Here is a 111303-nt window from a genome sequence, read left to right as displayed (position 1 = left end):
CTCACCGCCAGGCCTGTAGTTGTCGGTCCGGTCACCTACCTCCTGCTGGCCAAGCCCGCGCCGGGCGTCCCCGCCGACTTCGAGCCGCTCACCCTCCTCGACCGGCTGCTCCCGGTGTACGCCGAGGTGCTCGCCGACCTGCGCGCGGCCGGCGCCGAGTGGGTGCAGCTGGACGAGCCCGCCCTGGTCCAGGACCGCACCCGGGCCGAGCTCAATGCCGCCGCCCGCGCCTACCGGGACCTCGGCGCGCTCACCGATCGGCCCAAGCTGCTGGTCGCCTCCTACTTCGACCGGCTGGGCGAGGCCCTGCCCGTCCTGGCCCAGGCGCCGGTGGAGGGGCTGGCCCTGGACTTCACCGAGGCCGGCGCCGCCAACCTTGGCGACCTCGCGGCCGTCGGCGGACTGCCGGGAAAGCGGCTGGTCGCCGGGGTCGTCAACGGCCGCAACATCTGGGTGAACGACCTGGAGAAGTCCCTGTCCACCCTCGGCACGCTGCTGGGCCTGGCGGACCGGGTCGACGTCGCCGCCTCCTGCTCCCTGCTGCATGTCCCGCTCGACGCCGGCCTCGAACGGGACATCGAGCCGCAGATCCTGCGCTGGCTCGCCTTCGCGCAGCAGAAGACCGCCGAGATCGTCACCCTCGCCAAGGGCCTCGCCCAGGGCACCGACACCATCGCCGCCGAACTCGCCGCCAACCGCGCCGACCTGGCCTCCCGGGCGGGTTCGCCGATCACCCACGACCCCGCCGTCCGGACCCGGACCCGAGCGATCACCGAGACCGACGCCCGCCGCTCGCAGCCCTACAGTGAACGCGCCGGCGCCCAGCGGGCCCGCCTCGGGCTGCCGCTGCTGCCGACGACGACCATCGGCTCCTTCCCGCAGACCGGCGAACTACGCACCGCCCGCGCCGACCTGCGCGCCGGCCGGATCGACACGGCCGGCTACGAGGAGCGGATCAAGGCGGAGATCGGCGAGGTGATCGCCTTCCAGGAGAAGACCGGCCTCGACGTCCTCGTGCACGGCGAGGCCGAACGCAACGACATGGTCCAGTACTTCGCCGAACAGCTCACCGGCTACCTGGCAACGCAGCACGGCTGGGTCCAGTCGTACGGCACTCGGTACGTCCGCCCGCCGATCCTGGCCGGCGACATCTCCCGCCCCGCGCCGATGACGGTGCGCTGGACGTCGTACGCCCAGTCCCTCACCGGCCGACCGGTCAAGGGCATGCTCACCGGCCCCGTGACCATGCTCGCCTGGTCCTTCGTCCGCGACGACCAGCCCCTCGGCGACACCGCCCGCCAGGTCGCCCTCGCCCTGCGCGACGAGGTCAACGACCTTGAGGCGGCCGGGACCTCGGTGATCCAGGTCGACGAACCCGCGCTGCGCGAGACCCTGCCGCTGCGGGCCGCCGACCGGGCCGCCTACCTCGCGTGGGCGACCGAGGCGTTCCGGCTCACCACCGCCGGTGTCCGGCCGGACACCCAGATCCACACGCACATGTGCTACGCCGAGTTCGGCGACATCGTCCAGGCCATCGACGACCTCGACGCGGACGTCATCAGCCTGGAGGCGGCCCGGTCGCACATGCAGGTCGCCCGTGAACTCGCCTCGCACGGCTACCCGCGCGAGGCGGGCCCCGGTGTCTACGACATCCACTCGCCGCGTGTCCCGGGCACCGAGGAGGCGGCCGCGCTGCTGCGAACCGGGCTGAAGGCGATCCCCGCCGAGCGGCTGTGGGTCAACCCCGACTGCGGGCTGAAGACCCGCGGCTGGCCCGAGACCCGCGCCTCTCTGGAGAACCTCGTCACCGCCGCCCGTACGGTCCGTGCGGAGCTGTCCGCCTCCTGACCGCAAGCCCCGCCGGGCCGGGGGAGGACGCGTCCGCCGCGTTCCCCCGGCCCGGCCCCGGAGAAAGCATCAGCCCCATGGCTCTCGGTATGCCCAGTACAAGGGCGGACAGCGCGGCATCCATTCGCGACCTCCTCGAACGGGGAGGCCGCTCCTACTCCTTCGAATTCATGCCACCGCGTAGCGCGGCGGCCGAAGCCGGCCTGTGGACCGCGATCCGTCGGCTGGAGGCCCTGTCGCCCACCTTCGTCTCCGTGACCTATGGTGCCGGCGGCTCGACGCGCGGCCGGACCGTCAACGTCACCGGGCGGATCGCCCAGGAGACCACGCTCACCCCGGTCGCCCACCTCACCGCCGTCGGCCACAGCATCGCCGAACTGCGCAACATCCTCGGCCACTACGCCGACCAGGGCGTGCGCAACATCCTCGCCCTCCGCGGCGACCCTCCGGGGGATCCGCTCGGACCCTGGACCGAGCACCCGCACGGGGTGCGCTACGCGGCCGAACTGGTCAGCCTGATCAAGGGGTCCGGGAACTTCTGCGTCGGTGTCGCGGCCTTCCCCGAGATGCATCCGCGCTCCTCCGGCCGGGACGCCGACATCCGTCACTTCGTCGACAAGTGCCGGGCCGGGGCCGACTACGCCATCACCCAGATGTTCTTCGACGTCGACGACTATCTGCGCTTCCGCGACCGCGTGACGGCGGCCGGATGCGAGACACCGATCATCCCGGAGATCATGCCGGTCACCACCATCCGCTCACTGCACCGCATCCCCACCCTCTCCACCGCCGCCTTCCCCACCCAGCTGGCCGAGCACATGCTCGCCACACAGAACGACCCCCACACGGTCAGGGCGCTCGGAATCGACCACGCCACCCAGATGTGCCGCCGCCTGATCGCCGAAGAGGCTCCCGGGCTGCACTTCATGACCATGAACTTCTCGACGGTGACGACGGAGATCTACCAGAAACTCGGACTCCATGGCTGAGCACACCCCCTCCTCGCCCGTGGGCATCCGCCGGCCGTCCCTGGTCGGCATCGTCAACATCACCACGGACTCGTTCTCGGACGGGAACAGGTACCTGTCCTCGGACGCCGCGGTGGCGCACGCGCACCGGCTGCGATCGGAGGGGGCCGACGTCATCGAACTCGGGCCCGCCGCGAGCCACCCGGGCGCCGAGCAGGTGACGGAGGCAGAGGAGATCGGACGGCTGGGCGACGTACTCGACCAGTTGGTCGCTGAAGGCGTCCCCGTCTCGGTCGACTCGTACCAGCCTGCGACACAGCTGTTCGCCGCCGCCCATGGCGCCGCGTACCTCAACGACATCCAGGGCTTCGACGATCCGGACCGGTACGAGGCACTCGCCGCCACCGGCTGCCGGCTCGTCGTCATGCACTCCGTACAACGCCATGGGCCCGCCACCAAAGTGCGGACCGATGCCGCGCAGGTGTGCCGGGGAATCGAGGAGTTCTTCGCCGACCGCCTGGCCGCGCTGGAAGCGGCCGGGGTACGCCGCGACCGGCTGGTCATCGATCCAGGACTCGGCTACTTCCTCGGCAGCAGTCCCGAACCGTCGCTGCGGACCCTGGCCGGACTCGAACAGCTCAAGGCCCGCTTCGACCTGCCGGTGCTGATCTCACCGTCCCGCAAGTCGTTCCTGCGGACGCTCACCGGGAGCACCGTCTCCGGGATCGGCCCGGCCACACTGGCGGCGGAACTGTACGCCGCACGCGCCGGGGCGGACTACATCCGCACCCACGACGTCGCCGCCCTCCGCGATGCGCTCACCGTGTTCGAGGCACTGGAGGCGGCCAAGGAGAACGGCTGGTGACATGGTCCTGAGGGCTACGGCGCCGCCGGTACCGACCGCTGCTCCGGTCCCGCGTAGGAGGCGAGGGGCCGGATCAGCGCGTTGTGGGCGAGCTGTTCGGTGATGTGCGCGGTCCAGCCGGTGATCCGGCTCATGACGAAGATCGGCGTGAAGAGGGGGGTGTCGAAGCCCATCAGGTGGTAGGCGAGTCCGGCCGGGTAGTCCAGGTTCGGATGGATGCCCTTGCGGCTGATCATCGCGTGGCGCAGGGCCGCGTGCAGGGTGGCCTGCCGGGTGACCTCGGGGTCGGCGGCGCGCGCGACCAGACGGTCAAGGGCGTCCTGCATGATCGGGACGCGGGAGTCGCCGTGCTTGTAGACACGGTGGCCGAAGCCCATGATCTTCCGCTGGGCGGCGAGGGCTTCGTCCAGCCACTCCTCGGCGCGCCGCGGGTCACCGATCTCGTCCAGCATGCGCATCACGGCCTCGTTGGCACCGCCGTGTAGCGGGCCCTTCAGCGCGCCGATCGCGGCGGTGACCGCGCTGTAGAGGTCGGAGAGGGTGGAGGTGACCACGCGGGCGGTGAACGTCGAGGCGTTGAAGCTGTGTTCGGCGTACAGCACCAGGGAGATCTCGAAGCAGCGGACCACGTCGGGGTCGGGCACGCTGCCGAAGGACATGTGGAAGAAGTTCTCGGCGTAACCGAGGTCGGGGTCCGGTGGGATGGGCGCCAGTCCTCGCCTTCGGCGCTGGTCGGCGGCGACCACGGTGGGCAGCTTGGCCAGCAGAGTCAGGGACTTGGCGCGGTTGGCGGCGAGACTGCCGTCGTCCTCGGTGGGGTCCTCGGCGCCGAAGAAGCTGACGGCGGTACGCAGAACGTCCATCGGGTGGCAGGTCTCGGGCAGCCGGGCGAGCAGCTCCAGGGTGGTGCGGTCCAGGGGGCGCAGGGCGCGTTCGCGGGCCTGGAAGTCCTGGAGCTGGGTGGTATCGGGGAGTTCGCCGTGCCAAAGCAGGTAGGCGACCTCCTCGAAGGAGCGGCGGGCGGCCAGGTCCTGGACCGGATAGCCGCGGTAGGTGAGGGAGTTGGTGTCCTGGATGACGGTGGAGATCTCGGTGGTGTCGACGACGACACCGGCGAGGCCGCGGTGGATCGCGGGTGCGGTGGTGGTCAAGGGGTGCCTGCCTTCGGGGGTCAGGTGCCGGGTCAGTTCCCAGGCGGGAGGGTGAAGTCGAAGACGGCCGAGTCGAAGGCCGTGTAGTCGGCGTAGCCGAGGAGTTCGTAGAGGCGGGAGCGGGTCTGCATGCGGGGCAGCAGGGACTCCTGGGTGCCTTCGGCGGCGAGCGTGCGCAGCCCGTCCTCGACGGCGCCCATGGCGAGGCGGAGCAGGGTGACCGGGTACAGGGCGATGTCGTAGCCGAGGTTCTGCAGGGTGCGGGCGTTCAGTAGGCGGCTCTTGCCGAACTCGGTCATGTTGGCCAGCAACGGCACGCCGACCGCCTTGCGGAACGCCTCGAACTCGGCTTCGTCGGCGAGGGCTTCAGGGAAGATCGCGTCAGCGCCGGCGTCGACGTATGCCTTGGCGCGGTCGATCGCCGCGGTGAGTCCCTCGACGGCACGGGCGTCGGTGCGAGCCATCAGCAGGAAGTCCGGGTCGCGGCGGGCGTCCACGGCCGCACGCACCCTGCGGACCATCTCCTCGCGCGGTACGACCGCCTTGCCGTCGAGGTGGCCGCAGCGCTTGGGGTTGACCTGGTCCTCCAGGTGCAGTCCGGCCAGGCCCGCGTCCTCCATCAACTGGACGGTCCGGGCCGCGTTCATCGGCTCGCCGAAACCCGTGTCGGCATCGATGAGGACGGGCAGGTCGGTGACCCTGGTCGTCTGCTGGGCGCGGGCGGCGATCTCGGTGGCGGTGGTCAGGCCGATGTCGGGCAGGCCCAGGTCGCCGGCGAGGACGGCGCCGGAGAGGTAGGCGGCCTCGAAGCCGGTGTCCTGGATGAGCCGGGCGGAGAGCGGGTTGAGGGCGCCGGGCATCATCAACAGGCGGTCCTCCGCGAGCCGTTCGCGCAGGGCACGGCGGCGTTCGGCAGGGGTGGTGCGGGTGTGGAGCAGCATCAGAAGACGCCCTTCGGCAGGGTCGCGTCGTACGCGGCGACGGCCTCCGTGTCGACGGCCGGGAACAGACCGTCCAGGTCAGCGACGCCCAGCTCGGCGAGGTGCTCGGCGACGGCCAGGAAGCGGTCCCGGTCGGCCGGCGCGACGACGCCTTCGGCCAGAGTGCGGAACTTGTGGGCGTAGGCGGGGCGGTCGAAGGGGCGGGCGCCGGCCGGGTGGGCGTCGGCGACCGCCAGTTCGTCCTCGATCACCGTGCCGTCGTCCAGGGTGATCACGGCGCGACCGCCGAAGGCCCGACGGTACGGGTCGGGATCGTGGTAACGGCGGGTCCACTCCGAGTCCTCGACCGTAGTGATCTTCCGCCACAGCTCGACCGTCTCCGGTCGCCGGGCACGCTCGGGGGCGTAGGAGCGCTCGTGGTGCCAGCCACCGTCCTCCAGGGCCACGGCGAAGATGTACGGCACCGAGTGGTCAAGGGTCTCTCGGCTGGCCGTGGGGTCGTACTTCTGCGGGTCGTTCGCGCCGGAGCCGATCACGTGGTGGGTGTGGTGGCTGGTGTGCAAGACCACCGAGCGGACCTTCTCCAGCGGGCCGGTCTTCTCGCGCAGGCGCCGGGCCAGGTCGATGACCGCCTGCGCCTGGTACTCGGCAGAGTGCTCCTTGGTGTAGGTGTCGAGGATGGCGCAGCGCGGCTCGCCGGTCTCCGGGAGCAGGACGGTGTAGTCGGCTTGCGGGCCGTCCAGCATCCAGGCCAGGAAGCCGTCCTCGCCCTCGTAGACCGGCGACGGGGAGGTCTCGCCGCGCATCGCCCGGTCAACGGCCTCGACGGCGGCCTTGCCGGCGAAGGCGGGGGCGTACGCCTTCCAGCTGGAGATCTCTCCCTTGCGGGACTGCCGGGTCGCGGTCGTGGTGTGCACCGCCTGCTGTACCGCCTGGTAGACCGTCTCGGTCGGCAGCCGCAGCAACGCACCCAGGCCGCAGGCAGTGGCCGCGCTGAGGTGGGCCACGTGGTCGATGCGGTGCGCGTGCAGACAGATGCCCTTGACCAGGGCGACATGGATCTCGTACGCCGCGACGATGCCGCGCAGCAGGTCGGCGCCGGTGCGGCCGGTGTGCTGGGCGACCGCGAGCAGGGGCGGGATGTTGTCGCCGGGGTGGGAGTAGTCGGCGGCCAGGTAGGTGTCGTGAAAGTCGAGTTCGCGTACGGCGGTGCCGTTGGCCCAGGCCGCCCACTCCGGGGAGACGCGGGTACGGGTGCCGAAGACCGATGCCCCCGGTGATCCGGTGCGGTGGGAGGTGGCCTGGGCGCGGGCGACAGCGACCGGGCGGCGCAGCAGGGAGGCGACGGCGACCGAGGCGTTGTCGATCACCCGGTTGACGGCCATGGCCGCGCTGTCGGGATCCAGCTCCTGCGTCGCCGTCGCGACGGCTGCCAGCTTCCAGGCGAGCTGGTCCTCGCGGGGCAGCCGGTCGGCGCTGGGGTGGACACGGACGTGGTGCTCGATCACGGGACTCCTCGCGATGCGGTGCGGGACGGTGGGGCCGATGTGATCGAGCCTGCCCGGCCGTCGCCCCTCGGACCACCGGGCCAAGGTGCGGAATCCGTACAACGAGAAACTGCGAATCTGCGAACGTTGCGAATTTAGCGAATGCTATGTTCGCAAGTACGTGAGGGTGGCGACCGGGTTTCCCCAAGGAGGTGCGTCATGCCCCGACGGCCGACCGAGCGCAAGGTGTACGCGCATGCCAAGCTGCGGCGGCTGCGCCGTGAGGAGGGCATGAACCAGGTCGAGATGGCCCACGCGCTGGGCATCTCCACCAGCTACGCCAACCAGCTCGAACAGAGTCAGCGCCCGCTCACGGCAGCCGTGCTGCTGCGGATCGCGGAGGTCTTCGGCGTCGATGCCGAGTTCTTCTCGGACGCGGACGAGGACCGGCTCGCCGCGGATCTGCGAGACGCTCTGGCCGACGAGGCGTGCGGGGTCGAGCTGCCCGCCGCCGAGGAGATCAGCGAGGCGGCCCGCGACCATCCCGAGGTCGCCCGCGCCCTGGTCGCCCTGCACCGCCGCTACCGCGACGCCGCCGAACAGGCCGCCGCCCTCGCCGCACCCGGCACCGGCGACGGTCCGCCGCCGCTGTCGGCCGGCGAACCCCACGACGAGGTACGGGACTTCTTCTACACCCACCACAACCACTTCGAGCCGCTGGACACCGAGGCCGAACAACTCGCCGAGGCCATGCGGCTGCGGCCGGGCCGCGTCGCCGACGCCCTCACCGCACGCCTCGCCGAACGCAACGGGATCAAGGTGGTCCAGGCGGCTCCCGGCCGCTCCGGGGACGCCCGCAGGCTCGACCCCGACACCGGGCTGCTGTTCCTCTCCCCCTGGCTGAGCGAGGGCCAGCGCGCCTTCCAGCTCGCCACCCAGCTGGCCCTCCTGGAACACGGCCCGCTCCTGGACCAGCTCGCCCGGGGCTCCGCGGAACTCACCTCGCCCCAGGCACCGGCGCTGGCCCGCATCGGCCTGGCCAACTACTTCGCGGGCGCGCTCCTCATGCCGTACACCGCCTTCCACACCATGGCCGAAGAGGTGCGCTACGACATCGAGCTGCTCTCCGCCCGCTACGGCGTCGGCTTCGAGACGGTCTGCCACCGCCTGAGCACTCTCCAGCGCACCGGCCGCCGCGGCATCCCCTTCTCGTTCCTTCGGGTCGACCGGGCCGGGAACATCTCCAAACGCCAGTCCGCGACCGACTTCCACTTCTCGCGGCTCGGCGGCACCTGTCCCCTGTGGACGGTGTACGAGGCGTTCTCCGCGCCCGGCCGGATACTGACCCAGGTCGCCGAGATGCCGGACGGGAAGCGGTACTTCTGGATCGCGCGCACCATCACCCGTGGCGGCTTCGGCCATCATGCCCCGCGCGCCGAGTTCGCCGTCGCGCTCGGCTGCGAGCTGCGCCACGCCCACCGGCTCGTCTACGCCGAGGGCATCGCTGTGGACGACCCTCGTGCGGCGACGCCCATCGGTTTGGGCTGCCGGATCTGCGAACGCCGTGACTGCGCACAGCGGGCCCGCCCTCCGGCCGGCGGACGGCTCGCCGTCGATCCCGACCGGCGGACGTATGTTCCGTACCCGGTGGAGACCCGTACTCCCTGACACAGATGGCAGGAGCTGCCCGTGACCAGCCGCGTCACCCTCATTTCGCCCGCGCTGAACCCGTCTCTTCGCCAGGCTCGCTTCGATGACGGCGCGACGTCGCTCGACGAGCGGGGCGCGGCGCAGGCCCGCGCGGCGGCCGGAACGCTGCCTGCGGGGGCCTGCGTGTTCGTCTCTCCGGGCCTGCGCTGTTGGGAGACCGCGGCGGCGCTGGGACTGGTGGCGGGCGAGCCGAGTGCGGAGCTGGCCGGCCTGGACGCGGGGCGCTGGCGGGGCCTGGCTCTCGACGAGGTCGCCGGAAGTGAGCCGGAGGCGGTGGGCCGGTGGCTGGCCGACCCCGCGTCCGCGCCGCACGGTGGGGAGTCGGTGCAGGAGATGTGTTGCCGTATCGGTCGGTGGCTCGACGCCATGGCACAGGCGGACGGCCGCACACTCGCCGTAGTGGAGCCCGATGTCGTCCGGGCCGCGGTGGTGCATGTGCTCGGCGCACCCGCAGCGGCCTTCTGGCGCGCTGACGTTCCCCCGCTGACGGCGACAGAGATCACCGGGCGTGCCGGGCGCTGGAATCTCAGGCTGGGACAGCCTCTGAAGTCCCCGGACGACAACAGCGACTGCGGGGAGGAATGACGTCTGTCGTGAATCGCTGCTGTTCAGGCCGCCGCTTCACGGTGGCGGCGCAGCAGCGCCGCGATCGCGCACCGCAGACACCCCGATTCCGTCCCCACCGTGGCGTCCGGGTCAGCGCACTGAGCCGAGCAGGCTGCCGGTGGTGTCCGGGCCGGTTCACCACAGCCACGGTCCGCAGCGGTGATCAGATCCTCCAGGTCCCGCAGCAGTTGCTCACTGCGTTTGACCTGCTGGGCGAGGACCCGGACGCGGGCGCTCTGGCCGCCGATCTGGCGGCGGCTCGCGATCAGCTGCTCGTACTCCTTGGGAGTCAGGGCAACGGCCTCATGGCCGCCCAGGGTGATGTGGCGGGGCTGGGGTCGTCTGGTCACTCGGCTCCTCCGCTGCTCGCCTTCGTCGTCCTCGTCTAATCGCTCGGGCCGGTCTGTTCGTCGGGTCATGTCCGTGGTCCTGGTCGGGTGTCCGGAGAACGCGAGAGGGCCCCCGGATGGTTCCGCGGGCCCTCACTCATGGTCGGATCATGGTCAGCTGGGCGCGGCCACTGCCGAGGCCGGGACCTTCGTGGCGGGCTTGGGGTTCAGCAGGCGCTCGGCCAGTTCACCGAAGCCGAGTCCGAAGGCTCCCCACAACACGGTCTGTATGGCGAGCGCGGAGAGGCGGAACCGCCACAGCACGGTGGCCGGGAAGTCGGACGGAACCTCGTTGATGACGGGGAGGAAGGCGTACGCCAGCCCGATCACCGCCGCGAAGCCGGCGACCGCCGTAACGGTCGCCCACCAGGTGCCCAGGGCGGGCGCGAGGCGCTTGCCCAGGATGGTCGCGGCGACGGCGAGGAGGACGCTGAGCAGCATCATCAGGAAGTACAGGGTGGTCCGCTTGCCGATGGTGTCGGGGTTGCCGACGGCGGGAGGGTTGGCCGGGTACTTCAGGAACGGCACGACGTAGACCGCGAGCAGGGCGCAGCCGGACAGGAGCAGCGCGGTCACCCGGGGGCTGAAGCGGCCGACCCGGCCGAGGGCGAAGCAGTAGGCGAGCGCGGCGATGCCGCCGAAGGCGACCCCGTAGATCAGGACACCGGTGGCCAGGCCGGCGGTGGACTGCAGGGAGCGCGAGACGATCTCCATCTCGTGCTCGTGGGAGTGGGCGTCCTCGAAGGCGATCGCCTTGTCGACGTTCGGCTCACCGAGGAGATAGGCGACGACGAGGGCGAGGACGCCGGCCGCGAGGCCGGCGAGCATGCCGCGGACGAGGAGGTTTCTTACCGTTGCGGAGTTCATGGGTGTGCTGGTTTCCCCTCGGGTCAGTGGCAGGGGAAGCCGAGAAGGTGGCGGGCGTCGTGCACCCACTCGTGGACGTCCTCGCCGGAGACAACGGAGGTGGCCCCCTGCTCGGCGCCGACGAAGTAGAGCAGGACCAGCATCAGGATGCCGAAGAAGACCGCCCAGGGGACGATCGCGCCGATCGGCAGCTTGGCGGGGAGAGCGGGGGTGGTGGCTGTCGGCGGTGCGACATGCTGCGCCATGGCAGGGCCTCCTCTGGGAGTTCGCGTCCCATCTCGGTGGTGCACATGACGACGGCTACGGGTCTGACTCGCCGCCCCGCGCTCGGGGCAGGCACACAGTGGCGCGACCGTGCCGGTTTCTCACCGGCTTCCGTTCTGCCGTCGTCGATATCGCAGTGACGGTACCGCGTGTCGCGGACATGGCCAATACCGTCTCGCCTCGCGTGATCCTTCTCGCTGCCGGGTGGATCAGGCCGCGCCCACCGGCTCGGGCTGTCCGGGCACGGGCTTGGCCGCTGCCCGGACGGCCGGGTCGAGCAGTCGCTCGGCCATCGGGCCGAAGGCCAGAGCCACCGTCGTCCACAGCAGGGCCTGGGCGGCGACGGAGTAGAAGCGGAAGGAGAACAGGACGTCCGCCGGGAAGCCCGGGTAGACGATGGTGCCCTTGGAGTTGGTCAGCGGTAGCGGGGTCTCGGTGGCGTGGTGGCCGTAGTGTTGGACGTTGACGGAGAGTTCGCCGAGTTGCGGCAGCAGGGCCATGACGATGCCGATCGCCACGATGTAGGAGCCGGCGCCGAGGAGGGTGGCGTTCCAGTTGCCGAAGCGCGGCTGGAGGCGTTTGCCGAGCCAGACCGCGGCGACAAGGAAGGCGACCGAGCACAGGACCATGGCGAGGTAGAGGTTGCCGCGGTCCTTGATGGTGTCCGTGTGTCCGATCGAGGGCGGGTTGGCCGGGTACTTCAAAAACGGCACGAAGTACATGCCGAGGAAGCCGCCGAGCGCCACCAGCAGGGCCAGGTTGCGGGGACGCAGCTTGCCGACGCGTCCGAGGCAGATGGTGTAGGCGACGGCGAACAGGGCGCCCATCGCGATGCCGAAGAAGACCATGCCGACGCCGATGCCGACGTTGGCCTGGATGGTCCGGCTGAAGATGTCCGGGCCAGCGGCCTCAGGGGTCACTCCGGCGGCCTTGTCGAGAGCCGCCTGGGCGGCGTCGCGTCCGCTCTCGTAGTCGATGGCCTTGGCTATCTGGGGTTCGGCGAAGATCCGGGCGAAGACGAACGCGAGCAGACCGGCGACTGCGCCAGCGATGACGCCGAGCAGGATGAGCTTCTTTTCCATGTTCGGATGTCCCTGCCGGTTCTCGTCAGTGGCAGGGGAAGCCGAGGAAGTGGCGGGCGTCGTGCACGAACTCGTGGACGTGCATGTCCTTGCCGAACACCGAGTAGGCGCCCTGGTCGACGCCGATGAAGTAGTAGACGGCCAGCGCGATCAGCGCTGTTCCGACCAGCCAGAGCACGGCCTTGGTGGCCGGCAGGACGACCGGGGTGGGAAGCGCGGCGGGCGCGGGCGCGGACATGCTGCTCATGGGGTGAGCCTCCTTCGGGGATCGTGCGTCCCTCGGTTCCATGGGGCGTCATGACGGCCAAGTGTCTGACTCCAGCCCCGCGTTCGGCGGGGCTGACACAGTGGCGCGACCGCGCTGGATTCCCACCAGCTTCCTTATGCCGTCACTACACGATGAGCGTACGAACACCCCCGATATGGGATCAATCAAGCGTCGGCCAAGGGAAGGTATGCACGACGGGGATCACGCCGCCGGGCCGGGCCGCGCTTTCCCGGCCTGGCGGCGTGTCCGAGCGGCTTCAGCGGTGCCGAAACTCTGCAGGGCGCTTCTCTGCGAAGGCGCTCATGCCTTCCTTCTGGTCGGCGGTGGCGAACACCGCGTGGAACAGGCGTCGTTCGAAGCGGATGCCTTCGGTGAGGGTGGTCTCGAAGGCCCGGCCGACGGCCTCCTTCGCCATCATCGCGACCGGCAGCGACATGCCCGCCACAGTCTCGGCGACCGCAAGCGCCTCGGCGACCAGTTCGTCGGCGGGCACCACCCGGGAGACGAGCCCGGCCCGCTCCGCCTCCGCCGCGCCCATCGTGCGGCCGGTCAGGCACATCTCCATGGCCTTGGCCTTGCCGACCGCGCGGGTCAGCCGCTGGGAGCCGCCGATGCCGGGGATCACCCCGAGTTTGATCTCGGGCTGGCCGAACACGGCGGTGTCGGCGGCCAGTGCGATGTCACACAGCATCGCGAGCTCGCAGCCCCCGCCCAGCGCGTACCCGGCGACCGCGGCAACCGTCGGCGTGCGCAGTTGCCCGAGCCGGTCCCACGCCGAGAACCAGTCAGCGAGATACATGTCCAGGTAGCCCTGCGGCTGCATCTCCTTGATGTCGGCGCCGGCCGCGAACGCCTTCGCCGAACCGGTGATGACGATGCAGCCGCAGTCCGGGTCCCGGTCGAGGGCCTCGGTGGCGGCGACGACCTCGTTCATCACCTGGAGGTTCAGCGCGTTGAGGGCCTTGGGCCGGTTGAGGATGACGAGGGCGGTGCGGCCCTTGCGCTCGACGAGGATCGTCTCGTACTCGCCGGTGGTCATGCCTGCTCCCCGCTGTGGTCGCGGATGATTCGCACGATGCCGGAGAAGTCCTCCGCGGCACCGACCTGCTCGGCATAGGCGGCGTACAACTCGGCTACTTTCAGACCGAGTTCCGCGTGGACGCCACCAGCGCGGACCGCGTTCGCAGCCAGCCCCAGGTCCTTGGCCATGAGGGACGCGGCGAAGCCGGGCCGGTAGTCGCGGTTGGCGGGGCTGGCCGGGACCGGGCCGGGCACCGGGCAGTTGACGCTCAGCGCCCAGCACTGGCCGGAGGCGGTCGACGCGACGTCGTAGAGGGCCTGGTGGGACAGGCCGAGGCTCTCGCCGAGGACGAACGCCTCGCTCACAGCGATCATCGAGACGCCGAGGATCATGTTGTTGCAGATCTTCGCCGCCTGCCCGGCGCCCGCGCCGCCGCAGTGGACGGCCCGTTTGCCCATCGCGGCCAGGAGGGGTTCGGCCTCGGCGAACTCGGCGTGGCCGCCGCCGGCCATGAAGGTGAGGGTGGCGGCTTCGGCGCCGACGACTCCGCCGGAGACCGGGGCGTCCAGCCCCCGCATCCTCGCCGTCTCGGCGCGTTCGTGGGCGGTGCGGGCGTCGGCGACGTCGATGGTGGAGCAGTCGACGAAGAGGGTGCCGGGGCGGGCCGTGCTGAGGATCGTGTCGTAGAGGTCCAGGACATGGCGGCCCGCGGGCAGCATCGTGATCACGACGTCGGCGCCGGCCACCGCCTCGGCTGCGGATCCGGCGGGTGTGATGCCCGTGCCCGTGGCCTCGCGCAGGGCGGTGGCGTCAAGGTCGAAGCCGTGCACCCGGTGCCCGGCCTTGACGAGGTTGGCGGCCATGGGACCGCCCATGTGTCCCAGTCCGATGAACGCGACGGTCCGGCTCACCAGGCCACCTCCTCGGTGCTGTCGGGGGCGAGGCCGAGTTCGCGTTCGCCCAGCGGGGTGAAGAAGCGGTCGACGCCCGCGTCAGTGACCTCGGCGAGGGTGGGTGGTGACCAGCGCGGATTGCGGTCCTTGTCGATGACCTGGGCGCGGATGCCTTCCACCAGGTCGGGCGTGGTCAGGGCCGCGCAGGAGACGCGGTACTCCTGGTCGAGGACCCTTTCGAGAGATCCGAGGTGCCGGGCGCGCCGCAGGGCGGCCAGGGTGACCTTGAGGGCGGTTGGCGACTTGGCGAGCAGGGTCTCGGCGGCCTCCTTGGCCGCGGGCTCGCCGTGGGCGAGCAGGCGGTCGACGATCTCCTCGACGGTGTCCGCGGCGTAGCAGGAGTCGATCCAGGACCGCTGCCCATCGAGGGCCGCGGGCGGCGCCTGACGCACGTGCCAGGCCAGGACCTCCCGTACGGGGGCGTGCGCGAGGTCCTCGACCAGCTGCGGCAGGTACTCGGACGGGACGAAGTGGTCGGCGAGCCCGCACAGCTGGGCGTCGCCCGCTTGCACCGGGGTTCCGGTCAGGGCCAGGTGGGTGCCGAGCTGGCCGGGTGCGAGGCAGAGCAGGTAGGTGCCGCCCACGTCGGGCACGAAGCCGATACCGGTCTCCGGCATCGCGATGCGTGAGCGCTCGGTGACGATCCGGACGCCGGCATGCGCGGAGACACCGACGCCGCCGCCCATGACGATGCCGTCCATCACCGCGACGTACGGCTTGGGGTAGCGGGCGATCCGGGCGTTGAGGCGGTACTCGTCGCGCCAGAAGGCGGCCGACGCGACACCGTTCGCATCGCGGGCGTCGTCGTGAATGGCGCGGATGTCGCCGCCTGCGCACAGGCCGCGTTCCCCCGCGCCGGTCAGGACGACGGTCTCGACGGCCGGGTCGTGTTCCCAGGCGGTCAGGACCTCGTCGATACGGCGGACCATGGCGTGGGTGAGGGCGTTGAGGGCCCCCGGCCGGTTGAGGGTGAGGTAGCCGGCCCGGCCGGCGGTATGGGTCAGGACGGGTTCGTCGGTGGCGGTCATCCGAACGCCTCCGTCAGGCCGCGGGCCACGATGACGCGCATGATCTCGTTGGTTCCTTCCAGGATCTGGTGGACCCGCAGGTCCCGGACGATTTTCTCGATGCCGTACTCGGCGAGGTAGCCGTAGCCGCCGTGCAGCTGCAGCGCCCTGTCCGCGACCGAGTAGCCGGTGTCGGTGGCGAAGCGCTTGGCCATCGCGCAGAGGCAGGGGGCCTGCGGGTCGCTGCGGTCGAGGGCCTGGGCGGCCTGCTGTACGAGGGCACGGGCGGCAGCCAGTTCCGTGGCCATGTCCGCGAGGCGGAACCGCAGCGCCGGAGCGTCGAGGAGACGCGCTCCGAACGCCTCCCGGTCCGCGAGGTGGGCCAGGCTGCGGTCCAGGGCGCTGCGGGCGCCGCCGAGCGAGCAGGCAGCGATGCCGAGCCGGCCGCCGTTGAGGCCGTTCATCGCGATGCGGAAGCCCTCGCCCTCACCGCCGAGCAGCCGGTCGGCGGGCAGCCGGACGGAGTCCAGGACGACCTGACGGGTGGGCTGCGCGTTCCAGCCCATCTTGCGTTCGTTCGGCCCGAATTCGAGTCCAGCATCGTCCTTGTCGACGACGAACGCGGAGATCCCATCGGGCCCGTCGGCGCCGGTACGGGCCATGACGACGTACAGCTGGGAGGCTCCTGCTCCGGAGATGAACTGCTTGACGCCGTTGAGGATCCAGCCGTCGCCGTCACGGACGGCGCGGGTGGTGAGGGCCGCCGCGTCGGAACCGACGCCGGGTTCGGTGAGGCAGTAGCTGGCGAGGTCCTCCATGGCGCACAGGCGGGGCAGCCACCGCTCGCGCTGGGCGGGATCACCATATTGGTCGATCATCCAGGCGACCATGTTGTGGATGGAGAGGTATCCGGCAATGGACGGGCAGCCGGAGGCGAGGGTCTCGAAGACGAGGACGCCGTCGGACCGGGTCAGCCCCGAACCGCCGTGCTCCTCGCGGACATAGACGCCGCCGAGGCCGAGCCCGGCCGCCTTGCGCAGGACGTCGAGGGGGAAGTGCTTGTCGCGGTCCCAGTCCAGGGCGTGCGGGGCGAGGTGGTCCTGGGCGAAGTCGAGGGTGGTCTCGACGAGGGCCTGCTGGTCCTCGGTGAGCAGAGCGGCAGTCATCGCACCCCTCATCCCATCGTCGGGATCGTGAAGCTCGCGCCCTCCCGAAGCCCTGCGGGCCAGCGCGACGTGACCGTCTTCGTGCGGGTGTAGAAGCGGATGGCGTCGGGGCCGTGCTGGTTGAGGTCGCCGAAGCCGGAGCGCTTCCAGCCTCCGAAGGTGTGGTAGGCGACCGGGACCGGGATGGGCACGTTGACGCCGACCATGCCGGTGTTCACGCGGCGGGTGAAGTCGCGGGCGGTGTCGCCGTCGCGGGTGAAGATCGCGACGCCGTTGCCGTAGGTGTGCTCGCTGGGCAGGCGTAGGGCCTCCTCGTAGTCGGCGGCCCGTACGACGCACAGGACCGGGCCGAAGATCTCCTCCTGGTAGATGCGCATGGCCGGGGTGACCCGGTCGAAGAGGGAGGCTCCGGCGAAGAAGCCGTTCTCGTGCCCGGGGAGTGTGAAGTCCCTGCCGTCGACGACGAGTTCCGCGCCCTCCTCGACGCCGAGGTCGACGTAGGAGCGGACGCGGTCGACGGCGTCCTGGCCGACCAGCGGGCCGAAGTCGGCGTCGGGGTCGTCGCTGCGGCTGATCCTCAGGGTGCCGATGCGCTCCTTCAGCCGGGCCACGAGCGCGTCGCCGGTCTCCTCGCCGACCGGGACAGCTACCGAGACCGCCATGCAGCGCTCGCCCGCCGATCCGTAACCGGCGCCGATCAGGGCGTCGACGGCCTGGTCGAGGTCCGCGTCCGGCATCACGATCATGTGGTTCTTGGCGCCGCCGAAGCACTGGGCACGCTTGCCGTGGGCCGCGGCGGTGGCGTAGACGTGCGCGGCGATCGGGGTGGAGCCGACGAAGCCGAGGGCGGCCACGCGCGGGTCTTCGAGGAGGGTATCGACGGCCTCCCGGCCGCCGTTGACGACGTTGAGGACGCCCGGCGGCAGGCCCGCCTCCAGGAACAGTTCGGCGAGCCGCAGCGGAACGGACGGGTCCCGCTCCGAGGGCTTGAGGATGAAGGCGTTGCCACAGGCCAGCGCCGGGGCGGCCTTCCACAGGGGGATCATCGCGGGGAAGTTGAACGGGGTGATCCCGGCGACGACGCCGAGGGGCGCGCGCAGGGAGTGCACGTCGATACCGGTGCCGGCGTTGTCGGTGAACTCGCCCTTGAGCAGGTGCGGAATACCGGCGGCGAACTCGACGACTTCCAGGCCGCGCTGGAGGTCGCCGTGGGCGTCGGCAACCGTCTTGCCGTGCTCGGCCGACAGCAGCCGGGCCAGCGCCTCCTTCTCCTGCTCGACGAGCTGGAGGAAGCGCAGCAAGACCCGGGCTCGGCGCTGGGGATTCCAGGCACCCCACTCCCGCTGGGCACGTTCGGCGTCGGCGATCGCCGCCTCGGTCTCGGCCCGGCTCGCCAGCGGCACACGGGCCTGGATCTCGCCGGTGTTGGGGTCGTACACGTCGCCGTAGGCGCCGGAGGTTCCCGGGGTGTGCTTGCCGCCGACGAAGTGGGTCAGCTCGCGCACGGGGGCGCGGTCTTGTACGTCTTGCACGCGGACCATGGGTGCCTGCTCTCGTCAGGTGATCCGGATGGCGCGCCGGACAGCCGCACACCGGCGCGGGGGCGTGCGGGTGCGGGGCGGCGCGAGATCGCGTATGGCGAAGGGGGCCGTCAGGCGGTAACGGTCAGAGGCCGGGAAAGCCCGGGAACAGCGCTGGGATACCGCCGGGATCGTGAACGCACACCGGTGCCATGCGTGTCAGCTCCATCCTCGTGGACAACACGGAACATCCCGCGGCCGGTATCCTGACTCCCGGATCAGCGCGCGCCGTCCGCCTTCCCGACATCCTTCTCGTCAGTGGCGTACTGCTCGACGGCGTACTCCCCGGTCACAGTGGCGGGACCGTGCCGGATTCACACCGGCTTCCCTGCACCGCGGGCCTACGCTCACGACTATATAGTTGGACGTCCTAGTAAATCCACTGTCGTCGGCTATTCGGTGGAAAATGCCTGGTCAGTGGGGGTCGGACTCGGCCGTACGGGGTGCGGCGAAGCGTACCGGCGCCCGGAAGCGGGCCTTGCGCGCGGCGCGCCGGAACGTCGTCAGCACCGCCGGGCCGGCCAGCAGGACGCACACGAAGTTGGTGACCGCCCGACCCGTGTCCCAGCCGAGCGAGGTGGCGAGGTCGAAGGCGAGGTAGCGGTGCCACTGCTCGGTGAAGGGCAGGCCGGGCAGGTAGGCGATGGAGCTGTTCGGGTCGAGGGAGAAAGGCCAAAAGGAGAGGTTGAGGAGGAAACCGAAGAGGTAGCCGGAGAGCGATCCGTAGACGGCGAGCATGAGCACCTCCCGGCGGCCCGAGGCGCGGGGCAGCAGTCCGGCGAGCATCCCGACGAAGGCGCAGCCGAACATCTGGTACGGCATCCACGGCCCGACCCCGCCGGTGATCAGGGCGGAGGCGAACAGGGAGGTGCAGCCCAGGGTGAAGCCGAAGCCGGGGCCGTAGACGCGTCCGGCGAGGACCAGGACGAAGAAGACGGTCTCGATGCCGGCGGTTCCGGCGCCAAGCGGGCGCAGGGCGGCGTTGACGGCGGACAGGACGCCCAGCATGGCGAGCGCTTTGGAGTCGATGCCGCCCTCGGCGATCTCCGAGAGCACCACGCACAGGACGAGGACAAGCAGGACGCCGAAGATGAGCGGGGGCGCGTAGCTGGAGCCGAACGTTCCCGGGGCGACCACGAACGGCCAGAAGAAAGCGACCAGGCCGAGGAACGCGGCCAGGGTCATGACCACGCCGACGCGCGGCCCCAGCCGGACAGCGACCGCCGTCATGACCGCACATCCGCTTTGACCTGGTCGACCGTCAGGTACGGGAGCGGGGCGAGGATTTTCGCGGTCTGCGGCGCGAACACGGGTGAGGCGACGATGACTTCGGCGGTCGGTCCGTCGGCGACGATGTCTCCCTCGGCCATGACGACGACACGGTCGGCGGCGCGGGCGGCGAACTCGACGTCGTGGGTGGAGATGACGACAGCACGGCCTTCGGCGGCAAGGGTGTCGACGACACTGATCAGCTCGGTCTTGGCCCGGTAGTCCAGTCCGCGGGTCGGCTCGTCCAGCAGCACGATGCGCGGCGCGGCGGAGAGCTGGATCGCCAGGACGAGGGCGAGCTTCTGTCCCTCCGACAGGTCGCGGGGGTGGGTGGCGTCGTCGATGCCGGGCGCGAGCCGGTCCAGGACGGCGCGGGCTCGCACCTCGGTGGCGGATTCGGTGTCGGCCTGGTCGAGTTCCGCCTTGACGCTCTCCAGGTAGAGCAGGTCCGCCGGGGTCTGCGGGACCAGGCCGACGAGCTGGCGGGCCTGCGCGGCGGGTACGGCATGGGGATCGGCTCCGCCGCCTGGCCCGTCTACTTTCACGCTGCCCGCGCGGCGCGGACCGGAGCCTTGCAGGGCCCAGAGCAGGGAGGACTTGCCGGAGCCGTTGCGGCCCATGAGCGCTGTCACCTCGCCGGCGTGCAGGTCGAGGTCGACCTCCCGGACGGCGGGGACCCCGCGGTAGGTGACCGTGACGCCGTGCGCGGCCAGCAGACGGGACCGTGGCTGTGCCGGTTGTGGGCGGACCGGGGGCGGGGTGCGGTCGGTGAGGGTCGCGCGCAGGGGTGCGGCGGCGCGGCGGGCGTCGCGGACGGACAGGGGCAGCGGGGACCATCCGGCCGCCCGGCCCAGTTCCACGATCGGGGGCGCGATGTCGGACGTGCGCAGGATGTCGGCGGGCGGGCCGATGCGGGCGTGGCCGTCGCCGGGGAGGTGGATGACGCGGTCGGCGTACTGGACGACTCTTTCGAGGCGGTGTTCGGCCATGAGGACGGTGACGCCGAGGTCGTGGACGAGGCGGGTGACGGCGGCGAGGACCTCTTCGGCTGCGGTCGGGTCGAGGGCGGAGGTGGGTTCGTCGAGGACCAGGACGCGGGGGTGGGCGGTGAGGACGGAGCCGATGGCGACGCGCTGCTGCTGTCCGCCGGAGAGTTCGTGCAGGGCGCGGTGGCGCAGGTCGGCGAGGCCGAGGAGGTCCAGGGTCTCCTCGACGCGTTTGCGCATGGTGGCGGGCGGGATCGCCAGCTGTTCCATGGCGTAGGCGAGTTCTTCCTCCACGGTGTCGGTGACGAAGCCGTCGATCGGGTCCTGTCCCACCACGCCCACGATGTCGGCGAGTTCGCGCGGGGGATGGTGGGCGGTGTCGCGGCCGTCGACGGTGACGCGGCCGTACAGGGTGCCGCCGGTGAAGTGCGGCACGAGCCCGTTGACGGCGCCGAGGAGGGTGGATTTGCCGACGCCGGTGTGTCCGACGACGAGGCAGAGTTCGCCCTCCGCCACCGTGAGGTCGACGTCGCGCAGGGCGGGCTCGGGGGCGTCGTCGTAGTAGACGGTGACCTGGTCGAAGGTGATCACGGGGTGTCGGCTCTCCGGGGTGGGGGTGCGAGGAATCCTGCGGTCCCGGCGAGCAGGATCGCGGCGGTGGGCACCAGCGGCAGCTCGGGCCAAGTCAACGGGTAGAAGGTGGGATTGAGCTGAGCGGGGTCGTAGCCGAGACCGGCGAAGAGCAGCACGGCGGCCAGCACACCGCTGCCCGCGACGGCCCACTCCGGCAGCCGCCACGGGTCGGGGCGGTAGGTGGTGCGGGTAATCCGGCGTCCGCCCAGCCGCAGCCCCGTCACGCACAGCAGCGCGCCCGCCGCCATCGCCGGGAAGCCCAGGAAGGCGGGGGCGGTGGCATCCAGCAGGCCGTACGCCCCGGCACACAGCCCGCACATGCCGAGCAGCATCAGCGCGCCCGTGATCCGACGGGAGCGGCGGGTGGCAGTGCCCGCGCGGCCATATCCGCGCGAGTCCATGGCTGCGGCCAGCCGCAGGGAGCGCTCCAGGGCGTCCTCCAGGACGGGAACCACGATGCCGCGCAGCGCCTTCAAGCCCCGGGTCCGTCCGGCACGCAACTTCCGGGCCCGGGCGACGCGTTGGACGCTCTGCACCAGCTGCGGCGCCACGCTGATCGCCACGGTGACGGCGACCCCCAGTTCGTACAGCGCGCCGGGCAGGACGCGCAGGGCGCGCTTGGGGTTGGCGAGGGTGTTGGCGGCGCCGATGCAGCACAGCATGCAGGCCAGCCGCAGCCCGTCGGTCGCGGCGGACAGCAGCGCCTCCAGGGAGACCGGGCCGCCGATGCGGATCCCGGCGTACCAGTCGGGGGTGGGGAGGTGCGGGAGCGAGAAGAGGAAGTGGTCGTGCGGGGTGATGCCAGTGGCGAACACGGCCCGGAAGACGACCCGGATCGCCACGACGGTCAGGGCCAGGTAGAGGTAGTAGCTGAAGCCGCGCGCCCAGGGGGCTTCGGTGCGGCGGGCGGTGACGACGTAGCCGAGGACGGCGAGCACGAGGAACAGCAGCAGCGGGTTGTTGGTACGGCTGACGGCGGTGGCCAGCGCCAGCGCCCACACCCACCAGGCGACCGGGTGCAGGATGCGCGGCAGCCGGCGACCGCCCTCCTCCGGCTGCCGGGGGCAGCCGGAGGGGCCGGCCGTCGATGAGACGGTCGTGCGCGCCATCGCCATCACTCGGTACGGCGACGGCGACGGCGTGCCTGGTACGCCGCGGCGCCGCCGATCAGCAACACGAGCGAGGCGCCGGCGACCACAGGCACGATCGATCCGGAGTCGTGCCGGGCATCGGCGGCCGGCGCGGCATCGACCACCCTGCTGCCGGGCGTCGGCGCGGCCTGCGCCGACGAGCTCGTTGTCGGGCTCGTCGACGGGCTGGGTGTCCGTGTCTGTGTCGGGCTGAGGCTGGGGCTTGGTTTCTTCGGCTTCGGCGACGGCGACTTGGCGGGCGCTTTTGGCGCGGGGCCGGTGTCGGCGTCGGGCGGCAGTTCGGGGGCCTTGGAGGTGGACGTCGGCCGACCGGTGCCGCCCTGCGGCCGGGTGTTGTGGGCGCGCAGCTGGTCGGGGGTGACGGTGGGGCGCCCTTGGGTGCCCTCGACGTTCGTGGCACCGAAGATCCACAGGTCGACGCTGCCGGGCTTCGGCTTGTAGAGCATGGCGCCGAGCTGGCTGTACTGCCAGTCGTCGGCTCCGGGGTCGGCGTGCCAGTAGGACCAGTAGGCGGAGGCGGGCGGGGTGAGGACGCAGTCGTCCTCGGCTGCGGTCGGGTACCGCTTCCCGTTCTTGTAGCCGCTGTAGCCGATCCGACAGATGAACGCCGGGCCGTCGTGTCCGGTGCCGGTGGTCTGCCAGCCGCCCTGGTTGAGGAGTTCGTAGCCCGTGGTCGGGGTCGTACCGCAGGAGCGCAGGACGGGGCCGCCCCAATGGCTGAAGTCGACGGCGAGGACCACTCCAGAGCTGGTGGTGCAGCGACCCATCGCCTGCGGGTCGGCCGCGGCGGAAGGGGCCGTCGCGCCCAAGGCTGCGGCCGTCAGAGCGAGAGCCGCGACGGCACGGGCCGCCGCCTTGAACAGAACGGTCACCGCTCGCCCCCCGCATCCGCGCGGCGGCGGGCCACGGCCGCCGTGCGCCATCCGGCGAGCACCAGCAGCGCGGCGATCGCGACAAGAGCCCCGAGCTGTACTCCGGTGGAGGCCAGCGCTCCCCCGCCGCTGCCCCCGCCGGTGCCGCCTGCCGTGTCGCCGGGGGTGACGATGTCGGGGGCGCTGCCGCTCGGGCTGGGCGTCGGCTGCGGCGAGGTGCCGGTGAGGCTGCGCTCCAGCGTGCCGAAGGAGATGCCGGTCGCGCCGCCCACGGCCTGGGTGGAGGCCCGCAGGTCGGAGCCCCGCTGGCCATCCTTCGCCACGTTGAACCCGCCGTCGGTGTTCTGCTGGGAGGCGAGGAACTTCCGCGCCCCGGCGACCTCGTCGGCGTACTTCCCGGCGTCCAGGGACAGCCCCTGCACCGCCAGGGCCGCCGAGTTGACGGAGTTGCCGGCCGCCCCGGGGAAGCCGCCGTCGGACAGCTGCTTCGACGCGATCCACGCCAGGGCCTTGCCAACTGCCTTCTCCGCTTCCTGTCCGCCGGCCAGGTCCAGGGCCATGGCGGCGATCGCGGTGGAGTCGACGTCGGAGTCGTCGGTGGCGGGGATCAGGCTCGGCCAGGCGCCGCTGTCCTGCTGGAGGCTCTCCAGGTAGGCGATCGCCTCTTTCGGCTTCGCCCCGGCCCGCACCTGAGCCATGACCGCAAGGGACTGGGCGAACACCGACGGCGCGTAGCGGTAGGCGCCCTGGGCTGCGCAGGAGCGGTCCGGTGCGGTGCTCGGCTTGGCGCATACGGCCTTGTCGAGCGCGGCGATCAGATCGTGCCCGGCGAAGTCGCGCGGGTTGCGGCCGACGGCCTCGGCGAGCAGGGCCGTCTTGCCCAGGGAACCCCCGGCCGCGTAGGTGGTGCCGACGCCGGTCCAGTCGTTGACGGTGCGGCCCTCGCCGTCCTTGCCCTGCTGGTCGAGGAAGTCGACGATGCCACGCAGCTTGGCGTTGTTCAGGCCGGTGGCGGCCAGGGCGTAGGCGCCGTCGATGGTGAGACCGAAGTCCGCCCGCGAGGTGCCGGGGCCGGAGGTGTAGTAGCGCCCCTGCTTGAGGTTGGCGGCGCGGGTGAGGTAGGCAACCCCCTTCTTCAGGTCGGGGCCGATGCCCGGCGCGTGCGTGGCCGGCGGGGAGGCGGGTGTCGTCGGCGGGTCGGTGGGTTCGGTCTTCTTCGTAGTGAGGGTGACCAGGCTCGTGCCGGTGCCGGCGAGGACGGCAGGCGGGGTCGGGTAGAGCGCCGGGTCGGTGGCGCCCTCCTCGAACCCGAAGCCTCCCCCGTCCAGTTGCTGCCGGGACAGCCAGCCGACGGTCGCGTCCGCGCGTGCGGTGTCGCCGAGCGCGCGCAGTGCCTGGGCGGCGTAGGCAGTCGGGTACACGCTGCCGGTGGTGGCGCCGGTGTAGCCGGGGAAGGAGCCGTCCGTGCGCTGCGCCGTGGTGAGGTAGGTCCGTGCCTTGGAGACGCTGGCGTCGTGGCCGCCCGCCCGGTGCAGCACGAGGGCGACCAGGCCGGTGGTGGCGGGGTCGCCGTCGCAGTACTCGCCCGAGCGGATGAGGATGCTGGTGATGCCGCCGTCGGTGCACTGGAGCTGGGTCAGCCGGGCGACCGCCTCGGCGGGCGGGGTCACCCCGGCGCGCAGCAGGGCCAGGACGGACAGGGCCTGGCCCTCGGTGTAGCCGGCGTTGCGGAAGTCGCCTTTGGCGGTGCAGCCGGGGGTGGGCTCGCCGGACTCGGGGCCCGCCGCGCACACGTTCTTGGTGAGGTCGCCGACGAGGTCGTGGCCGCCGAAGGCGCGCGGGTCGCTCTCGGTGGCTTCGGCGAGGAGGGCGAGCCGGGCGGCGGCGGTGGCGTCGGGGGCCTGGCCGGTGCCGGTCGGGTAGGCGTAGTCGACGGTGTGGGCGGCGAGGAAGGTGGTGACCTTGTCGAGTCCGGTGCTTTCGCCGTCGACGGCGGCGAGGGCGTAGGCCGTCTCTGTCGTGAGCAGGTAGTTGGGGGTGTCGGCGCCGTCGTCGACGATGCGTTCTCCGTCGGTGAGGCGGCCCTTGAGCCAGGCCGCAGCGGCCTTCGAATCGATCTGGCCCGGTCCCCCGGTAGGCGTGCCGCCGGGATCGGGTGTGCTGTTCCCGCCCGCGCGGACGTCCTCGGGGCTGAAGGCGGGCTTGCCCGTGCTGCCGCCGACGTCCGTGCCGCCGTAGACCCAGGCATCGACATCGCCGTTCCCCAGTTTGCGGTCCATGGCGCCGTACTGGCTGTAGGTCCACTCGTCCTGGCCGGGTGAGGCGGTCCAGTAGGACCAGTACGCGGAGGCGGGCGGCGTCAGGACACAGGACTCCTTGTCAGGAGTCGGGTACTGCGTACCGGAGTTGAAGGAGCCGTATCCGATGCGGCAGATGAAGCCGGGGCCGTCGTGCTCGGTGCCGGTGGTGGTGAACCCGGCGTCGTGGAGCAGGTCGTAGCCGGTGGTCGGGGTGGTGTCGCAGCCGCGCTGAAGGTCGCCGCCGAAGGGGGCGAAGTCGACGGCGACGATCGCGCCCTTGGTGGCGGTGCAGTCGCCGACGGGGTCAGCGCTCGCGGGGGTCGTCGTGAGGAAGGTCACGCAGGCGGCCAGCACCGCCAGCCACGACGCCACCATCGCTGTCAGGGCTTGGGGTCTGCTCGCCGCCCGCCCGTCTCTTCGCTTCCGGTTCCCCACCACAGCCCCTCGTTGTGTGGCCGGCGCGCAGGGGCGTGGCTGAGGGGCCTCCACCGCACGAGGCAGGCCCGGGCCGGGGAAGGCTGGTCGCACCACGCCGTAGTCCGCGACGGCGTCTGTTGCTGAAGAACACGCCCCAGGCAGTCCGGCTCGCCCGGCTGTTGCCGGGCCCACGGTTGCGGGTCAGCGCCGGGATTCGACCGGCTTCCCCTGGAACTTCTTGCGTATCAGCCGGATTTGAACATGGTTCACAGACACCGTCAAGGTGGGACACAGGCCACACCCGGAGTCGACCGGAGACCCGCTGGCGACGGGCAGGCGCCTGGGGTACCGTCCCGCACTGCCGAGTGGGGGAACCCGGTGGGAGTCCGGGGCTGACGCGCAGCGGTGTGGGACGGCAGGGGGCCGGCCCGAGCCCGAATGCCCAAGCGGCGCAGCACCTTTGGAAGCCGATCCACGCGTCCCGGACGGCGGCCCCACCCACCGCAGAAGGGTTCGGTCGGCGTCCTTTTCACCAAGGAGCAGGCCATGACCCGTCGTTCCGCCCTCATCCTCACTGCCGCCCTCGGCGCCTTCGCCCTGACCACACTTCCTGCGGCGGCGACCTCGACCCCAGCCCAGATCGCCACCTCGAAGACGAACGGCGTCACCTACCTCAAGTCCCTTCAGGCTGCAAACGGTTCGTACGCGGGATCGGGGCTGTCCAACGAGTGGGCGTTCAGCGCCTTCGCCGCATCCGGGACCGCCGCCGTGGACGTCACACCGGGCGGCGACACCAGCAAGAACGCCAGAACCGTCTACCGCAACCTGCTGGCCACCAGCGGCTGGCCGTCCTCCTCCCCCGTCGTCACCGACTACGAGCGCGCCACGCTCAACGCCTACGCCGCCGGCATCGACCCGGCCCGCGTCTCCGACGCCCGCAACCTGATCGCCGACATCTACGCCTACTGGCAGAGCGCCGAGACCGGCTACTTCGGCCCCTCCGCCAACTTCAACGGCACCGTCTTCGCCGCCCTCGCCCTCAACGGCGCGAAGACGACCGCCGGGCAGGTCCGTATCCCCCAGGCGCTGCGAGACGCGATCGTCACCCGCCTGCGCGCCAATCAGCACAACGACGGCGGCTGGAACTACAGCAAGGCCGAGGGCAACGCCACCCAGCTCGCCGCCGCCAGCGACATCGACATGACCGGCGCCGCCATGGCCGCCCTGTGCGTCTCCGGCGTGCCGAACACGGACACCGACATCGTGCAGGCCAAGGCGTTCCTCAAGAGCAAGCTGATCGCGAGCAGCGGCGCCTTCAACGCCCTGTTCGGCGTCAACACCGACTCCAACGGCTGGGCCGTCTCCGGCCTCAACGCCTGCGGCATCAACCCGCAGACCGGCGACTTCCTCACCGCCCAGGGCAAAACCCCCGTCGACTTCCTCATCGCCCAGCAGTTCAACCCCGGCGGCGGCTTCAAGTACCTCCCCAGCGACACCAGCCCCTCGGCCTACGCCTCCATCGACGGCCTGCGGGCGGTCGCCGGCGGCGGCTTCAGCGCCACCCCGCCCGTACCCACCACGACCGGCGCCCCGCAATGGGTGGGCCAGGGGTCCCTCACTTCCGGCACGGCCACGAAGTTCGCGCTGACCGTGGACGACGGCACCGGGAATCTGAAGGTGTGCTCCGTCGCACTGACCCCGACCAGCTCGACGACCACGCTCGGCGCGGTGCTCGACGCCGCCGTGAGCGCCTCCACCCCGTCCGGCTGCGTCACCGCCGTGACACCGTCCTCCGGCACCGGCACGATCACCTCCCTCAACGGCAAGGCCAACAGCGGCTCGAACACATGGAAGGTCAGCGTCGACGGCGGCGCGTTCGCCTCCGCCGCCAGGGAGACGACCGTGGGTGTCGGCGACACCATCGCGGTGCGCTGGGGCGCCTGACGGCAACGGCGGGGTCGTAGGGTCACGGCATGCGCATCGTCTCCCTGCTGCCCGCCGCGACCGACATCGTCGCCGAGCTCGGACTGTCCGCGCGGCTGGTCGGCCGTACCCACGAATGCGACTGGCCGCCGGACGAGGTCGCGTCGGTACCGGTGGTGACCGGCGCCGACCTCGACCAGGACAGACTCACCAGCCGGGAGATCTCCGACGCGGTCGGCGGCTCGGCGCACTCCGGATCCTCGCTCTACACCCTCGACGCCGATGCACTGGCGGCCCTGCGGCCCGACGTGGTGCTCACCCAGGACCTGTGCGACGTGTGCGCGGTCTCGTACGAGAAGGTCAGCCGGACCGTACGGCTGCTCGACGCGGACACCCGCGTCCTCAGCCTGGAGCCACGCACCCTCGACGACGTCCTGGACTGCCTGGTCACAGTCGGCGATCTTCTCGGCGTACGGGAGCGAGCAGGGCAGCGGCGGGCCGAACTGCGGGCCCGTCTCGACCAGGTTCGCGCCTCGGTCAACGGCCTCGACCGGCCCCGCGTCGTGGCGATCGAGTGGCTCGACCCGTTGTGGCCGGCCGGACACTGGGTGCCGGAGCAGATCACGACGGCCGGCGGCATCCCGCTCCTCGCCGCTCCCGGCGAGCACACCAAGCCGATGACCTGGGAAGAGGTACGGACCGCACGGCCGGACGTGCTGCTCGTCCTGCCGTGCGGCCTCCCGCCCGAACGGACCCTTAGGGAAGCGGAGTTGCTGACCGGGCTGCCGGGGTGGTCGGAGCTGCCCGCCGTACGGTCCGGCCGAGTCTGGGTGCTGGATGGGCCGTCCTACTTCAACCGCCCCGGGCCCCGGGTGGTGCGCGGGGCCGAGGTGCTGGCCCATGTCCTGCACGGCGTGCAGGCCGGGGAGCCGGTCACCGCGTCCGAGGCCCGCACTCTGTAAGTTGCTGCGATCAGAACGCGGTCCAGGTAAACGCCACCTTGTCACCGGCGTTCAGCTTGAACTGGCAACCTCCGACGGGTGTGGAGGTGCCGTTCACGGAGATGTTCCAGTAGGCGGAGCTGCCGCCGCTGACGTCCTTGATGGTGTCGACGAAGAAGTCGTCGAACGAGGCGTACCAGGCCCCGTCCCAGGTGAAGTGCCGCTTGCGGGCCGCGTCGTCGAGGGCGGCCGTGGGCGTCGGAACGGCCGAGGGGTTCGCTCCGCCGTTGGTACCGTCGCAGTGGTGCGTGCCGCCGGTCGTGGTCGTGACGTCGTGCCCGCGGGTTCTGATCTTCCCCTTGAAGAGGAGACCGTCCGGGCCCTGCACGGTGAGGGTGACTCTGACGGGAGCGTTCGTGTCCGACGTGTTCTGGGGCTGGGCGACCGCCGGGGCGGACGCGGCGAGTGCGAGACCGAGAGCGGTCGCGGTGATCAGGGTGCGGTGTGCGGATGCGCGGCGCAAGACTGGGCCCTCCTGTAGACCATGACAGTGGGAAGCGTTCTTTGCGCGCACGCCGGGCATCCCGACTCGCGGCCCGCTGCGGGCCACACACGGTTGCAGGTCAGCGCCGGACTCCCACCGGCTTCCCCCGTCGCGCGCGTAAGCGGTCGTCGTTCCATCGCCTCCGTGCCCACAGGCCTAGGACACGGACGGTGAGGCACGAAGCTCCCGCATCCTACGGTCAGTTGATGTCCTGTCACCAGAAGTCGCTGCTTTGTCATGTCAAGAAGGGCTTCCGCGAGCCTGTCCTCGCGGAAGCCCCTCCTTGTGCTGCCTGCCGGTGAGCGGTGAGAAGACGATCACGAGCAGGACATCCTTGCGGGGTCGGCTACGGCTTCAGGGCACGAGCAACAGGCTGTCGCCGCGCTCCTTGGCAGCGGCGTAGCGCTTGGCCACGTCCTGCCAGTTGACCACGGCCCACATGGCATCGATGAAGTCGACCTTCTGGTTCTTGTACTGCAGATAGAAGGCGTGCTCCCAGGCATCGAAGACCAGGACCGGGGTGGAGCCCTGGCCGACGTTCCCCTGGTGGTCGTAGACCTGCTCGACGATCAGCCGGCCGCTGACGGGCTCGTAGGCGAGGACGCCCCAGCCCGAGCCCTGCGTAGTGGCGGCGGCCTTGGTGAGCTGGGCCTTGAAGCCCGCGAAGGAGCCGAAGGACTCGGTGAACGCGTCGGCGAGGTCGCCCACGCCGTCCGCGGCCAGGGGCTCACCGCCGCCGTCCTTCGGGCCGGTCATGTTCTGCCAGTAGATCGAATGCAGGATATGGCCGGAGAGGTGGAAGGCCAGGTTCTTCTCCAGGCCATTGATCGAACCCCAGGTCTCCTTGTCCCGCGCCTCCGCCAACTGCTCCAGCGTGTCGTTGGCGCCCTTGACGTACGCGGCGTGGTGCTTGTCGTGGTGCAGCTCGATGATCTCGGGGCTGATGACCGGGGCCAGCGCCGAGTAGTCGTACGGAAGTTCCGGGAGCGTGTACACCGGCATGTCCAATGCCCTCCGACATAATTGCGAATGATGTGCATCTGCACGCTAGCAGCAAGAAGGGCTGTTGCCGATCAGGCGTCGGACCTAGGACTCGGAACCACGTCTGGACAGTTGGCCGCACAGGCAGCCAGAGCCCACCATCGTGATCCGCCGCCGCGTGTCGCACTCTCCCGCCGAGCCCAGGCGCGCCCCCAGCGGGGAGGCGACCCAAGAAGCACGTGGGCACCCCGGATATCGAGGTGGCCGGCCGCCGCGAAGGCAGCGCAGAGACGGGGCAGGTCCGCCAGTCACACAGAGAGAGCCTGACCACCGCCACACAAGTCCTTACCGCGCACGAGCACCTACACCCATTCAGGACAGTCCGCACCACCGCACCGGGGTTCAGTCCAGCACGTCCGCGACACAGGAGAGGGCGCCATCGACAACCGCCTCGACAAGCCGCAAGCGGCTGGAGAACACCCAATCGGTGCTCAGGTTCAGCCAGATCAGGCCGGCAAGGAGACACCTCGTACATATACTTCCGAGCACATCAGATCCGAGATGTCTGCTACAGAGCGACACTGGACCGCATTTGACACCCGAAATGCCCGGATACGCCACACGGGCAGCAGACAGAAACGACGATACCCACAGGTCGAATTCGACCCGGATTCGACCCCGAGGGTTTGTTCAGTCGGTAAACATGGCCTCTGACCTGCGGAAATACCGGGCGGCAGACGAGCAGGGCTGTACGCCGGGTTCTGTTCCGGCGGGTCCTCGCGGGCCCGCCGGCGACGGCCATCCATCTAGGGCCGGCGTTGCCACCGGCCTCCAGCGGTCTACCCGCGGACTCGGGCGGGCAGCCCTCGATCGTCCGCGCAGAGACGCCTTTTCTTCCGAGAAGGCGTCTCCTCTTGACCTTGCTCCGGGTGGGGTTTACCTAGCTGCCCAGGTCGCCCTGGGCACTGGTGGTCTCTTACACCACCGTTTCACCCTTACCCGGGACCGAAGTCCCGGGCGGTCTGCTTTCTGTGGCACTGTCCCGCGGGTCACCCCGGGTGGCCGTTAGCCATCACCCTGCCCTGTGGAGCCCGGACGTTCCTCGGGAAGTCCCGTGAGGGACTTCACGCGGCCGCCCGCCCGGCTCGTCTGCCGTGTCGACCATGGTACCCGGCGGGGCTCCCGCCTCGGACCGGCGGCGGCGGTCGCGAGGACCGAGCCGGCCAGGATCAGGGTGAAGGCGACGCCGATGCCGAGGGTCAGGTCCTCGTCCAGGAAGACAGCGCCCGCCGCGACGGCCACCGCCGGATTGACGTAGGTGATGACGCCGGCCCGGACCGGGCCGACCTCCTTGATCAGCTCCAGGAAGGTCACGAAGGCGATCGCGGTGCAGACGACGCCGAGGCCGGCCAGGGCCGCCAGGGCCTCGCCCGAGGGGAGGGCGGACGGCCGGGTCAGGAAGGCGGCGGGGGCGTAGACGACGGCGGCCAGGGTGAGGCAGGGGGTGATGAGCTGGAGGGTGGGGACGTCCTTGAGGTGGCGGGCGGCTATCAGGGGGGCGGTGGCGTAACCGACGACCGTCACCAGCACCTCGGCCAGCGAGCGGGCGTCGCCGCCGGTGAGGTGCGGCACGGTGAGGACGGCGACGCCTGCGAGGCCGAGGCCGAGTCCGGTGATGCGGCGGGCGCCGACCCGTTCCCCGGCTCCGAAGAAGCGGGCCAGGAGCACGCCGACGATCGGCACGCCCGCGATCAGCAGCCCGGCGGTGGAGCTGGACAGGTGCCGCTCGGCGTCCGTCAGGGTCCACCAGGGGCCGATGATCTCGATGACGGCGAAGGCCAGCATGGGCTTCCAGCGGGCCCGTACGGTGCCGAGGAGGTCTCCCCTGCGCAGGGCGAAGGGGAGCAGGAGGGCCGCGCCGAGCGCGCAGCGCGTGAACACCACTCCTGACGGGGACACCTCGTCCACCGCCACCTTGATCATCAGATAGGGAATGCCCCAGACCACTCCCATCAGGGAGAACAGGAACCAGCCGCGTGCAGTCATGCGGCGAGTCTCGGACGCCTCACCCGGTGCGGTCTTGAACGCTGTTGCGGTACGCCGCCGGGGTCACCCCGAGGACCCGCCGGAACCAGCGGGTCAGGTGCGCCTGGTCGGCGAAGCCCACCAGGGCCGCCACCTCGGCCGGTCGCAGGCCCGCGTCCAGGAGCCCGCGCGCCCTGGCCACCCGGTGCTGGGCGAGCCAGGCGTAGGGCGGCATCCCGGTCGCCGTACGGAAGGCCCGCAGGAGTTGGTAGCGGGACAGGCCGAGGTCGGTGGCGAGGGCCGCCAGGGACGGCGGGGCGAGGAGTTCGCCGGCGAGGCGGTCGCGTACGACCCGGGCGACGCGGTCGGCGCCGGGGACCGCGTCGTCGGCCGCGCGGGCCGTGGAGTGGCGGCGGGCCAGCGCCGTGAGCAGCCAGGGCAGGCGGGACTCCGCCTCCAGGGGGTCGGGGCAGCGGGCCAGGTCCGTGTGCGCGGCACGCAGGGCGGCGGCGAGTTCCGGGTCGTCGAGGACGGGTTCACGGAAGTGCGGGAAGGCGGTGCCCGGCCGGGCGCCGTCGGTGAGGAGGTTCGGGGCCGCGTACAGGGCTCGGTAGGAGTAGCCCTCGGGGGCGGCGGGGCCGCCGGTGTGCACCTCGCCCGGTTCCAGGACGACGATGGAGCCCGGCCCCGAGTGAATGTGCCCGCCCCGGTAGGCGATGACCTCCAGCCCACCGACGGTGACGCCGACCGTGTACTCGTCGTGTGCGTGCGGGGCGTAGACGTGCCGGTCGAAGCGGGCGGTGAGGAGGTCGAGGGGCGGACCGCCCCGTCCCAGCCGGGCCCTGCTCCACCGTGCCTGCTCGCGCGCGCCCGTCATCGCTGCACACCCCCTCCTCCCAGACGATCAGAGGAAGCCCGCGGTGTCCAGGAGCGCGGAGCCTGTCCGCTTGACCCTGTCGCAACGTCAACGTTTCTACTGGGGCCATGCGGATCGGAGAACTCGCCGGCGCCGTCGGCGTCACCACGCGGACCGTGCGGCACTACCACCACCAGGGCCTGCTGCCCGAGCCGGAGCGGCTGGCCAACGGGTACCGGACGTACACGTTGCGGCATGTCGTCGTGCTGGCCCGGATCCGGCGGCTGACCGAGTTGGGGCTCGGGCTGGCGGAGGTGCGGGACGTGCTCGCGGACGACGCCGGGAAGGACCTGGCCGAGGTGCTGGAGGAGCTGGACGCGGATCTCGCGCGGCAGGAGGCGGCGATCCGGGCCCGCCGGGCGCGGTTGCGGGCGCTGCTGGAGGCGGAGGGCGGGGTGCCGGCCGAGGGGCCGGTGTCGCCGGAGCTGGCCGCGCTGTTCGCCGGGATCGGGGACGTGTCCGGCTCGCCGATGGCCCTGCGGGACCGGGAGATGCTGGCGCTGCTGGAAAGCACCGTCGCCCCGGAGGAGCGGGAAGGGCTGCTGGCCGCGATGCGCGGTGCCCTGGATTCGCCGGAGGCGGCGGCACGGGCCCGCCGCGCCTATGCGCTGCTCGACGAACTGGCCGACGCCGGCGCCGACGACCCCGGCGTGGCGGAGGCGGCCCGCGTACTCGCCGACTGCATGCCCGCCGAGCTGCTGCCCGAGGAGGGCTTCGACCTCGACCCCGGCCACGGTCTGCTGCGCGCCCTGTACGCCGACTTCGCGCCGGCCCAGGCGGAGGCGGTCCGGCGGGCCATGGAGATCGCCTCCCGGGGGCGGCGGTCATGAGGGGTACCGGTCCCGCCGCGTTCGCGTACCTGCTCGTCCGGCACGAGCTACGGCTGTGGGCGAGCCTGTGGCTGTGGGCCGCCCGGCGGACGCACGACGCGGCGGCCGGCAGGGCCGTCTTCGGGTACGCGCGGGGGCAGGGCGCGATGATGGCCGGGCTCACGTTCGTGTGTGTCGTCGAGTCCGTGATGCTGTCCGTGCTGCTGCGGGACTGGCCCACCGCGCACCACGTGATGCTGGTACTGGACGTGTACACCGTCGTGATGGTGGTCGGGCTGCACGCCGCGTCCGTGGTCCGGCCGCATGTTCTGGACCCGGGTGCGGGCGTGCTGCGCATCCGCCGGGCTCTCCACGTCGATCTGCGGATACCGCTGGAGCGGATCGCCTCCGTCCGGCGCGAGCTGCGCACGACGCACGAGTCCGCGGACGGGCAGCTCGATCTCGCGGTGCAGTCCCAGACCTCCGTCATCGTCGAACTCGCCGAACCCGTCGCCCACGTCTCCTTCTTCGGGCGGCGGCGCGAGATCCGCGTGGTGCGCTGTCACGCCGACGATCCGGGGGCGTTCGTACGGGCCGTCGAGCAGGCACGGGAGGGGCACGCCGTACCCTGACCGGGGGCCCCAGCTCGATGTGAAGGAGTACGTGTGCTTGTCCTGCTGCCGCCGTCCGAGGGGAAGGCCGCGTCCGGCCGGGGTGCCCCGCTGAAGACCGGGTCGCTGTCCCTGCCGGGGCTCACCGCGGCCCGGGAGGCCGTCCTCGGCGAGTTGGTCGAGCTGTGCGCCGGCGACGAGGAGAAGGCGCGCGAGGTGCTCGGGCTGAGCGAGGGCTTGCGCGGCGAGGTCGCCAAGAACGTGGAGCTGCCGACCGCGGGCGCCCGTCCGGCCGGGGAGATCTACACCGGTGTGCTGTACGACGCCCTGGACCTGGCCTCCCTCGACGCGGCCGCCAAGCGGCGGGCGGCCAGGTCGCTGCTGGTGTTCTCCGGGCTGTGGGGTGCCGTGCGGGTGACCGACCGGATCCCCTCCTACCGGTGCTCGATGGGGGTGAAGCTGCCCGGCCTCGGGGCGCTGGGCGCGTACTGGCGGGCGCCGATGGCCGAGGTGCTGCCGGAGGCGGCCGGGGACGGGCTGGTCCTCGACCTGCGGTCGGCGGCGTACGCGGCGGCCTGGAGGCCGAAGGGCGAGGTCGCCTCGCGGACGGCGACCGTGCGGGTGCTGCACGCGCCGACCCGGAAGGTGGTCAGCCACTTCAACAAGGCGACCAAGGGGCGGATCGTACGGAGTCTGCTGGCGTCTGGGACCGCGCCCGAGGGGCCGGCGGAGCTGGTGGACGCCCTGCGGGACCTGGGGTACGCGGTGGAGGCCCAGGCGCCCGCGAAGGCCGGGAAGCCGTGGTCGCTGGACGTGCTCGTGGACGAGGTGCACTGAGCAGGCGACCGCTGCCGTTGCATGCTCCGCAACGGCGATTGCAGAGAGTGCTGTTCGGCGGCACGATGAGGGCATGAGTTCTCCGCTGCCCTCCTCCCCCGCCGCCTCGGTGCTGGATCTCGCGCCCGTCGTGCCCGTCGTGGTCGTCGACGACCTCGCCGACGCCGTGCCGCTCGCCAGGGCGCTCGTCGCCGGCGGGCTGCCCGCGATCGAGGTGACGCTGCGGACGCCGGTCGCCCTCGACGCGATCCGGGCGATCGCCGGTGAGGTGCCGGACGCGGTGGTCGGCGCCGGCACCGTCGTCACGGCCGGGCAGGTCGCGGAGGTCGTGGCGGCCGGGGCGCGGTTCCTGGTCAGCCCGGGGTGGACGGACGCGCTGCTGGAGGCGATGCGGGGGTCCGGGGTGCCGTTCCTGCCGGGGGTGTCGACCACCTCGGAGGTGGTGGCGCTGCTGGAGCGCGGGGTGCGGGAGATGAAGTTCTTCCCGGCCGAGGCCGCGGGCGGCACCGCCTATCTCAAGGCGCTCGCCGCGCCGTTGCCGCAGGCGCGCTTCTGTCCGACCGGCGGCATCACCCCGGCCTCCGCGCCGGAGTACCTCGGCCTCCCCAACGTCGGTTGCGTGGGGGGTAGTTGGATGCTGCCCAAGGACGCGGTGGCCGGCCGGGACTGGGGACGCGTCGAGGCGCTGGCCCGGGAGGCGGCCGCGCTCAGCGCAGGTGGGACGTCTCGTTGAACAGGCGGACGCTGGCGCCGCCGTCCGCGTAGTACGCTACCGCCGACAGCGAGGCCGCCGACAGCTCCATGCGGAACAGCGACTCGGGCGGGGCGCCCAGCGCGAGTCGCAGGAACGTCTTGATCGGCGTCACGTGGGAGACCAGCAGCACCGTGCGGCCCGGGTACGCCGCGACGAGCTTGTCGCGGGTGGCGGCGACCCGGACGCCGGTGGCCGCGAAACTCTCGCCGCCGCCGGTCGGTTCCGCGTCCGGGGAGGCCAGCCAGGCGTCCAGGTCGCCGGGGTAGCGGTCGCGCACCTCGCCGAAGGTGAGCCCCTCCCACGCGCCGAAGTCGGTCTCCCGCAGGCCCTCCTCGACCGCCACCTCAAGACCCAGGCGGGCGGCGACGATGCCGGCGGTCTCACGGGTGCGGGCCAGGGGCGAGGCGACGACCGCCTCGATCGTGCCGCGCCGGGCGAGGCTCGCGGCGACCTTCTCGGCCTGCTCCCGGCCGACGGACGACAGGGACGGATCGCTGCCGCCGCTCCCGGAGAACCGCTTCTGCGGGGTGAGGGGCGTCTCCCCGTGCCGCAGGAGGACGAAGGTGGCGGGGGCACCCATGTCGGGGGGTCCCCAACCCGGCGAGGCCACGGTCTTCGCCGCGCGCACGTCGGCCTCGGCCGGGGTCTCGGCGGCACGGGGCACGGCGGTCTCGGCGCCGGTGCGGGCCGCCCGCGCGACCCGCTCGGCCTCGGCCGCGCCGCCCCCTCCGACGGCGGCCTGGCCACCGCCGTCCCCACCGCCGCAGTCGCCGGTACCGGCGACTGCGGCGGTCGACCCGTCGCCGCTGCGGCGGGGTCCGCCCGTGCTACCCGGTGAAGCGGCCCCCGCCACCGTGCCGGGCGCCGCGCTCCCGGCGCCGGCCCGGGCGGTCTGCGTGGGGCGCCCGCCCGGGGCCGGGGCGTCGGCGCTGCCGGTGTCTGCGGTCGCCGCCTCCGCGCGTTCCGTGGCCCCGGTCCCGGTCCTGCCCCCGGCGGGTGCGGCAGCCGGCTCGCGGCCTGCGGGTGCGGCGGCTCCGCCGACTGTCGCCGCCGGCCGGTCCCCCGTACGGCTGCCCCGGGCCGTACGGCCGGCGGCGCCGCCCGCGTCCGGTTCCGCCGTCGGTCCGGACGGCGACCACTGTTCGCCGCGCGCGCCCGCGTCCATCGCCTCGTTGGCCAGGCGGTCGGCGTGCTTGTTGCTCGCGCGGGGGATCCACTCGTACGTCACACGGCCGGGTGGGAAGACCCGTGCCGCCTCGGCCGCCAGCGGCTTCATGTCGGGGTGCTTGATCTTCCAGCGGCCCGACATCTGCTCGACGACGAGCTTGGAGTCCATGCGGACGTGGACGGTGGCGTCCGCGTCCAGCTCCCTCGCCGCGCGCAGTCCGGCCAGCAGGCCCCGGTACTCGGCGACGTTGTTGGTGACGACCCCGAGGTACTCGGCGGCCTCCACCAGGCACTCCCCCGTCACTGCGTCCAGCACCACCGCGCCGTAGCCCGCGGGCCCCGGGTTGCCCCGCGACCCGCCGTCGGCCTCGACGACGAACTCCCGCGCCGGACGCGCCGCCTGGTCGGCCACCGGTCCGGTCCCTACAGCCCGGAGTCGGCCGTACGCACCAGGATGCGGCGGCAGTTCTCGCAGCGGACGACCGTGTCGGGCGCCGCCGAACGGATCTCGCTCAGCTCGGTGATGGCCAGTTCCTGGCGGCACCCCTGGCAGCTGCGCTGGTACAGCTTGGCCGCGCCGACGCCGCCCTGCTGCTCGCGCAGCTTGTCGTAGAGCTTCAGCAGGTCGTCGGGGACGGAGCCCGCGACGACCTCGCGCTCCTTGGTCACCGAGGCCGCCTCGCCGTCCAGCTCCTCGACGGCCGCGTCACGGCGCGCGGTGGCGTCGTCGATCTTGCCCTGGACCGCGCCGACCCGCTCGGTCAGCTCGGCGACCCGCTCCTGCGCGGACTCGCGACGCTCCATCACCTCAAGGACGACGTCCTCGAGGTCGCCCTGGCGCTTGGCGAGGGAGGCGATCTCGCGCTGGAGGTTCTCCAGGTCCTTCGGGGAGGTGACGGCGCCGGAGTCCAGGCGCTGCTGGTCGCGGCCGGCGCGCGTACGCACCTGGTCCACGTCCTGCTCGGCCTTGGTCTGCTCGCGGGCGCAGTCGCTCTCCTCGGTCTGCGCGGCCACGAGCAGGTCGCGCAGCTGGGTGTGGTCCTTGGTCAGCGACTCGATCTCGGCGTGCTCGGGCAGGGACCGGCGCTTGTGCGCGAGCTGCTGGAGCCGCGTGTCCAGGCCCTGGACGTCGAGGAGTCGGATCTGGTCGGCGGGCGCGGCTTTCAGTTGGGGGCTCCCATTGCGCTAGAGGTCGGGGCGGACGCCGCGTGGGCGGTCCAGGGGTCGGTGACCGTCTTCGAGACGTGGACCCTCAGGTCCCAGCCGTTGCGGTCGGAGATCTCGTCGAGCTGGGCCGCGCCCAGCTCGCACCAGGGCCACTCGGTGGCCCAGTGCGCCGCGTCGAGCAGCGCGAGGGGACTGTGGGCGCGGGCCTCCGACACGGGGTGGTGGCGCAGGTCCGCGGTGAGGAAGGCGTCGACGCCCGCCGCCCGTACGTGGTCGAAGAGGCTGTCGCCGGAACCGCCGCTGACGGCGACCGTGCGGACGGTCGCCTCGGGGTCGCCGGCGACGCGGATGCCCTGCGCGGTGGCGGGCAGCCGCTCGGCGGCGCGGGCGGCCAGCTCGCGGACGGTCAGGGGGTGCTGCAGCTCGCACACGCGGCCGAGGCCCCGGCGGCCCTCGGGGTCGCCCGGGTCCGGCACCAGGGGCCGTACGACGTTCAGGTCGAGCGCGCCGGCCAGCGCGTCGGAGACGCCCGGGTCGGCGGTGTCGGCGTTGGTGTGGGCGACGTGCAGCGCGATGTCGTTCTTGATCAGCGTGTGCACCACGCGGCCCTTGAAGGTGGACGCCGCGACCGTCGTCGTCCCGCGCAGATACAGCGGGTGGTGGGTGACGAGGAGGTCGGCGCCCAGCTCCACCGCCTCGTCGACGATCTCCTGGACGGGGTCCACCGCGAACAGGACCCGGGAGACCTCCTGGTCCGGGTCGCCCACGACGGTGCCGACCGCGTCCCAGGACTCGGCCCGCTCGGCGGGCCACAGGTTGTCCAGCGCGGCGATGACTTCTGACAGACGGGGCACGCGTGCAAGGCTACCTGGAGGTTCTGTGCCGTTGTACCCGCAGCCGCACACGCCGCCCGCCTCCCCGGCGGCGCACCGCCCGGCGCCCCGGCAACGCACCGCCCGGCGCCCCGGCCGCCCGGTCCGGCGCAGCACACACCGTGCCCTTCCCTCAGGCGAATCGTTCCTGTGACACACGTATGTGTGATGGGGACCGTGGCCGCACCCCCGCCCGTGCGTGCGAAAACTAGCTTCGTCGCCGGAGGTGACCGAACGATGACGGCCTGTGCGATCGAGCCTTCGGCGGACCCGGGGAACAGCGGGGCCCCGAGGGCGGGCTGCAGCATCACCGCGGAGGGTGCCTACGCCGCACGTCTCGCCCGGAGCGGGGAGAGCGGCGACGCCTGGTACCCGGAGCGCTGGACCCTGGACGGCCCAGAGCCGTACGCGGTGCCGCTGCCGGGGAACCAGCCCGAGGAGGTGGGCACCGAGGTGCAGCCGATGGGCGACGGGCGGGTCCTGGTCCACCGCGTGGCGGCCGGCCGGCACGTCTTCGCGCTGCTGTACCCGACCGGGCCCGGCACCGGCGAGCTGCCGCTCGGCGCGGTCGAGTGCCCCGCCGACACCCCCGGGTTGCGGCTGCTGCCGCCGGCTCCGGGGGGTGAGCGGGCGTACGCCCTGGCGGCCGGGCCGCGTTCGACGGCGCTGTGGCAGGTCGCGGGCGGCGCCTTCGGGCCCGAGCTGGTGACCGAGATCCCCGGCCGGTGCTCGGGCGGGGTCTGGCTGGACCGTACGGGACGGATGCTGGCGGTGGACCGGGAGACCGGCGGGCGCACCAAGGCGGTCGTGGTGGACCTGGAGCGGGGCGGCGAGGTGTCGCCGCTGCTGCAGATCGCCCCTGAAAGCGACGACCGGTTGCTGCTGGCCGACCCCGACAGCGGGCTGGTGCTGATCGGCTCGGACGCCCCCTCGCCGGGGCGGGAGCGGCTCGGCTGGGGCGTGCTGGGCAGCACGCTGCCGGTGCGTTTCCCGGAGTGCCTGCGCATCCCGGACTGCGTCGTGACGCCGTTCGCCGTCCAGCCGGGGCAGGTGCTGACTCCGGAACGCTGCGGGGTGGCGCTGCGCGTGGACGGCGCGTTCGGCAGCTGGGTCGGGGTGTGGCGGCCCGCCGAACGGCAGGTGCGTCATCTTCCGGCTCCCGAGGGCTGGTTGACGGGCGCCGGGCTGTGGACGCCGGACGGGGAGCTGCGGCTGCCGTGCTCCACGCCGCGTTCGCCGTGCGGGGTGGCCCGGCTGGTGGCGCCGGACGTTCCCGGCCCGGAGGACGCGGGCGGCGCGGACGGCGAGGGCGGCGCGGACGGCGACCGGAGGCCCGAGGATCCGGAGGAATCACCTCCGGAAGAGTCGGGCGAATCCGGCACGGCGGACGCTCCCGCCTCCGCCCGGCCGCGCCCCGTTCCGCTGCAACAGGCCCCGCTGGCACGGCTTGTAACGAAGTAGTGCCGGTTGGCGTGGCCGCCTGGATCCGTCCCGAGGTGTGCCGGTTAGACTCGCCCGGCTGTAGGAAAGATCATGTTGACGGGGTGAATTCCTTCCGATGAACGACGCCAGCACGACCCAGCCGATGCAGGCCGCCGGTGCCGACGTTTCCGAGACCGACGCCGGCCACGGCAAGCACCGTGGACCGGTCTCCAGCCAGGAGGGCGAGGCGACCCCGCAGGGCCGCCACCGCAAGCCTGCCGAGGGGGCCGGGACGGCCGCCTGACGGCACGGACAAGGCACAGGCACACACGAAGGCACGCGGCTCCGGCCCCGTTCGTCGCATCCGGCGGACGGGGCCGTTGTCGTCTCCCCCCTTAGGCGTACCGGACGACCGTGTCGGCGAGGACGGGCGCGTCACCGCGCTCGACGGCGCTCACGGCCACCCGCGCCTCCCCGGCCCCGGCGGGCGACCACATCCGCACCCGCAGCGTCTCCCCCGGGTACACCACCCCGGCGAACCGCGTGCGGTACGCGCGCACCCGCGTCACGTCGCCGTCCAGCAGCGTGTCGACGACCGCCTTGAGCGCGGCGCCGTAGGTGCACAGCCCGTGCAGGACGGGCCGCCCGAAGCCGGCGCGTGCGGCGAACTCCGGGTCGGCGTGCAGGGGGTTCCAGTCGCCGGAGAGCCGGTAGAGCAGGGCCTGGTCCTCGCGTACGGCCCACTCGACGACGTGGTCCGCCGGCTCGGCGGGCGGTGGCGCGGGGCGTCCGGACGGGCCCCGCTCGCCGCCCCAGCCGCCCTCCCCGCGTACGAAGACCTCGGCCTCGTCGGTCCACAGCGGTCCGTCCGCGTCGGTGACCTCGGTGCGCAGGACGAGGACGGCCGCGCTGCCCTTGTCGTACGCGGCGACGACGCGCGAGGACGCGCTCGCCCGGCCCCGCACCGGGACGGGCCGGTGCAGGCGCAGCCGCTGCCCGCCGTGCAGGACCTGGGCGAGGCCGACGTCGACGCCGGGTGCGGACAGCGCGGCGATGACGCCCGGGGCGCCGCCGCCGGCCACCGTCGCGAAGCTCGGCAGGACGTGCAGCCGGGACTCCAGGGTGTAGCGCAGCTCGCGCGGGTCGGTGGCGGGCCGGCCGGCGCCGATGCCGAGGTGGTAGAGCTGGACGTCCTTGTGGTCCCAGGCGATCTCACGGACCCGGGGCGCGGCGGTGAGCGCCCCGGCTGCGTCGATGGGCATGGCCCTCCCCGCTCGTCCCGGCAGTTCCCGGTCACCGTACGGGACACGGGGTCACCCATGACATTTGTCCTGCCGAACTCCGGACAACCGCATCTGCCGTGCGCCCCCGCCGGCTCCGTAGCGTCATCGGCATGAGACCGACAGAGGGCACCACCCCCGCCGTCTCCTTCACGGGAGCGGCCAAGGCATACGGCGACGTCCGTGCGGTCGACGGCGTGGACCTGCGCATCGAGCGCGGCGAGACCGTCGCGCTGCTCGGGCGCAACGGCGCGGGCAAGTCGACGGCGATCGCGCTGCTGCTCGGCCTGTGCCCGCCCGACGCGGGCACGGTGGAACTGTTCGGCGGCCCTCCCGAGCGTGCCGTGCGCGCCGGCCGGGTGGGGGCCATGCTCCAGGAGGCACGGGCGGTGCCCCGGGTCACCGTGGGTGAGCTGGTCGCCTTCGTGGCCGGCCGCTATCCGGCGCCGATGCCCGTCGGGCAGGCCCTGGAGCTGGCGGGGATCGCGGAGTTGGCCGGGCGGCGGGTGGACCGGCTGTCCGGCGGTCAGGTCCAGCGGGTGCGGTTCGCCCTCGCGCTGGCCGGCCGCCCCGACCTGCTGGTCCTGGACGAACCGACGGCGGCCCTCGACGTGGAGGCCCGGCACGCCTTCTGGGAGTCGATGCGGGCCTACGTCCGACGCGGCAGCACGGTCCTCTTCTCCACGCACTACCTGGAGGAGGCCGACGCGCACGCCGACCGGATCCTGGTCGTCGACCGGGGGCGCGTCGTCGCGGACGGCACCGGCGACGAGCTGCGCCGGGCGACGGGCGGCAGCCGCGTCTCCTTCGACCTGGCCGGCCGGCCGGCCGACGGCCTGACGCTGCTGCCCTCGGTGCGCTCGGTGGAGCTGCGGGGGGACCGCGCGCTGCTGCGCACCGAGGACTCCGACGCGACCGTGATCGCCCTCGCGGAACTCGGCGCGATACGCGGCCTGGAGGTGGCGCCGGCGTCCCTGGACGACGCGTTCCTGGCCCTGACGACCTCGGCGGCGGCGACGGACACGACGAAGAAGGAGAGCGTGCGATGAGGGGCGGGACGATGGACTATCTGCGGCTGGAGACGCGCCGTACGCTGCGCGATCCCGGCTTCGTCATCGGCGGCGTCGCCATGCCGGTGCTGATGTACCTGCTGTTCACCAACCTGGGGGGCGACGCGGGCGAGTGGAAGACGGGCGCGATGGTCGGCATGGCCGCCTACGGCGCGGTCGGCTCGGCCCTGAACACCGGCGGCGGCGTCGCCGAGGACCGGGCGATCGGCTGGCTGCGGCAGCTGAGGGTGACCCCGATGCCCCCGCACCAGGTGGTCGCGGGCCGCGCCCTGACCGCCTCCGTCACCGTGCTGCCCGCGATCGCGGCGGTGCTCGGCGCGGGCGGCCTGATCAACGGCGTACGGCTGGACCTCTGGCAGTGGGCGGCGCTGGCGCTGCTGCTCTGGCTCGGGTCGGTGCCCTTCACGCTGCTGGGCCTGGGCAACGGCTACCGGCTGACCGGGCAGACCACGGGCGTGGCGAACATGGTGGCCAATCTCGGCCTCGCGGTGCTCGGGGGCCTGTGGTTCCCGCTCGCGCTGTTCCCCGAGTGGCTGCGCACGGTGTCGTCGTACACGCCGACCAACCGCTTCGCGCAGCTGGGCTCCTCGGTCGCCACGGGGCAGGCGCCGCCCGCGGGTGGAATCCTCGTACTGGCGGGATGGCTGCTGGCGTTCGGTGCGTACGCCGTCCTGTCCTACCGCCGCAGCGCGGGAAACAACTGAGCGCCCGGCGCGCCCGCACGGAAGGGAGCCGACACCCATGACCGGTATCCGGGAGCAGCTGCGCGGGATGTCCTGCCGCCTGGACGCATGGCAGTTGGCACGGCAGACCGAGGCGGAGCGGGCGGACGGCCGGCCGGAGCGGGTCGGTCCGCCGCCCACCGGCTTCACGCTGCTGCCGTGGCTGCTGATGGGCCTGGGCAGCCTGGCGAACATCTTCCAGGGGCAGTCGTCCAACCCCTGGATCGGCGGCGCGGGGCTGCTCGTCTTCAACTCGCTCTACGTCTACGTGGCGTTCCGCTCCTTCGACAAGAAGCTGCGCGAGTCACTGCCGACGCGGGCGGCGCTGGCCGCCATGGCGGTGGTGACCTGCGGTCTTGCGCTGGCGTACGGCGGCAGCTGGCTGCTGTTCTTCCCGCTGCTCGGCCTGGCCGCGGGGGCGGCGCTGCGCGGCCGGTGGCTGGGCCGGTGGGGCTGGTCGCTGGCGGTGGTGGCGGGTGCCGTGGCCGGCGTCAGGGACGGCTGGAACGGCCTGAACATCGCCTACGGGACCTTCCTCTCGACGATGGTGACGGCCGCGATCCTGAGCCTGTCCGACGCCGTACGGCAACTGCGCGCCGCCCGCGAGGAACTGGCCACGCGGGCGGTGGCGGAGGAGCGGCTGCGGTTCTCGCGGGACCTGCACGACCTCCTGGGGCACACGCTGTCGGTGATCGTGGTCAAGTCGGAGGCCGCCCGCCGGCTGGCGCACCGGGACCTGGACGCGGCGCTGACCCAGATCACGGACATCGAGTCGGTCGGCCGCCAGGCGCTGACCGAGGTCCGCGAGGCGGTCACCGGCTACCGGGAGGGCAGCCTGGGCACCGAGCTGGACCGGGCCCGTTCGGCGCTGGGCGCGGCGGACGTGGAAGCGGTGGTCCGCCGCTCGGGACCGCCGCTGCCACCGCAGACCGAGGCGCTGCTGGGGTGGGTGGTGCGGGAGGCGGTCACCAACGTCGTACGGCACAGCGGGGCGAACCGCTGCGAGATCGCGGTGTCCGGCGGCGCGGACCGGGTCCGGCTGACGGTCACGGACAACGGCACCGGCGTGGCGGGCCCCACCCAGGGGCCGGGCACGGGCCTGACCGGCCTCACGGAACGCCTCGCCACCGCGGGTGGTTCGCTCACGGCGGGGGTGGAGCCGCGGGGCGGCTTCTCGGTGACGGCGCAGCTTCCGGTGCGGGAGGAGGAACGGCCGGTGGGCGCACCGGCGTAGCTCGCACGTCGCCGGACGCCCCGGACCTCCGTACGGCCGCGGCCCGGCCCTCGCACCGGAGCGCCCTACTCTTGCCCCGTGACCGACCAGACGCCGCGCTCCCACCCCGTCCGCGTCCTCCTCGCCGAGGACCAGGGCATGATGCGGGGCGCGCTCGCGCTGCTGCTCGGCATGGAGGAGGACATCGAAGTGGTCGCACAGGTGCCGGCCGGGGACGAGATCGTCGCCGCCGCGCTGGCGCACCGCCCCGACATCGCCCTCCTGGACATCGAACTGCCGGGCCTGAGCGGCCTGGACGCCGCCGCCGAGCTGCGGGAGCGGCTGCCCGGCTGCCGGGTGCTGATCCTGACCACGTTCGGCCGCCCCGGGTACCTCAGACGGGCCATGGAGGCGGGCGCCGCCGGTTTCCTGGTGAAGGACGGCCCGGTGGAGGGGCTGGCCGGGGCGATCCGCCGGGTGCTGGCCGGTGAGACGGTCGTCGACCCGGCGCTCGCCGCGGCCGCGCTCAGCGCGGGGCCCAGCCCGCTCACCGGGCGGGAGTGCGACGTGCTGCGGGCCTCGGCGGACGGTGCGACGGTCGCGGACATCGCCGCGGTGCTGCATCTGTCCGAGTCGACCGTCCGGAACTATCTGTCCGCCGCGATCGGTAAGACCGGGACCCGCAACCGGGCGGAGGCGCTGCGCGCGGCTCGGCAGCGGGGGTGGGTTTGAGCGGGCGGGGTTGGTGAGGTGCGGCCTCGGCCGCGGGGCGGGTTGGTGAGGTGGTTTATCGGCTGCCGGCCGGTGGGGGTTGCTCGCGCAGTTCCCCGCGCCCCTCAGGACGCGCCCCTTCGGGGTGCGTCTCCTCCGGGCGCGTCTCTTCGGGGTGCGTCTCCTCGGGGCGCGTCTCCTCAGGGCGCGTTCAGACCTCAGCGCGCTCGGTCCTGGCGCGTGCTGGCGCGTGCCTTCGGCAGCCACGCCCACATCAGCACCGCCGCGGCGAGCAGGACCGCCGACGCCGTGCGGAACACCAGCGCGTAGCCGTCCGTCAGCGCCGCCGGGCCCGCGTTCTCGCCCCCGGAACGGGTCGCCGCGATCGTCGACATCACCGCAAGGCCGAGTGAACCGCCCATCGTCCGGGAGGTGTTGATCAGCCCGGAGACCAGTCCTGCGTCCCCGGGGGCCGCGCCGGAGATGGCCAGCGAGGCCAGCGGGGTCGCCGCCATGCCCGCGCCCAGCATCATCAGCACGCCGGGAATCATGATCGCGGTGAGGTAGCCGCCGTCCGCGGTCATCGTCGACTGCCAGCCGAAGCCGACCGCCGCGACGAGCGTGCCGAGCACGGCCACGTTCCGCGCCCCGAGCACCGGCAGGAACCGCGGGGCGGCCTTGGAGCCGAGGATGACGGCGAGGGAGCTGGGCACCAGGGCCAGACCGGCCTCCAACGGGGAGTAGCCCAGGACGTTCTGCGCGTACAGCGTCATGAAGAACCACATCGAGAACATCGACGAGCCGGACACCAGCATCGCCACGTTCGCCGACGCCACCGCCCGCAGCCGCAGCAGGGCGAGCGGCATCAGCGGCGCCGCCGTCCGCGCCTCGACGAGGAGGAAGAGCCCGAGCAGCGCGAGGCCCGCGAGCAGCGGTACCAGCGTCGCGCCCGCCGCCCACCCCTCGGACTCGGTCTGCGAGATGCCGTAGGCCAGCGTGGCCAGTCCGGTGGTCACCAGCAGGGCGCCGGGCAGGTCGAGGCGGCGGCGCTCGCCGCCCCGGCTCTCGGTCAGCCACAGCACGGCGCCGGCCAGCACGACCGCGCCGACGGGCACGTTGATCAGCAGCACCCAGCGCCAGGACAGCCCGTCCACCAGGACGCCGCCCACCAGACCGCCCGCGGCCCCGCCGCCCGCGCCCACGGCGGTCCAGGTCGCGATCGCCCGGGCCCGGGCCGCGCCCTCCGGCACCGCGGCGGTCAGGAGCGTCAGCGTCGAGGGGGCGAGTACGGCGGCGCCGAGGCCCTGCACGGCCCGGGCGGCCAGCAGCTGCCAGCCCTCCTGGGCGAGTCCGCCGCCCAGCGAGGCCAGGGTGAAGAGTCCGAGCCCGACCAGGAACATGCGCTTGCGTCCGTAGAGGTCGCCGGCCCGCCCGCCGAGCAGCATGAACCCGGCGAAGGCGATGGCGTAGGCGTTGACCACCCACTGGAGCCCCTGCGCGCTCAGCCCGAGGTCGGTCCGCATCGACGGCAGGGCGACGTTGACGACGGACACGTCGAGTACGACCAGGAACTGTCCGGCGCAGGCGAGCGCCACGACCAGCCAGGTCGGTGGCGTGCGGCGCGGGGATATGGGACGGGCGGCGGTGGGCGGGGTGCCGGTGGTTTCGAGCATAGGTGTCATGGTCTCAACCCGGGTCTGCCCCTTGCATCGGTTTTTGGTCCCCGGCCCGCCCCGGGACCGTCCTAGGACCTGAGACGTAGGCGGCCGGCCGGTGAACCGCGTATACGCGGGTTGCCAAGAGAAGGTCAAGAATTAGTTAGGGACTCGAAGCAACGGAATAGTTGCCCCGGCGCACGAGGTTCAGCCTGCACACACACGAAGACCGCAGACACGTTTTCGCCGACTCCCGGCCTGGAGGCCCCACCCCATGTCCCACACGACGACCGACGAGCCCGTGCGGCGAGCGAGCGGGGCCACCGTCCCGGTGCTCGCGTTCGCGGGCATCGTCGTCGCGGTGATGCAGACCCTGCTGGTCCCGGTCATCAAGGACCTGCCCCGACTTCTGGACACCTCGCCCAGCAACGCCACCTGGGTTCTGACCTCCACGCTCCTGTCCGGAGCCGTGGCCACGCCGATCATGGGCCGGCTCGGCGACCTGTTCGGCAAGCGCCGCATGCTGATCGCCAGCCTGTCGGTGATGGTCGTCGGCGCGCTGCTCAGCGCGCTCACCGACGCCCTGGTCCCGATGATCGTCGGACGTACGCTCCAGGGCTTCGCGATGGGCGCGATACCCCTCGGCATCGGCCTGATGCGCGACATGCTGCCCCGTGAGCGGCTCGGCTCGGCGATGGCGCTGATGAGCTCCTCGATCGGCGTCGGCGGCGGACTGGCACTGCCCGCCGCGGCCCTGGTCGCGCAGCACACCGACTGGCACGCCCTCTACTTCGGCGCCGCCGGTCTCGGCGCCCTCTCCATCGCGCTGACCCTCCTGGTCGTGCCGGAGTCCCCGCTGCGCGCCAAGGGCTCCTTCGACCTGCCGGGCGCGCTGGGCCTGTCCGCCGGGCTGATCCTCTTCCTCCTGCCGATCAGCAAGGGCAGCGACTGGGGCTGGTCCTCGCCCACCACGCTCGGCCTGTTCGCCGCCGCCGTCGTGGTGCTGCTCCTGTGGGGCCTGATGGAGCTGCGCGTCGCGGCTCCGCTGGTCGACCTGCGCACCACCGCCCGCCGCGAGGTCCTGCTCACCAACCTCGCCTCGATCATGGTCGGCGTCTCCTTCTTCGTCATCTCCCTCGTCCTGCCGCAGCTCCTCCAGCTGCCCTCGGAGACCGGTTACGGCCTCGGCCGGTCGATGGTCGTCGCGGGCCTGTGCGTGGCCCCGCTGGGCCTGACGATGATGTTCACCGCGCCGGTCTACGCCCGGCTGTCCGCCCGCTACGGCCCCCGCACCACCCTCATCATCGGCCTGGTGGTCATCGGGATCGGCTACGCCGGCGGCCTGGGACTGATGAGCGCCGCCTGGCAGACCGTCCTCACCTCGGTCCTGATCGGCGCGGGCATCGGCCTGGCCTACTCCTCCCTGCCCGCCCTGATCATCGGCGCGGTCCCGGCCTCGGAGACCGGCGCGGCCAACGGCCTCAACACCCTGATGCGGTCCATCGGCACGTCGGTGTCGAGCGCCGTGATCGGCATGGTGCTCGCCAACACGTCGAACGACGTGGGCGGCGTCGCCGTCCCGACCATGCACGGCTTCCGCCTCTCCTTCGTGATCGCGGCCGCCGCCGTCGCCGTCGGCCTGGTGCTGGCCTTCTTCCTGCCCCGCCGCAGCCCGTCGACGGTCTCGCAGCTGCGCGCGAGCAGCGAGGAGGACGCGAACCTCGCCCGCGCCGAGCAGGCGCTCGCCGCGGCAGGGCAGCCGCCGCACGGCTTCCGCGGCCGGGTGCTGGCGGCCGACGGCGCCCCCGTCGCGCGCGCCAAGGTCACGCTGATCGACCGGCACGGACGGCAGGCGGGCGCGACCCTCTCCGCGGACGACGGCGGCTACGCCCTCGCCGTGCCCGCCCGGGGCCCGTACGTCCTGGCCGCCCGAGCCGCGGGCCACGCCCCGCTCGCCCACGCGGCGACCCACGGCGGCGACCGCCCGGTCGACCTGGACCTGTCCCTGCCGGCCGAGACGGTCCCCGCCTGACCTCCGGCCCCCGCGTCCCCTGCCGCACAACAGGCAGGGGACGCGGCAGAACGTGAGGCACCGGCCCCCAGACCCGTACGTCCTGGCCACCCGCGCCCCCACACCCACCCACGCCGGCTCCCACCCCGTCGACCTGGCCGGGGCCGGAGAGTCAGGCGAGGACCGTTTCGGACGGCAGGGAACGTTCAGGTCGGGTCGCCCCGGACCGGCCCCGGTCTGTCCTCGTGCCCCCTGTCGCACCGTGCGGCAGGGGGTGCGGCAGCATGGGTGCCGGCACCAGCCCCGCACGACCACCGAAAGGCCCACATGACCGCGGCCCCCGCCTCCAGCCCCGCCCCCGCGCCGGACGTCCTGGCCGCCTTCGAGGCCGCGAAGGGGTTCATGCCGGCCCACGAGGGCCGCGCGCTGTACGCCGCCGCCGTGGAGGCGGGCGGGCTCGGGCTGCCGCTGCTGGAGGTCGGCACGTACTGCGGACGCTCCACCGTCCTGCTCGCCGACGCGGCCCGCCGGGCCCGGGTCACCGCGCTCACCGTCGACCACCACCGGGGCAGCGAGGAACAGCAGCCGGGCTGGGACTACCACGACCCGGAGACGGTCGACCCGGAGCTGGGGGTGATGGACACCCTGCCCGCCTTCCGCCGCACCCTGCGCCGGGCCGGCCTGGAGGAGCACGTGGTCGCCCTCGTGGGCCGCTCCCCCCAGGTCGCGGCCCTCTGGAACTCCCCCCTCGGCCTCGTCTTCGTCGACGGCGGCCACACCGACGAGCACGCGGGCGCCGACTACGAGGGCTGGGCCCCGCACGTGGCCGACGGCGGCCTGCTGGTCATCCACGACGTCTTCCCGGACCCGGCCGACGAGTTCACCGGCCAGGCCCCGTACCGCGTGTACCTCAGGGCGCTGGCGTCCGGCGCGTTCACCGAGGTCTCCGTGACCGACTCGCTGCGCGTCCTGCGGCGAACCGGCACGGGGATCTGAGGGCGCGGTTAGAGTCGCTGACGTGTCGTACACAGGCCCGGACTTCGAACCTCCCCAGCGCCGCCGCTCCCCGCTGCGCCGCCCCCTGACCGTGGCGATCGCCGCGCTCGTGCCCGGGGCGCTCCTCGGGTGGGGGGTGTACGCGGCGGTCGGCGGCCCGGACGACGGCGACACGGGCGGCTCCGACCGGGCGGGCGCCGTACGGACGTCGGCGGCGCCGTCCGCCGGCGCGTCCTCGCCCGGCGATTCCGCCTCCGCCTTCCCGCACGGCGACGACGGCAAGAAGCCCGCGGGTTCCTCCCCCGCCCCCACCTCGAAGACGTCGCCGTCCGCCGCTCAACCCCCCGCCTCGGGCCCCCTCAAGGGGAAGGTCGTCGTCATCGACCCCGGGCACAACCCCGCCAACTTCCAGCACGCGTCCGAGATCAACCGAAAGGTGAACGTCGGCACGCACTGGAAGGAGTGCGACACGACGGGCACGGCCACCAACGCGGGCTGGCCCGAGGCGAAGTTCACCCTCGACGTGGCCCACCGGCTGCGCACCCTCCTGGAGGCGCAGGGCGCCACCGTGAAGCTGACGCAGGACGGCGACCGCCCCTACGGCCCCTGCGTGGACGAGCGGGCCCGGATCGGCAACGAGGCGCACGCGGACGCGGCCATCTCCATCCACGCCGACGGGTCGGGGGCCGGCAACCGCGGCTTCCACGTGATCATGCCGGGCCCGGTGCACGAGGGCGCCGCCGACACCCGCGCCATCGCGGCGCCCTCCGCCGAACTGGGCAAGCGCGTCGCGGGCAACTTCGTGCGCGTCACGGGCACCGCACCGTCCAACTACCTCGGCGAGGGCACCGGCCTGGTCACGCGCACGGACCTGGGCGGTCTCAATCTGTCAACGGTTCCCAAGGTGTTCATCGAGTGCGGCAACATGCGCGACAGCAAGGACGCGGCCCTGCTGACCAGCGGCAGTTGGCGACAGAAGGCGGCGCAAGGGATGTCTGAGGGAATCGTGAGTTTCCTGCGCGGGTAGTGACCGGCGTCCCGATCCCTGCGGACAGCCCCGAGGTCCGGACGATAGTGTCGTCCGTACGATGAGGGGCCACCCCCGCGCTTCACACCGGAACCTTTCGGCGCCATCGTGACAGCGACGCCTCTACCGACGACGAGACGACCTACGAAGGACCTGAAGTGAATATCCGCTCCCTCACTCGAGGCGACGGCGTGGTGATCGGAGCAGCGGTGTTGCTGTTGATCGCGTCGTTCCTCGACATCTACTCGATCGACGGTGCGCCGGACAGCGCCGACATCCCCAGCCTGTGGGGCAGTGGCTCGGTCGTGCTCGGTGTTGTCCTGGCGGGCGTCATCGGCGCCGCGCTCATCGTCGTGAACCGCGCCATGCCGCAGCCCAAGAAGGTGGCCGGTCTCGACCTCGGCCAGTTCGGCGTCGCGTTCACGGTGTTCGCCGCCTGGTGCGCGCTCGGCAACATCTTCGACCCGGCGGGCGCCTTCGACAACGACGGGGGCCTGAGCAACATCGGGGCCGGAATCGGCCTGATCCTCGCCCTCGTCGCCACGCTGGTCATGGCCGCCGCGGCCGTGGCCACGCCGCTGGTCCCCGCGCTCAAGGGCTCCCTGGTCCCGGCCGCCCGTCCGGCCGCGCCGCAGCCCTACGGTGCCCAGCCCCAGGGTGGTTACGGCTACCCGGGCGCCCCGCAGCAGCCGTACGGCGGTCAGCCGGGCCAGCCAGGTCAGCCGGGGCAGCCCGGTCCGGCCTTCGGCGGTCAGCCACAGCCGGGGCAGCCGCAGCCCGGTCAGCCGCAGGCTCCGCAGCAGGCGCAGGCGCAGCCGGCCGGGGACTTCTCCCCGTTCTGGTTCGCCGTGCCGGTGCCGCGTCCGCTGTTCGCGGAGGACGGCTCGCCGTCGCCGATCGCCGAACTGGCGCCGGGTACCTGGTACCTGGCCGTCGAGCAGCGCGGTGCCAACCTGGTCGCCCAGACCCAGGACGGCCGCCGCGGCGTGCTGCAGGACACCTCGGGCATCCAGCGCGGCTGACGGCGCCACCGCGTCGAAAGCGTCAACGGCCCCTCTCCCGGTACCTGTTCCGGGAGGGGGGCCGTCCGCGTAGGTTTCCTCCGGGCCTGGGCGGCCATACGGAAGGCATGTCCAGATACCACGGTTCGAACTCCGCAGGCAGGGCCGTCGCGATCGTCGCGGACATCATGGCCCTCATTCTCGGCCTGTGGATCCTGATGTACCTGTTGGACGCCAACCGGGCCAACGACCTGGTGCGGTTCGTCCATGACGCGGCCGACTGGCTGGCCGGCTGGTCGCGGGACCTGTTCACGTTCGACGAGGCGTGGGCCCGCGTCGTCGCCGGCTACGGACTGGCCGCGGTCGTCTACCTTTTCGTCGGCCACGCCGTCGCCAACCGTCTGCACCGCTGACCGGTTCGGCAGCGGGCCGGGCTGCCGCGTTCAGACGCAGCAGTCCGGGTCCAGTCCCCTGGGCAGCCGGTCGCCCGCGAAGACCTGGCAGGTGGCCTCGTGGCCGCCGAGCGCGGCGACGGCGAGCAGCAGTGAGCCGGCCGTCCAGGTGGTCAGTTCGCGGGGCCAGATCGCCTCGTCCTCGAAGACGTAGCCCGTCCAGTACAGGCCGCTGTCCGCGTCCCGCAGGTGCTGGATGGACTGGAGGATCTCCAGGGCGTGGTCGGACTCGCCGACCGCCCACAGGGCGAGCGCGAGTTCGGCCGACTCACCGCCGGTCACCCACGGGTTGGGGACGACGCAGCGCACCCCGAGGCCCGGCACCACGAAACGGTCCCAGCTCTCCGTGAGGCGGCTCCTGGCCTCCGTGCCGGTCAGCGCGCCGCCGAGGACGGGGTAGTACCAGTCCATCGAGTAGCGGCCCTTGTCCAGGAACCGTTCCGGGTGGCGGCGGATGGCGTGCCTCAGCGCGCCCGCCGCCAACTCCCAGTCGGGCTGCGGTTCTTCGCGCTGTTCGGCGATGGCGAGCGCGCAGCGCAGCGCGTGGTGGACGGAGGAACTGCCGGTCAGCAGCGCGTCGGTGGTGTCCGTGCCGTCGTCGTCGCGGCGCCAGCCGATCTGCCCGCCGGGCTGCTGGAGGCGCAGCACGAATTCGACCGCCGCGTGGACGACGGGCCACATCCGGTCCAGGAAGGTGTCGTCGCCGGTGGCGAGGTAGTGGTGCCAGACGCCGACGGCGGCGTAGGCGACGAAGTTGGTCTCCCGGCCGCGGTCGGTGACGTCGGCGAAGTCCCCGTCGGCGTAGGCGGCGTACCAGGAGCCGTCCGGGTTCTGGTGCCGGGCCAGCCAGGTGTAGGCCCGCTCGGCGGCCTCGTGCTCGTCGGCCGTGTCCAGGGCCATCGCCGCCTCGACGTGGTCCCACGGGTCGAGGTGGTGCCCGCGGAACCACGGGATCGCGCCGTCCTCGCGCTGTACGGCGAGGATGCCGCGGACGGTCGCGGCGGCCTCGGCGTCGGTGAGGACGCCGGGCAGGACGAGGTGTTCGGTGCGGGGGGTGCGGGGCGTGCCGCCGGTGCGGGGCGAGGTCACGCGGCGTCCACCGCCGGCAGGTGCGGCTTGGTCGCGTAGGCCACGAAGCTCTTGCCGATCAGCGGGTTCAGCGCCTGCTCGGCGACCCGGGTGGCCAGCGGCTTCTTCATGATGTCCCACACCAGCAGCTTGTGGTACGCCCGCACGGGCAGCGCCTTGTCGTTGTCGACGCCGAAGGCGCACTTGAGCCACCAGTACGGCGAGTGCAGGGCGTGCGCGTGGTGGGTGCCGTACGGCTTGAGGCCGGCCTCGCGGATGCGGGCGAGGAGCTGGTCGGCGCGGTAGATGCGGATGTGGCCGCCCTCGACCTCGTGGTAGGCGTCGGAGAGGGTCCAGCAGACCTTCTCGGGGCCGTAGCGCGGCACGGTGATCGCGATGCGTCCGCCGGGCCTGAGGACGCGGACCATCTCGGCGAGGACGCCCTTGTCGTCGTGGATGTGCTCCATCACCTCGGAGATGATGACGACGTCGAAGGACTCGTCGGGGAAGGGCAGGGCCAGCGCGTCGCCCTCCATGGCGGTGGCGGTGGCGCCGGCCGGGGCCTCGCCGGCCTCCTTCATCGCCGCGAACCACTTGGCGACCTCGCGGATTTCCTCGGCGTTCTGGTCCAGCGCGACGACCTGGGCTCCGCGCCGGTAGCACTCGAACGCGTGCCGGCCGGCGCCGCAGCCGAGGTCCAGGACGCGGTCGCCCGGGGCGAGCGGGAACCGGGAGAAGTCGACGGTCAGCACGTGGCCCTGCTTTCGGGGTAGACGCCGGTGTCACCGGTGGTCGGGGTCGGGGGCACGGCCCCCTGGGTGGCCGTGGCGGAGGGGCGGTGGCCGATGGCCTCGCGGTAGCGGGCGACCGTGCCCTCGGCGGCGCGGGCCCAGGTGAAGTGCTTCAGGACCCGTTCGCGTCCGGCCGCGCCGAGCCTGGCCCGCAGTTCGCGCTCGCCGAGCAGCCGGTTCAGCCCGGCGGCCAGCGCCTCCGCGTCGCCCGGCGGCACCGCGAGGCAGGTCTCCCCGTCGGGTCCGGCGACCTCCGGGACGGCCCCGCCGGTGGTGGCGAGCAGGGCGGTGCCGGTCGCCATGGCCTCGGCGGCGGGCAGCGAGAACCCCTCGTACAGCGACGGCACGCAGGCGACCTCCGCCGACCGCACGAGGTCGACCAGTTCGGCGTCGGAGATGCCCTTGACGAACTCGACGGCGTCTTCGAGGCCGTACCGCTCGATCGCCTGCGCGACGGGGCCCTCGGCGGGCCGCTTGCCGACGACGACGAGGTGGGCCCGGGGGTGTTCGGTGCGCGCCTTGGCCAGCGCCTCGACGAGGAAGACCAGGCCCTTGAGCGGCACGTCGGCGCTGGACGTGGTCACGATCCGGCCCGGCACCCGCGGCACCGAGAGGTCGGGCGAGAACAGGTCGGTGTCGGCTCCGATGTGGACGACGTGGATGCGGTCGTCCCGTACGCCGAGGTGGTCGACGATCTCCTGGCGGGAGGTGCCGGAGACGGTGAGTACGGAGGGCAGGCGGCGTGCGACGCGTTTCTGCATCCGGGTGAAGGCGTACCAACGGCGCACCGAGTAGCGGCGCTTGCGGCTGTCGGCGGCGTCCAGCTCCAGCTGCCGGTCGACGGTGATGGGGTGGTGGATGGTGGTGACGAGGGGGGCGCCCACGTCGCCCAGCAGGCCGTACCCGAGGGTCTGGTTGTCGTGGACGACGTCGAAGTCGCCGCGGCGGGCGCGCAGATGGCGCCGGGCGCGCAGGGAGAACGTCAGGGGCTCCGGGAAGCCTCCGGTCCACATCGTGCCGACCTCGAGCGCGTCGATCCAGTCGCGGTACTCGTCGCGCTTCGGGGTGCGGAACGGGTCGGGCTGGCGGTAGAGGTCGAGGCTGGGCAGCTCGGTGAGGGAGAGCCGGTCCTCGCGGCCGTCGAGGACGTCGAGGACGGGGTAGGGCTGGGCTCCGACGACCTCGACGCGGTGGCCGAGGCGGGCCAGTTCGCGGGAGAGGTGGCGGACGTAGACGCCCTGGCCGCCGCAGAACGGGTTCCCCTTGTAGGTGAGGAGCGCGATGCGCAGCGGTGGCAAGCCGTCGGCTGCGGGTTCCGGACGGGGACCCGTCCGACTGGCCTCGGCGGTCACTCTGGGCCCCCTTCTCACTGCGCTGTCCCGCGACACTACGTCGGGACGTTAATCTAGAACAAGTTTCAGACTTGATCGTCAGAGGCTCCGAATCTACCGGCAGGTAGCCGGGCTGTGACGAGTGGATCAGGTGATTCACGCCACGGCGGGAGCACGGCGAGAGGGGGCGCGGGTGACCGAGGCGGACGAGCAGGGGACGGAGGCGCCGGGTCCGGCGCACCGTGCCACCGTCCCTCCCCTCACCGAGCGGCAGCGGGAGCGTCGCGTCCGCATCCTGCACGCGACGGCCCAGCTGGCCTGCCGGGGTGGTTTCGAGGCGGTGCAGATGCGCGAGGTCGCGGAGTCCTCACAGGTCGCCCTCGGTACCCTGTACCGCTACTTCCCCTCGAAGGTCCACCTGCTCGTCGCCACGATGCACGACCAGCTGGAGCGGCTGCACGCCACCCTGCGCAAGAGCCCGCCGACCGGCGAGACGGCGGCGGACCGGGTGGCGCAGACCCTGATGCGGGCCTTCGGCGCGCTGCAGCGCGAGCCCCGGCTGGCCGAGGCGATGGCCCGCGCCCTGACCTTCGCCGACCGCAGCGTCTCCCCAGAGGTCGACCAGGTCTCCCGGCAGACCACGGCGATCATCCTGGACGCGATGGGCGGCCTGGAGAACCCGACCCCGGAGCAGCTCTCGGCGGTCCGCGTCGTCGAGCACACCTGGCTCTCGACCCTGATCACCTGGCTCGCCGGCCGCACCTCCCTGGCCCAGGTGCGGGTGGACATCGAGACGGTGTGCCGGCTGATCGACCTGACGGAGGCCGGGACGGGGCAGGCGGCGCGACGCCCCTGAGGGCCCCGCCGTCAGCCCAGGCGCGCACGGATCAGGGCCTCCGCCGCGGGCAGCAGCTCCACCTCGTCCCGGCTCATGGTCGGGTTGGCCGCCCGTCGCCGCAGCGCCTCGGCGAGACCGTCCGGCGTGAGGGCGGAGGGGTCGGCGAGCAGCGCGGCCAGGGTGCCCTCGACGGGCCCGGACATCGGTCCGCCGGCGGCCGCCACCTGGCCCAGGATCACCGCGGTCATGCCCCAGTCCAGACCCGGGTCGCCCTCCTCGGTGTTGGACCAGTCGATCACCCGTGGCCCGTCCGCCGTGAGGATCACGTTGTCCGGGTGCAGGTCCAGGTGGAGGATCCGCGCGCCCGGGTCGGCGGAGCGGTACGCGGGCACCCGGTGCAGCCGCCGCAGCAGCCCGGCGAGCATGCCGCCCGCCTCCCGGGGCGTCAGCGCCCCGTCCTGCCACGCCCGCAGCATCGTCGGCCCGGTCAGCCGTTCCATGACCAGGTCCGTACGCGGTGATTCCGTGGTGCCGGGCCACACCCGCGGCACGGGGTAGCCGTGCGCCCGCACGTGTTCCATCACCGCGCCCTCGGCCGCCGCGTCCCCGACGCCCTCCCGGTCGCGCCGCAGCACCCGTCCCGCGTCCGCCTCGTACACGTCGGCCGAACGCCCCGCCCCGATCAGTCTCCCCGTCCGCATGCCCGGGAACGTATCCCCCGGCCGGTGCCCCGGTCCCGGCCGCCCCTCGGCCCGGACCCGGCGGGCGGGTAAAGTGGCGGCGTCGTCATCACCCGTACGGGGGGAAGCCGGTGCAATTCCGGCGCTGACCCGCAACCGTGAGCCGTCCGCCGAGCCCCTGTGAGACTCCCGGCCGGTGAGCCGGACTGCCCCGCACGGATGTGACCGGCTCACGTGCCCGGCGCCCGCCGGCGCACGGGCACCGTCGAGGCATACGGGGCCGAGCCGCCGGGGGGTGCCCCGTGCTGCCGGGCCCCGCACAGGGAAAGGCACCCGCCGATCATGAACGTCCGCCGTCGCAGCAGCGCCGCGGCTCTGGCCGCCATAGCCGTGATCGGCGCCGCCACCGCGCCCGCGGTCGCCGCCGATCCGTCGCCGTCCGCCTCCGCGTCCACGCCGGCCGGACTGTACGGGTCCACCGACCCCCAGTACGACGGTGTCTGGCGCCAGTCGCTCGCGCTGCTCGCGCAGGACACGGCGGGCGTCGTCCCGTCCTCGAAGGCCGTGAAGTGGCTCACGGACCAGCAGTGCGCGAACGGCGCCTTCGCCCCCTTCCGCCCCGACCCTGCCAAGGCCTGCGACGCCAAGACCATGGTCGACACCAACAGCACGGCGGCCGCCGTCCAGGCCCTGTGGGCCGTCGGCGGGCACGGCGACGTCGTCGAGGAAGCCCTCGGCTGGCTGAAGTCCGTGCAGAACGAGGACGGCGGCTGGGGCTACAGCCCGGGCACCCCCAGCGACGCCAACTCCACCTCCGTCGTCATCGGCGCCCTGACCGCCACGGAGACGAACCCCGAGGACGTCGAGAAGGGCGGCAAGTCCCCTTACGACGCCCTGCTGACGTTCGCCCTGCCCTGCGCGAAGGACAAGGGCGCGGGCGCCTTCGCCTTCCAGCCCGACAAGGACGGCAAGCTGCTCCCCAACGCGGACGCGACCGCCGCGGGTGTCCTCGGCGCGCTCGGCAAGGGCCTGGTCACCAAGGCCGGTGCCAAGTCCGGCGCCGCCGCCTGCGCCGACGCGGACGAGCCGACCCGCGAGCAGGCCGCCGCCAACGGCGCCGCCCACCTCGCCGACGCGCTCGCCAAGGACGGCCACCTCGTCTCCGCCCTCGGCGGCTCCGCCGACCAGCCCGACTACGGCAACACCGCCGACGCCGTCGTCGCCCTCGCCGCACAGGGCGGCGCGGAGCGGGCGGCCGAGCCGCTGGCCTGGCTGCGGAAGAACGCCGCGAAGTGGGCCGCGGAGAGCGGCCCGGCCGCCTACGCCCAGCTGATCCTCGCCGCCCACGCCACGGGTGCCGACCCGCGCGACTTCGGCGGCACGGACCTGGTGGAACGGCTGAACGCGACGGGCCCGGCCCCGCAGGGGACGACGGCGAAGGACACCGCGTCCGCGAGCGCCGAGGACGAGGCGGAGAAGAAGGACGACGACTCCCCGTTCGGCGTCTGGTGGTTCGTCGGCGTCTGCCTGGTCTTCGGCATCGGCATCGGCTTCCTCCTCAGCAACCGCAACAAGAAGCGGCAACCGTGACCCGCCGCGTCGTCCTCCTCTTCCTGGCCGCGTTCCTGCTCATCGGGACCGCGGGCCAGGCGCAGGCCGCCGGATACCGCTACTGGTCCTTCTGGGAGCGTGACGGCGGGAAGTGGGTCTACGCCACCCAGGGCCCGTCCATGGTCCGCCCCTCCGACGGCGACGTGCAGGGCTTCCGCTTCTCGGTGAGCGAGGACTCGGGCGACGCGGCCCGGCCGCGCGGCACCGCGGACTTCGCGTCGATCTGCGCGAAGACGCCGGCCGAGGAGGGCAGCAAGCGGGTGGCGCTGGTCCTCGACTTCGGTACGGCCCCCGACGCGCCGTCCGGCGAGACCCCGCCGGCCCCACGCACGGCCTGCGCCCGGCTCTCCCCCGACGCGACGACGTCCGACGCCCTGGCCGCCGCCGCCGGCCCCCTCCGCTACAACACCAACGCCCTGCTGTGCGCGATCGCGGGATACCCGAAGTCGGGGTGCGGGGAGCAGGTGTCGGAGAAGGAGGACTCGACGGCCACGGCCACCCCGAGGGCGGCGGAGGACGAGGACGACGCGGACGGCCCGTCGATCGGCCTCTACGCGGGCATAGCGGTGGTGGCAGCCCTGGCCGGCGCGGCAACCTGGCAAGCAAGGCGGCGCAGGAATGCAAGCCGCTGAGCCTGCGGGCAGTCGTGCCGCTGGGGCGGCACGGGTGGGCGCAGGCGGCACCCTGCACGCGCCGGCAAGCGCCCCCACCCCCGCCCGCCACCAGCGCACCGGAGCCCTCCACCCCGGCGCCTGGTGGCTCTGGGCGCTATCCCTCGGCACCGCCGCCACCCGTACCACCAACCCCCTCCTCCTCACCCTCCTCATCACCGTCTCCGCCTACGTGGTGGTCACCCGCCGCCCCCACGCCCCCTGGTCCCGCTCCTACGGCGCCTTCGTCAAACTCGCCCTCGCCGTCCTCCTCATCCGCCTCCTCTTCACCACGATCCTCGGCTCCCCCATCCCCGGCACCCACACCCTCCTCACCCTCCCCGAAGTCCCCCTCCCCGACTGGGCCCAGGGCATCCGCCTCGGCGGCCGGGTCACCGCGGAGGGCCTCACCTTCGCGCTGTACGACGCGATGAAGCTGGCCACCCTCCTCATCTGCGTCGGCGCCGCGAACGCCCTCGCCAACCCCTCCCGCCTCCTCAAGTCCCTTCCCGGGGCCCTGTACGAGATGGGCGTCGCCGTCGTCGTCGCCCTCACCTTCGCCCCGAACCTCATCGCGGACGTCCAGCGCCTGCGCGCCGCCCGCCGCCTGCGGGGCCGCCCCGACAGGGGCGTACGCGGCCTGCTCCAGGTGGGTCTCCCCGTCCTGGAGGGCGCCCTGGAACGCTCCGTCGCCCTCGCCGCCGCGATGGACGCCCGCGGCTACGGCCGTACCGCGCGAGTACCGGCCCCCGTCCGCCGCACCACCGCCGCCCTCACCCTGGGCGGCCTGCTCGGCATCTGCGCGGGGACGTACGGACTGCTGACCGCCGCGGGCGGCACGTACGGCATCCCCGTCCTGCTGGCCGGTGTCGCCGCCGCCGTCGCGGGCCTGTGGCTCGGCGGCCGGCGCACGGTCCGCACCCGGTACCGCCCGGACCGCTGGGACGCCCGCGCCTGGCTGGTCACCGCGTCCGGCGCGACGGTCGCCGCCCTGCTCTTTCTCGCCGCCGCCCGCGACCCGGCGGCGCTGCACCCGGGCGTGGTCCCCCTGGTCGCCCCGTCCCTCCCCCTGTGGCCGGCGGCGGCCGTACTCGTCGGTCTGCTCCCGGCGTTCATCACCCCCGCACCCGAGCCCGCCGTGAAGACCGCCGTGAAGGAGCCGTCGTGATCCGCTTCGAGGACGTGTCGGTCACGTACGACGGCGCCACCGAACCCACCGTCCGGACCGTGGACTTCGAGGTCCCGGAGGGCGAACTGGTCCTGCTCGCCGGTCCTTCCGGCGTCGGCAAGTCCACCGTGCTCGGCGCGGTCGGCGGTCTGGTCCCGCACTTCACCGGCGGCACCCTGCGCGGCCGGGTCACCGTGGCCGGGCGCGACACCCGCACCCACAAGCCGCGCGAACTCGCCGACGTGGTGGGCACGGTCGGCCAGGACCCGCTCTCCCACTTCGTGACGGACACCGTCGAGGACGAACTGGCCTACGGCATGGAGTCGTTGGGACTGCCCCCCGACGTGATGCGCCGCCGCGTCGAGGAGACCCTCGACCTGCTGGGCCTCTCCGACCTGCGCTCACGCCCCATCGCGACCCTCTCCGGCGGCCAGCAGCAGCGGGTCGCCATCGGCTCGGTGCTCACCCCGCACCCGGAGGTCCTGGTCCTGGACGAGCCGACCTCCGCCCTGGACCCCGCCGCCGCCGAGGAGGTCCTGGCCGTCCTCCAGCGCCTGGTCCACGACCTCGGTACGACGGTCCTGATGGCCGAGCACCGCCTGGAGCGGGTGATCCAGTACGCCGACCAGGTCGTCCTGCTCCCGGCGCCCGGCGAGGCCCCGCTCATCGGCGCCCCGGCGGACGTGATGGCGGTGTCCCCGGTGTACCCGCCGGTGGTGGGCCTGGGCCGGCTGGCGGGCTGGTCCCCGCTGCCGCTGACGATCCGGGACGCCCGCCGCCGAGCCGCGCCCCTGCGCGAGCGCCTGTCCGACCGGGAGATCCCGGACCACACCGCGTCACCGTCCGCCCCTCTCCCCGCGCCACCCGCCCCGCGCCCCGTCACCTCCCGTTGGCGCCGCCGCGAGAAGCGTCCGGTGAACCCCTCGGCGCCCACCCCGTACGCCGCCGAGGTCCGCGCCCTCGCCGTGCGCCGCGACCGCGTCCAGGCCCTGCGCCACGTCGACCTGGCCGTCTCCCCCGGCGAGACGGTCGCCCTGATGGGCCGCAACGGCGCCGGGAAGTCGACCCTGCTCTCGGCGCTCGTCGGCCTGGTCGAGCCGTCGGCCGGTTCGGTCCGGGCCGGGGACGCGGTACCGCACCGTACGGCCCCCCGCGACCTCGTACGCCGGGTCGGCCTCGTCCCGCAGGAGCCGCGCGATCTGCTGTACGCCGACACGGTGGCCGCCGAGTGCGCGGCAGCCGACCGGGACGCGGACGCGACGCCCGGCACCTGCCGCGCCCTGCTGTCGGAACTGCTCCCCGGCATCACGGACGACACCCACCCCCGCGACCTCTCGGAGGGCCAGCGCCTCACCCTCGCCCTGTCCGTCGTCCTGACCGCCCGCCCTCCGCTCCTCCTCCTGGACGAGCCGACCCGCGGCCTGGACTACGCGGCCAAGGCCCGGCTGGCCGGCATCCTGCGCGGCCTGGCCGCCGAGGGCCACGCGATCGTGCTGGCCACGCACGACGTGGAACTGGCCGCCGAGCTGGCCCACCGGGTGGTGCTGCTCGCCGAGGGCGAGGTCATCGCCGACGGCCCGGCGGCCGACGTGGTGGTGGCCTCCCCGTCGTACGCCCCGCAGGTGGCGAAGGTGCTGGCGCCGAGGAAATGGCTGACGGTGGCGCAGGTACGGGAGGCGCTGGCATGACCGGGAGCCGTGTCACCCCCCGCGACCGCCAGGCCCGCGCCGTACGCCTCGGCCCACGCTCGGTGGCCGCCCTGGTGCTGGTCAGCGCCGTGGGCGTGGCGGGCTTCGGGTGGCCCTTCCTGGCCCCGCCGGACGCGTCGCTCAACGCGCACGCGCAGGACGCGCCGTGGCTGTTCGCGGGCGTGCTGGTGCTGCTGGTGGCGGTGGTGGCGGCGACGATCTCGGAGTCGGGCCTCGGTCCGAAGGCCGTGGCGATGCTCGGCGTCCTGGCGGCGGCGGGCGCGGCCCTGCGTCCCATCGGCGCGGGGACGGCGGGCCTGGAGCCGATGTTCTTCCTCATGGTCCTCAGCGGCCGGGTCCTCGGCCCCGGCTTCGGCTTCGTCCTCGGCTCGATCACGATGTTCGCGTCCGCGCTGCTCACGGGCGGGGTGGGGCCGTGGATGCCGTTCCAGATGCTCGCGATGGGCTGGTTCACGATGGGCGCGGGCCTGCTCCCGGGCCCCGACCGCCTGCGCGGCCGCGCGGAGCTGCTGATGCTGGCCGCCTACGGCTTCGTGGCCGCCTTCGCCTACGGCACGGTGATGAACCTCGCGGGCTGGACCTTCATGAACACCCTCGCCTCGAACATCGCCTTCGACCCGGACGCGTCGATCACGGACAACCTGGCCCGCTTCCTCGCCTACTGCCTGTCGACGTCGCTCGGCTGGGACGGGGGCCGCGCCGCCATGACGCTCGTCCTGACCCTCGCCCTCGGCGCCCCGCTCCTGAAGGCGCTGCGCCGCGCGACCCGCAGGGCGGCCTTCGAGGCGCCGGTCACGTTCGAAAAGGCCGACGAGGTGAGCCGCCCCACGTGAGCCGCTTCACCTACGAAGCGGCTTCGCACATACGGGCATACAAAAAACTGTATAGTTCAGCCTGTGGATGATCCATGGCAACTGGAGATCGAGCCGGAGGTCCGCACGTGGCTGGAACTGCTGTCGGACCAGCAATACGGCAAGGTCGAACGGGCGGCTGACATGCTCGCGGCCCAGCCGACCACCTTGGGCGAGCCGTACGCGCGTCACCTCGGCGGCAAGCACAGTTACGAGCGGAGCGAGGAGGAGACGCTATGAATCACTCTCAGTGGAAGACCAGCCGAGCTCGCAGACTGCTGGGCGAGCACGCCGAGGAATCCACCGCATACGTGAATGCCGGGTACGCCTTCGCACTGGGGCAGGCGGTGTACGACCGTCGTAAGGAGCTCGGTCTGTCGCAGAACGAGTTGGCACGCCGGGCGTCCATGACCCAGCCGCAGATCTCCAACATCGAGGGCGGCGACTCTGTACCGACCCTGCCTCTTCTGACCCGACTCGCCAAGGCCCTGGACGCGGCGCTCACGATCGACCTCGACGGCGACAGCTCGACATTCGCCTTCAGCGCCCACGAGGACGGCACGCCTGGGGAGGTTCCGCCGAGGGGTCGTTCCTCAGTGGCTTGAGCACGCCCACCTCTCGGTGACAAGAAGCAGGGTGGTCCCGGCGTCAGCGGTTCAGGTCCAGTACGGGAAGACCGCGCCCCTCGTACGCCTTCGGAGCGACCGTGACGATCAGCGCGTCCGCACCCCGCTCGGGCAGGTGCCGAGCGGCGTGGATCGCCGCGCCGATCCCTGGCGGCACTCCGTCGCGGCTCAGCTGTGCCACCGACACCGTGCCGTGCTGGGCACCGCACTCACAGCGGCGGGCCTGGTCAACTACCCGACGGAGTGGTGGCACTGGTCGTACGGAGACCGCTACTGGGCCATGGCGACGGGCGCGGGTGCCGCGTGCTACGGCCCCGCGGAACTGGGCTGACCTCAGGCCGCGCCCGTCCGGAAGCGGCGGCGGTACTCGGTCGGGGTCGTGTCCAGTCTGCGGCGGAAGGCTCTGACCAGGGTGTCGACGGTGCCGAAACCGCAGGCGGAGGCGACGCGTTCCAGGGTCGCGTCGGTGGATTCGAGCCGGTGGCGTGCCGCTTCCACGCGCGCCGACTCGACGTAGGCGTACGGGGTCGTGCCGAGTTCGGTCTTGAAGACGCGGGTGAGCTGCCGGTCGCTGACGTGGGCGTGGGCCGCGAGTTCGGCGACGGTGAGCGGCGCGGCGATGTTGCGCATGATGTGGTGCCGGAGGTCCTCGACACGCCGGGTGGTGGAGACCTGCTCCAGCGGCACGCTGAACTGGCTCTGCCCGCTCGGCCGTTTCAGGTACATCACGAGTTGCCGGGCCACCCGCAGCGCCACCGCCTCGCCGAGGTCGTCGGCGACCAGGGCGAGGGAGAGGTCGAGGCAGGAGCTGATGCCCGCGCCGGTCCACACGTCGCCCTCGCGGATGAAGATCGGGTCGGCGTCGACCTCGACCGCCGGGTGCTCGTCGGCGAGTTGCCGCGCGGTCGACCAGTGCGTGGTGGCCCTCTTGCCGTCGAGGAGCCCGGCGGCGGCCAGGACGTGCGCTCCGACGCAGACGGAGGTGACCCGCCGGGTCCGTTCCGCGAGGCGCCGCACCCACTCGACCACGACGGGGTCGGTGACCGCCCGCACCCGCCGCCGGGCGTCGGTCTCGACCGCGCCGGGCACGATCAGGGTGTCGATGCGCCGCGCGGACAGGTCGTCGAAGGTGACGTCGGGCAGGACGCGGACACCGGCGGCAGTGGCGACCGGGCCGGTGGTCGCGGCGGCGAGCAGCACCTCGTAGCCCGCCGCGTCCTCCGTCTCGCGTCGCGCGAGGGAGAACACCTCCGGCGGCCCGGTGACGTCGAGCAGGTCGACGCCCTCGAAGAGCACGACGGCGATCAGTCGTCCGACGGAGTTCACGGTTCCTCCCGCGGTCACACGGCCATGTCGGTATCTGCAGGTTAGACGACATTGCCGACATCGCCGGGCGAGCCGTAGCGTCGTAGGAGCAGGCCAACGGCCCTCACCCACACCCGGATCCAAGGGAGTTCCCATGCCCAGAACCACGCTGCGCCGCCTCAGCGGACTCGACGACACCCCCGCGAAGCTCGCCGACTCCACACTGGTCCTCGTCGACTACCAGAACACCTACACGACCGGCGTAATGGAACTGGACGGCTGGCAGGCCGCGCTGGACGCGGGCGCGCGGCTGCTGGCCCGCGCCCGCCGGGAAGGCGCCAAGGTCATCCACGTCGTCCACGACGGCGGTGAGGGCAGTCCGTACGACGTGCGGGCCGAGATCGGGCGGATCCACCCGAGCGTCGCCCCGGCCGACGGCGAACCCGTCGTCACCAAGAAGGCGCCGGACTCCTTCTACGGCACCGACCTGGGCGAGCACGTCGACGCGGCCGGCAACAACGACCTCGTCGTCATCGGCTTCATGACGCACATGTGCGTGACCTTCACCGCCCAGGGTGCCTTCCTGCGCGGTCACCGCCCCACGGTCGTCGCCGACGCCTGTGCCACCCGGGCCCTGCCGGTCGCGGGCACCGAACTCGACGCCCACCAGGTGCACTACGGCGCCCTCGCCACCGTCGCCGACATGTACGGGGTCGTCGTGCCGTCGCAGGAGTCCCTGACCTGACAGGTGTTGCGGGGCCGGTGCTCAGCGAGGTCCGAGCCCCGTGCGGCCGTCGAGGAGTTCGCGGACGACGTCCAGGTGTCCGGCGTGTCGTGCGGTCTCTTCGACGACATGCAGGATGATCCCGCGCAGGTCGGCGAGTTCGTCCCCCAGGGGCTCGGGGTGACGACCCCGCGGGAGTGCCGACAACGGCGTGCGGGCGATCACCGCGTCGGAACGGCGGCACTGGTCGTCGTAGAAGGCGAAGACCACCTCCGGCGCTCGCGGTGTCGTCAGCGGGGCGTGGTCGTCGGACCACGGCAACGGATCGGCCGCTCCGGTGACGACCTCCTGGAACCAGTGCCTCTCCGCGTGCCCCAGATGTTCTATGAGCCCGAGGGGCGTCCAGCCGGAGGGCAGGACCGGCGTGGTCAGTGCCTGCGTGTCGAGCCCGTCGACAATGGCCAGCACACTGGCCCGCTGAGCCGCGAGAAACGCCGAAAGCGTCTTCTTCTCCTTGCTCTCCGTATCCATACGCGCATGGTGCCAGGGGCCACTGACAAGCGCGGCAGCAGACGCCGGCGGTGAAGAACGCTCGTGGTCAATGCATCTGGGGCGGGGCGAGGGCGCCCCCGCACTCGAACCACACCGTCTTGCCGCCCCTCGGCCCCGGCCCCACACCCCACTTGTCGACCACCGCGTCCAGCAGCACCAGCCCGCGGCCGCACTCCGAGTCGTCGCTCACCGGCCCGGTCGGCACGGGCTGCCGGGGGCTGCCGTCCGCCACCTCCACCCGGACCCCGCTCCCGTCGCCGACCATCCGCCGCTGCAACAGCAGCGCGCAGCGGCGGTCCGGGACATGGCGCACGACGTTCGCCAGCAGCTCGGTCACGCCGAGTTCCACCGCGTCGGTCAGCTCGGCGAGGTCCCACTCGCGCAGGTACGAGCGGACGATGCGCCGGACGTGCCGCGCCGAGTGCGCACCGGCCGTGAAGCTCATCCGGTACTGGTTCGCGCAGTGGCCCACGAGGACCGAGGGAAAGTATTCGTTCACGGCACGAGCCTGACGTCGCACGACTACCGTGGGCTACGGAACGGATACAACCGGTCCCTCCGTGGACCGAGTTGGACGAGAGAGGGCCTCCGCGCATGACCCACATCAACGTCCTCGACCCGGGTGCGTCACCGCTCGACTACTACGGCTTCGAGCTGCGCCGCCATCGGGAGGCGGCCGGGCTCACGCAACGGCAGCTCGGCGACATCGTCAACTACACCGGCTCCCTGGTGGGCCAGATCGAGACGGCCCGGAAGCTGCCGACGCCGGAGTTCAGCGAACGGGTGGACGCGGCGCTGGGGACGGGCGGGTTGCTTTCCCGGCTGGTCACATTGGTGATGCGCACCCAGCTTCCGGCTTGGTTCCAACAGATGGCCGAGTTGGAGGCACGCGCGGTCGAGATCTGCGCGTTCCAGACGCACATGGTCCACGGCCTGCTCCAGACTGACGCCTACGTACGGGCCGTGCTCGGTACGTTCGACCCGACCGACCTCGACGACCGCACCGCCGTGCGGCTCGCTCGCCAGCGCATCTTCGAGACGCAGAGTCCACCGGTCTTCTGGTCGATCGTCAGCGAGGCCGCGCTGCTTCAGACCATCGGCGGGCGGGAGACGATGCGTGGCCAACTGGGCCACCTCTTGTCCTTCGAGGACAATCCCCGGATCAACGTGCAGGTGCTGCCGTTCTCTGCCGGTGCGCACCCGGGGCTCACAGGCTCGTTCAGTATCTTCCGCTTCGCGAGCGACCCGGCCATCCTCTACACGGAGAGGTACGGCAGCGGCCATCCGACCGCCAACCCGGAGAGCGTCAAGGACTGTTCACTCCGTTACGATCATCTTCGAGCCGCCGCGCTCTCCCTGAAGGACTCGGCGGCATTGATCCGCCGGGTGATGGAGGAACGCTATGGCGAGCAAGGCGATGCCGACGACGATCCAGTGGCGTAAGTCCAGCTACAGCAGCGACCAGGGCGGCGAATGCCTGGAGTGCGCGCCGCTCGGTCGCCTGGCCTGGCGCAAGTCGTCGTACAGCGGCGACCAGGGCGGCAACTGCGTCGAGGTCGCCGAGGTGGCCCGCCACGCCACCGTCGCCGTCCGTGACTCCAAGACCCCGGCGGGCCCGGTCCTCACCCTGGCCCCCGCCACCTTCACCGCCTTCGTCGGCTGGGCGACCGCCGCCGGCGAGTAATCAGGCCCGGTCCGGGCCAACGTTTCCGTTCGAATTATCGTCTTCGCACGTGTGTCCACGCCGGGCACCCCCCGACGACGCCGAACGGAACCCCCCGACCGTGGCCCCTGCCGAACTCACCGTCCCCCGGCCCGAACAGCGCCGGTCCGGACGGCCGGGCGACGCCCTGCGCGCCTTCGGGCACCGGCATCGCGTGCCGCTGCTCGCCACGTTGCCCACCATCCCGCTCTACGCGGTGTGGTGGGCGTTTCTCGCCACGGGCGGCGGTGACCTCGCCGCGCAGGAGGCGTGGGCCGACTTCGCCTCCCGGCACGGGGGTTCGGCGTACGGGCTGTTCTGGTACGGCGGGATGCACACCGCCAACTACAGCGTCGTCTCCCCGTACTTGATGGCGGCGCTCGGCGTGCGCACCGTCACCGTCGTGTCCGGTCTCGCCGCCTCCTGGCTGGCGGCCGTGCTGATGGTGCGGGGCGGGGTGCGCCGGCCCGTGTGGCCCGCGCTGCTCGCCTCGCTCGCGCTGTGGTGCGACGTCGCCTCGGGCCGGACCACCTTCGCGCTCGGTGTCGCCCTCGCGCTGGCGGCCTGCGTGCCGCTGGTGCGGGAGCGGCGGCCGTGGCTCGCCGCCGGGTACGCGGCGCTGGCGACGGCGGCCTCGCCGGTGGCCGGGCTGTTCCTGGCCGTCGTGGGGGCCGCGTTCCTGCTGGTACGGGACTGGCGGCGGGCCCTGGTGCTGCTCACACCCCCGGCGGCCGTCGTCGGGCTGACGACGCTGCTCTTCCCCTTCACCGGGGAGCAACCCATGCCGGCGGACCGCATATGGCCGCCGGTCGTGCTCGGCCTCGCCGTCACCGTGCTGGCCCCGCGCACCTGGCGGGTGGTCCGGTGGAGCGGGGCCGTCTACGCGCTCGGGACCGTGCTGACGTATCTGATCGCCTCGCCGGTCGGCACGAACGTCGAGCGGTTCGCGGAGCTGTTCGCGCCCGCCGTGCTGCTGGCCGCGCTGCTCTCCGCTCCGCGCCCGGCGCCCGCGGCCGGCACGCGGCGGCCGGGGTGGCTGCTGCCGGGGCTGCTGGCCGTCGCGCTCGTCTACTCCGCCGGGTGGGTGGGGAAGAAGACCGTCGACGACTTGAGGGTGTCCACCGTCGTGCCGGCCTGGGCCGCCGAGACGGACGGCGTCGTGGACGCGCTGGAGGGGCTCGGTGCCGGCCGCACGCGGGTGGAGGTGGTCCCCGCCCGCAATCACCGCGAGGCCACCCTGCTCGCCCCGCACGTCAACCTGGCCCGCGGCTGGAACCGGCAGCTCGACGTGGAACGCGGCCGCCTCTTCTACGACGGCACCTTCTCCGTGGCCGCCTACCGGGAGTGGCTGGACCGCTGGGCGGTCGGCTTCGTCGTCCTCCCGCTCGGCAGACCGGACGGCCCGGCCACGGCGGAAGCGGCGCTGGTGCGGGACCCGGAGCTGCGGCCCGAGTGGCTGGAGCCGGTCTGGCGGGACGCGCACTGGCAGGTCTACCGGGTGCGGGACGCCGTACCGCTCGTCTCTGCGCCCGGCACCGTCGTGTCCACCACCGGTGCCGACCTGGTGCTGCGCGTGGACAAGCCCGGCGCGGTGAGCGTGCGGGTCGCCTGGTCGCCGTGGCTGCGCAGCGACGGCGGGTGCCTGACGCGGGACGGCGAGTTCGCCCTGCTGACGGTCGAGGCGCCCGGCGAGTACCGGATCAGCTCGCGGTACGGTCCTTCGCCGGGGCCGGGGGGTCGCTGCTGACGCCGGCCGCGGGTTCCCCGGCCGGCTTCGTCGCCTCGTCCGCCGTAAGCGCCGTGACGGCCGTGACCGTCCTGGCGCGCGGGCCCTGGAACCAGTACGTCAGTCCGAAGCCCGCCGCGACCACCGCGGCGCCGCCCACCGCGTCCAGGACCCAGTGGTTGCCGGTCGCCACGATCGCCGAGACGGTGAAGAGCGGGTGGAGCAGGCCCAGGGCCTTCATCCACATCCTCGGCGCGATGACCGCGATCACCACCCCGCACCACAGCGACCAGCCGAAGTGCAGCGACGGCATCGCCGCGTACTGGTTGGTCAGGTGCGTCAGCGTGCCGTAGTCCGGCTTCGTGAAGTCCTGCACGCCGTGCACCGTGTCGATGATCCCGAGGCCCGGCATCAGCCGCGGCGGGGCCAGCGGGTAGAGCCAGAAGCCGACCAGGGCCAGCAGCGTGGCGAAGCCCAGGGAGGCGCGGGCCCAGCGGTAGTCCACCGGGCGGCGCCAGTACAGGACGCCGAGGACGGTCAGCGGGACGACGAAGTGGAACGACGTGTAGTAGAAGTCGAAGAAGTCCCGCAGCCAGCCGATCTTCACCACCGCGTGGTTGATCGTGTGCTCGATGTCGAGGTGCAGGAACCGTTCGAGGTCGAGGATCTGCGTGCCGTGCTCCTCGGCGCGCGCCCGGCCCGCCGAGTTGCTGCCGCCGGTCGCCGCGAGGCGCACCTGGGAGTAGGCGGCGTAGGTGACCCGGATGAGCAGCAGCTCCAGGAGGAGGTTGGGGCGGGTGAGGACCCGGCGTAGGAACGGCAGCAGCGGGACGTGCTTGAAGCGGGTCGGGACGGGCGGCGCGTAGGCCGTCGGCACCGGGGTCTGGAAGTACGGCGACGTACGCGGCAGGAAGGGCACGGCGACCGCGGCGGCCAGCGCGGCGAGCAGCACGACGTTGTCCCGCAGCGGGTAGAGCGCCGCCATGTTCGGCAGCATCATCTTCGCGGGCAGCGTCATCACCAGGACGACGGCGACCGGCCACACGTACCGGTCGGAGGCCCGCTTGCCGACCCGGCCGACGACCGCGGGCAGCACCCACAGCAGCTGGTGCTGCCAGGTCGCCGGGGAGACGACGACGGCCGCGCAGCCGGTGACGGCGACCGCGAGCAGCAGCTGCCCGTCACGGGCGTAGCGCACGGCCCGGCGCAGGGCGAGGACGGCGACGGCGGCACCGAGCAGGAGGAAGAGGGCGATCTCCAGGGGGCCGTTCAGGCCGAGGCGGAGCAGGACGCCGTGCAGCGACTGGTTGGCGAGGTCGTCGGCCTCGCCGCCGAGGCCGACGCCGGCCATGTGGTGCACCCAGTACGTGTACGAGTCCTGCGCCATGGCCGCCCAGGCGACGGCGGTGCAGACGACGAAGGTGATCCCGGTCGTCGCGGCGGCGCGTCTGCGGTCGGTGAACCACAGCAGGGGTACGAAGAGGAGGACGGTGGGCTGGAAGGCGGCGGCGACGCCGATCAGCACGCCGCCGACGCGGTCGCCCCGCACTCCCCGTACGGCGAAGCAGCCCAGCAGGACGAGGAGGACCGGGATGATGCTGGTCTGCCCGAGCCAGAACGCGTTGCGCACCGGGAGGGACAGCATCAGCAGGCTGATGGCGACCGGCGCCGCCAGCAGCGCCGTACGGCGTCCGACGGGCTGGGGCAGGGCGCGGGCGGCGACCAGGCCGAGGGCGACGACCAGCAGCAGCGAGCCGAAGGTCCAGCCCCAGCCGAGGGCCTGTTCGGCGGCGCGGGTGAAGGGTTTGAGGACGAGGCCGACGAACGGGGTGCCGGTGAACTGCGTGGAGTCGTAGAGGGACCCCTCCACGTGCAGGACGCCGTGCTCGCCGACCCAGGTCTCCAGGTCCGTCAGACGTTCCCCGCGCGGGGTGCCGAGGACCGCGGCCACCTGTCGTACGGCCAGGACGGCGGCGATCAGCCACAGGCCGAGGCGTGCGACGCGCAGCCGTGCTCTGGTCGCGTCGGCGGCCGAGGCTCCGAAGGACTCCGCCGGTCGCCCACTGTGCTCCGCATTCGCCACGCCTCGTCGGCCTCCCGCCCCGTCCGTACCGTCCGCACGTACACCCTACGTACCGCATTCGTGTACGCGGTGTGTCGTCCCTGCGAACCCTATGAGGCTCGCACCTCCCCCGCAGGAAGACGCGAGCGGCCCCGTTCCACCTGACAGCCGCCCGCTTTCCGGTCCGGGGAGCGAGAAGGATCACAGCTCGCGGGTGGCGGAACCGCACGCGGCGCGCGCATGTCCCCTGCGTGTACACCATTTTGGTGCACAGTGCAACGAAAAGCATACCGGGCGTAAACGGCGCATCAGCGCCTATGGTCGCTTTTCTGCCCGTGGCCGAGTGCCGCGGGCCTTTTCCGGCCCGGCGACAGCGCCGCCGTGCGGGTCGTGGCGTTCCCCGCCTCCGTCCCCCGTCCCCGTCGAAAGCAGGCGAGCGTAGTTTTGTCGGCCGCCCCCGTTGTCGCTCTTCCGTCCGGTACGACCCCCGCACCGTCCGTCCCGCGTGCCTCCGGCGCGCCCACCGCCACCGATCCCGCCCTCGTCCGGCGTGCCGTCAAGGCGGCGGCGCTGGGCAACGCGATGGAGTGGTTCGACTTCGGTGTCTACAGCTACATCGCCGTGACGCTGGGCAAGGTCTTCTTCCCGTCGGGCAACCCGACCGCGCAGCTGCTCTCCACCTTCGGCGCCTTCGCGGCGGCGTTCCTGGTGCGTCCCCTGGGCGGCATGGTCTTCGGTCCGCTCGGGGACCGGGTCGGGCGGCAGAAGGTGCTCGCCGTGACGATGATCATGATGGCGGCGGGCACGTTCGCCATCGGGCTGATCCCGTCGTACGCGACGATCGGCGTCTGGGCGCCGGTGCTGCTGCTCGCCGCGCGGCTGGTGCAGGGGTTCTCGACCGGCGGCGAGTACGCGGGCGCGTCCACCTTCATCGCCGAGTACGCGCCGGACCGGCGGCGTGGGTTCCTCGGCAGCTGGCTGGAGTTCGGCACGCTCGCCGGGTACATCGGCGGTGCCGGTCTGGTGACGCTGATGACGGCGCTGCTGTCGGACGGCGACCTGACGTCCTGGGGCTGGCGCATCCCGTTCCTGATCGCGGGCCCCATGGGCATCGTCGGCCTGTATCTGCGGATGCGCCTGGAGGAGACGCCGGCGTTCGCGGCCGAGGTCGAGAAGGCCGAGGCGACGCGGCGGAAGGTGCCGCTGCGGGAGATGATCACGGGCCAGTGGCGGGCGCTGCTGCTCTGCGTCGGCCTGGTGCTGGTCTTCAACGTCACCGACTACATGCTGCTGTCGTACATGCCGAGCTATCTGACCAGCGAGCTGAAGTACGACGAGACGCACGGGCTGCTCGTGGTGCTGGGCGTGATGGCGCTGATGATGGTCGTCCAGCCGTTCGCGGGCGCGCTGACCGACCGGGTCGGGCGGCGGCCGGTGATCGCGGCGGGCTGCGCGGGCTTCCTGCTGCTGTCCGTCCCGGCGCTGCTGCTGATCCGCGAGGGCAGCCTGCTCGCGGTGGCCCTGGGCATGGGCGCGCTGGGACTGCTCCTGGTCTGCTTCACCGCGTCGATGCCGTCCGCGCTGCCGGCGCTGTTCCCGACGCGGGTGCGCTACGGCTCGCTGTCGATCGGCTTCAACGTCTCGGTGTCCCTGTTCGGCGGGACGACGCCGCTGGTGGTGACGGCGCTGATCGGGGCGACGGGCGACATGATGATGCCCGCGTACTACATGATGGCCGCGGCCGTGGTCGGCGGCGTCGCGGTGTGGTTCATGACGGAGTCGGCGGGACGCCCGCTGCCGGGCTCGGCACCGGCGGTCGAGGGCCGCTAGCCGTCCTGTCTGCGAGACTGCCGGGATGATGATCGGACTCGCGCGCGAGCAGGACTTCGAAGGCTTCCTCGGCCTGGCGGCCCAGGTCGAGCACTGGTTCGGCCCGATGGTCGAGGACGCCGGGTTCCACGACGCGGTGCGCGAGCACATCCGCCGGAAGACGGCACTCGTCGCCGTCCCCTCGGCCCCGGACGCGGGCACCGGCGCCGGCACGGACCTGCTCGGCGGGCTCCTGTTCGGCGCGGACGCGCCGGTCCACCACGTCCACTGGCTGGTCGTGTCGCAGCAGGCCCGCACGGGCGGCGTGGGCCGTGCGCTGATGCGGGACGCGATGCGCAGGTGGGTGCGGGGACCGGGCCACATCGAGGTGGTCACGTTCGGGGCCGACCACCCCGGCGCCGTGGCGAGCGGCGCACGCGTCTTCTACGAGCGCCTCGGCTTCACCCCCGCCGAGACGGTGGCCCCCGGCCCGGAAGGCGGCTCCCGACAGCTCTTCCGCCGCACCCTGACCGCGTAACACCCGCGCACCACCGGCAACGGGGGTATCTTCGTTAGCGGACCTACTTAGGGCATCTACTTAGTGCACCTACTTAGAGTAGTTAACGACGCACACGGGAGGCCCCGCATGAGCGATTCGCAGCTCTGGGACGACGTCGACGGCTACTTCATCACCCACCTCTCGCCCGACGACGACGCTCTGGCCGCTGCCCGCAGGGAGAGCGACGCCGCCGGGCTGCCCCCGGTGAACGTCGCCGCCAACCAGGGCAAGCTCCTCCAGCTCCTCGCCCAGATCCAGGGCGCCCGCACGGTGCTGGAGATCGGCACCCTCGGCGGCTACAGCACCATCTGGCTGGCCCGCGCCCTGCCCGCCGACGGCCGCCTGGTCACCCTGGAGTACAGCGCCCGGCACGCGGAGGTCGCCACCCGCAACATCGCCCGCGCCGGCCTCGACACCCTCGTCGACGTGCGGGTGGGCCCCGCCCTGGAGTCGCTGCCCGAGCTCGCCGACGAGAACCCGCCGCCCTTCGACCTGGTCTTCATCGACGCCGACAAGGGCAACAACCCGCACTACCTCGAGTGGGCCCTGAGACTCACCAGCACCGGCAGCCTGATCGTCGTCGACAACGTGGTCCGCGGCGGCCGGGTGGCCGACGCCGGCGAGACCGCCGACGACGTGCGCGGCACCCGCGCCGCCATCGAGCTGATCGGCGGCCATCCGCGGCTCAGCGGCACCGCGGTCCAGACGGTCGGCACCAAGGGGTACGACGGGTTCGCGCTGGCGCGCGTGCTGGCCTGACCGCCGGCCCGGCAGTCGGGCGTGGGGCTACGCCTCGTGGTAGAAGCCGACGTTGACGCTGCGCGGCTCGGCGCGGTCCTGCACCACGACCTCGCCGCTGCCGCCCCTGGGCAGCGGCACGGTGCCGCCGTACGGCAGGGACTGAAGGTGTTCGCCGACGGTCAGCCGGACCTCGCTGGAGGGGTCCGGCTGGGAGCCGCGCAGCCAGCTCAGCCGCCACGTGCCGTCCGCTCCGCAGCGGAACTCCAGGTGGACCCGGGAGACGAACAGCCAGTCGTCGGGCGTCGACAGCCGGCACACGGACCGGTCCCTGCCCACCCGCAGCACCGCGTCCGGCTCGCTGGGCGCGTCGGCCATCTGCATACCGGCCGTGGCACCCGCGTCCGCCGCGGTGACGGCGGCCATGGTGAGTTCGAGCACGTGCGCTCCTTCGAGGTCCGTCGGCTTGTCCGCCGCCGCATGATAGATCGGCCCGTGGAGCGATGTCCGGCGTCCGGCACAATGGGGTCATGACCGAGCGAAAGCCACCCGGCGTCGACTTCGAGTCCTGGGTCGACAAACAGATTCGAGACGCGGACGCACGCGGTGAGTTCGCCGAGCTGCCCGGCGCGGGCAAACCCCTGCCGAGCGAGATGGACGGCACCTACGACGAACTGTGGTGGGTCAGGCGGAAGATGGCCCGCGAGGGCTTCTCCGTGCTGCCGCCCACGCTGGCCCTGCGCAAGGAGGCGGAGGACGCCCTGGAGGCGGCGGCGAAGGCCCCGTCGGAGCGGGTGGTCCGCCGCATCGTCGAGGAGATCAACGTCAAGATCCGCGAGGTCATGTTCAAGCCGCCGCCCGGCCCTCCGCTGGGTCTGAAGCCCTACGACGTCGAAGAGGTCGTACGGCAGTGGCGGGAGGGCCGGGCGGAGCGGTGACGCCCGTCGTTCACAGGCGCATCAGACGGTCCGCCAGTTCGCGGTAGTCCCGCAGGGTCAGGCGGAGTTGCTCGGTGTCCGTGCCGGGCGCGCCGCCGTCCTGCCCGGCCTCCTGCCAGGAGGTGCGCAGGGTCTGCCTGCGGTGCGCCACGGCGTCCGTGAAGGCGGCGGCGATCTCCTCCAGGACCCGGTCGGCCTCCTCGACGGAGGCACGCGGCGCGTCCACGAACCCGGCCACCGCGTGGTGCAGCCGCTCACCGAGCCGGTCGGACGCGCCGGACGGGAGGAGCGACCGGGCCGACGGGGCCGACGCGGGGGTGCTCTCCGGGGCCGTCGGCCCGGGAGCGGGCGCCGGGACGGCCTCGGTGGTGGTGCGGGACGCGGGGGCGGTCGCGGTGTCGCCCTCGACCGGGGTGCCGGAAACGGTGCCGGGCGGGGTGGTGGTGCCGGAGCCGACGCCGGTGCCGGGCTCGGCAGGGGTGTCGGGGCCGGCGGCCGCGCCGGGATCGGCGGCGGTGTCGGGGCCGGCGGCGGTGTCGGGGCCGACGGTGGTGCGGTGTTTGCGTGTCACGTCGGTCATCGCCTCAGCTCTCCTTCGGCCGGCGCTTGCCGAGCGACCACGCGTGCGGCGCACGGGCGGCCTCGGGTGCCGGTTCACCGGCTTCCGTACGGGCCCGCCGCCCACCGCCGCCGTCGTCGTGGCGGGCCGGGCGCATCAGGGCCTCGAACAGCGCGCGGGCCTCGACCATGGACTCGCGCATCTCCTCCGTGCCCCCACCGCCGTCCCCCGCGCCGTCCACACCCGTGTGCGTCGCGCGGTGCACGCGGCGGTAGCCCTCGACGTGATGGGCGTGGTGCACGGACAGCGCCGTGAGCTGCTCCTCGTACTGCCCGCCGTCCGGGAAGCCCCGGGCGCCGGCGAGTTCCGCGAGCAGCCGGTCCGCCTCGGCGACCGCTTCGCGCGGGGAGTCGACGAAGCGCTCCTGGGCCGAGGTCCAGGCCGCCTCGAAGCGCTCGCGATCGGCGGGCTCCAGGGGACGCGTGTGCAACGACCCGTGCCGTCGCACCCGTTCGGTCAGTTCGCGTTCGGCGGCCTTGGTGTCGCCGTCGTGCCGGGCCACGGCCAGGTCGTACTCGGGCCCGAAGCGGCGCTTCAGGTTTCCGCCGTGCTGGGGGCCCCGTGCGCGCAGGGCAAGGACGGCCGCGACGACGAGCACGACCGCCACGATCACGATCAAAGCGATGATCACGCCTGTGGACATGAGTGCCTTCCGGTTTTTCGGCCTGCCGGCTCTCCGAGCGGGCCGGTTCGCGGTTCGGGTTGCCCCCGAGGCCGCGCTCAAACGGTGCACGGCGTGCGCCGACGGCACATCGGTGGGAAAATACGCTTGCTCCGTCCGCCGGCCCCCTGCCGACAATGCCGGTCATGACCTGGACCGTTGCCCCGGAACCGTACGACTCCCCCGTCGCCGCCGCTCTCTGGCGCGCCTACTACACGGAGGTGAGCGACCGCTGGTACCGGCTGCACGAGGGACGCTGCACCGACCCGGAAGAGCTGGAGCGGGAGATCGCCGCGTACCCCGGCGCCGACCTCGTGCCGCCCCGGGGCGGGCTGCTGGTCGCGCGCCACGGCGGTGAACCGGCCGGTACCTCGGGCGTACGGCTCCTCGACGACACGACCGCGGAGCTGACCCGGGTGTTCCTGCACGCCGGGATGCGCGGCCGGGGCGGCGCCGCGCTGCTCGTACGGGCGGCCGAGGAGCTGGCACGGGCGCTCGGGGCCGAGCGCATGGTCCTCGACACGCGCGGCGACCTCGTCGAGGCCCGCGCCCTGTACGCACGCCTCGGCTACACCGAGACCGAGGCGTACAACGAGAGTCCGTACGCCGAGCACTGGTTCGCCAAACGGCTGCGCCACGGCTCCTGACGGCGGCGCACACCGTGCCCCCCCCTGGCTGCCGCTGACCGCCGCTGTCTGCCGCTGTCTGCCGCTGTCTGCCGCTGTCTGCCGCTGACTGTCGCTCAGCCGGTCCGCGCGGGCGTGCGCCCCTTGCGCCGTTCCCCGCCCTCGCGCCCCGTGCGCCTGGCCTGCGGGCGTTCCCGGTCCGAGCCGCACAGTTCGCCGGTCAGTTCCCGCACGAGCTGCACCAGGTCGGTCGGACGGTCCGGCCCCCACCAGTCGCCGAGCAGTTCGGCGAGGGAGTCCTCGCGGACCAGCGCCAGTCGTTCGGCGACCTCGCGGCCCCGGCCGGTGAGGACCAGGTCGGGGCCCTCACGGACGGCCAGGTGCCGTTCCTCCACCTGGCGTGCGGCCGCCATCACGGTGGCCAGGGGGACGGGGCTGCGCTCCGCGAGCTGGGCCGGCTCGACCCGGCCGTACCTCCTGACCCGCAGCAGCATCCAGCTCGACGCGGGCAGCAGGTCGTACCCCGCCCGTGCGGTGATCCTGCGGTAGATCTCCCGGCGGCCCTCCCGGGTGCCGAGCACGGACAGGGCACGGCACACCTCGTCGTGCGAGGACCGCTCGACCGGGTTGCTGGCGAGGGTCTGGGTGGCGTCCGGCGCCGTGACCGAGCCGCGCAGCCGGTCCTCCTTGAGGAACCAGGCCAGGAGGAAGGCGAGGAGGGCGACGGGGGCGGCGTACAGGAAGACGTCGGTGATGGAGGAGGCGTAGGCGTGGATCGCCTCGGGGCGCAGCGCGGGCGGCAGGGCGCCGATGCCGCGCGGGTCGGCCTTGAGGGTGTCCACGGAAACGCCTGGCGGCAGGGCGGCGCCCCGGAAGGCGTCGGTGAGCTGGTCGCCGAGGCGGCTCGCGAAGATCGTGCCGAAGATGGCCACGCCGAACGACGCGCCGATGGACCGGAAGAAGGTCGCGCCGGAGGTGGCGACGCCCAGGTCCTCGTAGGGGACGGCGTTCTGCACGATGAGGACGAGGACCTGCATCACCAGGCCGAGGCCCAGGCCGAAGACGAAGAAGTAGGCGCCCACCTCGGCGGTGGCGCTGTTCTCGTCGAGCCGGTGCAGCAGGAGCAGCCCGAGGGTGGTCACGGCGGTGCCCGCGACGGGGAACACCTTCCAGCGGCCGGTACGGCTGACGATCTGCCCGGAGACGGTGGACGACAGCAGCAGGCCGAACACCATCGGCAGCATGTACACACCGGACGTGGTGGGGCTGACACCCCGCACGACCTGCAAGAACGTCGGCAGGTACGTCATCGCCCCGAACATCGCGAAGCCGATGACGAAGCTGATGACGGCGGAGAGCGTGAAGGTGCGGACGCGGAAGAGCTTGAGCGGCAGGACCGGCTCGGCCGCCCTTCGCTCCACGGCGACGAAGAGCACGGCCAGGATCACCGCCAGCACCGCGAGACCGATGATCTGCGGGGAGCCCCAGGCCCAGGTCGTGCCGCCGAGCGAGGCCACCAGGACCAGGCAGGTGGCGACGGAGGCGATGAGGAGGGTGCCGAGGTAGTCGATGACGTGCCGGGTGGTGCGGCGCGGGATGTGCAGGACCGCCGCGATCACGGCGAGCGCGACGATGCCGACAGGCAGGTTGATGTAGAAGACCCAGCGCCAGCTGAGGTGCTCGGTGAAGACCCCGCCGAGCAGCGGCCCGAGCACGCTGGTCGCGCCGAAGACCGCGCCGAACAGCCCCTGGTACCGGCCGCGTTCGCGGGGCGGGACCAGGTCGCCGACGATCGCCATCGACAGCACCATCAGCCCGCCGCCGCCCAGGCCCTGCAGGGCGCGGAAGGCGATCAGCTCGGACATGCCCTGCGCGATGCCGCACAGCGCGGAACCGACCAGGAAGACCGCGATCGCCAGCTGGAACAGCCTCTTGCGCCCGTACTGGTCGCCGAGCTTGCCCCACAGCGGGGTCGCGGCGGTCGCCGCCAGGAGGTACGCGGTGACCACCCAGGACAGGTGCTCGAGGCCGCCCAGATCACTGACGATGGTCGGCAGCGCCGTCGAGACGATGGTCTGGTCGAGCGCGGCGAGCAGCATGCCGAGCAGCAGGGCCCCGATGGAGACGAGCACGCCGCCGGCGACCTGTTCGCGCTCCCCCGGCGCACCGGACCGTGGCTCCGGGTCCGCCTCCGCCCTCTCGCGCACATCTCCGGCCATGTGGACCTCCACGGATGTCATGACTCTCACGGGTGCCGACGCGCACTGCCCATCCTGGTCGGTGTGACCGGATATGGCCGTTTCAGTCCTCCGGGAAGCCGGTATTCCGGGGGCGTGTGCGCGGAAGTGTGGAGAAGATCTGCATAATCTCTGGAGTTCGCGAGGGGAGTCGCGAGGGGAGGGACGAACGCGTGGAGCAGCAGAGTGATCCGTCGCAGGAGGGGCCTGCGAGGGCCTCGTGCCCGGAGTGCGGCACACCGAGGGCGGCGGACAACACGCCGTCCTGCGCCTGCGGAACAAGGGCGTCCGACGCCCTGCGCGACGCGCGCACCGCCCAGGCGGCAGCGGCGGAGGACTTCGACCCGCTGCGCATACGGCCGTACGTCGAGCTGGACGGGGCCGGGGAGCCCTCCGGTACGCCCGACGCGTCCGAGGCGCCCGGTGAGCACCCCGTCGCGCCCGCGCCCGACCCGGACGCCACCATGACGCTGCGCGCGGTCGTCGCCGGTGCCGATTCCGGTGCGGGTGCCGATGCCGAGGCCGGTTCGCCCGACGGGGGTACGAAGGCGACCTCCGCGCTGCCGACGCCCCTCGCCCCCTCGGCCGACTCGCCCAGCGCGCACGACCTGCGCCTGTTCGAGGCGTCCGCCACCGCACCCCTCCCGCGGGTCCCGGGGACGGAGGGCACGGGCGGCGGACGGCCCCCGCGCGGGCGCCGCAAGGGCGTGCTGCTGAGTGCCGCCGGTGCGGTCGTGGTGGTGGTCGGCGCGGCGGGGTACGCCAGCGGGTTGTTCTCGTACGACACCCCGTCGCGGGACGGGGCGTTGCCGGACGAGGTCCGGGCGAGCGTGCCGGACCCGTCGATCGGCGAGGCGTCCCGAAGCGCGGAACCGAGCGCTTCCGCGGCCTCACCGACGCCCTCCGCGTCCCCCTCCCCCGCCGCGTCCGCCTCGTCATCGGCCGGCGTGAGCGCCTCGGCCCCTCCGTCCCCGTCCAGCAGTGCCGGCACCTCGCCGACATCGTCCCGGCCGGCCGAGCCGACACAGAGCACGACCGCGCCGGCCGACGGCCCCTCGCAGGAGTCCGAGTACGACGACGACGCCCCGGGCGACGGCCCCACGCTGCAGCGCGGCGACCAGGGCCCGGAGGTCGTGGAACTCCAGCAGCGCCTGGCCGGGTTGAACCCGAGGATGTACTGGGGCGACCTCAACGGCGACTTCAACCGCCAGGTCGAGGACGCGGTCCGCCAGTACCAGTGGTTCCGCGGCATCTACACCGACGGGGTCGGCGTCTACGGCCCGGACACCCGCCACAGGCTCGAGTCGGAACCGCAACAGCGCTAGCCGCGAACGCCGCACGACGGAAGCCGCAGGACGGCGGCCACACCCCACGTGCCGTGAGCGAGAGCCCCGCCCCCGACCCGGTAGGGCTGGAGCCGCCCACCGACCCCGAGGGCGGAGGCGACGCCGGACGCCCCAGGCCGAGAACCGCGCCCTCGAACCCGCGAGTCGAGAGCCGCGCGACGGGAGCCGTAGGGCTGAAGCCACGCGACCGGCGCCGGCAAGACGGAAGCCGAGCCACCGGCCCTCCAGAGCGGGCGCCACACCGGATGCCCCAACCCGGGAACCACGCACTCAGACCCACAGGACAAGCACCACGCGACGGAAGCCGTACAGCAGAAGCCGCCAAGCCGGCCCCGGCAAGGCGGAAGCCGTGACCGGAGCCGCAGGGCAGAGCCGCGCGCTCGGGCCAGCAGGGCGAGAGCCGCGCGACGGGAGCCGCAGCGCCACGAGAACCCCACCACGCGCACCCTGGGGCGAAAGCCGCCCCGACCGGACTCGTGGTGCGGGAGCCGTGGGGCGGCTCGTGTGGTGGCCCTCAGCCGATGTGCAGGCGCAGCGTGCCGTTCTCGTCGGTCTCGACGCGGACCCGCGTCAGGTCCTCCACGACCACGTCCGGCCCGTGGAGCCCGGCGCGCGGCCCGACTCCGACGACCCGCATCCCGGCGGCGCGCCCGGCCGCGATGCCGGCGCCGGAGTCCTCGAAGACGATGCAGTCGGCGGGGGCGACGCCCAGTTCGGCGGCGCCCTTGAGGAAGCCCTCCGGGTCGGGCTTGCTCGCGCCGACCGACTCGGCGGTGACCCGGACGTCCGGCTGCGCGAGCCCGGCGGCGGCCATCCGCGCGGTGGACAGGGCCACGTCGGCCGAGGTGACCAGGGCGTGCGGCAGACCGCGCAGCGAGGCGAGGAACTGAGGCGCCCCGGGGATCGCGACGACGCCCTCGGTGTCGGCGGTCTCCTCGGCGAGCATGCGCGCGTTGTCGGCGTGGTTCTGCTCCATGGGCCGGTCCGGCAGCAGCAGCGCCATCGAGGCGTAGCCCTGCCGTCCGTGGACGACCTTCATGACCTCGTCGCCGTCCAGCCCGTGCCGGTCGGCCCAGCGCCGCCAGACGCGCTCGACGACGGCGTCCGAGTTGACGAGGGTGCCGTCCATGTCGAGCAGCAGGGCACGGGCGGGCAGAACGGTGGTGGCGGTGGCCGTCATCGGCAGACTCCAAGGCGCGGGGAGGAAACAAGGCGGCCCCGCCCGCCGGTCAGGGAGAACGGGCGGGAGCCACTTTGTTCACCCACGGTACAAAACAGACCGGGGATCGCGCCAGCGGGCCCGCCCCACCGGGGCCCGCCGACCCCCCGCCGGCCCCGCTCAGCCGGCGATCGCCTCCCACAGGCTCCACACGCCAAGACCCAGCATGAGCACGGCCGCGATCTTCGTGATCAGACCCAGCGGCACCCGCTTCATCAGGGCCTTTCCACCGACGATGCCGAGCCCGGCCACCGCCCACAGCGCGAGCACCGCGCCGAGGCCGACGGAGAGCGGATCGTCGTAGCGGGCGGCGAGGTTGGCCGTCATGATCTGCGTCAGGTCGCCGAACTCGGCGACCAGGATGAGCATGAATCCCGCCCCGGCGACCTTCCAGAAGGACTGGTCCCGCGGCTTGCGGATCTCCTCGTCCTCGTCGTCCTTCTTCATCAGCAGCACGGCGGCGCCGCCCAGGAACAGCACCCCGGTCACCGCGTGCACGATCTGCCGCGGCAGCAGGGTCAGCACGCTGCCGGCCGCGACCGCGAGCACGACGTGCAGCAGGAAGGCGGCGGCGACGCCCGCGAAGACGTACGAGGCGCGGTAGCGGGTGCCGAGGACGAGGCCGGCGAGCGCGGTCTTGTCCGGCAGCTCGGCGAGGAAGACGACACCGAAGACGAGCGCCGTCACGGTCAGGCTGATCAAGGTTCCTCAATCGGTCGGGGCCACCCCACCGAGAGTGCTGGTTGCGCGGACTTCACGACCCGCGACGCGAAACACCTCGGCACGGCAGCACACGGATCCACCCGTGCCGTACGGCACGGGCGTGCACTGCTTGCCGAAGGTCTCGCTGGCCGGCCTCGCGCACGAGGCCTGCCTCCGGGCGCCGGCTCAGGCGTGCTGAGCAGTATGTCGACGGTCCGGCGAAGAGCTACTCCCCTTCTGCGCCGTCCATAGTACGCGACCCTCCGGCCGGGACCGAGGGCCGAAGGTCCCGCCCGCGACTCTTGTCACGAGTCCCGTCGCACTCCTAGACGTGCCATGCACACGTCACTAACTTCTAACCGACCGCACACCTGTGCGCCATGCGGCGTCGCGAGCATTCCCCTGCCCGCGTCCCAACACCCCCACACTCCAAGGGAGTTCGCATGCCGAAGTTCTACGCGCGTCGACGGCTCGGTTTCCTCGCCGCGCTCACCGGGCTCATAGCCTCCGCCGGGCTCCTCAACGGCCCGGCCGCCTCCGCCGCCCTCCCCACCCCGGTCAGCGCCGCCACCGCCCGCTCCTACCTCTCCTCCCTCACGGTGGCCACGGAGAACCGCACCGGCTACGACCGCGACCTCTTCCCGCACTGGATCACCCAGTCCGGCTCCTGCAACACCCGCGAGACGATCCTCAAGCGCGACGGCGAGAACGTCGTCACCAACTCCTCCTGCGCCGCCACCAGCGGCACCTGGTACTCCCCCTACGACGGCGCCACCTGGTCCGCCTCCTCCGACGTGGACATCGACCACGTCGTCCCGCTCGCCGAGGCCTGGGACTCGGGCGCCGGCTCCTGGACCACCTCGCGCCGTCAGTCCTTCGCCAACGACCTGACCCGGCCTCAGCTCATCGCGGTCACCGACAACGTCAACCAGTCCAAGGGCGACCAGGACCCGGCCACGTGGATGCCCTCGCGCAGCGCCTACCGCTGCACGTACGTGCGCGCCTGGGTGCAGGTGAAGTACTACTACGACCTCTCGGTCGACTCGGCGGAGAAGTCCGCCCTGCAGGGCTACCTCGCGAACTGCTGACGCCCCGTCCGGCATTCGTTGCGCACGGAACCTCCCCGCCGGCCTCCGTCGTTCCGTACCGTACGGGGCGACGGAGGAGAGGATCATCATGGCGGGACTGCGCCTTGGCCCACTGCTGAGGTACGCCGACGGTTCGTGCGCGACCGTCTGGGTCGAGACGAGCACCCCCTGCACGGCCGAGGTGCGCTGCGCCGACGGCGCCCGGGGAACGGCCCGCACCTTCGGGATCGCGGGCCACCACTACGCCCTGGTCCCGGTCGGCGGCCTGACTGCCGGTACGGCGACGGAGTACGAGGTGCTCCTCGACGGCGCGAGCGTGTGGCCGCCGCCCGACTCCCGCTTCCCGCCCTCGGTGATCGCCACGCCCGCGGCGACCGCCACGTCCGCGGACGACGACGGCCTGCGCGTCGCCTTCGGCTCCTGCCGCTGGGCCGCGCCGCCGGCCGGCGGCAAGGACCCGGTGGGCCCCGACGCGCTGGACACCCTCTCCGCCCGCGTCGCGGCCGACCCCGGGGGTGCCCGCCCCGACGTGCTGCTCCTGCTCGGCGACCAGGTCTACGCCGACGAGGTCTCCGACGCCACGCGCCACTGGATAGCGGGCCGCCGCGACCCGGCCGAGCCTCCCGGCGAACAGGTCGCCGACTACGAGGAGTACACCCGCCTCTACTACGAATCGTGGCTCGACCCCGACGTGCGCTGGCTGCTGTCCACCGTGCCCAGCTGCATGATCTTCGACGACCACGACGTCATCGACGACTGGAACACCTCCGCTGCCTGGCTCGCCGACATGCGGGCCACCGACTGGTGGCAGGAGCGGCTGCTGAGCGGGCTGATGTCGTACTGGGTGTACCAGCAGCTGGGCAACCTCTCCCCGGACGAGCTGGCCGCCGATCCGCTCTACGCCGCCGTCCGCGAGAGCTCGGACGGCACCGACGCCCTGCGCGCGTTCGCCGCCCGGGCGGACTCCGACCCGGCCTCCGTGCGCTGGAGCTACCGGCGCGACTTCGGGCGCACCCGGCTCCTGATGGTGGACTCCCGCGCCGCCCGCGTCCTGGAGGAGGACCGCCGCACCATGCTCGACCCGGGCGAGGCCGCCTGGCTGCGCGAGCAGATCCTGGAGGGGCGCGACGAGGGCGCGTCCGCATCCGGATCCGGGGGCGGGGGCGGATTCGGGGGCGAGGAGGCGGGAGCGGGTCGTGGCGCTTACGACCACCTCCTGATCGGCACCTCCCTGCCCTGGCTGCTGCCCCACCTGGTGCACGACGTGGAGGCGTGGAACGCCGCGATGTGCGGCGGCGAGCGGGGCAAGCGCTGGGCCCGGCGCGGCGAGCGGATCCGGCGCGGTGCCGACCTGGAGCACTGGGCCGCGTTCCCCTCGTCCTTCGACGCGCTCGGCGATCTGATCGCCGAGGCCGGTACGGGGCCGGGGGCGCCCGCGACGGTGAGCGTGCTGTCGGGCGACGTCCACCACGCCTACGTGGCCGAGCCGTCGTGGCCGGGGCGGGTGCCCGACGCACGGGTGGCACAGCTGACCTGCTCCCCCGTCCACAACTCCGTGCCGCTCTCCATCCGCCTCGGATTCCGCTTCGGCTGGAGCGCTCCGGCACGTGCGCTCGGGCGGCGCATCGCCCGGCACGGACGCTGCGCGCGACCGACGGTGAGCTGGCGCAGGACCGGTGGCCCCTGGTTCGGCAACCAGATCATGACCCTGACCCTGCGCGGACGGTCGGCGCGGCTGCGCCTGGAACAGGCCCGGGCGAACCGCGACGGCACGCACGTACTGCGGACGATCACGGACCGGGAGCTGGCTTAGCCGCTCCGGAGCGGGCCGTCGCGGGCGACGCGGGTGCGGCGCGGGTGCGGCGCGGGCGCGGGACGGGCATGAGGCGGCGGCTCGGGCGTGCGACGGACGGGGCGAGGGTATGAATTGAGTCACGTCGGCAGGCCGCGCCGCGGGTGTGGGAGCGCTCCCACCTGCCTCGGGGGCAATGACATGCAGGTGACCGCACGTCAGGCTATGGCGAAATGTTGAACTTGCAAGTACTCGTTAGGCACACCTAACGTGGGCAGCCCACTCGGTTCCGTCCCCCACCGGCCCCACCCGGCCGGCCGACCGAAGGAGCAACCCCTCATGCCCGCACGCCGCCTCAACGGCGCCGATGCCCAGCCCTACGTGCTCGGCCTGTTCCGCATAGTCGTCAGCCTGCTCTTCGCCTGCCACGGCGCCGCCTCCCTGTTCGGCGTCCTCGGCGGCGCCGCGGGATCGGGCGGCACGATCGACGCGGGCACCTGGCCGGGCTGGTACGCGGCCGTGATCCAGCTGGTCGGTGGCGGCCTCGTCCTGCTGGGCCTCGGCACCCGCCCGGTGGCGGTCATCTGCTCCGGCTCCATGGCCTACGCGTACTTCAAGGTGCACCAGCCGGGCGCCCTGTGGCCGCTCGAGAACGGCGGCGAGGCGCCCGCCATGTTCTGCTGGGCCTTCCTGCTGCTCGCCTTCACCGGTTCCGGCGCCTTCGGCCTGGACCGTCTCCTCGCCCGGCGCACCTCCGAGCGCGAGGAGTCCGCTCCGGAGCGGCAGACCCCGGTCGCGGCCTGACCGGACCGCCACGGCGCGCTCCCCGCAGCCCCCCGCTTCGGCGCGGCCGTCCCGGCACAGCGGTGCCTCCCGGCACGACGTGGAGGCACCGCTGCCGTGTGCGACGGGCGGCGGGACGGCAGGGGCGCCGCAGTGCGGTGCGGGCGACGTCGGCGTGAACGTCCCGCACCGAACACCCGAGCCCCCTGTGATTCCTCTGTCACACCCCGGGCGTACGCTGTATGGCTGTCATCGGCCGCTCCTGCCGTCCCCGCGTCCTGCGGCATGGCCCGGCCCACGGGGGAGTATCGGGGAGTTGTGGTCGTGGAGAGTCTGGGAAGTATCGGGGCACTGGTCAGCAGCCCATGGATCTATGCGCTGGTGGCCGTCTCGGTGCTCCTCGACATCGTGCTGCCGGTGTTGCCGAGCGGTGTCCTGGTGATCACGGCGGCGACGGCGGCGGCCGCCGGTTCGGGAGCGGCGGCCGCCGGAGCGGTTCCGCAGGACGTCCCCGACATCCTCGTCCTGACGCTCTGCGCGGCGACCGCCTCCGTCGTCGGCGACCTGGCCGTCTACCGCCTCGCCTGGCGCGGCGGGGCACGACTGGACCGCGCGATCGCCCGTTCCCGACGGCTGACCACCGCGCAGGAACGTCTCGGCGGTGCGCTGGCCCGCGGCGGCGGCGCCCTCGTCGTCCTGGCCCGCTTCGCCCCGGCCGGCCGCTCGGTCGTCTCGCTCGTCGCCGGCACGGCCCATCGCCGGATCCGCGAGTTCCTCCCCTGGTCGGCCCTGGCGGGGCTGGCCTGGGCCGCCTACAGCGTCGCCCTCGGCTACTTCGGCGGCCAGTGGCTGGGCGCGAGCTGGCTGGCGACGGGGGTGTCGCTGGTTGCGCTGTTCGGCGCGGGAGCGGGCGCGGCGTACCTGATGCGCCGCCAGCCCCGGACGACCGAGGCCTCGTGACGGCGGGCTCCGCGGCGAGCCCCGCTACAGGTCAGGGCCTTTGTGGCGGCAAGGTCCCCCGGCCGTACCCGCAGCGGCACAGGTCCCGCGGCGACACCCGCACGGCACGGGTCGTCCGTAGCGACGGGTTCCGCGTGCGGCGCGGGGTCAGGAGGCCCGGCGCGTGCCGGCGCCTCCTCTGATCTCCAGGCCGGCCAGCAGTTCGGCCGTGGCCTCCGCGACGGCCTCGACGGCGTGCTCGAAGACCTCCCGGTTGTGCGCGGCGGGCGCGCGGAACCCGGAGACCTTGCGGACGTACTGAAGGGCCGCGGCCCTGATCTCGTCCTCGGTGGCCTCCTCGGCCAGCACCGGCGGGCGCAGGGTCTTGATGCTGCGGCACATGACGTCAGTCCTCCCTCTCCAGGTCCACGCGCCAGTCGTTCGACCTGATCCAGTGGCCCTTCGGATACTCGAAGTCGGCCTGCCCGCGCAGCGTGAAACCGGCACCCCGGCAGACCGCGTTGGACGCGGCGTGGTCGACACTCGGGAACGCGTGCAGATACCGGTGGGACCCGGCCGCGCGGGCCGCCTCCCGTACGGCGCGGGCCGCCCGCACGGCCAGCCCGCGCCCCTGGAACTCCGGCAGCACGCCCCACCCGGTCTCCCAGACCTCGGTGTCCTGCCAGGTCCGCGGCCAGAACCCGACGGAGCCGACAGTCTCGCCGCCGTCCGCCAGGGTCACCCGGTACATCCGCCCCGGCGCCTGCTCCGCATATCGCCGGTGCCGGACCAGGAGCTGCTCCTCGCTCTCCGGGCCGCCCAGGTGTGCGGTCATCACCGGGCTGTTGAGCCTGCGCAGCAGCCACAGGTCCCCCTCCGCCCAGGGGACCAGGCTCACCCGCTCCCCGCCCGCTCCGGTCCGCTCGTCCACGTCGTCCATGTCTTTCACGGTAGGGCAGGGGTCTGACAGTCGGCCCGGGCCGCGGCGCCACCCTTTCGCGTGAACCACTGAAGGGAACGCGCGCCTCAAAATCGAACAGGCGTATCATTGAGATGTGGCTACGACCTATGATTTCCCCAGTGACCTCCTCGCCGGTCAGGAGGAACTGCATCAGGTCCGGGCCGAGCTGTCGGCCCTGCTGAAGAGACTTCCCTGGTCCGTGGAACCGCTCGACGGATTCAGCGACGACAACGGCTGGCGCAAGGTCGAGCGCCCCGCCTCACCCGGCTGGTCCGCGGACGAACAGGCCGAGGTCGAGAAGCTCCGGCAGCGCGAGCGCGAGCTGGCCGTGTTCGTCAGCACCCATCGCTACTGGTCGGAGATGACCGGCCCCGACCAGGTGAGCGCCCGGTCGGCACTGAAACGCGCCCACGAGGCCCCGCCCGGGGACGCCTGAGGAGCGTCACCCGGGCAGGGCACGTGGGTCGGGCCGGGGGCCGGCGGAGACTCAGTCCTTGCCGAGGAGCCTGTTCATCTCGGTGATCTCGGCGTTCTGGGCGGTGACGATGTCGTCGGCCAGGGCCTTGGCCGGGGCGTGGCGCCCCTCGGCCTTCTCCGTGCCGGCCATCTCGACGGCGCCCTCGTGGTGCTCGACCATCATGGTCAGGAACATCGTGTCGAACGCCCGGCCCGAAGCCTCCGCCAGCTTCGCCATGTCCTCGCCGTCCATCATCCCGGGCATGTCCGAGTGCGCCGAGTGGTCCATGCCGGGCATCGACTCCATCGTCCCCGTGGCGGCCGACGACGTCATCGGCTCCGGCACTTCCTCGCCCCAGGCCGTCAGCCAGCCGGTCATGGTCGCGATCTCCGGGTCCTGTGCCTTCTCGATGCGTGCGGCGAGGTCCTCGACCTCTGCCGACGCCGACCGGTCGGCGGCCAGCCGTGCCATCTCCAGCGCCTGCCGGTGGTGCGGGATCATGCCCTGTGCGAAGGCGACGTCCTGGGCGTTGTGCGCGTTCTCGCCCGCCTCGGCGCTCGCGGACGCGGAGCCGTGCGGGCCCTCGTGCCCGCTGCCGCTGCCGCTGCCACCGTCGCCGTCGCCTCCGCAGGCGGCGAGGACGAACGCGGCGGTGGCCGTCGCCGCCACCACGGCGGCGCGGCGCGTACGGATACGGAAGCTGGTCCTGCTGATCCTGCTGATCCTGCTGGTCATGCGTGAACTCCTGCTGTGAGGGGGGGATGGACATGCCGGTACGCCGCGCCGCGCTCGGACGGCGCGGGTGCGGGGGGGGGCGGTGTCTATATCCGCAGGAGCTGGAGTTCGGCGAGGGAGGGCGGCGCCCGCGCACCGTCCGGAGCGTCGACCGCGTGCGTACGTACGATCCCGTCGCACACCGCGACGGGGACCGGGTCGGGCACGGGCGCCGGCAGCACCGGTCCGTCGCCCACCGCGCCGGACGCGCACACCGCGTCGGCGTGCCGGAGATGTCCGCCGCAGGAGCCGTCGTTCCGCGGGCAGCCCGCGTGCGCCTCGCCCGCGGCCATCGGTGCCGCCGACGCGTGCGGGTGTCCGGCGGAGGGCTCGGGGAGGCCGCCGCCGGGTGCCAGCCCGTGCATGCCGAGGAGTCCGGCGAACAGCCCGAGCACGCATACGGCCTGCCACCACCGCGCGGGCGGTCGCCGGCCGTGCTGCTCGGGGCTTCTCACGGACCTCATCCTAGGGAGGCCGGGAACGACCGCACGCGTAAGGCCCCCGGAAGAACTCCGGGGGCCTGCGCGCCGACGACGGCGCCGGTCCTGGTGGGCGCGGACGGTTTCGAACCGCCGACATCCTGCTTGTAAGGCAGGCGCTCTACCCCTGAGCTACGCACCCAGGACGAGTCGACAGCCTACATGGCCCGGGGCGCTGCCCGGCAAACGCGTTCGCGCCGTGCTCGGGCCCACGGCCGGGGGTTAACCCCACCCCCGATCCGGTAGCGGCCCGGATCCCGGCGGGGGTCCGTGGTCCGTACGGTCGAAGAGCCTCGCCGGGAGGTGCGTCCGCCACCGCGGTGGACCCCGGGCGCGGCACCTCGTCGTCCGTTCCAGGGGGAGACCGTCATGCCCGCCCGTACCGTTCCCGTCCGCGTGTTCGCCGCCGTCGGTGCCGTCTCCGTGCTCGTCGCGGGACTGAGCGCCTGCGCCTCCGCCTCGGACGACAAGGACCCCGAGCACCGGTCGTTCGACCTGCCGGGCCGCACGCTCACCGTCGATTCCGACGACTCCGCCCTGGAACTCGTCGCCTCGGACGACCACGCGTCCGGGAAGATCGAGGTCACCCGGTGGTTCTCCGGGTCGGTCGCCGTCGGTTCGGAGCCCAAGGCGACCTGGAAGATGGACGGGGACCGGCTGGTGCTGCGGATGCACTGCTCCGGCGTGGTCGCCGACTGCGCGGCCAAGCACCGCATCGAGGTGCCGCACGGCGTCGCCGTCAAGGTGAAGGACGGGGACGGCAGCGTGCGGGCGAGCGGGTTCGAGGACGCGTTGAACATCCGCACCGGCGACGGCTCCGTGCACGTCACCGACTCCTCCGGACCGCTGGAGCTGCGCACCGACGACGGCTCCGTACGTGCCGCGGTCTCCTCCCGCCGGGTCAGGGCGCACACCGGCGACGGCTCGGTCCGGCTGGACCTCGGCACCGTGCCGGACCGGGTGGAGTCCCGCACCGGCGACGGCTCCGTGACGATCTCGCTGCCGCGGGCCGCCTACCAGGTGACGACGGACACCGGGGACGGCGCGGTCGACGTGTCCGTGCCCACGGACGGCACCAGCGCGCACGTGGTCGACGCCCGGTCCGGTGACGGCAAAATCACGGTCCGAACCGCGAACTGACCGGCCCGTGTGTTCGTCCTCATCGGGTGGGAGAATGAACAACCCGGGCAGGACGGACGACACGGGAGAGGGATGTGACGGCGACACCATCGCAGCCGAACTCGCCGATGGTGGTGCGCGCCCAGCGCCTGCCGCACCGCTCCCGCCGCCGGGCGCCCGGACCGGTCCGTGACGCGATCACCCTGATGGGCCTGCCCCTGCTCGCCGTGATCGCGCTGCCCGCCGCGTTCGCCGGGGGCGGTACCCGGCGCTGGTTCGGCGGGCGGGCCGAGAGCCAGCGGGCCGAGGCCCAGACCGCGAAGGACGACGCGGCCGCCGCCTTCTACGAGCTGGACACCGCCCAGCGGGACCTGCGGATCTCCATAGAGACGATCGCGGCCGTCGACTCCTCCCCCGCCGCCCGGCGCGCGGTCACCGACTTCGAGGCCCTGGGCCGGCGCATCGACGAGGCCAGCCACCAGTACATCGATGCCGTCGACGCCCATGACCTGGACCGGGACGACCTGGAGGCGTCGGCCGCCGCCCGCGCCCGCACCGAACTGACCGCCGCCAGGACCGAGCTGGGCCGGGTCAAGCAGGAACTGGACCGCTTCGCCGAGGGCCTCGGCCCGCTCCTCGGCAAGGCCGAGACCCAGCTGGCCCGGCTGGCGCCCGCCGTGGAGCGCGCCCGGCAGGCCCTCCTCGCCGCGTCCAACGCCCTGGACTCCGCACGCGGGTCCGGTCTGAAGGCGGACGACCTGGCCACCCGCCTGGCCACCCTCGGCCCTGAACTGACCCGCCTCAACCAGGGCGCGGGACAGCACGGAGTGCCCCAGACCCTGGAGCGCGCCGAGCGTGTCACCCGGGAGGCCGAGGCGGTCCGCGCCGAGGCGGAACGGCTGCCCGAGCGCGCCGCCGAGATCGGCCACCGCCTGGTCTCCCTGCGTACCCGGGCCCAGGCCCTGACCACCCGCACCGGACAGGTCGAGCCGGTGCTCAGCGAGCTGCGGCGCCGTTTCACCGCCGCCTGCTGGCAGGACCTCCAGCACGTGCCGGACCAGGCCGCCGAATCCGTCCGGCAGGCCGAGCGGAAACTGTCCGAGGCGCAGACCGCCCGCGACGAACAGCGCTGGCCCGACGCCACCGCCCTGTTGTCGACGGTACGAGCGCTGCTGAACTCGACCGACGAGGCCGTCTCGGCGGCCGGCGACCGGCTGCGGCAGCTGAACGCCGTGCAGAAGGACCCGCAGCAGGAGATCGAACGCACCCGCTTCGCCATCCGCGACGCCCAGCGCCTGGCCATGGCCGGTCGCAACACCCCCGAGCCCCGCCACGCACGCCCCCTGGACGACGCCGTGGCCCGGCTGGAGCGGGCGGTCACCACGCTGGAGGGCCGGCACCCCGACTACTGGCACTTCCTGACGGAGACGGAAGCGGTCCGACAGACCGTGGCCCAGGTGGTCACCCAGATCCGCGAGGACCGCGGAGCCGGTCACTGACCGCCCGGGACGACCGGGGGCCGTCGGCCGGCCGTGCCGGTTAACCTGTGCGCATGCCTCGCTACGAGTACCGCTGCCGCAGCTGCGGCGACACCTTCGAACTGAGCCGTCCGATGGCCGAGTCCTCCGCTCCCGCCGCCTGTCCGGCCGGTCACGACGACACCGTGAAGCTGCTGTCGACGGTCGCGGTCGGCGGCTCGGCCTCCGCGTCCGCGCCGGCACCGTCCTCGGGTGGTGGCGGCGGAGGCTGCTGCGGCGGGGGCTGCTGCGGCTGAGGTCCCCTCCCTGCGGTAGACCGCAACTCACGCCCGCGGTGCACCGCATTCGGTCATGTGGGTTTCCTCAGGGTCCCTTCAGCCGCGATTTTCTAGCGTGGTCGTCATGACAGCCATCGCAGCGCGGCCGGCCGAGGACAGCGGCGCGGCCCCGCAGTGGATCAACGACCTCATGGACGCCCTCGGCGCACCCGGCGCCGGTCTCGCCATCGCTCTGGAGAATCTCTTTCCTCCGCTGCCGAGCGAGGTGATCCTGCCGCTCGCCGGGTTCGCCGCGAGCTCCGGCCGGATGAGCCTGATCGCCGTCCTGCTGTGGACGACCGCGGGTTCGGTGATCGGCGCGCTCGCCCTGTACGGCGTCGGCGCCCTGCTCGGCCGGGACCGCACGGTGGCGATGGCGGGGAGGCTGCCGCTGGTGAAGGTGTCCGACGTGGAGAAGACGGAGGCGTGGTTCCTCAGGCACGGGACGAAGGCCGTGTTCTTCGGCCGGATGATCCCCGTTTTCCGCAGCCTGATCTCCGTCCCGGCGGGTGTCGGGCGGATGCGGCTTCCCGTCTTCCTCGCCCTGACCACGCTGGGCAGCGCGATCTGGAACACCGTGTTCGTCCTCGCCGGCTACGCGCTGGGGGACAACTGGTCCGAGGTCTCGGGCATCGCCTCCACGTACTCGAAGGTGATCCTCGCGGCGGCCGCCCTGGCGCTGCTGGTCTTCGCCGGCATGCGTCTGCTGCGGCCGGGCGCCGGCCGGCGCCGGCGGGGCCACGGGGGCGACGGACGGCAGGGCATACGGCCGCCGGCCGACGACGACGACCGCCCCGGCACCGGGGACGGTACCGGGGGCCCGGACGGCGGGTTCAGCGAGCCGGGCTCACCCCACGCAGGAACTCGCGGAGGATCCGCTCACCGGCCAGGACGCCGCGCTCGGGCAAGGCACTGATCGTCGGAGCCGTCCACCCGGAGTCGGCCAGTTCGCCGTGGCCCGGGCGCCAGCCCCGGTCGGCGGCGAGCAGCAGGTCGGCGTCGAGGAGCGAGTCGCCCGCGGCGAGGGTGAGTTCGGTTCCGGTGCGGCGGGCGACCTCGTGCACGGCGGCGCTCTTGGTGAGCGGCTTGGGGACCGCGTAGATCTTGCGGCCCTGGAGGGACACGGTCCAGCCGCGGTTCTCGGCCCACACGGCGAGTTCCTTCACCCAGTCCTGGGGCAGCAGGTCGCGTTCGACCACCAGGTAGGCGAAGAGGTCCTCGGCGACCCGGTGCTTGCGCACCCACAGCGGGTCGGCGGTGCTCGTCAGGTGGTCGCGGACCTCGGCCAGGGAGGCGCATTCGTCGGCCAGCCGCGCGGTCACCCGGGCGTGCCAGCCGGGGTCGGAGACGCCGTCCACCAGCAGGTGGCCGCCGTTGGCGCAGATCGCGTACTTCGGCGCGGGACCGGGGAGGTTGATCCGCTGGTACTGCTTGCGGGTCCGGGTGGTGGCCGGCACGAAGACCGCCGTGTCACCGAGGTCGGTCAGCAGCCGGGCGGCCGTCTCGGTCATGTAGGACAGGGGTCTGCTCTCGTAGACCTCCACGCACAGCAGGCGGGGTGCCCTCAGGTCGGGCATGGTCAGTCCGAGGGCGGCCGCGGAGTAGATGAGGGTGCGGTCCAGGTCGCTGGCGACGAGCACCGCCATCAGAGCGTCACCGCCCTGCCGTCGGCGCCGGTGGCGCCCCGCGTGTACTGGGGGTGGATCAGGCCGACGCAGGTGTAGGGAAGGCCGTCGACCTCCTCCACGGGTACGCCCCGCTGCTCGGCCAGCAGGCGGACGTGGTCCAGGTCGGCGCCGGCACCCGCTCGGGCCAGCACCTTCCAGGGGACCCGGCGCAGCATCACCCGCGTGGTCTCGCCGACGCCGGGCTTGACGAGGTTCACGTCGTGGATGCCGTACTCCTCGCTGATGCGCTCGACGGCGGCCCAGCCCTCCCAGGTGGGGGTTCGGTCGGTGGAGAGGAGGTCCTTGACCTGGGTGCCGACCGTTTCCGTGACGTCCGGGAAGTGGGCGGAGACGGCGTCGAGGAAGGCCGGTGACAGGTCGGCGCCGGCGAGTTCGCGGTAGAACTTCGCGCCGTGGAAGTCGTGCGGGCCGACCAGGTCGGAGCGGAGCACGGTGCGGGAGACGAGGCCGGAGACGGTCGAGTTGAGGCAGGCCGAGGGGATGAGGAAGTCGTCCCGGGTGCCGTAGGTGCGTACGCAGGAGCCGGGGTCGGCCAGTACGGCGATCTCCGGGTCGAAGCCGGTGACGCCGTCGGAGGCCTCGAAGTCGCGAAGGGCGGCGGCCAGTTCGCGGGTGATGGCGCCCTTGCCGGTCCAGCCGTCGACGAAGACGACGTCGGCGGGGTCGTGGTGGCCGGCCAGCCAGCGCAGGGCGTTGGCGTCGATGCCCCGCCCCCGCACGATCGACACCGCGTAGTGAGGGAGGTCGAGACCGTGCCGGAACCGCGCCCAACGGCGCATCAGGACGCCGACGGGGGTGCCCGCCCGGGCCAGGGAGACCAGCACGGGGCGGGGCGACCGCTCCGCGAGCACCGTCTCGGTGACGGCGCCGACGGCGCGCGCCAGCCGGGCGGCGGACGTCTTGAGCGCCGCGTGGAAGAGCTCCTGGTACTGCTCGCTGGGCTGGTACTCCACGGGCAGCGACTCGGCGTAGTGCGCGCCGCCGCTCTGGATCGCCTCTTCGCGCTCTTCGGTCGGCGCCTCCAGCGTCACGTCCGAGAGGTCCTGGAGCAGCCACCCGACCTCGTCGGGCGCGTACGAGGAGAATGCGGGGCCGCGCAGCGGCTCGGGCAGCATGGAGGGCCTTTCCGGGGTGTGCGGTGCGGGCGGGACGCCGGGGGCGTACGACGGGACGACCGCGAGCAGGACGTGGGGGGCGTGGGCGGCGAGCCGGGCGGCCAGCCCGTCCGGGGCGTGCAGCGCGGGGGTGTCGGCCGCCGAGTCGACGACGGCGACGACGGCGTCGAAACCGGCGCCCGCGACGTTGTAGGCGTAGCGCTCGCCGGGGCCGTCGGCCGGGTCGTCGTGCGCGGGGAAGACCAGGCGGGTGCGTATGGCGTAGCCGGGGTCGTCGACGGCGAGGACGGGAGAGCGGGTGGTGGTGGAGTAGCGCACGGCGACGTCGTCGCCGACGGTCTGCTCCAGTGCGTGGGCCAGGCGGAGGGGGGCGTACATGAGCTCCTCGAAGCCGAGGACGAGCACGCGTCGGGCGCCGGCGGGCAGCGCCCCGGCGATTTGGGCGGCCATGGCGGGGAGGGCGGCTTCGAGGCGGACCCGGTCGGCGGGGGTGAAGCCGTGCCGGCCACCGTCGGGAAGACCGGCGGGCCAGCGCAGGTCCACGGGGGTGGCGTGGGGGTGGGTGCGGTGGTCGGGTGCGGGGCCGACAACGCCCTCCAGGGGCGCGGGGAACTGCGCGACCGGCCACGACGGCGCCGCGGACGACGGACCACCGGCCTGCGCGCTCTCCGCCTCGTACCGCGTCACCAGGGCCTGCCCCTTCTCCAGCACCCCGTCCGGCAGCCGCACCGTCCCCGAGGCCGCCGCTACGAGATCCACCCGCGCGCCGATCTCCCGCGCGAACTCCTCGAGGCGCCCCGCGTCCGCCGCCGACCGCATGTCCACCAGGGCGACCACCACGTACCGCCCCCGGGGATACCGCTCGTGGAGATCGCGCACGGTGTTCAGCACCGTGTTCCCCGTGGAGAACTCGTCGTCGACGAGGACCAGCGGCCCGTCCCCGGCCAGCAGTGCGGGGTCCTCGGGCAGCAGGAGGTGGGAGGTCGCGTGCGAGTGGGACTCCTCGAAGCCGCCGGCGCGGGCGACCCCGGCGACCGTGCGGCGGGTGGAGTGCAGGTAGGGCGCGGGGCCCAGGCCGTCGGCGACACAGTGGCCGAGTCCGGTGGCGGTCTCCGCGTAGCCGAGGACGACCGCGCGTTCGGCGGCCTCGGCGCCGAGCAGTTCGCGGACGCGCCGGCCGAGGGCGACGCCGTGGCCGTACACGACGGAGGGCGACTGGGGGACGTGTTTGCCGAGCACGTTGGAGACGAGCAGGTGCGCCCGCTTGGGGTTGCGGCGCAGGGCGAGCCCCAGCAGGCCGGTCAGCGCCTCGTCGCCGGCGAGTTCAACGCCGAGCCGCTCGGCGACCCAGCTGCCGGACCAGACCCCGACGGGCTCTTCGGCGTGCCCCTCGGCGCGCGCCCTCTCGGTCATGTACTCGTGCCTCCCGTTGTCCGCCGCGGCCTGTGCCCCGGCGTCGGTCATGGATTCGTCGTGCTCGGCGTCCGGCGTCCCTGCCGCCCCGCGTTCAGTCGGACAGGCCGGCGGCGAGCAGTTCCACGAAGCCGACGTCCTCGTTCGCCACCCCGAAGACCTCGGCGCGCAGCAGGGTCCGTTCGGCCCAGGCGCGGTGGGGCTTCACCTCGTTCATCTTGTTCGTGTAGGCCGACCTCATCACGCCTCCGCCGCATCGTTCGGGCCGCAGGATGTCCTGGGCGTCGCTGAACTCCTCGTGGCTGACCACGGACAGGGCGTGGACGGGGAGCACGTGCGAGGGGTGGATGCAGGTCTTGCCCAGCAGGCCGTTGGCCCGGTCCAGGGAGATCTCGCGCAGCAGGCCGTCCATCGAGTGCTCGATGAGCTTCTGGCGCAGTTCCACGGCCTGTCCCTCCAGGAACGGGCTCTGCCGCAGTTGCGGTTTGAACATGCGTTCCTGTACGCGGAAGTACTCCCACACGGGTCCGGTCACCGTGAAGCCGGTGCCGTCGGCGCGGGCGAGCATGTTCACCACGTCGGCGATCACGGAGGCGACGATCTGGACGTCGTAGGCCGTCATGTCGGGGCCCCGGCGCAGCCCGTAGGAGGAGCAGAAGTCGGTCACGCCGAGCCGCAGGGCGAGCACGCGGTCCCGGTACTTGTCGACCGCGCGGAAGATTCCCTCCAGCGTCTGCACCCGGGTCTCCCGGTACAGCAGGTCGGGGGACTCGAGCACGGGCATGGCGAAGAGCCTTCGGCCGCTGGTGGCCTCGGCGGCGGCGAGTGCCTCCAGGAACGGCATGCCGCGTTCCTCGGTGAACTTCGGCAGTACGAATCCGGACAGCAGCCGTACGGCGGGGCCCAGGCGCCGCACGAGGTCGGGTATCTGCTCGGGGGTGCGGACCCGGACGAACAGGAGGGGGACGTCGATGTCGGAACGTTCCGCCAGGTCCGTGAGCCGGCGGACGAGGTTCGCCTCGCCCGCGGGTACGTCGGCGTCGTCGATCGAGTCCTCCAGGCACAGCACCATCGACACCAGCCCGCGCGCGCTCTGCTTCAGGATGTCGTCGGCGAGGCTCGGCCGGGTGGCCGGGCTGTAGAGCGTGGCGCCCAGGGCCGCGGACAGCAGCCGGGCCGGGGAGTCCGCCGTGAAGAAGCAGGGCTCCTGATGAAAGAGACGCTTCCGCACATCAGGGGCTATCTGTCCGAAATGATGCATTTAAACTCCCCCGTGGTGTCTGGGCAACCTGTGAATCGCCGAAGGCGGCCGGTAATAGTACGTACGTATCCATGTCGGAGGTTCCCACCGGGCATGAATTCCAGGTAACCCGGCCGTGTCGGCGGCGACGAGCCGGGGCGGGCGAACACGATCCGAGTACCCGCCCCGCGTTGTCGTGACCAGGACCGAGAGGGCAGGATGACGGCATGACGCACGCGATGCTGAAGGGGTCGAACGTCCCGCTGCAAGCCACCACGGTACGCGCCATGCTGCGCTGGACTCCCGGGCAGGGGGTCCCCGACGTCGACGCCTCCGCACTCCTGCTGGGGGCGGACGGCCGTGTGCGTTCCGACGAGGACTTCGTCTTCTACAACCAGCCCCGGCACCCCTCCGGCCAGGTCTGGCGGCTCGGCAAGAAGCGGGTCGCCGAGGGCCTGACCGACACGATCCAGACGGACCTCTCCGGCGTCGAGGCCTCCGTGGGCCGGATCCTGCTGGTCGCCTCGGCGGACGGCGTCGCCTTCGACCGGGTCGCGTCGCTGCGCATCCTGCTGTACGACGCCGCGGCCGCCGACGCGGAACCGCTGGCGTACTTCGACGTCAAGCCGGAGACGGGCCAGGAGACGGCGTTGATCTGCGGCGAGCTGTACCGGCGCGGGGAGATGTGGAAGTTCCGGGCGCTGGGCGAGGGCTACTCGAACGGGCTCAAGGGCCTGGCGACCGACTTCGGCATCTCGGTGGACGAGTCGGAGGGGGCGGACGACCCCATGTCGGCCCCTCGGCCCGAAGCGTTCCCGACGGCCCCCGCCCCGTCCACGCCGTCCCGGTCCACGCCCGACCGGCCCACGCCCGCGCAGTCCGGCTCGGCCCAGCCCATGCCCACTGCGCCTGCGGTCGGCCCCGACCACCCGACGGCCGTGCAGCCCCTCCCCGCGGCCTCGCGGCCGCTGCCGCCCGAGCAGCCCTCCGGCGTACCGGCGCAGCCCGCCTACGGCTATCCCCAGCCGCCCGCCGCCGGGCCCGGGTACGGGTATCCGCAGGCGCCGGCGGCGGCCGGGGTCACCGGGGCGCAGTCCGGCTACGGCTATCCGCAGCCGGTGACCGGGGCCCCCGATCCGGACTTCCGGCTGCCTCCGCAGGGACCGCAGTTCGTCGGCCGGTAGCCGCCGCGGACCGTACCCGGCCGTGGCGGCCCCGGCGCCCGGGGCCGGGGCTCAGCGCTCCGCCTTGCTCTTGTGCCCCCGGCCCCATTGCAGGCCCCACCCGTACAGCCGGTCCAGTTCGCCCTGGAAGCCGTACACGAACTTCACCTCGCGGCGGACGATGATCTCGTCCTTGACGTTCTCGATCATCACCACGGCGCACGACCGGGCCTGCGGATGGCGCTCGTCGAGGCCTATCTCGATGCGGGGGCCGTTGCTCGGGTAGAGCGTGACGATGGCGTGCGTCCGGTCGAAGGCGGGGGTCTGGTCGTAGATGTAGGCGAAGAGCAACAGCCGCTTGATGGCGTCCCGGTGGTCGAGGTTGATGTAGAGCGTCTCGCCGGAGGCCGAGCCGAAGCGGTCGTCGCCGCTGAGTTTGACGTAGGGCGGGGCGTTGACGTCGCCCATGAAACCGCCGAGCGGCTGGACCACCCCGCGGGTGCCGTCCTTGAGTTCGTAGAGGCAGCCGAGGTCGAGGTCGACGTTGACCATGCTCTGACTGTGGCCGACGACCTCTGGAGGCTTCAGCGCCTTGAAGGGATGGCGCAGCAGGCTCTCCCGCTGGACGCCCGAGATGTCGGAGGTCCGCATCCGCCAGGAGAGGTTGACGCGGAGATTGCCGGTCGCCGCGCCCTGCTTGGTCAGGGAGACCTGGCTGTGCCGTTTGGTCAGCTGGATGGAGTTGGTGGCCGCGCTGCCCGAGTCGAACTCGGACTTGCGGCCGCCCCACAGTCCGTCCAAGAAGCCCATTCCCGCCCCACCTTCGCGTCACCGCCGACGGGGCGGCCCCGAGGAGTCGTCCTCGACGGCCGCCCCGCTCAGAGCGTTCCTCGTCCGGGCCGGGTTCACACCAGGGGCACGGGGGCACCGGGAGCGCACCACGGCCCGGGGGCCGAGGTTGTCACACCCCGGAGGGGACCTCCGCCTTCTCCTGGTCGCCGTCTCCCCCGGCCGCCGCCAGTGCGCGGTTGCGGCGCACCGAGGACCAGAAGGACCAGGCGATGAGGATGACGCCGACGAGGCCGGTGATGATCTCGTGGATCTGGTACTGGATGGTGACCAGCAGGATGACGGACAGGGCGCCGATGGCGTAGTGGGCACCGTGCTCCAGGTAGACGTAGTCGTCGAGGGTGCCCTGGCGGACCAGGTAGACCGTGAGGGACCGGACGTACATGGCGCCGATGCCGAGGCCCAGCGCCATCAGGACGATGTCGTTGGTGATGGCGAAGGCGCCGATGACGCCGTCGAAGGAGAACGACGCGTCCAGGACCTCCAGGTAGAGGAACATGAAGAACGCGGCCTTGCCCGCCAGCTTAACGGCCGACCTGGGCTTTCCGGCGCGTTCGGCCGCCTCTTCCTCCTCGTGCTCGCGTTCCTCCTCCTCTTCGAGTTTGTCCTCGAAGTATCCGGACAGGCCACCGACGATCATGTAGGTGATCAGACCGGCGATGCCCGCGAGCAGGACGGTTTCCGCCTTGTCGGCATGGGCACCGCCGTGCTGGTGGGCGTGGGCGCCGAAGGTGATGGCGGAGACGAGGAGCACGACCAGGGCGATGCAGACCGACAGCATGTCGACCTTGCCGAGCTTCGCGAGCGGGCGCTCAAGCCAGGCCAGCCACTTGATGTCCCGGTCCTCGAAGATGAAGTCAAGGAAGATCATCAGAAGGAACATGCCACCGAAGGCGGCGATCGACGGATGCGCGTCCGTCACCAGCTCCTGATAGCGGTCCTTGTCGGTGAGCGCGAGGTCGACGGCCTCGATCGGTCCGAGCTGGGCGCTGATCGCCACGATCACGACCGGGAACACCAGGCGCATGCCGAACACGGCGATGAGGATGCCGACGGTGAGGAAGATCTTCTGCCAGAAGGCATTCATCTTCTTCAGGATCCCGGCGTTGACCACCGCGTTGTCGAAGGACAGCGAGATCTCCAGGACGGAGAGGATCGCCACGATGCCGAAGGCGGTCCACCCCCCGTAGAAGACCGCCGCGACCAGGCCGAGCGCGGTGACCGCGAACGACCAGCCGAAGGTTTTCAGAAGCACTGGCTACCCAATCGTGTGTTGGGGGTACCTCCCAGACGAAGTCTGGGGGGAGGGGCTCCCCCGCGCCGTACTCGGCTTTACGAAACGTTGACTCCGAAGTCTAGAGCGATGCCGCGAAGCCCCGACGCGTACCCCTGCCCCACTGCACGGAACTTCCACTCCCCCTGGTAGCGGTAGAGCTCGCCGAAGATCATCGCGGTCTCGGTGGAGGCGTCTTCGCTGAGGTCGTAGCGGGCCAGCTCCTGGCCGTCGGCCTGGTTGACGACCCGGATGAAGGCGTTGCTGACCTGGCCGAAGGCCTGGCCGCGCTCGTCGGCCAGGTGGATCGAGACCGGAAAGACGATCTTGTCGCAGTGGGCGGGCACCTTGGAGAGGTCGACCAGCAGCGACTCGTCGTCGCCCTCGCCCTCACCGGTGAGGTTGTCGCCGGTGTGCTCGATCGAGCCGTCCGGGCTCTTGAGCTGGTTGTAGAAGACGAACCACTCGTCGCCGAGCACCCGGCCGCCGCTGCACACGAGTGCGCTCGCGTCGAGGTCGAAGGGTGCTCCGGTGGTGGAACGCGCGTCCCAGCCGAGTCCGACCAGTACCTGCGTGAGGTTCGGTGCGGCCTTGGACAGGGAGACGTTGCCGCCCTTGGCAAGCGTGACGCCCATGGTGATGGTCCCTCCCCGGGTGATGGTTCTTGGGTTTCCTGCGCGTCCGGCGCCGCACGTAAACCGTGCGGCGCCGGACGTGTCGAGACCGTGGCCTCGCCGGACGATCGAGGCGGTCGTCCCGGCCGTTCGGTCACTCAGACGTTCACGCCGAAGTCCTGGGCGATGCCGCGCAGACCCGAGGCGTAGCCCTGGCCGATGGCGCGGAACTTCCACTCCGCCCCGTGCCGGTACAGCTCGCCGAAGACCATGGCGGTCTCCGTGGAGGCGTCCTCGCTCAGGTCGTAGCGGGCGATCTCGGCCTCGCCGGCCTGGTTGACGACGCGGATGAACGCGTTGCGGACCTGGCCGAAGGACTGCTGGCGGTTCTCGGCGTCGTAGATCGAGACCGGGAAGACGATCTTCTCGATGTCGGCGGGGACAGTGGCGAGGTTGATCTTGATCTGCTCGTCGTCGCCCTCGCCCTCACCGGTGAGGTTGTCGCCGGTGTGCTCGACCGAGCCGTCCGGGCTCTTCAGGTTGTTGAAGAAGATGAAGTGCGCGTCGCTGGCGACCTTGCCGCCGCTGTTCAGCAGCAGCGCGCTGGCGTCCAGGTCGAAGTCGGTGCCGGTCGTGGTGCGGATGTCCCACCCCAGACCGACGATGACCGCGGTCAGGCCGGGGGCCTCCTTGGTCAGCGATACGTTGCCGCCCTTGCTGAGGCTGACTCCCACGAGTCCTCCATTGGTGTCCAGGGGCGGGGTGCCCCGTAGTGCGTGGATATCGGATCAACGAGTCGATCCTAGTGACGGGTTCCCGCCCCCCGTAGTCCCCGGAGCCGACAAATCACGTGGTGTCGGCACTCGGGGCCGGCCCTCGGCGCCGGCGGCGGGCGCCGGTCACAGGGTGTCGAGCGCCTTCACGTACTCGGTCAGGTCACGGGCGTCCGGCAGACCGTTGACCACGGTCCAGCGCACGACGCCCTCCTGGTCGATGATGAAGGTGCCGCGGACGGCGCAGCCCTTGTCCTCGTCGAAGACGCCGTAGGCGCGCGAGACGTTGCCGTGCGGCCAGAAGTCGGAGAGCAGCGGGTACTCCAGGCCCTCCTGCTCGGCGAAGACGCGCAGGGTGTGGATGGAGTCGTTGGAGACGGCGAGCACCTGGGTGTCCCGGTCGGAGAACTGCGGCAGGTTGTCGCGCACCTCGCACAGCTCGCCCGTGCACACACCGGTGAAGGCGAAGGGGTAGAAGAGCAGCACGACGTTCTTCCGGCCGCGGAACTCGGACAGCCGGACGGTGGCGCCGTGGTTGTCCTTGAGTTCGAAGTCGGGGGCCTTGTCGCCGACCTGGATCGTCATGTCCCGTTCGTCCCTTCCGTCGAGAGATCTCCGCAGGAAGACCTCTTCAGATGCTTCGCTGGAAACACCCTACGCAGGGACGGTCGCGGCCCCGCGGACGGGCCGACAGCGCTCGGCTGCCGGTCCGTCCGGGGTCCGGTTCGTCGCGGAGCCGGACGGCTACCGCTTGGACTTGGCGGCCTTGGGCGTAGCCAGCCGGCTGCCGCTCCAGTCCTTTCCGACGCTGACGCTCTTGGACGCCGTCAGTCCGGCGGTCGTGGAGGCCTCCGAGATGTCACTGGCCTCGACGTACCCGTCACGGCCGGTCTTCGGCGTGAGAAGGAGGATCGACCCGCCCTCTTCGATGTACGTGGTGGCATCCACCAGCGCATCCGTCAGGTCGCCGTCGTCGTCACGGAACCACAGCACGACGGCATCGGCCACGTCCTCGTAGTCCTCGTCCACCAGCTCGCCCTCGACGGCGCCCTCGATGGCCTCGCGGAGCTCCTGGTCGACGTCGTCGTCGTAGCCGATCTCCTGGACCACCTGCCCGGGCTGGAAACCCAGCCTGGCGGCAGGGTTCGTCCGCTCCTCCGCGTGGTCCGCGGTCGCGCTCACGGGTTGCCTCCTGATCATGTTTCGGTAGATGTCTTCAGCCACGCGCGTGCGCGAGGCTTGGCCGTAGTCCACACGGGCGGGACGGATCGCGCAAGTACCCGGCGTCTGGGACCGCCGAAACGGTGACGATCCCGGCCGTGTCGCCGCAACTCCAGCCATGCCGTCCAGCCCGAAGGTGACATACACCACACCTATCTGCCCCGTTTGCGCATTTGGGAACCATGTGTGGGTACGAGACTCGAATGAACGTGCCCCCGATCCTCACGGGAGAACCGGTTACCCCACGGTACAGATGACGATTGCCCCCGCGAGGTACACGATGGGGATCCGGCGGGGGAATCGGCGCAGACACCCGGGAAGAAACCCGGAAAAACGGCCCTCTGACAGCGAAGGAACAGCGTGGCTTCCGCATCCGATCGCAGTGATCGCAGTCCGATCATCATTGGCGGCCTTCCGAGTCAGGTTCCTGACTTCGACCCCGAGGAGACCCAGGAGTGGCTCGACTCCCTCGACGCCGCCGTCGACGAGCGCGGCCGGGAGCGGGCCCGCTATCTGATGCTGCGGCTGATCGAGCGGGCCCGCGAGAAGCGCGTGGCCGTGCCCGAGATGCGCAGCACGGACTACGTCAACACCATCCCGACCAAGAGCGAGCCGTTCTTCCCCGGCAACGAGGAGATCGAACGCAAGATCCTCAACGCCACCCGGTGGAACGCGGCGGTGATGGTCTCGCGCGCGCAGCGGCCCGGTATCGGCGTCGGCGGTCACATCGCGACCTTCGCCTCCTCCGCTTCCCTGTACGACGTGGGCTTCAACCACTTCTTCCGGGGCAAGGACGAGGGCGACGGCGGTGACCAGGTCTTCTTCCAGGGGCACGCCTCCCCCGGCATCTACGCCCGCGCGTACCTGCTCGACCGGCTGAGCGAGCAGCACCTGGACGGCTTCCGCCAGGAGAAGTCCAAGGCGCCGTACATGCTGTCGTCGTACCCGCATCCGCGCTCGATGCCGGACTTCTGGGAGTTCCCCACGGTCTCCATGGGGCTCGGCCCCATCGGTGCGATCTTCCAGGCGCGGATGAACCGCTACATGCACGCGCGCGGGATCACGGACACCTCCAAGTCGCACGTGTGGGCCTTCCTCGGCGACGGCGAGATGGACGAGCCGGAGTCGCTGGGCCAGCTCTCCATCGCCGCCCGCGAGGGCCTGGACAACCTGACCTTCGTGGTCAACTGCAACCTCCAGCGCCTGGACGGCCCGGTGCGCGGCAACGGCAAGATCATCCAGGAGCTGGAGTCGGTCTTCCGGGGCGCCGGCTGGAACGTGATCAAGCTGGTGTGGGACCGCACCTGGGACCCGCTGCTCGCCCAGGACCGCGACGGCGTGCTGGTCAACCGCATGAACACGACCCCGGACGGACAGTTCCAGACGTACGCCACCGAGTCCGGCGCCTACATCCGCGACCACTTCTTCGGCGACGACCACCGGTTGCGCGCGATGGTCGAGAACATGACCGACGACCAGATCCTGCACCTGGGGCGCGGCGGCCACGACCACCGCAAGATCTACGCGGCGTACAAGGCGGCGCTCGAGCACAAGGGTCAGCCGACGGTCATCCTCGCGAAGACGATCAAGGGCTGGACGCTGGGCCCGAACTTCGAGGGCCGCAACGCCACGCACCAGATGAAGAAGCTGACGGTCGACGACCTCAAGCGCTTCCGCGACCGGCTGCACCTGCCGATCTCCGACAAGGAGCTGGAGTCCGGCGCGCCGCCGTACTACCACCCGGGCCGGGACACCGAGGAGATGCAGTACATGCACGACCGGCGCCTCGGCTGCGGCGGGTACGTGCCGACCCGGGTCGTCCGGTCGAAGCCGCTCTCACTGCCGGACGACAAGACGTACGCGACCGTGAAGAAGGGGTCGGGTCAGCAGTCCATCGCGACGACGATGGCCTTTGTGCGACTGCTGAAGGACCTCATGCGGGACAAGGAGATCGGCAAGCGCTTCGTGCTGATCGCGCCGGACGAGTACCGCACGTTCGGCATGGACTCCTTCTTCCCGAGTGCGAAGATCTACAACCCGCTCGGGCAGCAGTACGAGTCCGTGGACCGCGACCTGCTGCTCGCCTACAAGGAGGCGCCGAACGGGCAGATGCTGCACGACGGCATCTCCGAGGCGGGCTGCACGGCCTCGCTGATCGCGGCGGGCTCGGCGTACGCCACCCACGGCGAGCCGCTCATCCCGGTCTACGTCTTCTACTCGATGTTCGGTTTCCAGCGCACCGGCGACCAGTTCTGGCAGATGGGCGACCAGTTGGCGCGCGGTTTCGTACTGGGCGCGACCGCGGGGCGTACGACGCTGACCGGTGAGGGGCTCCAGCACGCGGACGGCCACTCGCAGCTGCTGGCCTCGACCAACCCGGCGTGCGTGGCGTACGACCCCGCCTTCGGGTTCGAGATCGCGCACATCGTCAAGGACGGGCTGCGCCGCATGTACGGCGGGGACGAGCAGCATCCGCACGGCGAGGACGTCTTCTACTACCTCACCGTCTACAACGAGCCCATCCGGCACCCGGCCGAGCCCGAGAACGTGGACGTCGAGGGCATCCTCAAGGGCGTCTACCGCTTCAGCGAGGGCACGGGCGGCGCCGTCCCGGCGCAGATCATGGCGTCCGGCGTCGCCGTGCCGTGGGCCGTGGAGGCGCAGCGGATCCTCGCCGAGGAGTGGAACGTGCGTGCCGACGTCTGGTCGGCGACCTCCTGGAACGAGCTGCGGCGCGAGGCCGTGGCCTGCGAGGAGCACAACCTGCTGCATCCCGAGGAGGAGCAGCAGGTGCCGTACGTGACGCGGAAGCTGGCGGGCGCGCAGGGGCCGTTCGTGGCGGTGTCCGACTGGATGCGGTCGGTGCCGGACCAGATCGCGCGGTGGGTGCCGGGGACGTACCAGTCGCTGGGCGCGGACGGGTTCGGCTTCGCGGACACGCGGGGGGCGGCGCGGCGGTTCTTCCACATCGACGCGGAGTCGGTCGTGGTCGGCGTGCTGAGCGAGCTGGCGCGGGAGGGCAAGGTCGACCGGTCGGTGCTGAAGCAGGCGATCGACCGGTACCGGCTGCTCGACGTGACCGCGGCGGACCCGGGGGCGGCCGGCGGGGACGCGTAGACCGCACGTGGCTCACCCCCGTCCGTAACGGGCGGGGGTGGGAACGTCCGGGCGGGGGTGACGCCGCGCCGCGGCTAGAACATGCCGTAGCCCGGGGTCGTCGCTCCCACGAGCCAGACCAGTGCCAGAAGCGTGTCTATGGCTCCCAGGACCAGGGCGACCACGGCCGGTACCGGACGGGAACCCGCCCAGCTGCGGCCCATGGCGAGCCAGCCGCAGACGATCGCGACGGGGCCGAGCACGATCCCCAGCACGAAGAAGCCGGCGACCGCACAGACGACTCCGGCGATCGCGAGCGTCGCGCGATCCGGCCCGGTCCGTGACCACGTCCGGCCACGTGAGCGGGGGTGCCTGCGCGATCCCTGTCCGAAACTGGCCATCATCAACTCCCTGAACTCCTTGTGGAGTTCGGGTACCCCCGTGCGGCGTGTCATGCCTGCTTCGAACGTGCTGCCTGCGCGCCGCCCCCCTCCGGCAGCGCGCCGCAGCCTCATGCCCTCCGTGCCCTGCGGAGGACGTGACCCACTGTGACCTGCGAGGTCCGGCGGAAGGGAGGGTTCCCGGCCCCTGTCACCCTGATGGACGAAACGGGGCGACAGGGGCCGGGAACTCGCGAGCCGCGGGACTTCGGAAACGCGGATCGCACACGGATCGGACGCGGATCAGATGTGGCCGACGCCCGCACCGGCGTCCGCGTTCTCACCGCGCTTGGTGAGGAAGGCGACGAACACGGCCACGACCGCGACCCCGGCGGCGACGAGCGAGGCGAGGCTCATTCCGGAGATGAAGGTGTCGTGGGCGACCTCCGTGATCTGCCCGGCGACCTGGGCGGGAGTGCCCTCCGCCACCGGCGGGACGCCGACCCGGACCGCCTCGGACGCCTGGTGCGCCTGCTCCGGCGTCAGCTCGGGCAGTCCGGCGTCCGCCCAGTTGCCGGCCAGGTCGTTGTCGACCTTGGAGGCCATCACGGCGCCCAGCACGGCCGTGCCGAGGCTGCCGCCGATCTGCATCGCGGACTGCTGGAGACCGCCGGCCACGCCGGAGAGCTCCATCGGCGCGTTGCCGACGATGACCTCGGTGGCGCCGACCATGACGGGCGCGAGGCCGAGGCCCAGCAGGGCGAACCAGAGCGACATGAGGCCGCTGCCGGTGTCCGTCTCCAGCGTCGAGATGCCGAACATGGCGACCGCGGTGCACGCCATGCCGCCGGCCAGCGGGATGCGCGGGCCGACCTTGGTGATCGTCGCGCCCGCCAACGGCGAGGCGACGATCATCATGCCGGTGAGCGGCAGCAGGTGCAGACCGGCGTCGACCGGGCTCATGCCGTGGACGTTCTGCAGGTAGAACGTCACGAAGAACAGACCGCCCAGGAAGGCGATGGCCATCAGGACCATCAGGACCACACCGGCCGACAGCGGCACCGAGCGGAACATCGCCAGCGGGATCAGCGGTTCCCTCACCTTGGTCTCCCAGAAGGAGAACAGGACGAACCCCACCACCGACCCGCCGATGAACAGCCAGGTCTGACCGGAACCCCAGCCCCACTCGGGGGCCTTGATGAGTGCCCAGACGAGGGCGAACATCGAGGCGGACAGCAGCACGATGCCGAGGACGTCGAAGGAGCGCGGCGCGTTCTCGGCCCGGTGGTCCAGCAGGATCATCACGCCGAGCACGACGGCGACGATGCCCACCGGCACGTTGATGAAGAACACGGACTGCCAGTTGACGTGCTCGACCAGCACGCCGCCCAGGATCGGGCCGCCCGCGGTGGAGGCACCGATGACCATGCCCCAGATGCCGATGGCCATGTTGAGCTTCTCGGCCGGGAAGGTGGCCCGCAGCAGGCCGAGCGCGGCCGGCATCAGCAGCGCGCCGAACAGCCCCTGGAAGACGCGGAAGACGATGACCGCAGCGATGCTGCCCGACAGCCCGATGGCGCCGGAGGAGGCGGCGAAGCCGGCCACACCGATGAGGAAGGTCTGCCGGTGGCCGAAGCGGTCACCGAGCTTGCCCGCGGTGATCAGGGCGACCGCGAGGGCGAGGAAGTAGGCGTTGGTGATCCACTGGACGTTCGCGAGGCTGGCGTCCAGGTCGTCCTGGATCGCCGGGTTGGCGATCGCCACGATGGTGCCGTCCAGGGCCACCATCATGACCCCGACCGCGACGGTGACGAGGGTGACCCACGGATGGCCCCGCCATCCCTTGGCGGGCGCCGAACCCACCGGGGTGCCGTCACCCGGTCCCGGCTTGTCGATGGTGGTCTGACTAGTCATATCGCTGAGGCTAATGACAGCCGCTGACAGTTGACAAACCAATTCACGAGTCAGTAACTGACAAGACATCCTCCATATAGCCTGAACTGCGGAAACCATACGAAGGAGACGACTTTTGAAGGTGGCCGGCACGTCGGCGCCGGCGGAGACCGCGCCCGCGGCCTCCCGCCCCGGCCTGCGCGAACTCAAGAAGCAGCGCACCCGGGACCTGCTGCTGCGCTCCGCCCTCGAACTGTTCACCGAGCACGGTTACGAGGAGACGACCGTCGACGACATCGCCGAGGTGGCCGACGTCTCACAGCGCACCTTCTTCCGGTACTTCGCCTCCAAGGAGGACGCGGCGTTCTTCGTGTCCCGGCTCGCGGAGTCCCACTTCGTCGACGCCGTGCGCGCACGACCGCCCGAGGAGGCGCCCCTGGACGCGCTGCGCACGGCCCTCGTGGAGAGCTGGAGCACCATCGGCGAGGCCGTCGAACAGCTGGTCCCGCTGGAGCTGCACATGCGTTTCTACCGGGTGATCGAGTCGACGCCCGCGCTGCTCGCCGCCCACCTGCGGCGCGCGACGGAGCTGGAGGAGGAGATCGCCCGCGTCGTCGCCGACCGCGAGGGCCTGGACATCGA

107 protein-coding genes, 1 tRNA gene, 1 other RNA gene, 3 pseudogenes and 7 riboswitches (2 of these 119 only partly in view) are annotated in these 111303 nt (G+C 72.4%); of the genes and pseudogenes, 53 read left to right on the top strand and 59 right to left on the bottom strand.

All coding sequences use genetic code 11. The features are described from left to right. The 3 genes from metE to folP form a co-directional block, all read left to right on the top strand. On the top strand, positions 1 to 1848 hold the 3' portion of the coding sequence (metE, locus tag ACIQFU_RS18125; RefSeq protein WP_402552596.1) for a 5-methyltetrahydropteroyltriglutamate--homocysteine S-methyltransferase. 471 nt of this gene lie to the left of the window's left edge; only the last 1848 of its 2319 coding nucleotides appear in the window; its start codon lies off the left edge, out of view; its stop codon occupies positions 1846 to 1848. A gap of 77 nt (positions 1849 to 1925) precedes the next feature. Then, positions 1926 to 2837, top strand: coding sequence for a methylenetetrahydrofolate reductase [NAD(P)H] (gene metF / locus ACIQFU_RS18120; RefSeq protein WP_402552595.1), 912 nt, complete (start codon positions 1926 to 1928; stop codon positions 2835 to 2837). Then, entirely contained in the window at positions 2830 to 3681 is an 852-nt protein-coding gene (gene folP, locus ACIQFU_RS18115) for a dihydropteroate synthase (protein WP_402552593.1), read from the top strand. Before metF ends, folP begins: the two co-directional genes overlap by 8 nt. A 14-nt stretch (positions 3682 to 3695) precedes the next feature. Here the strand turns inward: folP and ACIQFU_RS18110 are convergent, their stop codons facing one another. Genes ACIQFU_RS18110 through ACIQFU_RS18100 form a run of 3 tightly spaced genes read right to left on the bottom strand, consistent with a single transcriptional unit; the run spans position 3696 to position 7281 of the window. Beyond that, positions 3696 to 4832 (bottom strand): bifunctional 2-methylcitrate synthase/citrate synthase, encoded by a 1137-nt coding sequence (locus tag ACIQFU_RS18110; RefSeq protein ID WP_402552591.1) that lies wholly within the window; start codon positions 4830 to 4832, stop codon positions 3696 to 3698. Positions 4833 to 4864: 32 nt separating this feature from the next. Then, positions 4865 to 5773 carry a methylisocitrate lyase gene (gene prpB / locus ACIQFU_RS18105; protein ID WP_402552589.1) on the bottom strand — a complete coding sequence of 303 codons (909 nt, stop codon included), beginning with the start codon at positions 5771 to 5773 and terminating at the stop codon, positions 4865 to 4867. Then, on the bottom strand, positions 5773 to 7281 hold the full coding sequence (locus tag ACIQFU_RS18100; RefSeq protein ID WP_402552588.1) for an MmgE/PrpD family protein: 1509 nt from the start codon (positions 7279 to 7281) through the stop codon (positions 5773 to 5775). The genes prpB and ACIQFU_RS18100 overlap by 1 nt, the downstream gene beginning before the upstream one ends. A 198-nt stretch (positions 7282 to 7479) precedes the next feature. On the opposite strand from ACIQFU_RS18100, the gene ACIQFU_RS18095 reads away from it, so the two are divergent. After that, positions 7480 to 8928 carry a short-chain fatty acyl-CoA regulator family protein gene (locus tag ACIQFU_RS18095; RefSeq protein WP_402552587.1) on the top strand — a complete coding sequence of 483 codons (1449 nt, stop codon included), beginning with the start codon at positions 7480 to 7482 and terminating at the stop codon, positions 8926 to 8928. Positions 8929 to 8949: 21 nt separating this feature from the next. Next, entirely contained in the window at positions 8950 to 9555 is a 606-nt protein-coding gene (locus ACIQFU_RS18090; protein WP_402552585.1) for a histidine phosphatase family protein, read from the top strand. Positions 9556 to 9578: 23 nt separating this feature from the next. On the opposite strand, the gene ACIQFU_RS18085 is transcribed toward ACIQFU_RS18090, so the two are convergent. From ACIQFU_RS18085 to ACIQFU_RS18015, 15 genes are all read right to left on the bottom strand, one after another. After that, on the bottom strand, positions 9579 to 9926 hold the full coding sequence (locus tag ACIQFU_RS18085) for a hypothetical protein (RefSeq protein ID WP_402552584.1): 348 nt from the start codon (positions 9924 to 9926) through the stop codon (positions 9579 to 9581). Positions 9927 to 10079: 153 nt separating this feature from the next. After that, positions 10080 to 10832, bottom strand: coding sequence for a CbtA family protein (locus ACIQFU_RS18080; protein WP_402552583.1), 753 nt, complete (start codon positions 10830 to 10832; stop codon positions 10080 to 10082). Positions 10833 to 10855: 23 nt separating this feature from the next. Next, on the bottom strand, positions 10856 to 11077 hold the full coding sequence (locus ACIQFU_RS18075) for a CbtB-domain containing protein (protein WP_383484267.1): 222 nt from the start codon (positions 11075 to 11077) through the stop codon (positions 10856 to 10858). 35 nt (positions 11078 to 11112) lie between these two features. After that, a riboswitch (cobalamin riboswitch) is annotated at positions 11113 to 11261 on the bottom strand. Positions 11262 to 11305: 44 nt separating this feature from the next. Beyond that, positions 11306 to 12178, bottom strand: a complete 873-nt coding sequence (locus tag ACIQFU_RS18070) for a CbtA family protein (protein WP_402552582.1) — start codon at positions 12176 to 12178, stop codon at positions 11306 to 11308. A gap of 25 nt (positions 12179 to 12203) precedes the next feature. Further along, complete coding sequence (locus ACIQFU_RS18065; RefSeq protein WP_402552581.1) at positions 12204 to 12425, bottom strand: CbtB-domain containing protein; 222 nt, start codon at positions 12423 to 12425, stop codon at positions 12204 to 12206. A 38-nt stretch (positions 12426 to 12463) separates the two neighbouring features. Next, positions 12464 to 12612, bottom strand: a riboswitch (cobalamin riboswitch). A 90-nt stretch (positions 12613 to 12702) separates the two neighbouring features. Continuing rightward, positions 12703 to 13485 (bottom strand): enoyl-CoA hydratase, encoded by a 783-nt coding sequence (locus ACIQFU_RS18060; RefSeq protein ID WP_402552580.1) that lies wholly within the window; start codon positions 13483 to 13485, stop codon positions 12703 to 12705. Then, positions 13482 to 14378 carry a 3-hydroxyisobutyrate dehydrogenase gene (mmsB, locus tag ACIQFU_RS18055; RefSeq protein ID WP_402552578.1) on the bottom strand — a complete coding sequence of 299 codons (897 nt, stop codon included), beginning with the start codon at positions 14376 to 14378 and terminating at the stop codon, positions 13482 to 13484. The genes ACIQFU_RS18060 and mmsB overlap by 4 nt, the downstream gene beginning before the upstream one ends. Then, positions 14375 to 15448 carry an enoyl-CoA hydratase/isomerase family protein gene (locus ACIQFU_RS18050; RefSeq protein WP_402552577.1) on the bottom strand — a complete coding sequence of 358 codons (1074 nt, stop codon included), beginning with the start codon at positions 15446 to 15448 and terminating at the stop codon, positions 14375 to 14377. The genes mmsB and ACIQFU_RS18050 overlap by 4 nt, the downstream gene beginning before the upstream one ends. Then, entirely contained in the window at positions 15445 to 16593 is a 1149-nt protein-coding gene (locus ACIQFU_RS18045) for an acyl-CoA dehydrogenase family protein (protein ID WP_402552576.1), read from the bottom strand. Before ACIQFU_RS18045 ends, ACIQFU_RS18050 begins: the two co-directional genes overlap by 4 nt. Before the next feature lie 8 nt (positions 16594 to 16601). After that, positions 16602 to 18098 carry a CoA-acylating methylmalonate-semialdehyde dehydrogenase gene (locus tag ACIQFU_RS18040; protein WP_402552802.1) on the bottom strand — a complete coding sequence of 499 codons (1497 nt, stop codon included), beginning with the start codon at positions 18096 to 18098 and terminating at the stop codon, positions 16602 to 16604. A gap of 253 nt (positions 18099 to 18351) precedes the next feature. Continuing rightward, a riboswitch (cobalamin riboswitch) is annotated at positions 18352 to 18546 on the bottom strand. A gap of 41 nt (positions 18547 to 18587) precedes the next feature. Further along, positions 18588 to 19403, bottom strand: a complete 816-nt coding sequence (locus ACIQFU_RS18035) for an ECF transporter S component (RefSeq protein WP_402552574.1) — start codon at positions 19401 to 19403, stop codon at positions 18588 to 18590. Further along, a complete protein-coding gene (locus ACIQFU_RS18030) occupies positions 19400 to 21019 on the bottom strand; it encodes an ABC transporter ATP-binding protein (RefSeq protein WP_402552573.1) in 1620 nt (539 codons plus the stop codon). The genes ACIQFU_RS18035 and ACIQFU_RS18030 overlap by 4 nt, the downstream gene beginning before the upstream one ends. Then, positions 21016 to 22170, bottom strand: coding sequence for an energy-coupling factor transporter transmembrane component T (locus ACIQFU_RS18025; protein WP_402552572.1), 1155 nt, complete (start codon positions 22168 to 22170; stop codon positions 21016 to 21018). Before ACIQFU_RS18025 ends, ACIQFU_RS18030 begins: the two co-directional genes overlap by 4 nt. A 5-nt stretch (positions 22171 to 22175) precedes the next feature. After that, complete coding sequence (locus tag ACIQFU_RS18020) at positions 22176 to 23084, bottom strand: hypothetical protein (protein WP_402552570.1); 909 nt, start codon at positions 23082 to 23084, stop codon at positions 22176 to 22178. Then, positions 23081 to 25759 (bottom strand): prenyltransferase/squalene oxidase repeat-containing protein, encoded by a 2679-nt coding sequence (locus ACIQFU_RS18015; protein ID WP_402552568.1) that lies wholly within the window; start codon positions 25757 to 25759, stop codon positions 23081 to 23083. The genes ACIQFU_RS18020 and ACIQFU_RS18015 overlap by 4 nt, the downstream gene beginning before the upstream one ends. Positions 25760 to 25940: 181 nt before the next feature. Further along, positions 25941 to 26070, bottom strand: a riboswitch (cobalamin riboswitch). A 99-nt stretch (positions 26071 to 26169) separates the two neighbouring features. After that, a riboswitch (cobalamin riboswitch) is annotated at positions 26170 to 26245 on the top strand. 102 nt (positions 26246 to 26347) lie between these two features. Here ACIQFU_RS18015 and ACIQFU_RS18010 point away from each other — a divergent pair. Both ACIQFU_RS18010 and ACIQFU_RS18005 read left to right on the top strand, forming a co-directional pair. Continuing rightward, complete coding sequence (locus ACIQFU_RS18010) at positions 26348 to 27745, top strand: hypothetical protein (RefSeq protein ID WP_402552566.1); 1398 nt, start codon at positions 26348 to 26350, stop codon at positions 27743 to 27745. Between the two features lie 29 nt (positions 27746 to 27774). Beyond that, a complete protein-coding gene (locus ACIQFU_RS18005) occupies positions 27775 to 28686 on the top strand; it encodes a cobalamin-binding protein (protein WP_402552564.1) in 912 nt (303 codons plus the stop codon). A 10-nt stretch (positions 28687 to 28696) separates the two neighbouring features. Here the strand turns inward: ACIQFU_RS18005 and ACIQFU_RS18000 are convergent, their stop codons facing one another. The 5 genes and pseudogenes from ACIQFU_RS18000 to ACIQFU_RS17980 form a co-directional block, all read right to left on the bottom strand. Further along, the gene (locus ACIQFU_RS18000; RefSeq protein WP_402552562.1) at positions 28697 to 29188 is read right to left on the bottom strand and encodes a DUF4430 domain-containing protein; all 492 of its coding nucleotides are present in this window, start codon (positions 29186 to 29188) and stop codon (positions 28697 to 28699) included. Positions 29189 to 29221: 33 nt separating this feature from the next. Beyond that, positions 29222 to 29354, bottom strand: a riboswitch (cobalamin riboswitch). Between the two features lie 209 nt (positions 29355 to 29563). Continuing rightward, a complete protein-coding gene (locus tag ACIQFU_RS17995) occupies positions 29564 to 30211 on the bottom strand; it encodes a superoxide dismutase (protein WP_402552560.1) in 648 nt (215 codons plus the stop codon). Positions 30212 to 30924: 713 nt separating this feature from the next. Further along, positions 30925 to 31338: RNase P RNA component class A (gene rnpB, locus ACIQFU_RS17990), an RNA gene on the bottom strand. 118 nt (positions 31339 to 31456) lie between these two features. Then, a pseudogene (locus ACIQFU_RS17985) lies at positions 31457 to 32173 on the bottom strand (DMT family transporter); the annotation flags it as partial. Positions 32174 to 32255: 82 nt separating this feature from the next. Beyond that, positions 32256 to 33092: an AraC family transcriptional regulator gene (locus tag ACIQFU_RS17980; RefSeq protein WP_402552558.1), complete on the bottom strand. Its 837-nt coding sequence runs from the start codon at positions 33090 to 33092 to the stop codon at positions 32256 to 32258. Positions 33093 to 33199: 107 nt separating this feature from the next. On the opposite strand from ACIQFU_RS17980, the gene ACIQFU_RS17975 reads away from it, so the two are divergent. The 4 genes from ACIQFU_RS17975 to eda all read left to right on the top strand — a co-directional run bounded on the left by ACIQFU_RS17975 (position 33200) and on the right by eda (position 36121). Beyond that, entirely contained in the window at positions 33200 to 33961 is a 762-nt protein-coding gene (locus tag ACIQFU_RS17975) for a MerR family transcriptional regulator (protein WP_402552555.1), read from the top strand. Beyond that, positions 33958 to 34572: a hypothetical protein gene (locus ACIQFU_RS17970; RefSeq protein ID WP_402552553.1), complete on the top strand. Its 615-nt coding sequence runs from the start codon at positions 33958 to 33960 to the stop codon at positions 34570 to 34572. Before ACIQFU_RS17975 ends, ACIQFU_RS17970 begins: the two co-directional genes overlap by 4 nt. 33 nt (positions 34573 to 34605) lie before the next feature. Continuing rightward, positions 34606 to 35388 carry a peroxide stress protein YaaA gene (gene yaaA, locus ACIQFU_RS17965; protein ID WP_402552551.1) on the top strand — a complete coding sequence of 261 codons (783 nt, stop codon included), beginning with the start codon at positions 34606 to 34608 and terminating at the stop codon, positions 35386 to 35388. A 73-nt stretch (positions 35389 to 35461) separates the two neighbouring features. After that, a complete protein-coding gene (gene eda / locus ACIQFU_RS17960; RefSeq protein ID WP_402552549.1) occupies positions 35462 to 36121 on the top strand; it encodes a bifunctional 4-hydroxy-2-oxoglutarate aldolase/2-dehydro-3-deoxy-phosphogluconate aldolase in 660 nt (219 codons plus the stop codon). Here the strand turns inward: eda and ACIQFU_RS17955 are convergent. Genes ACIQFU_RS17955 through ACIQFU_RS17945 form a run of 3 tightly spaced genes read right to left on the bottom strand, consistent with a single transcriptional unit; the run spans position 36096 to position 39330 of the window. Continuing rightward, positions 36096 to 37721, bottom strand: a complete 1626-nt coding sequence (locus tag ACIQFU_RS17955) for a histidine phosphatase family protein (RefSeq protein WP_402552548.1) — start codon at positions 37719 to 37721, stop codon at positions 36096 to 36098. The genes eda and ACIQFU_RS17955 overlap by 26 nt on opposite strands. 11 nt (positions 37722 to 37732) lie before the next feature. Then, positions 37733 to 38476 (bottom strand): zinc ribbon domain-containing protein, encoded by a 744-nt coding sequence (locus ACIQFU_RS17950; RefSeq protein WP_402552800.1) that lies wholly within the window; start codon positions 38474 to 38476, stop codon positions 37733 to 37735. After that, complete coding sequence (locus tag ACIQFU_RS17945) at positions 38473 to 39330, bottom strand: Nif3-like dinuclear metal center hexameric protein (RefSeq protein ID WP_402552547.1); 858 nt, start codon at positions 39328 to 39330, stop codon at positions 38473 to 38475. Before ACIQFU_RS17945 ends, ACIQFU_RS17950 begins: the two co-directional genes overlap by 4 nt. Positions 39331 to 39585: 255 nt before the next feature. Here ACIQFU_RS17945 and ACIQFU_RS17940 point away from each other — a divergent pair, with 255 nt between their 5' ends. After that, positions 39586 to 40809 (top strand): hypothetical protein, encoded by a 1224-nt coding sequence (locus ACIQFU_RS17940; protein ID WP_402552546.1) that lies wholly within the window; start codon positions 39586 to 39588, stop codon positions 40807 to 40809. Positions 40810 to 40906: 97 nt separating this feature from the next. Further along, positions 40907 to 41074, top strand: coding sequence for a hypothetical protein (locus ACIQFU_RS17935; RefSeq protein WP_402552544.1), 168 nt, complete (start codon positions 40907 to 40909; stop codon positions 41072 to 41074). 91 nt (positions 41075 to 41165) lie between these two features. Here ACIQFU_RS17935 and ACIQFU_RS17930 read toward each other — a convergent pair whose 3' ends face one another. Then, positions 41166 to 42032, bottom strand: a complete 867-nt coding sequence (locus tag ACIQFU_RS17930; RefSeq protein WP_402552542.1) for a MaoC/PaaZ C-terminal domain-containing protein — start codon at positions 42030 to 42032, stop codon at positions 41166 to 41168. Positions 42033 to 42163: 131 nt separating this feature from the next. On the opposite strand from ACIQFU_RS17930, the gene ACIQFU_RS17925 reads away from it, so the two are divergent. The 4 genes from ACIQFU_RS17925 to ACIQFU_RS17910 all read left to right on the top strand — a co-directional run bounded on the left by ACIQFU_RS17925 (position 42164) and on the right by ACIQFU_RS17910 (position 45787). Further along, positions 42164 to 43099 carry an ABC transporter ATP-binding protein gene (locus ACIQFU_RS17925; RefSeq protein WP_402552540.1) on the top strand — a complete coding sequence of 312 codons (936 nt, stop codon included), beginning with the start codon at positions 42164 to 42166 and terminating at the stop codon, positions 43097 to 43099. Beyond that, positions 43096 to 43824 (top strand): ABC transporter permease, encoded by a 729-nt coding sequence (locus tag ACIQFU_RS17920; protein WP_402552538.1) that lies wholly within the window; start codon positions 43096 to 43098, stop codon positions 43822 to 43824. The genes ACIQFU_RS17925 and ACIQFU_RS17920 overlap by 4 nt, the downstream gene beginning before the upstream one ends. 37 nt (positions 43825 to 43861) lie before the next feature. After that, a complete protein-coding gene (locus ACIQFU_RS17915; protein WP_402552537.1) occupies positions 43862 to 45076 on the top strand; it encodes a sensor histidine kinase in 1215 nt (404 codons plus the stop codon). Between the two features lie 78 nt (positions 45077 to 45154). After that, positions 45155 to 45787, top strand: a complete 633-nt coding sequence (locus ACIQFU_RS17910) for a response regulator (RefSeq protein ID WP_402552535.1) — start codon at positions 45155 to 45157, stop codon at positions 45785 to 45787. A gap of 197 nt (positions 45788 to 45984) precedes the next feature. Here the strand turns inward: ACIQFU_RS17910 and ACIQFU_RS17905 are convergent, their stop codons facing one another. Further along, positions 45985 to 47439, bottom strand: coding sequence for an MFS transporter (locus tag ACIQFU_RS17905; protein WP_402552533.1), 1455 nt, complete (start codon positions 47437 to 47439; stop codon positions 45985 to 45987). Positions 47440 to 47695: 256 nt separating this feature from the next. On the opposite strand from ACIQFU_RS17905, the gene ACIQFU_RS17900 reads away from it, so the two are divergent. From ACIQFU_RS17900 to ACIQFU_RS17880, 5 genes are all read left to right on the top strand, one after another. Continuing rightward, positions 47696 to 49453 carry an MFS transporter gene (locus tag ACIQFU_RS17900; RefSeq protein WP_402552532.1) on the top strand — a complete coding sequence of 586 codons (1758 nt, stop codon included), beginning with the start codon at positions 47696 to 47698 and terminating at the stop codon, positions 49451 to 49453. Positions 49454 to 49759: 306 nt separating this feature from the next. Then, complete coding sequence (locus ACIQFU_RS17895) at positions 49760 to 50428, top strand: class I SAM-dependent methyltransferase (RefSeq protein WP_402552530.1); 669 nt, start codon at positions 49760 to 49762, stop codon at positions 50426 to 50428. Between the two features lie 22 nt (positions 50429 to 50450). Next, positions 50451 to 51455 carry an N-acetylmuramoyl-L-alanine amidase gene (locus tag ACIQFU_RS17890; protein WP_402552528.1) on the top strand — a complete coding sequence of 335 codons (1005 nt, stop codon included), beginning with the start codon at positions 50451 to 50453 and terminating at the stop codon, positions 51453 to 51455. A 158-nt stretch (positions 51456 to 51613) separates the two neighbouring features. Further along, the gene (locus ACIQFU_RS17885; RefSeq protein WP_402552527.1) at positions 51614 to 52477 is read left to right on the top strand and encodes a hypothetical protein; all 864 of its coding nucleotides are present in this window, start codon (positions 51614 to 51616) and stop codon (positions 52475 to 52477) included. A 107-nt stretch (positions 52478 to 52584) separates the two neighbouring features. Further along, positions 52585 to 52869, top strand: coding sequence for a hypothetical protein (locus tag ACIQFU_RS17880; protein WP_402552525.1), 285 nt, complete (start codon positions 52585 to 52587; stop codon positions 52867 to 52869). Between the two features lie 30 nt (positions 52870 to 52899). Here ACIQFU_RS17880 and ACIQFU_RS17875 read toward each other — a convergent pair whose 3' ends face one another. The 3 genes from ACIQFU_RS17875 to ACIQFU_RS17865 are packed head-to-tail and all read right to left on the bottom strand — an operon-like array spanning position 52900 to position 56119. After that, positions 52900 to 53997, bottom strand: coding sequence for a prenyltransferase (locus ACIQFU_RS17875; RefSeq protein WP_402552523.1), 1098 nt, complete (start codon positions 53995 to 53997; stop codon positions 52900 to 52902). Further along, complete coding sequence (locus ACIQFU_RS17870) at positions 53994 to 54728, bottom strand: class I SAM-dependent methyltransferase (protein WP_030399678.1); 735 nt, start codon at positions 54726 to 54728, stop codon at positions 53994 to 53996. Before ACIQFU_RS17870 ends, ACIQFU_RS17875 begins: the two co-directional genes overlap by 4 nt. Then, entirely contained in the window at positions 54722 to 56119 is a 1398-nt protein-coding gene (locus tag ACIQFU_RS17865; protein WP_402552521.1) for a glycosyltransferase family 4 protein, read from the bottom strand. Before ACIQFU_RS17865 ends, ACIQFU_RS17870 begins: the two co-directional genes overlap by 7 nt. A gap of 172 nt (positions 56120 to 56291) precedes the next feature. On the opposite strand from ACIQFU_RS17865, the gene ACIQFU_RS17860 reads away from it, so the two are divergent. Then, positions 56292 to 56954: a TetR family transcriptional regulator gene (locus ACIQFU_RS17860; protein ID WP_402552520.1), complete on the top strand. Its 663-nt coding sequence runs from the start codon at positions 56292 to 56294 to the stop codon at positions 56952 to 56954. A gap of 11 nt (positions 56955 to 56965) precedes the next feature. On the opposite strand, the gene ACIQFU_RS17855 is transcribed toward ACIQFU_RS17860, so the two are convergent. After that, positions 56966 to 57637 (bottom strand): phosphotransferase, encoded by a 672-nt coding sequence (locus ACIQFU_RS17855; RefSeq protein ID WP_402552519.1) that lies wholly within the window; start codon positions 57635 to 57637, stop codon positions 56966 to 56968. 100 nt (positions 57638 to 57737) lie between these two features. Further along, positions 57738 to 57828, top strand: a riboswitch (cobalamin riboswitch). Positions 57829 to 57958: 130 nt separating this feature from the next. Between ACIQFU_RS17855 and ACIQFU_RS17850 the strand changes: the two genes are divergently transcribed. From ACIQFU_RS17850 to ACIQFU_RS17820, 7 genes and pseudogenes are all read left to right on the top strand, one after another. Continuing rightward, a complete protein-coding gene (locus ACIQFU_RS17850) occupies positions 57959 to 59206 on the top strand; it encodes a prenyltransferase/squalene oxidase repeat-containing protein (RefSeq protein ID WP_402552518.1) in 1248 nt (415 codons plus the stop codon). Then, the gene (locus ACIQFU_RS17845; RefSeq protein ID WP_402552516.1) at positions 59203 to 59859 is read left to right on the top strand and encodes an SCO2322 family protein; all 657 of its coding nucleotides are present in this window, start codon (positions 59203 to 59205) and stop codon (positions 59857 to 59859) included. The genes ACIQFU_RS17850 and ACIQFU_RS17845 overlap by 4 nt, the downstream gene beginning before the upstream one ends. A gap of 34 nt (positions 59860 to 59893) precedes the next feature. Continuing rightward, positions 59894 to 61045, top strand: a complete 1152-nt coding sequence (locus tag ACIQFU_RS17840; RefSeq protein WP_402552515.1) for an energy-coupling factor transporter transmembrane component T — start codon at positions 59894 to 59896, stop codon at positions 61043 to 61045. Next, positions 61042 to 62733 carry an ABC transporter ATP-binding protein gene (locus ACIQFU_RS17835; RefSeq protein ID WP_402552514.1) on the top strand — a complete coding sequence of 564 codons (1692 nt, stop codon included), beginning with the start codon at positions 61042 to 61044 and terminating at the stop codon, positions 62731 to 62733. Before ACIQFU_RS17840 ends, ACIQFU_RS17835 begins: the two co-directional genes overlap by 4 nt. Next, a complete protein-coding gene (locus tag ACIQFU_RS17830) occupies positions 62730 to 63587 on the top strand; it encodes an ECF transporter S component (RefSeq protein WP_402552513.1) in 858 nt (285 codons plus the stop codon). Before ACIQFU_RS17835 ends, ACIQFU_RS17830 begins: the two co-directional genes overlap by 4 nt. A 63-nt stretch (positions 63588 to 63650) precedes the next feature. Next, positions 63651 to 63809: pseudogene (locus ACIQFU_RS17825) on the top strand (type II toxin-antitoxin system RelE/ParE family toxin); the annotation flags it as partial. Between the two features lie 32 nt (positions 63810 to 63841). Continuing rightward, entirely contained in the window at positions 63842 to 64210 is a 369-nt protein-coding gene (locus ACIQFU_RS17820) for a helix-turn-helix domain-containing protein (protein WP_402552511.1), read from the top strand. A 43-nt stretch (positions 64211 to 64253) separates the two neighbouring features. Here the strand turns inward: ACIQFU_RS17820 and ACIQFU_RS17815 are convergent, their stop codons facing one another. Continuing rightward, positions 64254 to 64412, bottom strand: a complete 159-nt coding sequence (locus tag ACIQFU_RS17815; RefSeq protein WP_402552808.1) for a hypothetical protein — start codon at positions 64410 to 64412, stop codon at positions 64254 to 64256. 3 nt (positions 64413 to 64415) lie between these two features. Between ACIQFU_RS17815 and ACIQFU_RS17810 the strand changes: the two are divergent. Next, positions 64416 to 64562: pseudogene (locus tag ACIQFU_RS17810) on the top strand (M15 family metallopeptidase); the annotation flags it as partial. Positions 64563 to 64564: 2 nt separating this feature from the next. Here the strand turns inward: ACIQFU_RS17810 and ACIQFU_RS17805 are convergent. Beyond that, positions 64565 to 65557, bottom strand: a complete 993-nt coding sequence (locus tag ACIQFU_RS17805; RefSeq protein ID WP_402552510.1) for a GlxA family transcriptional regulator — start codon at positions 65555 to 65557, stop codon at positions 64565 to 64567. A gap of 133 nt (positions 65558 to 65690) precedes the next feature. On the opposite strand from ACIQFU_RS17805, the gene ACIQFU_RS17800 reads away from it, so the two are divergent. Next, positions 65691 to 66281: a cysteine hydrolase family protein gene (locus tag ACIQFU_RS17800; RefSeq protein WP_402552508.1), complete on the top strand. Its 591-nt coding sequence runs from the start codon at positions 65691 to 65693 to the stop codon at positions 66279 to 66281. Between the two features lie 21 nt (positions 66282 to 66302). Here the strand turns inward: ACIQFU_RS17800 and ACIQFU_RS17795 are convergent, their stop codons facing one another. Both ACIQFU_RS17795 and ACIQFU_RS17790 read right to left on the bottom strand, forming a co-directional pair. Next, complete coding sequence (locus tag ACIQFU_RS17795; RefSeq protein ID WP_402552507.1) at positions 66303 to 66791, bottom strand: DinB family protein; 489 nt, start codon at positions 66789 to 66791, stop codon at positions 66303 to 66305. 67 nt (positions 66792 to 66858) lie between these two features. Then, positions 66859 to 67311, bottom strand: a complete 453-nt coding sequence (locus ACIQFU_RS17790; protein ID WP_402552505.1) for an ATP-binding protein — start codon at positions 67309 to 67311, stop codon at positions 66859 to 66861. A 95-nt stretch (positions 67312 to 67406) separates the two neighbouring features. On the opposite strand from ACIQFU_RS17790, the gene ACIQFU_RS17785 reads away from it, so the two are divergent. The 3 genes from ACIQFU_RS17785 (at position 67407) to ACIQFU_RS17775 (ending at position 70261) form a co-directional block, all read left to right on the top strand. Further along, positions 67407 to 68255, top strand: coding sequence for a helix-turn-helix domain-containing protein (locus tag ACIQFU_RS17785; RefSeq protein WP_402552503.1), 849 nt, complete (start codon positions 67407 to 67409; stop codon positions 68253 to 68255). Then, entirely contained in the window at positions 68215 to 68496 is a 282-nt protein-coding gene (locus ACIQFU_RS17780) for a DUF397 domain-containing protein (protein WP_402552502.1), read from the top strand. Before ACIQFU_RS17785 ends, ACIQFU_RS17780 begins: the two co-directional genes overlap by 41 nt. A 100-nt stretch (positions 68497 to 68596) precedes the next feature. Next, a complete protein-coding gene (locus tag ACIQFU_RS17775; RefSeq protein ID WP_402552500.1) occupies positions 68597 to 70261 on the top strand; it encodes a hypothetical protein in 1665 nt (554 codons plus the stop codon). On the opposite strand, the gene ACIQFU_RS17770 is transcribed toward ACIQFU_RS17775, so the two are convergent. Further along, the gene (locus ACIQFU_RS17770; protein WP_402552499.1) at positions 70215 to 72323 is read right to left on the bottom strand and encodes a bifunctional glycosyltransferase 87/phosphatase PAP2 family protein; all 2109 of its coding nucleotides are present in this window, start codon (positions 72321 to 72323) and stop codon (positions 70215 to 70217) included. The two genes, ACIQFU_RS17775 and ACIQFU_RS17770, sit on opposite strands and share 47 nt — an antisense overlap. Before the next feature lie 423 nt (positions 72324 to 72746). On the opposite strand from ACIQFU_RS17770, the gene proP reads away from it, so the two are divergent. From proP to ACIQFU_RS17755, 3 genes are all read left to right on the top strand, one after another. Beyond that, a complete protein-coding gene (gene proP / locus ACIQFU_RS17765; protein ID WP_402552498.1) occupies positions 72747 to 74132 on the top strand; it encodes a glycine betaine/L-proline transporter ProP in 1386 nt (461 codons plus the stop codon). Positions 74133 to 74157: 25 nt separating this feature from the next. Further along, positions 74158 to 74649 (top strand): GNAT family N-acetyltransferase, encoded by a 492-nt coding sequence (locus ACIQFU_RS17760; protein WP_402552496.1) that lies wholly within the window; start codon positions 74158 to 74160, stop codon positions 74647 to 74649. A 108-nt stretch (positions 74650 to 74757) separates the two neighbouring features. Next, positions 74758 to 75429 (top strand): O-methyltransferase, encoded by a 672-nt coding sequence (locus tag ACIQFU_RS17755; protein ID WP_402552494.1) that lies wholly within the window; start codon positions 74758 to 74760, stop codon positions 75427 to 75429. A 27-nt stretch (positions 75430 to 75456) separates the two neighbouring features. Here ACIQFU_RS17755 and ACIQFU_RS17750 read toward each other — a convergent pair whose 3' ends face one another. Next, positions 75457 to 75849, bottom strand: coding sequence for a hypothetical protein (locus tag ACIQFU_RS17750; RefSeq protein WP_402552492.1), 393 nt, complete (start codon positions 75847 to 75849; stop codon positions 75457 to 75459). A gap of 89 nt (positions 75850 to 75938) precedes the next feature. Between ACIQFU_RS17750 and ACIQFU_RS17745 the strand changes: the two genes are divergently transcribed. After that, positions 75939 to 76346, top strand: a complete 408-nt coding sequence (locus tag ACIQFU_RS17745; protein ID WP_402552491.1) for a DUF1992 domain-containing protein — start codon at positions 75939 to 75941, stop codon at positions 76344 to 76346. Between the two features lie 10 nt (positions 76347 to 76356). Here ACIQFU_RS17745 and ACIQFU_RS17740 read toward each other — a convergent pair whose 3' ends face one another. Together ACIQFU_RS17740 and ACIQFU_RS17735 are read right to left on the bottom strand one after the other, a co-directional pair. Further along, positions 76357 to 76926, bottom strand: a complete 570-nt coding sequence (locus ACIQFU_RS17740; RefSeq protein WP_402552489.1) for a hypothetical protein — start codon at positions 76924 to 76926, stop codon at positions 76357 to 76359. 4 nt (positions 76927 to 76930) lie between these two features. Next, positions 76931 to 77608, bottom strand: a complete 678-nt coding sequence (locus ACIQFU_RS17735; protein WP_402552487.1) for a hypothetical protein — start codon at positions 77606 to 77608, stop codon at positions 76931 to 76933. Between the two features lie 164 nt (positions 77609 to 77772). Here ACIQFU_RS17735 and ACIQFU_RS17730 point away from each other — a divergent pair, with 164 nt between their 5' ends. After that, positions 77773 to 78273: a GNAT family N-acetyltransferase gene (locus ACIQFU_RS17730; protein WP_402552486.1), complete on the top strand. Its 501-nt coding sequence runs from the start codon at positions 77773 to 77775 to the stop codon at positions 78271 to 78273. Positions 78274 to 78368: 95 nt separating this feature from the next. On the opposite strand, the gene ACIQFU_RS17725 is transcribed toward ACIQFU_RS17730, so the two are convergent. Further along, complete coding sequence (locus ACIQFU_RS17725) at positions 78369 to 80471, bottom strand: DHA2 family efflux MFS transporter permease subunit (RefSeq protein WP_402552485.1); 2103 nt, start codon at positions 80469 to 80471, stop codon at positions 78369 to 78371. Positions 80472 to 80662: 191 nt separating this feature from the next. Between ACIQFU_RS17725 and ACIQFU_RS17720 the strand changes: the two genes are divergently transcribed. Continuing rightward, positions 80663 to 81814: a peptidoglycan-binding protein gene (locus ACIQFU_RS17720; protein WP_402552483.1), complete on the top strand. Its 1152-nt coding sequence runs from the start codon at positions 80663 to 80665 to the stop codon at positions 81812 to 81814. A gap of 535 nt (positions 81815 to 82349) precedes the next feature. Here ACIQFU_RS17720 and ACIQFU_RS17715 read toward each other — a convergent pair. Beyond that, entirely contained in the window at positions 82350 to 83015 is a 666-nt protein-coding gene (locus tag ACIQFU_RS17715) for an HAD family hydrolase (protein ID WP_402552481.1), read from the bottom strand. Between the two features lie 159 nt (positions 83016 to 83174). After that, positions 83175 to 83756 (bottom strand): TMEM165/GDT1 family protein, encoded by a 582-nt coding sequence (locus ACIQFU_RS17710; protein WP_402552480.1) that lies wholly within the window; start codon positions 83754 to 83756, stop codon positions 83175 to 83177. A 443-nt stretch (positions 83757 to 84199) separates the two neighbouring features. Here ACIQFU_RS17710 and ACIQFU_RS17705 point away from each other — a divergent pair, with 443 nt between their 5' ends. From ACIQFU_RS17705 to ACIQFU_RS17690, 4 genes are all read left to right on the top strand, one after another. After that, on the top strand, positions 84200 to 84844 hold the full coding sequence (locus ACIQFU_RS17705) for an HNH endonuclease family protein (RefSeq protein WP_402552478.1): 645 nt from the start codon (positions 84200 to 84202) through the stop codon (positions 84842 to 84844). An 88-nt stretch (positions 84845 to 84932) separates the two neighbouring features. After that, on the top strand, positions 84933 to 86657 hold the full coding sequence (locus tag ACIQFU_RS17700; RefSeq protein ID WP_402552476.1) for an alkaline phosphatase D family protein: 1725 nt from the start codon (positions 84933 to 84935) through the stop codon (positions 86655 to 86657). 318 nt (positions 86658 to 86975) lie between these two features. Then, entirely contained in the window at positions 86976 to 87440 is a 465-nt protein-coding gene (locus ACIQFU_RS17695) for a DoxX family protein (RefSeq protein WP_402552474.1), read from the top strand. 264 nt (positions 87441 to 87704) lie between these two features. After that, complete coding sequence (locus ACIQFU_RS17690) at positions 87705 to 88379, top strand: DedA family protein (protein WP_402552472.1); 675 nt, start codon at positions 87705 to 87707, stop codon at positions 88377 to 88379. A 147-nt stretch (positions 88380 to 88526) separates the two neighbouring features. On the opposite strand, the gene ACIQFU_RS17685 is transcribed toward ACIQFU_RS17690, so the two are convergent. Then, positions 88527 to 88760, bottom strand: coding sequence for a DUF2277 domain-containing protein (locus tag ACIQFU_RS17685; RefSeq protein ID WP_402552471.1), 234 nt, complete (start codon positions 88758 to 88760; stop codon positions 88527 to 88529). A gap of 4 nt (positions 88761 to 88764) precedes the next feature. Next, positions 88765 to 89298 carry a GNAT family N-acetyltransferase gene (locus ACIQFU_RS17680; RefSeq protein WP_402552470.1) on the bottom strand — a complete coding sequence of 178 codons (534 nt, stop codon included), beginning with the start codon at positions 89296 to 89298 and terminating at the stop codon, positions 88765 to 88767. 115 nt (positions 89299 to 89413) lie between these two features. Here ACIQFU_RS17680 and ACIQFU_RS17675 point away from each other — a divergent pair, with 115 nt between their 5' ends. Further along, a complete protein-coding gene (locus tag ACIQFU_RS17675; RefSeq protein ID WP_402552468.1) occupies positions 89414 to 89755 on the top strand; it encodes a hypothetical protein in 342 nt (113 codons plus the stop codon). A 51-nt stretch (positions 89756 to 89806) separates the two neighbouring features. Here the strand turns inward: ACIQFU_RS17675 and ACIQFU_RS17670 are convergent, their stop codons facing one another. The 3 genes from ACIQFU_RS17670 to ACIQFU_RS17660 form a co-directional block, all read right to left on the bottom strand. Then, positions 89807 to 90511 (bottom strand): DUF305 domain-containing protein, encoded by a 705-nt coding sequence (locus ACIQFU_RS17670; RefSeq protein ID WP_402552467.1) that lies wholly within the window; start codon positions 90509 to 90511, stop codon positions 89807 to 89809. 86 nt (positions 90512 to 90597) lie between these two features. After that, complete coding sequence (locus ACIQFU_RS17665; protein ID WP_402552465.1) at positions 90598 to 91005, bottom strand: DUF6153 family protein; 408 nt, start codon at positions 91003 to 91005, stop codon at positions 90598 to 90600. 91 nt (positions 91006 to 91096) lie between these two features. Continuing rightward, a tRNA-Val gene (locus tag ACIQFU_RS17660) sits at positions 91097 to 91171 on the bottom strand. A 227-nt stretch (positions 91172 to 91398) separates the two neighbouring features. Between ACIQFU_RS17660 and ACIQFU_RS17655 the strand changes: the two genes are divergently transcribed. The 4 genes from ACIQFU_RS17655 to ACIQFU_RS17640 all read left to right on the top strand — a co-directional run bounded on the left by ACIQFU_RS17655 (position 91399) and on the right by ACIQFU_RS17640 (position 94859). Beyond that, the gene (locus ACIQFU_RS17655) at positions 91399 to 92169 is read left to right on the top strand and encodes a DUF4097 family beta strand repeat-containing protein (RefSeq protein WP_402552464.1); all 771 of its coding nucleotides are present in this window, start codon (positions 91399 to 91401) and stop codon (positions 92167 to 92169) included. Positions 92170 to 92243: 74 nt separating this feature from the next. Further along, positions 92244 to 93647 (top strand): hypothetical protein, encoded by a 1404-nt coding sequence (locus ACIQFU_RS17650; protein WP_402552462.1) that lies wholly within the window; start codon positions 92244 to 92246, stop codon positions 93645 to 93647. A 53-nt stretch (positions 93648 to 93700) separates the two neighbouring features. Further along, the gene (locus ACIQFU_RS17645; protein ID WP_228954827.1) at positions 93701 to 93922 is read left to right on the top strand and encodes a zinc ribbon domain-containing protein; all 222 of its coding nucleotides are present in this window, start codon (positions 93701 to 93703) and stop codon (positions 93920 to 93922) included. A gap of 106 nt (positions 93923 to 94028) precedes the next feature. Continuing rightward, on the top strand, positions 94029 to 94859 hold the full coding sequence (locus tag ACIQFU_RS17640; protein WP_402552460.1) for a DedA family protein: 831 nt from the start codon (positions 94029 to 94031) through the stop codon (positions 94857 to 94859). Here ACIQFU_RS17640 and ACIQFU_RS17635 read toward each other — a convergent pair. From ACIQFU_RS17635 to ACIQFU_RS17625, 3 genes are all read right to left on the bottom strand, one after another. Then, positions 94777 to 95589 (bottom strand): HAD family hydrolase, encoded by an 813-nt coding sequence (locus tag ACIQFU_RS17635; RefSeq protein ID WP_402552458.1) that lies wholly within the window; start codon positions 95587 to 95589, stop codon positions 94777 to 94779. The genes ACIQFU_RS17640 and ACIQFU_RS17635 overlap by 83 nt on opposite strands. Beyond that, the gene (locus ACIQFU_RS17630; RefSeq protein ID WP_402552799.1) at positions 95589 to 98159 is read right to left on the bottom strand and encodes a phosphoribosyltransferase; all 2571 of its coding nucleotides are present in this window, start codon (positions 98157 to 98159) and stop codon (positions 95589 to 95591) included. Before ACIQFU_RS17630 ends, ACIQFU_RS17635 begins: the two co-directional genes overlap by 1 nt. Before the next feature lie 94 nt (positions 98160 to 98253). Then, entirely contained in the window at positions 98254 to 99420 is a 1167-nt protein-coding gene (locus ACIQFU_RS17625; protein ID WP_402552456.1) for an HpcH/HpaI aldolase/citrate lyase family protein, read from the bottom strand. Positions 99421 to 99626: 206 nt separating this feature from the next. Between ACIQFU_RS17625 and ACIQFU_RS17620 the strand changes: the two genes are divergently transcribed. Further along, entirely contained in the window at positions 99627 to 100583 is a 957-nt protein-coding gene (locus ACIQFU_RS17620; RefSeq protein WP_402552455.1) for a TerD family protein, read from the top strand. Between the two features lie 51 nt (positions 100584 to 100634). Here ACIQFU_RS17620 and ACIQFU_RS17615 read toward each other — a convergent pair whose 3' ends face one another. The 6 genes from ACIQFU_RS17615 to ACIQFU_RS17590 all read right to left on the bottom strand — a co-directional run bounded on the left by ACIQFU_RS17615 (position 100635) and on the right by ACIQFU_RS17590 (position 105253). Continuing rightward, positions 100635 to 101372: a Tellurium resistance gene (locus ACIQFU_RS17615; protein WP_402552453.1), complete on the bottom strand. Its 738-nt coding sequence runs from the start codon at positions 101370 to 101372 to the stop codon at positions 100635 to 100637. Between the two features lie 151 nt (positions 101373 to 101523). Beyond that, entirely contained in the window at positions 101524 to 102666 is a 1143-nt protein-coding gene (locus ACIQFU_RS17610) for a DUF475 domain-containing protein (protein ID WP_402552451.1), read from the bottom strand. A gap of 77 nt (positions 102667 to 102743) precedes the next feature. After that, complete coding sequence (locus ACIQFU_RS17605; RefSeq protein WP_402552450.1) at positions 102744 to 103319, bottom strand: TerD family protein; 576 nt, start codon at positions 103317 to 103319, stop codon at positions 102744 to 102746. A gap of 137 nt (positions 103320 to 103456) precedes the next feature. Next, positions 103457 to 104032, bottom strand: coding sequence for a calcium homeostasis/redox stress adaptation protein (locus ACIQFU_RS17600; protein ID WP_402552448.1), 576 nt, complete (start codon positions 104030 to 104032; stop codon positions 103457 to 103459). A gap of 165 nt (positions 104033 to 104197) precedes the next feature. After that, positions 104198 to 104656: a peroxiredoxin gene (locus tag ACIQFU_RS17595; RefSeq protein ID WP_402552446.1), complete on the bottom strand. Its 459-nt coding sequence runs from the start codon at positions 104654 to 104656 to the stop codon at positions 104198 to 104200. 159 nt (positions 104657 to 104815) lie between these two features. Then, entirely contained in the window at positions 104816 to 105253 is a 438-nt protein-coding gene (locus ACIQFU_RS17590) for a DUF3052 domain-containing protein (protein WP_007449195.1), read from the bottom strand. 399 nt (positions 105254 to 105652) lie between these two features. Here ACIQFU_RS17590 and aceE point away from each other — a divergent pair, with 399 nt between their 5' ends. Further along, positions 105653 to 108409, top strand: a complete 2757-nt coding sequence (gene aceE / locus ACIQFU_RS17585) for a pyruvate dehydrogenase (acetyl-transferring), homodimeric type (protein ID WP_402552444.1) — start codon at positions 105653 to 105655, stop codon at positions 108407 to 108409. A gap of 74 nt (positions 108410 to 108483) precedes the next feature. Here aceE and ACIQFU_RS17580 read toward each other — a convergent pair whose 3' ends face one another. Both ACIQFU_RS17580 and ACIQFU_RS17575 read right to left on the bottom strand, forming a co-directional pair. After that, positions 108484 to 108792 carry a small hydrophobic protein gene (locus ACIQFU_RS17580; RefSeq protein ID WP_402552798.1) on the bottom strand — a complete coding sequence of 103 codons (309 nt, stop codon included), beginning with the start codon at positions 108790 to 108792 and terminating at the stop codon, positions 108484 to 108486. 279 nt (positions 108793 to 109071) lie between these two features. After that, the gene (locus ACIQFU_RS17575) at positions 109072 to 110682 is read right to left on the bottom strand and encodes an MFS transporter (RefSeq protein WP_402552442.1); all 1611 of its coding nucleotides are present in this window, start codon (positions 110680 to 110682) and stop codon (positions 109072 to 109074) included. A 115-nt stretch (positions 110683 to 110797) separates the two neighbouring features. Here ACIQFU_RS17575 and ACIQFU_RS17570 point away from each other — a divergent pair, with 115 nt between their 5' ends. After that, positions 110798 to 111303, top strand: partial view of a TetR family transcriptional regulator gene (locus tag ACIQFU_RS17570; RefSeq protein ID WP_402552440.1) — the 5' portion only. 178 nt of this gene lie beyond the right edge of the window; 506 of the gene's 684 nt are visible here — the first part of the coding sequence; the start codon lies at positions 110798 to 110800; the stop codon falls past the right edge of the window.

Origin of the sequence: Streptomyces sp. NPDC093065 (assembly GCF_044754585.1) — a bacterium.
Classification (GTDB): Bacteria; Actinomycetota; Actinomycetes; order Streptomycetales; family Streptomycetaceae; genus Streptomyces.
This window is presented reverse-complemented; position numbering and strand designations above follow the sequence as displayed.

Bases quoted from the DNA above. Each gene is read 5' to 3' on its own strand.
- metF (WP_402552595.1), top strand. From the start codon at position 1,926: ATGGCTCTCGGTATGCCCAGTACAAGGGCGGACAGCGCGGCATCCATT.
- folP (WP_402552593.1), top strand. From the start codon at position 2,830: ATGGCTGAGCACACCCCCTCCTCGCCCGTGGGCATCCGCCGGCCGTCC.
- prpB (WP_402552589.1), bottom strand. From the start codon at position 5,773: ATGCTGCTCCACACCCGCACCACCCCTGCCGAACGCCGCCGTGCCCTG.
- ACIQFU_RS18095 (WP_402552587.1), top strand. From the start codon at position 7,480: ATGCCCCGACGGCCGACCGAGCGCAAGGTGTACGCGCATGCCAAGCTG.
- ACIQFU_RS18080 (WP_402552583.1), bottom strand. From the start codon at position 10,832: ATGAACTCCGCAACGGTAAGAAACCTCCTCGTCCGCGGCATGCTCGCC.
- ACIQFU_RS18075 (WP_383484267.1), bottom strand. From the start codon at position 11,077: ATGGCGCAGCATGTCGCACCGCCGACAGCCACCACCCCCGCTCTCCCC.
- ACIQFU_RS18070 (WP_402552582.1), bottom strand. From the start codon at position 12,178: ATGGAAAAGAAGCTCATCCTGCTCGGCGTCATCGCTGGCGCAGTCGCC.
- ACIQFU_RS18065 (WP_402552581.1), bottom strand. From the start codon at position 12,425: ATGAGCAGCATGTCCGCGCCCGCGCCCGCCGCGCTTCCCACCCCGGTC.
- ACIQFU_RS18060 (WP_402552580.1), bottom strand. From the start codon at position 13,485: ATGACCACCGGCGAGTACGAGACGATCCTCGTCGAGCGCAAGGGCCGC.
- ACIQFU_RS18050 (WP_402552577.1), bottom strand. From the start codon at position 15,448: ATGACCGCCACCGACGAACCCGTCCTGACCCATACCGCCGGCCGGGCC.
- ACIQFU_RS18045 (WP_402552576.1), bottom strand. From the start codon at position 16,593: ATGACTGCCGCTCTGCTCACCGAGGACCAGCAGGCCCTCGTCGAGACC.
- ACIQFU_RS18035 (WP_402552574.1), bottom strand. From the start codon at position 19,403: ATGACGGCGGTCGCTGTCCGGCTGGGGCCGCGCGTCGGCGTGGTCATG.
- ACIQFU_RS18025 (WP_402552572.1), bottom strand. From the start codon at position 22,170: ATGGCGCGCACGACCGTCTCATCGACGGCCGGCCCCTCCGGCTGCCCC.
- ACIQFU_RS18015 (WP_402552568.1), bottom strand. From the start codon at position 25,759: ATGGTGGCGTCGTGGCTGGCGGTGCTGGCCGCCTGCGTGACCTTCCTC.
- ACIQFU_RS18010 (WP_402552566.1), top strand. From the start codon at position 26,348: ATGACCCGTCGTTCCGCCCTCATCCTCACTGCCGCCCTCGGCGCCTTC.
- ACIQFU_RS18005 (WP_402552564.1), top strand. From the start codon at position 27,775: ATGCGCATCGTCTCCCTGCTGCCCGCCGCGACCGACATCGTCGCCGAG.
- ACIQFU_RS17995 (WP_402552560.1), bottom strand. From the start codon at position 30,211: ATGCCGGTGTACACGCTCCCGGAACTTCCGTACGACTACTCGGCGCTG.
- ACIQFU_RS17980 (WP_402552558.1), bottom strand. From the start codon at position 33,092: ATGACGGGCGCGCGCGAGCAGGCACGGTGGAGCAGGGCCCGGCTGGGA.
- ACIQFU_RS17975 (WP_402552555.1), top strand. From the start codon at position 33,200: ATGCGGATCGGAGAACTCGCCGGCGCCGTCGGCGTCACCACGCGGACC.
- ACIQFU_RS17970 (WP_402552553.1), top strand. From the start codon at position 33,958: ATGAGGGGTACCGGTCCCGCCGCGTTCGCGTACCTGCTCGTCCGGCAC.
- eda (WP_402552549.1), top strand. From the start codon at position 35,462: ATGAGTTCTCCGCTGCCCTCCTCCCCCGCCGCCTCGGTGCTGGATCTC.
- ACIQFU_RS17940 (WP_402552546.1), top strand. From the start codon at position 39,586: ATGACGGCCTGTGCGATCGAGCCTTCGGCGGACCCGGGGAACAGCGGG.
- ACIQFU_RS17935 (WP_402552544.1), top strand. From the start codon at position 40,907: ATGAACGACGCCAGCACGACCCAGCCGATGCAGGCCGCCGGTGCCGAC.
- ACIQFU_RS17930 (WP_402552542.1), bottom strand. From the start codon at position 42,032: ATGCCCATCGACGCAGCCGGGGCGCTCACCGCCGCGCCCCGGGTCCGT.
- ACIQFU_RS17925 (WP_402552540.1), top strand. From the start codon at position 42,164: ATGAGACCGACAGAGGGCACCACCCCCGCCGTCTCCTTCACGGGAGCG.
- ACIQFU_RS17920 (WP_402552538.1), top strand. From the start codon at position 43,096: ATGAGGGGCGGGACGATGGACTATCTGCGGCTGGAGACGCGCCGTACG.
- ACIQFU_RS17915 (WP_402552537.1), top strand. From the start codon at position 43,862: ATGACCGGTATCCGGGAGCAGCTGCGCGGGATGTCCTGCCGCCTGGAC.
- ACIQFU_RS17905 (WP_402552533.1), bottom strand. From the start codon at position 47,439: ATGCTCGAAACCACCGGCACCCCGCCCACCGCCGCCCGTCCCATATCC.
- ACIQFU_RS17900 (WP_402552532.1), top strand. From the start codon at position 47,696: ATGTCCCACACGACGACCGACGAGCCCGTGCGGCGAGCGAGCGGGGCC.
- ACIQFU_RS17895 (WP_402552530.1), top strand. From the start codon at position 49,760: ATGACCGCGGCCCCCGCCTCCAGCCCCGCCCCCGCGCCGGACGTCCTG.
- ACIQFU_RS17880 (WP_402552525.1), top strand. From the start codon at position 52,585: ATGTCCAGATACCACGGTTCGAACTCCGCAGGCAGGGCCGTCGCGATC.
- ACIQFU_RS17855 (WP_402552519.1), bottom strand. From the start codon at position 57,637: ATGCGGACGGGGAGACTGATCGGGGCGGGGCGTTCGGCCGACGTGTAC.
- ACIQFU_RS17850 (WP_402552518.1), top strand. From the start codon at position 57,959: ATGAACGTCCGCCGTCGCAGCAGCGCCGCGGCTCTGGCCGCCATAGCC.
- ACIQFU_RS17830 (WP_402552513.1), top strand. From the start codon at position 62,730: ATGACCGGGAGCCGTGTCACCCCCCGCGACCGCCAGGCCCGCGCCGTA.
- ACIQFU_RS17820 (WP_402552511.1), top strand. From the start codon at position 63,842: ATGAATCACTCTCAGTGGAAGACCAGCCGAGCTCGCAGACTGCTGGGC.
- ACIQFU_RS17800 (WP_402552508.1), top strand. From the start codon at position 65,691: ATGCCCAGAACCACGCTGCGCCGCCTCAGCGGACTCGACGACACCCCC.
- ACIQFU_RS17795 (WP_402552507.1), bottom strand. From the start codon at position 66,791: ATGGATACGGAGAGCAAGGAGAAGAAGACGCTTTCGGCGTTTCTCGCG.
- ACIQFU_RS17785 (WP_402552503.1), top strand. From the start codon at position 67,407: ATGACCCACATCAACGTCCTCGACCCGGGTGCGTCACCGCTCGACTAC.
- ACIQFU_RS17780 (WP_402552502.1), top strand. From the start codon at position 68,215: ATGGCGAGCAAGGCGATGCCGACGACGATCCAGTGGCGTAAGTCCAGC.
- ACIQFU_RS17760 (WP_402552496.1), top strand. From the start codon at position 74,158: ATGATGATCGGACTCGCGCGCGAGCAGGACTTCGAAGGCTTCCTCGGC.
- ACIQFU_RS17755 (WP_402552494.1), top strand. From the start codon at position 74,758: ATGAGCGATTCGCAGCTCTGGGACGACGTCGACGGCTACTTCATCACC.
- ACIQFU_RS17745 (WP_402552491.1), top strand. From the start codon at position 75,939: ATGACCGAGCGAAAGCCACCCGGCGTCGACTTCGAGTCCTGGGTCGAC.
- ACIQFU_RS17740 (WP_402552489.1), bottom strand. From the start codon at position 76,926: ATGACCGACGTGACACGCAAACACCGCACCACCGTCGGCCCCGACACC.
- ACIQFU_RS17735 (WP_402552487.1), bottom strand. From the start codon at position 77,608: ATGTCCACAGGCGTGATCATCGCTTTGATCGTGATCGTGGCGGTCGTG.
- ACIQFU_RS17730 (WP_402552486.1), top strand. From the start codon at position 77,773: ATGACCTGGACCGTTGCCCCGGAACCGTACGACTCCCCCGTCGCCGCC.
- ACIQFU_RS17725 (WP_402552485.1), bottom strand. From the start codon at position 80,471: ATGGCCGGAGATGTGCGCGAGAGGGCGGAGGCGGACCCGGAGCCACGG.
- ACIQFU_RS17715 (WP_402552481.1), bottom strand. From the start codon at position 83,015: ATGACGGCCACCGCCACCACCGTTCTGCCCGCCCGTGCCCTGCTGCTC.
- ACIQFU_RS17705 (WP_402552478.1), top strand. From the start codon at position 84,200: ATGCCGAAGTTCTACGCGCGTCGACGGCTCGGTTTCCTCGCCGCGCTC.
- ACIQFU_RS17700 (WP_402552476.1), top strand. From the start codon at position 84,933: ATGGCGGGACTGCGCCTTGGCCCACTGCTGAGGTACGCCGACGGTTCG.
- ACIQFU_RS17695 (WP_402552474.1), top strand. From the start codon at position 86,976: ATGCCCGCACGCCGCCTCAACGGCGCCGATGCCCAGCCCTACGTGCTC.
- ACIQFU_RS17690 (WP_402552472.1), top strand. From the start codon at position 87,705: ATGGCCCGGCCCACGGGGGAGTATCGGGGAGTTGTGGTCGTGGAGAGT.
- ACIQFU_RS17685 (WP_402552471.1), bottom strand. From the start codon at position 88,760: ATGTGCCGCAGCATCAAGACCCTGCGCCCGCCGGTGCTGGCCGAGGAG.
- ACIQFU_RS17680 (WP_402552470.1), bottom strand. From the start codon at position 89,298: ATGGACGACGTGGACGAGCGGACCGGAGCGGGCGGGGAGCGGGTGAGC.
- ACIQFU_RS17670 (WP_402552467.1), bottom strand. From the start codon at position 90,511: ATGACCAGCAGGATCAGCAGGATCAGCAGGACCAGCTTCCGTATCCGT.
- ACIQFU_RS17655 (WP_402552464.1), top strand. From the start codon at position 91,399: ATGCCCGCCCGTACCGTTCCCGTCCGCGTGTTCGCCGCCGTCGGTGCC.
- ACIQFU_RS17645 (WP_228954827.1), top strand. From the start codon at position 93,701: ATGCCTCGCTACGAGTACCGCTGCCGCAGCTGCGGCGACACCTTCGAA.
- ACIQFU_RS17640 (WP_402552460.1), top strand. From the start codon at position 94,029: ATGACAGCCATCGCAGCGCGGCCGGCCGAGGACAGCGGCGCGGCCCCG.
- ACIQFU_RS17635 (WP_402552458.1), bottom strand. From the start codon at position 95,589: ATGGCGGTGCTCGTCGCCAGCGACCTGGACCGCACCCTCATCTACTCC.
- ACIQFU_RS17630 (WP_402552799.1), bottom strand. From the start codon at position 98,159: ATGACCGAGAGGGCGCGCGCCGAGGGGCACGCCGAAGAGCCCGTCGGG.
- ACIQFU_RS17625 (WP_402552456.1), bottom strand. From the start codon at position 99,420: ATGCATCATTTCGGACAGATAGCCCCTGATGTGCGGAAGCGTCTCTTT.
- ACIQFU_RS17620 (WP_402552455.1), top strand. From the start codon at position 99,627: ATGACGCACGCGATGCTGAAGGGGTCGAACGTCCCGCTGCAAGCCACC.
- ACIQFU_RS17615 (WP_402552453.1), bottom strand. From the start codon at position 101,372: ATGGGCTTCTTGGACGGACTGTGGGGCGGCCGCAAGTCCGAGTTCGAC.
- ACIQFU_RS17605 (WP_402552450.1), bottom strand. From the start codon at position 103,319: ATGGGCGTCACGCTTGCCAAGGGCGGCAACGTCTCCCTGTCCAAGGCC.
- ACIQFU_RS17595 (WP_402552446.1), bottom strand. From the start codon at position 104,656: ATGACGATCCAGGTCGGCGACAAGGCCCCCGACTTCGAACTCAAGGAC.
- ACIQFU_RS17580 (WP_402552798.1), bottom strand. From the start codon at position 108,792: ATGATGGCCAGTTTCGGACAGGGATCGCGCAGGCACCCCCGCTCACGT.
- ACIQFU_RS17575 (WP_402552442.1), bottom strand. From the start codon at position 110,682: ATGACTAGTCAGACCACCATCGACAAGCCGGGACCGGGTGACGGCACC.